The sequence below is a fragment of the Flavobacterium sp. H4147 genome (genome assembly GCF_029360735.1).
GTDB classification, from domain to species: Bacteria; Bacteroidota; Bacteroidia; order Flavobacteriales; family Flavobacteriaceae; genus Flavobacterium; species Flavobacterium endoglycinae.
Window position 1 is genome coordinate 173,015 of record NZ_JARKNB010000004.1, and the last position, 115,343, is coordinate 288,357.

Below are 115,343 nucleotides of genomic sequence, written 5' to 3' on the forward strand. Positions count from 1 at the left end.
CTGATTTTTCGGTTGGAATAATCTCCATAAAATCAGCATTGTACATAATTCGGTAATGTCGTTCTACGCCTTCTTCATCTGGAATATCATAGAAAAAAGGTTTGTTAAAATCTATATTTTGATTGTAGTGATACGCTAATATCAAACAACAGTTATTAATATAGAATTGATGATCGTCGAAATCACGAATTTCCATATAAAATTCATCTCCCGCATTACGCAGAATTTTTTTGAAACGCTCTGTATAATTGAAAGAAATATTCTGAAATGGAATTGTAATTGCTTTTATTTCGTTGTGAGTCAAAGCCGTCGGAAATAAATCGGCAGCGATATTTTTAATTAAAGCTTCATTTTTTCTGATCGTAGCAAGATCACGAATTCCAGTTCTAAATTCTGGAAAAGCTTCAACTTCTTTTAAAATGGCTTTGGCATAGTTAGATCGGTAATCTACATCAGATAAAGCAATTTCTTCAAAGGATTCAATTAGTTTATGAAATGAGATTATCGTTTCGAAAGGACTTTCTTTGGGTACGTGTCGATCCATCTGATAATTTTTTAGGTTACAAAATTAAGCATAAATTAAGAATGTGCGACATTTTATAATTTGTTTCATTTATAGTTCTATAATCAAAGTCCTTTGTTTGTAAGGCTTTGTAAAAGGCAATAATTATTTTAACTAAATATTAACATTGCTAATAACGGAACGATCGTTCCGTTATTATATCTTTGTACCATAATAATTAAATAATCAATAACTTAATCTAAAATAAAAATGAAAAATTTAGAAAACAAAGTTGCTATAATAACAGGTGGAAACAGTGGAATAGGATACGCAGCAGCAGCTGATTTAGCAGCAAAAGGGGCAAAAGTAATTGTAACAGGCAGAAACAAAGAAGCTTTATCAAAAGCCGAAACTGAATTGGATGTTACTGGAATCGTAGCTGACCAATCTGATTTAAAATCGATTGATAATTTGGTTGAAGAAGTAAAAGCAAAATTCGGAAAAATTGATATTGTATTCCTAAATGCTGGTGTTGCTTCTTTTGCTCCAGTAGAACTTGCTCCAGAAGATCATTATGATACGATTATGAATGTAAACACAAAAGGAGTCTATTTTACCGTTCAAAAATTATTGCCAATTTTAAATGATGGTGGTTCTATTATTTTTAATACTTCGGTAAATGCGCATCTTGGAATGCCAAATTCAAGTGTGTATGCAGCAAGTAAAGCAGCAGTTTTATCTTTTAATAAAGTGTTTGCTGTAGAGTTAGCACCAAGAAAAATCAGAGTAAATGCGGTTTCTCCTGGTCCAGTTGAAACTCCGCTGTATGGAAAATTAGGTTTGCAAAAAGAAGAAATAGAAGGGTTCGGAACTGTTTTGGGTGAGAAAATCTTATTGAAACGTTTTGCTCAATCAGCTGAAATTGCCAAAACAGTTTCGTTTTTAGCATCAGATGATTCTTCTTTCATAACAGGAACTGAAATTGTGATCGATGGTGGACTTACTGTAAATGCTGTTGTATAATTTTTTTGACTAATTCAGGAACGATTGTTCCGTATTTTTGTATCTTTGTGTTGAATTTTAATTTAGAGATCATGGCTAGAACGAAAGAATTTAATGAAGATCAGGCTTTAGATAAAGCAATTGAAATTTTTTGGCACAAAGGTTACAACGGAACTTCGGCTCAGGATTTAGTAAATCATTTAGGATTAAGCCGTTCTAGTTTATATGATACTTTTGGAGACAAGCAAAAGCTTTTTGTAAAGTCATTGAAACGATATCAGCATCAAAACCATGAGATACTTAAAGAATTTTTGGGAAATGCTGAAAACATAAAAACGGCTTTTACCGAAATTTTCAAGCAAGCTGTTGTAGAAAGTCTTCAAGACCGAATTACAAAAGGTTGTTTTATGGTAAATTCTGCTGTTGAATTAGCGATGCACGATTCTGAAATTGGAAAGATTGTTCTTGACAATCAGAAAACAGTTGAAGATATTTTTTATCAAGCCATAAAAAAAGGACAGGAGTCTGGACAAATTTCCAATAAAATGGAAGCTCGATCTTTAGCTCGTTTTATCTTTAATAATTATTCGGGAATCCGAGTTTTGGCTAGATCAGGCGAGAGAGACAAACAAGTTTACGATGATATTTTAAAATCGATTTTCGCTTTGTTTTAGAAAATCAATTGTAATAAAAAACGGCAGTTACATTTGTAACTGCCGTTTTCTGTTTTAGTAAGTAAGTAATAGAAAATGAAAACTTCTTAGCTTTTTTCTTCTTTATTGAAATACACTAAGTAGTAATACATTTGTTTTTCTTCATCCCAGCCTTTTTCAACAAATTTTTCTGCACTTTCAGGATTGATGAAATCCATTTTAATCTGAATGTGAGTATCCAGATTAATTACATTTTTAATCGATTTTCTAGCGTCGGAAACTGCTGCGTTGGCAATAGGGAATGAGGTAACATCTTCGATGCTGTATTTTTCTCCTTTATCAACTTTATAGTTTTTAAATTCAGGGATCAAATCAGGATTGTCTAGTACTTCATTCAAGAAATTCTGCTCTTCAAACTGATCATTTTTAGCGAAATAATTCACAGATCGGTTCATAAACATTACTTCCTCTTTCTTGTCTTCAGCTGGCAAAACCACGTCTTTTGCGAAGTTTTGACAGAATTTTAAATATTTTTTAGTGATGAAATTTTCATCTTCAAAAGCATCAACAGATAAAAAGTGCTCTAACCAGTAACGCGCGTCGTAACGGTTGCTGTCTACAGTCAGGATTTTGTATCCTTCTTCTTTTTTATAGTTGAAAATCAAACATCCTTTATCAAGTTTACTCAAGTTGATTCCTTGTTGTAAAATCATTTCAAGATTGCTTCCGTTTTCTTCAAACTGTAAAAAGTCTGCTTGCAATTCGCTTTTAAAAATTCCAATTGCATCCACAACATTGTTATCAATACTAAGATTGGTCAAATAGGTTACATAAACCTCTCCGTTTTTAATGTGCGGGTGATTTGACTGCTCGTATAAATGCTTCGTAATTTGTTTAGAAACCTCATGAACATTAGCCGGATTCGTGAAAATCTCAGTTGCAAATTTAAACATGTCGTTGTAATCCAAGTCCACTTCGTGTGCAAACTGATAATAGTTTTCTTCTTTTTCTCTAAAAGGCTTAAAAAAGAATTCTTTTATCAAAGGAACAATCTCATCATTTAAGTTAAATGGTTGCTCTGATAAAAAAATAGCCTCATTACGGCTTTTGTTTCCTACGCGGTGTATTGACAGCGTGTCGATGTGGGTGTTGAATAAATTTATCATTTTTTTCTAGGTGCTGAGGTTCTAAGATGCTAAGGTACTAAGGTTTAGTTCTATCTTTTACTTTTTTTATAAAAGAAACTAACATTCTTTCTACTTCACGACTATCCTCGTATAAGTTGTTAAAATCCTCTTCTTTTAAGTAGGATATATTTTTTGCAATTTCTAATTGTGTCTGCATTTCGAATAGAGATCCGACAGAAATGTTTAAAAAGCGTAAAAGATCTTTATCACTTTCTCTTCCAAATCCTTCTGCAATATTACTGGGAATAGAAATTGAGCTGCGTCTAATTTGGGAAGTTAATCCGAAGATTTCTTCTTTTGGAAATTTGTTTGTTAAGGAATAAATTTTGGTAATTAAGGTCATCGATTTTTGCCAAACCAATAAAGTTCTAAAATTGCTCATTTTAATATTTTTAATGAATAAAATTAAAAATAAGAAAAATCTTTCAAAATTAAAAACTTAGAACCTTAGCATCTCAGAACCTTAGAACCTCAAGTTAATTCCAATTCTCCTCAAACCCATAATCTTCGAAGCTGTCGTCGCCTTCAAACATATCAAGATCGTCTTCGTCTAGGTCGTCTTCAAATTCTCCGTAGATATCGTTGTGCATATCATCTGCTTCGAAGTTTTTTTCTGTTGCTTCATCTGGCATTTCACCATGAGAAAATAAAGTTTCTGGATAAGTTGCTCCAACAGCTTCTTCTTCGATCGCGGCCAATTCAACAAGGAATGTCCACATGCTAATGAAATCGTAAACGTAGATAATTTTTGTATTTTCTTTATCTAAAATACTAGATAACGGATAATCGTTCATGGTTCTTATTTCGCCAGGAACATCTCCTGTATCAAAAAGAGGAATTTCATCTTCTTGATTCCAAGTTTCATCACAAGTATAAAATGAAGCCACTTCTGATCCGTCAAAACCAAAAGCATTTAAGATTGCATTGTGTAAATCCTCAAGAGTATCGTCTTCAAGAATTGCAATGTCTCTGAAAATATCTTCTTCGGCGTCTAGAATTACTCTAAATTTATAAACCATAATCTTTGTTTTTATTGAGAGGTCAAAGGTAAAATATAAAAAACGAAATACGAATTACGAATCGTGATTTGTTGAAAAGATTTTAATCTCTTGTTTTTCTGTGTTTTAATTGCGTTTGATCCTGCAAGATTTTTAAAACCTTGTAGGTCTCTGGATAGTTCAATAAAGTAATACCTACAAGGTTTTGGAAACCTTGCAGGAAAGAATTTGAAACTGAAAATTATTTCCTAGCCAATCTTTTTCTAAGCTTATGATAATGTTTATGATAATGTTTATGATAAGTGCTATGACTTGGATAGCTTCTGCTTGAAGTCATATTATTAAAAATCAAAGCGGTTAAAAATAAGATTAAAACGCCAATAAGGACAGGCGAAATCACATACATATAACCTAACGCTTTTATTTGGGCAGAACCTGTAACTGCAATTAGAGCCGTAGCACCTCCGGGCGGATGCAATGTTTTAGTAATCTGCATGAATATAATGGAAAGAGAAACAGCGAGCGGAGCAGAAATATAGACAATATCTGGCACTAGTTTGTTTACACTGACTCCTATAAAAGCTGAAATAAGATGACCGCCAATTAAATTTCTGGGTTGTGAAAATGGACTTTGTATAATGCCATAAATCAAAACACTCGAAGCGCCAAAAGAGCCAATTAAATAAACGACATCACTACCTGTAAATTGTGAAGATTCGAGATAGGCTAATATCCCAATTCCGACGAAAGAACCTAAAAACGACCAAAAGTGTTCTTTATAATCAATTAAAGTTTCCTTGTAAAGGATATAACGTGTTTTGCGGTAGCTTCTTTTTATTTTTTCAGTTGGCATAATTATTTGATTAGACTTGGCGAATAACTGTATACAGTGTAAGGATAAATGGTTTTTGCGGTGTATTTTGAAATTAAACAAACGGCTAGAATTGGTACAAACAAAGTATAATCGTTTGTTAAGCCACATACTAAAAATATAGCAGTAAAAGGTGCATGAATACTGGCGCTTAAAACGGCTGCCATTCCGAGAATCATAAAGTTAACGGGAATTACATTTACATGAAAAAAGCTGTTTAAAACCGAAGCCAGCAATAATCCTAAAAAAGCTCCAATAAATAGACTGGGCGCAAAAACACCCCCATCACCTCCAGAAGCTAATGTAACTGAGGTTACAATGGGTTTTAAAATTAAAATTGCAATAAATGTTAATGTTAAAGTTAGCGTTAATTGTATTTGAGAAGTTTCGAAGATTTGTTTAATCGCATGATATCCTTCGCCATATAACTGTGGGAAGAAGAATAATGAAATACTTAAAACGATAGAACCAATTAGTATTTTATAATAATGTCTTTCAATTTTAGAAAACTGTGATTTGAAAAATAGCACACAACGGGTTAGGTAAACTGAGTTTATTCCAGCTAAAATTCCCAAAAGAATGAAGTACGGAATTGCTTTCAAATGCCATGTTGTGATTGAAACGGCAAATAAAGGTTCTTCTTTTAAAATAGTCAGCAAGCCAAAAGTAATTGCAACTGCTATTACATTAGAAATCATAAAAGCTCGTGTTACTTTTCTTGAAATCACTTCAAAAGCAAATAAAATCCCGGCGATTGGACTGCTGAAAAGTGCGGTAACTCCCGCTGCAACTCCCGCACAAATCAATTCGGTTTTGTATTGGCGGAAAACATTTTCTTTTTCGTGAGCAACCGAACCAATTGTTGCCGTAGCGACAACTGTAGAAACCTCGATTCCTGTTGAACCTCCAAAAATTACGGTTAATAATCCGTTTATAAAGTGAGATGGAATTTTATAAGAAGGAAGATTTTTAGATTTTGATCCCGTACTTTCAAAAACTTCTTTGATGCCTTTGTTTTCTTTTTTCTTAAAAAGATATTGTCTTAAGAAATAAATTACGGATAATCCAAAAACAGGAAAAAGAATATAAAATAATGGATTTACCGATACTTCATGAAAGAAGATTTCTTCGTAATATTCAGTTATTTTCTTTAGTGAAATTCCGAGAAAGGCAGAAAGAAAGCCAATTAAGATAGAAACAATAACTAATTTTCGGAATTTGATTAATTGATGATTTTTTTTGATTTGCGCCGTTTTATTCATCACTATGTATTTCAAAATCGCGTTTTTTGCGGATTACAAAATTAAGTATGAAATTCGGTTTTTTAATAAAAAATGGCTAATAAAGTGTGTTAAAATCAAGAAAACAGGAAAATTCTTTCGTGTATTTTACTTGGCAAAGTGATGAGAAATTGCTCGCAAAGTCGCGAAGACGCAAAGTTTTTTAAATAAATTCTTTGCGACTCTGCGACTTTGCGAGATTATAAAAGGACTTAATTATCTCTCGTAAAACTCTATTGGAAGCAAATCAGGATCGGCAATAAAAGTGAAACGCTTTTCAGTAGTTTCATCAATTCTAATCGGTTCAGATTCGATATTTTTTGAAGTTAGAAAAGCAACCGTTTCATTTAGATTTATGACTTCAAATGCCAGATGACGCAAACCAACAGCTTCTGGACGTGAAGGCCTTTGAGGAGGATTTGGAAAAGAAAACAACTCGACAACATACGTACCGTTTAAAGCCAGATCTAACTTATACGACTGGCGTTCTTCCCGATAGATTTCGCGGATAATCGTTAAACCTAAAATCTGAGTATAGAAATGTTTCGATTTTTCGTAATCAGAACATAAAATGGCAATATGATGGACTTTATTAAGAGTAAGCATTATTTTTGGTTTTCAGGTTCCTGATTTAATTTTCGAATTACTTTTGCGGGATTTCCAACTGCCAGCGAATTATCTGGAATATCTTTTGTAACAACAGATCCCGCTCCAATAACACAGCCTTTTCCAATAGTTACGCCAGGACAGATAACGGAATTTCCGCCAATCCAGCAATCGTCTCCAATGGTAACAGGATACGCATTTTCCAAAGATTTTCTCAATTCAGCGTCAAGCGGATGTGAAGCGGTGTAAATTTGAACATTTGGAGCAATAAATACATTTGAACCAATATTGACAGGAGCGCAATCTAAAACGACACAGTTTACATTGAAATAAACGTTTTCTCCGCAGAAAATATTATAGCCGTAATCACAATGAAACGGAGGTTCGATGTAAAATCCAGGACCTGTATTTGGGATTAGTTCTTTTAAAATTTCTTTAGCTTTTTTGGTAACTCTGTATTCTTTTACATTAAGGCTGTGAAGAAGATTTTTAGCGTTTCGGCGCCCTTTTACTAATTCCGGATCAAAAGCATTGTAGTATTCTCCGGAAATCATTTTTTCTTTTTCTGTTTTCATATTAGGTATTACATTTTCGTCTTGGCGATCTTATCGTGTATTTTTGTGATTTCCTGCAAAGCTGCAGAAGAATACCAAGGCGTTAATTCGGCTTCGAGTAAATTGGCTTTTATTGCCGGATCAGTGGCAACAAGAGATTTGGCTTCGTCTATAGTTTCGACATTAAAAATATAAATGCCGCGGTAGTTTCGGTCGTTTTTCATAAATGGTCCAGCCACAACTAGTTTTCCTTCTTTGGCTAATTTATTAATATTCGCCATGTGGCCTTCAAAGAGTTTTTGGGTTTCTTCTTTTGATGCTGTTGTGTTGGTTCCTGATTTTAAGAGACAGAAGACATATTTTTTCATTCCGTATTCATCCGCATGAAGTGATTTGGCTAAAGTTTCATCATATTTTGCCTCAGTTTCTTGAGAAAAACCGATTACATTCATAAGTAGAAAAGCTAATAATAAGACTGATTTTTTCATATGAATATATTTTATATTTCGTTTTTTAACCTTCTGTATATATTTACTTCACTACTTGTTGCTGTGGTAAAGTAATTTCCATCATATGAAAAACCATATGCCTTTAACTCATAATCATGGAAAATTCTGAAACAGTTTTGAGTTTCACTTTCTAGATATATGCTTTTATAATTTGGAGAAAAGATTAAATCGATAATTGGCCATTGTGTTGCCATAAATTCAATCGAATCACCAAACTTATTTGAGAAAGGAAGACCGCCGCCATCAACTCCGCCAACTGCTATTTTTTCATCAGAAAGTTTGCCAATTCCCATTGTCCATAATTCGTATGTGTTCATCCAATCCCAGCTGTCATCATAATCTCTTTCAATTAATTCAAATTTAGAACAATCGATTAAGCCTCTTCCTTGACTTGATACAACCAAAAGCATTTCAGGATTTTTTTTTGAAAAACCAACACTGTTTAAGCCGCCAATTGCGAATGTTTCTTTTTTCCAACCAGTTGGAACTTCAGCTTTTATTGTTTGATCAACTAATTTTTGAAGTCTTAATCTGTTTTCATCATCTGGATTGCTTTTTTTGCTGAAAAAATCCATTTAAGTTTATTTTTTAATTTATATTTAAAGCAGTTTCTTCAAAATAACAATCTGCCCTAAATGATACACATCATGCTGAATAATTCCATGAATATGTTCATAATAGGTATGACCATTATTTACGTAGATTTTTGCTAAATCGGCATCATCAAAATCTTCAAAAAAAGTATTCCACGCCTCTTGTGATTTTGCCAGTGTTTGAAGTGACTGCTCCCAAGCGGCTTCTGATGGATCTAAAACAGGAACAAAATAATTATGATCTGGTGTAATAATCGTTTCACCCTGCATACGCTGTAAAATGTTTCTTCTCCATTGTATAAGGTGGTTTACAATTTCCCATATTGTATTTAATTTTGGATCTATTTTTTTATAGGCCTGTTCTGCGCTTACATTTTGTAAAGTGTCTGCCAGAGTGACCTCCAGCCAAGGATTTCCATTATAAATAGATTGATATAGGTTTGAAATTCTTTTGTTTTCTGACATGAGTTCTGGTTTTTTTTAATTCCTAGCTAAGATACAAATAAAGTAATCTACAACTCATCCTTAAAATTCTACAATTGGGTTATTATATATTTTTTAACAGGAAATGTTAAAATACATTTGCTTCATCAAAAACCAATATCATGAAAACCAGAATTACTTTTATTTTATTATTACTAAGCACTTTTACTTTTGCTCAAAATATTATTTCAGGAAAAGTAGTAGATCAGAAAGGAAAACCAGTTGCCGGTGCCAATATTTATCTTGACGGAACTTACGACGGAGCAACAAGTTCTGAAACGGGAGAGTTTTCTTTTGAAACTACAGAAACAGGAAATAAATTTTTAGTAGTCAGCTTTTTGCTTTTCGAAACCTTCAAACAAGAAATTGATGTTGCGAATTATAAAAACCAAACGGTTAAATTAAGAGAAAATATTAATGCGCTGGATGCAGTGGTTATTACAGCCGGAACTTTAGAATCTGGAGACAAAGCAAGAGTTTCAGTTTTAAAACCTTTAGATATTGTAACAACTGCAGGTTCTGCCGGAAATATAGTGGCGGCTTTACAAACATTGCCAGGAACACAAACTGTTGGTGAAGACGGACGTTTGTTTGTACGTGGAGGTGAAGCGAGCGAAACACAGACTTTTGTGGATGGAATTCGCGTAGCACAGCCTTACGGAGCGACAACTAACAATCTGCCAACAAGAAGCCGTTTTTCTCCTTTCTTATTCAGTGGAATTGCATTTTCCACTGGAGGTTACTCTGCCGAATATGGTGAAGCTTTATCAAGTGTTTTGCTTTTAAATACTCAGGATGAGGCAGATCATGAAAAAACAGATATTGGATTAATGACAGTTGGATTGAGTTTGGGAAATACTCAGAAATTCAAAAAAAGCTCTTTGAGTGTTAATATGATGTATGTGAATCTGGCGCCTTATCAGGCAGTAATTCCTCAAAATGTAAAATGGAATAGTCCTTATCAATCGCTTGGAGGTGAAACCGTTTACCGATATAATTTCACAAACGGAATCTTTAAATTATATGCTTCTTTCGATTCAGAAAGATTCGATTTGAACCAGAAAAATATCAACTTCGAAAATCCAATTAGAACTGATTTAAACAACAATAACTTCTATTTAAACTCTTCTTACAAAGGAACTTTTGGAACAGGCTGGCAGTTAACTTCAGGAATTAGTTATGGTTACAGCAAAAACAAAATCAAATATGATATTAATGATGTTGACAGCAATGAAAATGCGGCTCAGTTAAAATTAAAATTGCAGAAAAAAATCTCAAATCATTTCAAAGTTTCTTTTGGTACTGATTATTTCATTACAAGATTCAATGAAAACTTCAATGATAATACTTCTATTGATGTGGCAAATGGTTACGATTCTAACATTTTTGCCGCTTATACAGAAGCAGATATTTTATTCTCTAAAAATCTGGCGATGAAAGTAGGTTTTAGATATTCGAACAATAGTTTGTTAAACGAAAATAATATTGCACCTAGAGCTTCTATTGCTTACAAAGTTTCGAAAAGCAGTCAGTTCTCATTTGCTTACGGAGATTTTTCTCAAACGCCTGTGGTAGATTATATCAAATTTTCAAAATACCACCAGTTTGAAAGTGAAAAAGCACAGCATTATATTTTAAATTACCAGTTTACACAACCAGGTCAGACGTTTAGAGCCGAAGCATATTATAAAGATTACAGCAATTTGGTTCAATACAATACAAGAGATATTCAGTACAATTCAGTTTTCAATAACAACGGTTCAGGTTACGCAAAAGGATTGGATATTTTTTGGAGAGACAGCAATTTGTACAAAAACTTAGAATACTGGATTTCATATTCATATATAGATTCACAAAGACAATATAAAAACTTCCCAAATATGGCAACTCCAAGTTTTGTGGCCAATCATAATCTGTCTGTTGTAACGAAATATTTCATTACAGATTGGAAATCACAAATCGGATTCACAAATAGTTTCAGCACAGGACGTCCGTACAACGATCCAAACCAGACACAATTTATGAACGGAAAAACAAAATCGTATAATAACTTGAGTTTCAATTGGGCGTATTTACTAACCACACAAAAAATCCTTTATTTCTCAGTTTCAAATGTTTTAGGGACAAAAAATATTTTTGGATACGATTATGCTAAAAATCCAGATCCAAGTGGTGTATATCAAAGACAAGCCGTTGTTCCAACAGCAGATAGATTCTTCTTCATAGGTTTCTTCTGGACAATCAGCCAGAATAAGAGTGAGAATCAGTTGAAGAACTTGTAATTCAGGTACAAAGGGGCAAAGGTCCAAAGGGGCAAAGCTTTAAAAGTTTAAGAAGGAAAACCTTTGTCACTTTGTAACTCTGAACCTTTGTAACTCAAAAAGAAACAATTCAGTAACCAAAATCAACAACTCAGCAGCATTTAATTTTAAAAGAGTAAAAACCACTATACTTTTGAAGTGTAAAATAAAAGGAACAAAGAAGCAAAGTGACAAGGGCTCAAAGTTTTAGAATCTTAATATTAGAAAAAAGCCTTTGTCACTTTGCAACTCCAAACCTTTGAATCTTAAAAAAAGAACCTTAAAAAAAGAAATCATGACCAAAATTATTACCATAACTATTTTATTTATCTGCAGCTTAATGTCTGCTCAAAATGTGAAATTAACAGTTACTGTTTCAGGTTTAAAAAGTAACACAGGAACGGTTAAAGTTGGATTGTATAATTCAGACGGAACGTTTCTTAAAACAACATATAAAAGTCTTGCTTCCGAAATTAAAAATAACAAAGCAGTGGTGACATTTGATAATCTTCCTGCTGGAGAATACGCCATTTCAACGTATCATGATGAGAACAACAACGGGAAACTAGACAAAAATATGATGGGAATTCCGTCTGAAGATTATGCTGCTTCCAATAATGCAAAAGGATTTATGGGGCCGCCTTCCTATAAAGATGCTAAATTTGATATCAATAAAGATTCAAAAATTGAAATTACATTATAATAAAAATAACTAATCTCTATAAACAAACCATTAAATAACTTGTAAAATGAAAAAAATCATCACTTTAATCGCATTATTTGTAGTAGTAATAGCTTCGGCTCAAACGCAATTTGAACAAGGAATGACAAAGGCTTTCGGACTTTGGAAAGAAGGAAAAAATGCAGAAGCTTCGGCATTATTTGAAAGAATTGCAGCAGCAGAAAAAAACAGTTACTTGCCAAATTACTATGTTGCTTTAATTAATACTACAGCTGTTTTTACAGAAAAAGACAAAACTAAAATCGATCTATTGTTAACTAAAGCACAGGACGCATTAGACATTGAGTTTATTAAAGACCAAAATAATGCCGAATTGTACGTGTTACAAGCTTTAATTTATACAGGATATGTAGTAGCTGACCCAATGACAAACGGAATGAAATATTCTAGTAAAGTGATGGAAGCTTACGCAAAAGCAAAAGCGATTGATCCAAATAACCCAAGAGCTGTATTTGGAGAAGCTGATTATCAGTTAGGAGGGGCAAAATGGACAGGTGTTGACACAAAACCTTTGTGTGCGCAAGTTGATAAATCTATTGAACTTTTTGCTACTTTTAAACCAGAAACTCCTTTTTCTCCAAAATGGGGATTAGACAGAGCTTTGGAAATCCAAAAAACTTGTAAATAATTTAATTCAAAGAAGTAATGACTTTAAAACCAAATCTACTTAAAGCATTGTTAGTAGGCGGAATCGTTTTTCTATTCTCCTTCCTGATTCGTTTTGCTTCATTTGGAATGGCAATTTTCAATAATAATTTGTACATATTTTTCTTGTACTGTATGCTTTACAGCGTTGTCCTTTATATTGTAAATGCTTCTCTATTTGTATACTTAGATAAGGTTTTTAAAGACAACAGATTTTCTAATAAAAGAATTTTTATAGGTTTTGTAAGCTCCTTTTTTGTTTCGATTTTCTTTGTTTTTCTACTTCGTGTTTTTACGAATGTAGTAATTGAAAGACGTCCGATATTAAGCTTTCTGGCAAATGAAGAAGCTTCAACATACATTGAAAATGCAGTCATTGCTTTTATTATTCTCCTAGTATTTCATGCCTTACATTTTTACAAAGCTTATCAGGAGAATAAAGTTATACAACAAAAGATTATTGCGGGAACGGCAAATGCCAAATTCGAAAGTTTAAAAAATCAGATCGACCCGCATTTTCTTTTTAATAGTTTGAATGTTTTAAGTTCTTTGATCGAAGAAAATCCCGACAATGCGCAGCGATTTACAACATCGTTATCTAAAATCTACAGATATGTTCTGGAACAAAAAGATAAAGAATTAGTTTCTGTAGAAGATGAACTATCGTTTGCTAAAACCTACATGAACCTTCTAAAAATGCGTTTCGAAAATAGTTTGTTTTACGAACTGCCAACAGAAAACATCAATCCAGACGCGAAAGTAGTGCCATTGTCTTTACAGCTTTTGCTCGAAAATACGGTAAAACACAATGTAGTAAGCGAACAAAAACCATTGCACATTCGAATTTTTATAGACAAAGATTATTTAGCAATACAAAATGATCTTCAGAAAAAAGAAGTACTTCAAGATAGACAAGGTGTTGGACTTCAGAATATTGTAAATCGATACGGAATTATAACTGATAGAAAAGTGAAAATTGAACAAGATGAAAAGAATTTCACAGTTAGGATTCCAATTTTAACTAAACAAATAACTGTCATGGATATAAGTACAGAATACAACGACGAAGCTAAAGCATATTACAGAGCTAAAAAAAGAGTGGAAGAGTTGAAAGGATTTTATGGAAATTTAATTTCATATTGCTGCGTGATTCCGTGTTTGGTTTTTATCAATTTACAATTCTCACCTGGATTTCAGTGGTTTTGGTTTTCAGCTTTAGGCTGGGGATTTGGAGTTGCAATGCATGCATTTAAGGTGTTTGGTTACAGCTCTGACTGGGAAGAAAGAAAAATTAGAGAAATTTTAGAAAAAGAGAATAATCAAAAAACTTGGAAATAATGACTGATAAAAATCATCTTGAGGGAGAACGATATTATCAAGCTCAAAAAAGAGTGAAAGAAATTAGAGAGTTTTATGAACATTTAACGGTTTATATTCTTGTAAATCCTATCGTAATTGTGGTAAACATTATGACTTCATCAGGATATTTATGGTTTGTATGGTGTTTGATGGGCTGGGGAATAGCGATTGTTTTACATGGATTGAAGGTTTTTAGCTTTCCGCCTTTTTTCAATAAAAAATGGGAAGAAAGAAAAATTAGAGAAATTCTGGAAAAAGAAAAAAATCAAAAAACTTGGGAATAATATGGAAACAAATTCTAATAATAACCCGGAAGAATACGAATTACAGCAATTGGCCAGCAAAAAGGTAGTTAAGTTAAAATCGTTTTACAAACATACATTTCTGTACCTGATTGCTTTAGCACTTTACCTTTTAAAAGAATATACAGAACTACCGCTGCATTTCATTCCGATTAATTTTTTAAATGATGTAGTAATCATTATTTGGTCAGCCGTATATGTTGGATCAGCTATAGATATGTTTGTCTCTTTCAGAATCTTTGGACATGAATGGGAAGAACGTAAATTGAGAAGTCTTTTAGAAAAGAAAAATAAAACACAAAAATGGGAATAATTATGGAAATGAATTTTAATGAAGAAGACAGATACATTCAGGCTCGCAAAAAAGTCGAAAGTATAAAAGGATTTTACGGAAATCTAGTTGCTTATATTTTAGTAAATGCAATTTTGATTTTTATAAATCTGTATACTTCACCCAAATATTTATGGTTTTTCTGGCCGTTAATGTGGTGGGGAGTTGGAGTAGTTCTTCATGGATTAAAAGTTTTTGAAGTATTTCCTGTTCTTGGAAAAGGCTGGGAAGAAAGAAAAATCAAAGAATTCATGGAAAAGGAAAAAGAGAACAAAAACAAATGGAAATAATTTAGATAAAAAAAATAAAAATATGGGACGTTTTAGAAGACGCATGTACGAAGAGTATGCACAAGGGTTCAGCTCAGATGAAGGCTATAACAATGCCTACAAAAAAGTAAAACGATTAAAAGGATTTTATTCGCATTTAAGAGTTTACATTATAGTAAACTTGATTATTATTGTTGCCAACATAAATAAAGATATTTTTACAGAAGGAATTCACGCCAGTGCATTGTCAGATTGGAGAACGTATTCGACTGCATTTTTCTGGGGAATTGGTTTAGCAGCTCACGCCTTATCGGTTTTTGGAAGAGACCTTTTCTTCAGCTCTGACTGGGAGCAGAAAAAGATCCAAAAATATATGGAGAAAGAAGCTGCAAATACAAATAAATGGGAGTAATTTTGATTTCGTATTTTTCAAATTTTACAATATAGTAAATGATCACATTAATTATAGAAGACGAAAAACCAGCAGCGAGATTGCTGCAAAGAAAGCTTGAAAAGTTAGATGTTACAGTAGAAACGATGCTTCATTCTGTTGAAGAATCGGTAGAATGGTTTTCAAATAACCAGCATCCGGATTTGATTTTTTTGGACATTCAGCTGTCAGATGGTTTATCGTTTGAGATTTTTGAAAAAATAGATATTAAAAGCGCTATTATCTTTACAACGGCATACGATGAGTATGCCTTAAAAGCTTTTAAACTTAACAGTATAGATTACCTTCTTAAACCAATTGATGAAGATGATCTTGAAGCTGCAGTTTCAAAATTCAAATCCCGACTTCCAAAAGCTCCAGCTGAAACATCAAACCTGCAGTTGGATTTTGAGCAGATTCGCCAGATGTTGTCAAATCCGTTTGAGAAAACGTATAAAAAGCGTTTTACAGTCAAAATCGGACAGCATTTAAAAGTCATCAATACAGAAGAAATCGAATGTTTTTTCAGTGAAAATAAAGGAACTTACATTCATACTTTCGAAAACCGCGATTATTTAATTGATTCAACGCTGGAAATTTTAGAGCAAGAATTAGACAAGAAGGATTTCTTTCGCGTAAGCAGAAAATTTATTGTTCCGCTAAAAGCCATTAAAGAAATTCAGGTGTATACTAATTCTCGTTTAAAAGTGATTTTACCAAGTTATAAAGATGATGAGGTTATTGTAAGCCGAGAAAAAGTGCAGGATTTTAAGAGTTGGTTGGGGTAATTTTTTTGTGAGATGTGAGAAGAAAGAAGAAAGAAAATGTTGTTCCCGTGGAAAAAGCCATAGGCTCGATACATATTGTAGGGCCGGATTTCAATCCGGTTTCGTTTTATATAAAAGCATAGCAATAAAAAAAGAGCCATTTGGCTCTTTTTTTATGTTTTAATATTTGATTTTTATTTGCTCAAACGGTGTAATGTATACGTCATGGCACTTAAAAGGAAAAATGCCATAATTTGGTGGATTAACCCTAAAGCCAATGGAACGCTGTACAATAAAGTGAAAACGCCTAGCGCAAACTGAATGAAAACAAAAGCGACAAGGGTTTTTATTCCATTTGATTGTGTATTGGTAAGTGTGTATTTTTTGCTTTTGAAGAAAAGAAAAAGAATCATCGCAACCACTACATAAGCAAAAGTTCTGTGCACAAACTGAACACCGCTTTTTCCTTCAATTAAATTTTTCACTAAAGAAGACTGCTCAATAAAAACCGATTCGTGAATAAATTCTCCATCGCTCATTAAAGGCCAGTGATTGTGAATTAATCCAGCATTTAAACCTGCGACAAATCCGCCGTAAATAATCTGAATTAATAAAGCAGCCAAAGCATATCTTGCTATTGTGCGAAGTGGTAAAATTTTATTGATATTTCTTTCAGGGTAAATTAAATCCAAAGCCACCCAAAGTGTGTAAGCGAAAGTGATAAACGCAAAAGTTAAATGTAATGAAAGTCTAAAATGGCTTACATCTGGATTGTCAATTAATCCGCTTTTTACCATAAACCATCCTAAGAAACCTTGGAAAGCTCCCATTGCTAGAAGCACAATGCATTTTTTTATGGTTGGAGTATCTAATTTTTTTCTAACTAAAAAGTAAACGAAAGGCACAAAGAAAACCAAACCAATAATACGCCCGATAAAACGGTGAAACCATTCCCAGAAATAAATGAATTTATAATCTGATAATTGAAAATCGTTGTGAATATTGATTTTCTGATATTCAGGGAATTTTTTGTATTCGTCAAAAGCGGCCTGCCATTTGGCTTCTGTTAAAGGAGGGAAGGTGTCGGTTACTAAATGCCAGTCGGTCATTGATAAACCTGAATTGGTTAAACGAGTAATTCCACCCACGACAACCATTAAAAATAATAAAACACAACCCGATAGTAACCAAATGATTACTGATTTATTTTCTTTTTTCATTCTTTTCCGATTAATTCGATTTCGTTTTTATTTTTTGTTTTGGAAATTTTTTTCAAATATAATTTTGCGATATATATGTTTGCTAAATAGGTAAGAGGAAATACGAGTCCTGCATATAGAAACCTAACAACATAACTGTTATAATCAATTTTTACATCTAACAATTCATTAAGGTAAGGACTAATCAATATTGCCATAAAAATTAGCATAATTGTAAAGAGTATAAGAAGACTTACAAAAAAATAAAGTAATTTATGTACAATTGGTTTTCCTTTAACATTTTTAAGTTTTTTGAAAAATATATAGTTTGGATGGACAATTGTTATTGCAATTAAAGCCCAATAAATATAAACTATATAATCCTCGTTCATTATTTCTTAAGCGTTAGATTCAGCTTTTCAGCTCTTTTAATCACAAAATCATAAGCCGCTTGATATTCATTCGGAATATCGCCTTCTAAAATGGCTTCTTTCACTGCTTCTTTCAAAATACCAATTTCGCGTGAAGGTTTCAAATCAAACATTTCCATAATTTCTTCTCCTGTAATTGGCGGCTGGAAATTACGAACGTGATCGCGTTCTTCAACTTCCACAATTTTTCTGCGGACAACTTCGAAGTTTTTATGGTATTTTTTGAATTTCGCTGGATTTTTGGTTGTGATATCGGCTTCACATAAAGTCATTAAATCTTCTACATCTTCACCCGCATCAAAAACCAAACGACGAACTGCGCTGTCAGTCACAATATCCTGCGCCAAAACAATCGGACGAGAACTCATGATAACCATTTTCTGAACGAATTTCATTTTATGGTTCAAAGGCATGTGCAAACGTTCGAATATTTTCTTAGCCATTTTTCCGCCTAAGAATTCATGTCCGTGAAAAGTCCATCCTTGTTTTTTGTTGAAACGTTTTGTTGGTGCTTTTCCAATATCATGCAATAAAGCTGACCAGCGCAACCAAACATCATCTGTATTTGGACAAATATTATCGACAACTTCCAGCGTATGATAAAAATTGTTTTTATGGGTATGACCTTCGATTTCTTCCACCTGATTCAAGGCGGTTAATTCAGGTAAAATTAAATCTAAAAGACCCGTTTTGTATAAAAGTAAAAATCCCGTTGAAGGTTTATTGGTTAGAAGAATTTTGTTTAATTCATCAACAATTCTTTCACCAGAAATAATTTTGATACGATCCGCATTTTTTGTGATGGCATTTAGTGAATCTTCTTCAATTTCAAAATTCAGCTGAGTCGCAAAACGAATCGCGCGAAGCATACGCAAAGGATCATCAGAATAGGTAATATCTGGATCTAATGGCGTTTTGATTGTTTTATTCTCTAAATCTGTTAATCCGTTAAAAGGATCTAAAAGATCTCCGAAATTATTTTGATTTAAAGACAAAGCAAAAGCATTGATCGTAAAATCACGACGATTTTGATCATCTTGTAAAGTTCCGTTTTCAACAATCGGGTTACGGCTGTCACGGTTATACGATTCTTTTCGCGCGCCTACAAATTCAATATCGGTATCTTCAAAGCGAAGCATTGCTGTTCCGTAGGTTTTAAATACTTGAACTTTTGGTTTGTTTGGAAGCAAATTAGAAACTTTAAGGGCTAATTCAATTCCGCTCCCAACTGCTAGAACGTCGATGTCTTTTTTCGAACCTCGGTTTAAAAGCAAATCACGAACAAATCCGCCGATCACATACGAATCAACGTTTAATTCTTGAGAAGCTTTCGAAATGATATCGAAGATTTTGTTTTGTAAAGCAGATTTATAGTTTGTTTGTATAGCCACGAATTCACTAATTTTTATAAAATAATACGTTTATGTTCAAGCGAGGAAGAATTAAAGTTTGCTAAAATCGCTAACTTATTTTTGGAAACTTTTAGATAATTAAGACATTGTGAAATGTACTTTGGATGTAAAAAATCACTTGATTTTATTTCAAGTATAATTTGATCAAACAAAACAAAATCAGCATAAAACTTGTGATTTAATATAATGTCTTTATAATTTACCAAATATTCTTTTTCTCTTTCAAATGGAATATTGGCTTTTTTGAACTCATATTCTAAAGCATCTTTATATACGATTTCAGAAAACCCTCCACCTAAATTTCTATGAACATCAAATAAAATTCCCATTATCTGATAACTTTCTTGCTGATACAATATTTTTGTCATGATCTAAATTTTTCCGCCACGAATTCACGAATTTTTCTAATTAATTTAAAAAGTTAATTCGTGAATTTGTGGCTATTATTTAGAATACAACTTTCAATTTTTGTATTGAAAATGTTTTTGGAATTTTATGGTTGCAAATTTACAACATAGAAAATGCCTTTTATAATCTATTGTTCACTTTTTTGAATAAATTCACAATTTTTCAATTGAATTTTATGAAAATAAAAAAACGGTGGTGGGTACTATACGAATTAATCTAAATTTTCCGCCACGAATTCACGAATTAATTTTAATCATTTCGGATAAATTTGTGCAATGAATTACCCGAATTCATTCGGAACTAAACTCAGAGATTGTAAAAAAATGAATTCTTGAATTTTGTCATGATCTGGATTTTCCGCCACGAATTCACGGATTAATTTTAATCATTTCGGATAAATTTGTGCAGTGAATTACCCGAATTCATTCGAAACTAAACTCAGAGATTTAAAAAAATAAATTCTTGAATTTTTTCATGATCTGGATTTTCCGCCACGAATTCACGAATTAATTTTAATCATTTCGAATAATTTTTGCAATGAATTACCCGAATTCATTCGGAACTAAACTCAGAGATTGTAAAAAAGGAATTCTTGAATTTTGTCATGATTTAAATTTTCCGCCACGAATTCACGAATTAATTTTAATCATTTCGGATAAATTTGTGCAATGAATTACCCGAATTCATTCGGAACTAAACTCAGAGATTTAAAAAAATAATTCTTGAATTTTGTCATGATCTAAATTTTCCGCCACGAATTCACGAATTACTTTTAATCATTTCGAATAATTTGTGTAATGAATTACCCGAATTCATTTGGAACTAAACTCAGAGATTGTAAAAAAATGAATTCTTGAATTTTGTCATGATCTAGATTTTCCGCCACGAATTCACGAATTACTTTTAATCATTTCGAATAATTTGTGCAATGAATTACCCGAATTCATTTGAAACTAAACTCAGAGATTGTAAAAAAATAAATTCGTGAATTCGTGGCGGAAAAAAATATACACATATAAAACAAATCAATTGCGATAATCTATTTTTAGAAATGCAATTTGTATTTTTGAATTATACAAAAACGTACAAATGAAAATTGTTATATCTCCAGCGAAATCATTGAATTTCGAAAAAGAATTACCAACATCTCAATATACAGAACCATCTTTTTTAAAAGAAGCGCGAGTGGTTCATAAAGTGGTTAAACAAAAAAAGCCAGCTGAATTATCAGAATTAATGTCAATCTCAGACAAACTAGCCGATTTAAACTGGAAAAGAAATCAGGATTGGAAAACGCCTTTTACTCCTGAAAATGCCCGTCCGGCGGTTTATACTTTTGATGGCGATGTTTATACAGGATTAGATGCTTATACTATTCCGTTAGAAAAATTAGATGTTCTACAAGATAAACTTAGAATCTTATCTGGTCTTTACGGACTTTTAAAACCACTTGATTTAATGCAGGCGTACCGTTTAGAAATGGGAACTAAAATGCCAGTTGGAGAATCTAAAAATCTTCACGATTTCTGGAAACCAACTGTTACAAAAGCTTTAAATAAAGAATTAAAAAAAGGGGATTTGTTTGTGAACTTGGCAAGTAACGAATATTTTTCTGCGGTTGATGTTAAAGCTTTAAAAGTGCCTGTAATTACTCCAGATTTCAAAGATTACAAAGATGGAAAACTAAAAATGATCAGCTTCTTTGCGAAAAAGGCGAGAGGTATGATGGTTCGTTATATTATCGATACAAATGCTGAAACTATTGATGATCTAAAAGGTTTCAATTATGAAGGATATCAATTTGATGCAAATCTTTCAAAAGGAAATCATTTAGTTTTTACAAGATAGTTTTTTTAGGTTCAAAGGTTCAAAGGTTCAAAGGTGCTGAGGTACTAAGGTTTTTCTAAGAATTTAAGTTTTTTTTTAAGAATCGTAGATTCGAACAATTTTGTAGGCAGGGATTTAAATCCCTGCGGATTTAGCAGATTAAATAAAAACGATCATAAAAAACAACGCCGAATTCTTGATGGAATTCGGCGTTTATGCGTATTATAAAATTATTATTATCATTAATGCATTGCGTCGGCTGCACTAATTTTGTTCTTCCCTTTTTTGATAAAGAGAATAATCGGTATGCAACATAAAAACATGATTCCTAGATACATGAAAATATCCATATAAGCCATTACGGTACTTTGCTTCATTACAGAAAGTTCTATAAGCTGATATGCTTTTTTCAAAGCAACATCGGCGCTATAACCTTTTGCCATGAAGGCACGCTGCATGCCTGCAATACGTTGCTGTACGTCGAATTTGGCAGGATCTAAATTATTAATTAAATCAACTCGGTGTGACTGGCTGAAACGTGTGATGAAAGTGGTAATAATGGCAATACCAAAAGATCCACCTAACTGACGCATCATTCCGCTAAAAGCCGCACCTTCACCAATTTGCTTTCCTTTTAAGGTTGAAAGAGTAAGGGTTGTAATAGGAACGAAAAGCAGTCCTAAACCAATACCTCTTAAAATTAAAGGCCAATACATATGTTCTACACCAGTATCTGGAGTCATTCTAGTGTACATCATAAAAGTAAAGAAGAAGAAAATTAAAAATCCTACTCCTACCATATATGCTTGTGGCACACCTTTCTGAATCATATTACCTACAAACGGCATCATAAACGCAGTTGTAATGGATCCTGGAATTAATAATAAACCAGCATCAGTTGCAGTCCATCCTAAAATAGACTGTGTGTAAATTGGGATAATTAATGTTGATCCGTATAAACCGAAACCAAGAATGAAAGACATTAAAGTCCCGATTCTTAAATTTCCGTCTTTTAGCACACTTAGGTTTACGATTGGGTGTTTATAAGTAAGCTCTCTCCAGATAAACAACAACAATCCAAAAACAGTAACAACACTTAGGGTTACGATTAAAGAATCGTTAAACCAATCGTCCTGTTGCCCGTGTTCCAAAACGAATTGTAAAGAACCAATAAAGGTGCTCAACAAAATAATTCCCCACCAGTCAACCTGATTTGCTTTTAGTTTCTCACCGTATTTTGGACTTCTAACGAAAGTTAAAGCCAAAACTGTAGCGATAATTCCAAGTGGAATATTAATATAGAAAATATAAGGCCAAGAATAATTGTCTACTAAATATCCTCCCAAAGGCGGACCTAAAGTTGGACCTACAATTACACCCATTCCATAAATTGCCTGTGCCATACCACGTTTTGCAACGGGATAACTTTCTGTAATAATGGTTTGGGCTGTCACTAATAACGCTCCACCACCCATACCTTGTACGAATCGGAAAGCTACCAGCTCCCATATATTTGAGGCATTACCACACAAGAAGGAACAAACGGTGAATATTATGATCGAAGCCACAAAATAATTACGTCGTCCAAATTGCTGTGACAGCCAGCTTGTCATCGGAATTACAATAACATTCGCAATGGCGTATGCTGTAATTACCCATGCCACATCGGTCAAGGTTGCCCCAAGACTTCCGCGCATGTCTGTAAGCGCTACGTTTACAATCGTGGTATCAACAATTTCCAGCAGTGCACAAAGTACTGCCGTAATCGTAATGACAACACGTCTGAAACCGTATTCTACTAAATCGTCGTCTTGTACTGCTGTTGCCATTTATTTTATTTCAAATGTACATCTACATCAACATTCATTCCTGGGCGTAATAATTTTACTTTTTCAGGATCGTTTGATTGGTCGATACTAATTTTTACTGGTAATCTTTGAATTGTTTTCACGAAGTTTCCTGTAGCATTGTCAGGAGGTAATAATGAAAAACGAGATCCTGTTGCAGGTGAAAAAGATGTTACAGTACCTTTAAATTCATAGTTTGGATATGCATCAACTTTTAAACTTACTTTTTGTCCCACAACCATTTTGTTCAATTGTGTTTCTTTAAAGTTTGCTACAACCCAAGCTTCGCTATTGTTAATGATATAGAATAAAGATTGTCCTGGCTGAACCAATTGTCCTGGCTGAATATCTACTTTAGAAACTTGACCATCAATTGCAGCAGTAACAACAGTATAAGAAAGGTTTAAGTGAGCAACATCAAGCATTGTTTTTGCTTTTTTAATGTTTGCTGCTGCAACTTCTGTTTGTTTATCAGATACTTTAGATTTTGACTGAATAACTGATTTTTGGTAAGAACTTGCTCTTTGTTGTTGTTCTAAAACACGCACTTGGTTTTCAGCTTCATCTTTTGCAGCCTGAGCTTGCTCAAATTGTTGCTTTGTAATAGTATGTGTTTTGTATAAGTTATTGTAACGGTTAAAATCGTTTGTAAGCTGTCTCAATCTGATTTTCGCACTTTCGATAGAACCTGTAGCAGATCTCATTTGAGCATCAGAAACTGAAATACTCGCATTTGCACTTCCAATATCGGCTTTTGCAGCTTCAAATTGACCTTCAGCTCCTAGTAAAGCAGCATTTGCTTCATCGATTTTTAACTGATAATCTCTCTTATCGATTGTAAATAAAGTATCACCTTTTTTTACATAGTCATTATCTTTCACATACACTTTGCTGATATATCCTGACACTCTCGGGATAATAGGGTTCATTCTTTTTTCTATTTGAGCATCATCTGTTTCTTCGTGAGCTTGAGAGTGAAGATATTTAGATATTCCGTAAGTTCCGCCTCCTAAAATCAGAACTGCAAGTATGATGATGAATTTTTTATTTGTTTTTTTCTTTTCCATGAGAGCTGTCGATTATATTTTTGAAAGATTGAATGATTGTGATAATTGTCCTGATACCGAAAGTAATTCGTAATATTTTTGAATGATTGTTGCTTTTGCCACTGCAGTGTTGATTTTTGCACTTAATTGCTCAACGTCTGCTTCCACCAAATCATTGGTATCTGCTAAACCATTGTCAAATTTGTCTTTTACAAGTCTGTAATTTTCAGATGCTTGCTGAAGTGCTTCTTCGTAAACAACACTTTGATTGATCGCTAAGTCATAATCTTCAATAGATTTTTGAACTTCTACTTTAATACGGTCGGTCATAATAGCTTCAGTATTTTTAACTTCCAAAGCTTTGCTTTCTGCTTCTTTTACATGCGAACTATTTTTCAGAATTCCAGATAAATCATACGATAAACCTATACCGAAATTCATGGCATATTTTACTGTAATAATGTCTTTAAGATCTAAAGCCGTATATCCACCAAGTAATGAAAGAGTAGGATAATAGCCTGATTTTGCAATTTTAACATTAGCTTCCGAAGCTTTTTGTTGTAAACGAATCGCTTCTAAATCTTTTCTGTTTTCAAGTGCTATTGCATCAGACGTTGGTGCATTAGTTGTTTTTAAATTGAAGAAATCTTCTTCATTAACTTGAATTTTTACAGATGGCTCTAATTTAAGTAATGTCGTTAGATAAAAGTTAATGTTATTGATATTATTATTAGCTTCATCAATAGATAATTGTGTTTTTGAAACTAACAATTGCGCTTTCAATAAATCATTTCTCGGAATAATTCCGTTTTTTTCTAATTCAGTAAAATCCGTAACACGTTGTTTCGCACTTTTTTGGTTTTCGTTTAAAACATCTAAAGTTTTCTGTGCTTTATATAAAGCCGTGTAATACGTAATTACTCTTAAAGCGACATCTTCTTTTGTTTTGGCAGCGTTTACACTTTCTGCTTCGTACAAACTTTCAGAAGCATTTATGCTGTTTTGGATTTTAAATCCTGCAAAGATTGGAAGGCTTAAATTTGCCATACCTAACATTGCCTGATCCGGAGATGGCATTGGTTCAGAACTTGACTGACCACCATTGTGCATATCAATAGAAGCCTTTGTTAATCGCTGGTACTGACCTGAAATTTTTAAGTCCGGATATTGGTTGTTTTTAACCGATTGAAGTTCATATTTTTTTGAGTTCACCTTAGTGTTGGCAAGCGTAACCTCGTTACTCTTTTCCCAAGCCATTTTTACGGCTTCATCTAAGGTTAAACTTGTTTTCTCTTGTGCTTCTAGTGAAGATATTCCGATAAAGAAAACTCCAAAGAGCATTAATTGACTAATTTTCATAAACAAGTAGCGCTTTTATAGTTTGTTGAATGTGCTTTGTAAGATTGTTTTTAATGTAATTGTTAAACATTTCTTCGGTTTTTAAATCCAGTAATTCTTCGAAGAATGAGCGATTCATATGAAAGTGAAAAAAGGTTCCAATAATCGTGGGCGTGATCAGCGGAATGTTAAGATCTTTTCTAAAAACTCCCTGATCTTGACCTTGCTTAATAATACTTTCGACTGATTTTAAATTTCCTTTTTTAAGTTCGGTGAAAGCTTGAAGGCTTTTTTCTCTTTTTTTATTGTAAAGTTCAAAATGTAAAACCCTGTAAATCCCTTTGTTGAGACAAATTCTGTTAACGTAAATTTCGATTAATTTATTGACTTTCTCAAGAGGTTCGATGTTTTCCTGTAATAAATTTTCGAGTTGTAATTTTAAATCAGAAGTCTTATGAAGAATTAAAGCTTCCAGTAGTCTTTCTTTTGAACCAAAGTAATAAGACACCATGGCAATATTAATTTTTGCCTCTTTGGATATATCCCGTATCGATGTCCCTTCAAATCCTTTCTCAGAAAATAGTCTTTCTGCAACTTCAAGAATCTGAATTTTTTTATCGTTTAATTCGATGTTTGACATAGCGTGTTTTCTAATCGGGTACAAAATTAAACAGTTGTTTAATTTAAACACTTGTTTAATTTTGTTTTAACAAAATATTAACATAAAACGGTTTCGGTGTTTTGAAACAAAAAAGCTGAAATACTTGGTATTTCAGCTCTTAAGAATTTATTTGTTTAAATTACAAATGATGTATTATCGAATCTCTCCAACAAACTCAGCAATTTTCCCGCTCCCGTTTTCGCTTAAATGTTTGATAAAAGCACTTCCAATAATAGCGCCTTTTGCATATTTTGTTGCCTGACTGAAAGTTTCTTTATTTGAAATTCCAAATCCAACAATTTGTGGGTTTTTCAAATTCAGATTTGATATTCTCTCAAAATATTCTTCTTGAACATTTCCAAAACCGCTTTGAGATCCCGTAACACTTGCAGAACTTACCATATAAATAAACCCGTTTGAAACGCTGTCTATAAAACGAATTCTTTCGTCTGAGGTTTGAGGCGTAATCAAAAACACATTTATTAAACCATATTTTTCAAAAATCGCTTTGTATTCGTCTGCGTAAACATCCACTGGAAGATCTGGAATAATCAAACCGTCGATTCCAATTTCAGCACATTTTTGGCAGAATGCTTCCACGCCGTATTGTAACATTGGATTGAAATATCCCATGATAATCAATGGAATTTTTACGCTTTCGCGAATGTTTTGCAGCTGATCGAATAGGATTTGAGTGGTCATTCCGTTATGAAGTGCCTGTGTAGAACTCGCTTGAATAGTTGGACCATCTGCCAAAGGATCACTGAAAGGAAGTCCGATTTCAATTAAATCTACTCCGTTTTTTTCTAAATCTTGAATAATCTGCACTGTATCGTTTAAATTTGGATATCCGGCAGAAAAATAAATAGAAAGTATCTTTTTATCTTCTTGTAATTTCTGAGTTATTCTGTTCATTTTACTATCTTTTTATTCCTGCAAGGTTTTCAAAACCTTGTAGGTCTTTTATTTTACTTGATTTTAATTATGCCTACAAGGTTTTGAAAACCTTGTAGGAATTTTTATGTTGTAATGATTTTACTCGTCCAATCATCACCTTGTTTTTCAACAAGTAATAATCCAGGGTCAGAATCATTCATTTGAGCAATTAATTCTCCTTTATTGTCCCAAAAAGCACTTTGTCCCGCTGAAGGTGAGCCCCAAGATTCTCCACTGAAATTTGACATCAACACACTCATTTTGTGTTTCGCAGCATAATTTTGCAAATCTCTATAAGCACTCGGAATTCCGTTTGGTGAAAAGAAAATACTAGCGATATAAATATCAGTTTCTCTTTTTCGTGCATGTTCTGGATGAAGCGGATTGTCAATATCGGCACAAATGGCAAAAGAAATATTCTGATCTTCAATACGAATCATTGGATTATAATCGAATGTCGAATCGAAAAATTCATCTTCGCCTTCATGTAAAAACTGCTTTGTATAAATTGAAACCGAATTATCTGGCGATATAATGAACTGCCCGATAAACATTTTTGATTCAATTTGAATTGACGCTCCAGCAATAATGGTGATTTTATTTTTAACAGCTAATTCTTTTAAATGATCTAAACGCGTATCCTCTTTTTGAAACACTAATGGTGCAGCATTTTTTCTTTCATATCCTGTAATCGACATTTCTGGAAATACAATTAAATCTGCTCCATTTTGTACAGCCAATTCAATAAGACGATAATGATCTAATAAATTAGCTTCGATATTTTCGCGAGTTGGTTTTGTCTGTGCAGCTGCTAAAATCATATTATTTATTTTCTGTATAAACCCAAGCCATTCTTCCAGATTGAAGTTTAACTTGAACTCTTTTGTATGAGTTAGATTCGAACTGATCTACTTTTAACAATTCTGGATTTGAAACTTCAAAAGCAACACCATGTATAATGTCTTCCAGATTTTCACTTGGTACAGCCACAACATAATCTGCCATTCCAAATTCTTCTTCTATTTGTAAACTTTTAAGTTTGAAACCCAGTATTTGATCTGGAGTACCACTTAAAACTTTATTAAAAATCTGCATTTGAATTTGTTTCGATCTTAATGTTCCGTAAGAGAATAATAGTTCCATAATTATGATTTTCTCGTTATTTTTTGCGTTAGGGATGGGCGCGGCATCCTTTTTATTTTTTCTTTAAAAATAAAAAGATATAGCAGACAGCCCGACCGTAGGGAACGCCCAAATTACGATTTTTATTACAATTTAAAATAGTCTATATAATTATCTAAATCTTTATCGCCGCGACCTGAAAGACTGATTACAACAACGTCTGTAGGTTTAAATTTCTTTTGATCTAAAACGGCAAAAGCGTGTGCGCTTTCAATAGCCGGAATAATTCCTTCTAATTTTGTTAGTTGTAAACCAGCATTCATCGCATCATCATCGGTAACAGAGAAAAATTCTCCACGTCCGCTTTGAGCTAAATGTGCGTGCAAAGGTCCAACTCCTGGATAATCTAAACCTGCAGAAATAGAGTACGGTTCTGTAATTTGTCCATCTGTAGTTTGCATTAAAAGCGTTTTACAACCGTGAATAACACCAACTTTACCTAATTTGCTAGTTGCTGCGCTGTGTCCGCTGTCTACACCTTTTCCAGCTGCTTCCACTGCAATGATTCCCACTTCTGGTTCGTGTAAAAAGTGGTAATACGTTCCTGCGGCATTACTTCCTCCGCCAATGCAAGCGACAACATAATCTGGGTTTTCACGTCCTTCTTTTTCTTTTAATTGCCATTTAATTTCCTCAGAAATAATGCTTTGAAAACGTGTTACCATATCTGGATAAGGATGAGGTCCAATGGCAGATCCAATAATATAATGTGTGTCAACCGGATTGTTGATCCAGTCACGAATGGCTTCGTTTGTAGCGTCTTTTAAAGTTCTTGAACCTGAAAGTGCGGGACGAACTTCTGCACCTAACATTTTCATACGTGCTACATTTGGTGCTTGGCGTGCAATGTCAATTTCGCCCATGTATACAATGCATTCAATTCCCATTAAAGCACAAACTGTCGCAGTTGCCACACCGTGCTGTCCAGCGCCAGTTTCGGCAATAATTCTTTTTTTGCCTAGACGTTTTGCCAGTAAGATTTGCCCAATTGTATTGTTTACTTTGTGTGCTCCAGTATGGTTTAAGTCTTCTCTTTTTAGATAAACTTTGGTGTTGTATTTCTCCGATAAACGTTTCGCAAAATACAGCGGACTAGGGCGTCCAACATAATCTTTCAACAATTGGTTGAACTCTGCTTTAAAATCAGGTTCATCCATTATGCTTAAATATTTCTGGCGTAATTCTTCTACATTTGGATAAAGCATTTCAGGGATATAAGCTCCTCCAAATTCTCCGTAATATCCTTTTTCGTTGACGTTAAAACTCATTTTTTTAAAGTTTAGATGTTTACAATTTCAAATTTGCGTTTAAAATTGCTTAATAGGTTTTTATTTTTTAGCCCTGGTTCGATTTCAAATTTACTATTTACATCGACAGCATAAATAGGCAAATTGGTTTTTGAAATTTCTTCAATGGCTTTTAATTCGTTCATTCCAATTCCACCGCTTAAAAAGAAAGGCTTTTTCGAATTGTATTTTTTTAAGATGCTCCAGTCGAAAGTTGTTCCGTTTCCGCCTGGTAATTTTCCTTTTGTGTCAAATAGAAAATAATCGCAGACATTTTCAAAAGCTTTAATAATTTCAAAATCAAAATTTTCGTCAGCCGAAAATACTTTAATAATTTCGATTTCCTTTGGCAGTTTTTCTTTTAATGCTGTACAAAATTCAACCGATTCTTCTCCATGCAGTTGAACAGCTTGCAAGTTGTATTTTTCTACTTTTTCTAGAATTTCTTCCTGACTTTGATTGACAAAAACGCCTACTTTTTTGATGGTTTTAATCAATTCGGGAACATTCCCGTTGCAATATCTAGCGGACTTTTCCCAGAAAATAAATCCCATATAATCGGGTAGGAGCGCGCCTACTTCGAGGATATTTTCTGGATATTTCATGCCGCATATTTTGAGTTTCATTTTCGTTGTGTGTTTTTACCGCAAAGTGCGCTAAGGTTTTTTGTCTTTGAGTGTGCTTAAAAACGCAAGGTTCGCAAAGCTTTGTGTTGATTTTTTTTCGCCACGAATTCACGGATGATATGAAAATTAAATTTATCAATTCGTGGCTAATTTTATTCGCCTAAATTTTTTATAAATTCTGTTGCTGCTACGCCAGCGTTATCGGTTTTCATGAAGTTTTCTCCAATTAAGAAACCTTTGTATCCGTAAGGTTTTAATTCTTGAATAGCTTCAATTGAAGAAATGCCGCTTTCCGAAACTTTTACAAAATCATTCGGAATTTGTGAAGCTAATTCTTTACTGAAATCTAAACTTACTTCGAATGTTTTTAAGTTTCTATTATTTACCCCAATCATGTCTAAAGTCGGCATAATTGATTTTTCTAATTCTTCTTGATTATGAACTTCTAAAAGAACTTCTAAACCTAATTTTTTAGCAAATTCAGATAAAGATTTGATTTCTTCGCGAGTTAAAACGGCTGCGATTAACAAAATCAAATCGGCTCCGTGTGCTTTTGCTTCTAAAATCTGATATTCGTCTACAATAAATTCTTTTCGCAAAAGCGGAATATTTACTGAAGCTCTGGCTAAAAGCAAATCGTCTAAAGATCCGCCGAAATATTTTCCATCAGTTAAAACGGAAATTCCGCATGCACCAGCATTTTCGTAACCTTTTACCACTTCTTCAACGGTAAAATTATTGTTGATGATTGATTTTGAAGGAGAACGGCGTTTGTGTTCTGCGATAATTCCAGAGTTGCTTTCTTTTAATTTCTGACTAAGTGAAATAGTCTGTTTTCCAAAAAATACAGAAGCTTCCAATTGAGAAACCGGAATAATCGATTTCTTCAAAATCACTTCTTGTTTTTTGTCTATGATTATTTTATCTAAGATGTTCATTGTTGTGTTGTTTCATGTTTCACGTTTCATGTTTCAAGTTAGAACGTTCAAAACAACTTGAAACCTGAAACTTGAAACTAAAAAATTATTTACTTAATTCTTTCAATTTTTTCAATGCTTTCAGTCCTTTTCCTGATAATAAACTTTCTTTTGCCAGTTCAAAACCTTCTTGCGGAGTGCATTTGTTTACCGTTGCGATTGCCATTGCAGCATTGGCACAGACTACATTATTTTGAGCTTCGTTTCCTTTTCCAGAAATGATATTCGTGAAAATTTCAGCCGATTCTTCGATGGTTTTTCCGCCTTCAATTTCAGTTTGAGATAAAAGACGAACTCCAAAATCTTCTGGTTTTATCATGCCTTCCATGTGGCTAGTGATAATTTTTGTTGGTCCTGTTAAAGAAATTTCGTCATATCCGTCAAGCGAATGTAAGATTGTGAAATTGGTATCGGTATTTTGGTATAAATACGCATACATTCTTGCTAATTCTAAGTTGAAAACTCCAACCAATTGATTTTGTGGAAATGCTGGATTTACCATTGGCCCTAACATATTAAAGAAGGTTTTTACTGCCAGTTCTTTTCTAATTGGCCCTACATTTTTCATTGCTGGGTGAAATAGGGGAGCGTGTAAAACACAAATTCCAGCCTGATCGATACATTTTTCTAAAAATGCTGGATCGTTGCTAAATTTAATTCCCATTTTTTCCATTACGTTGCTTGATCCAGAAATAGAAGAAACGCCGTAATTTCCGTGTTTTGCGACTTTTATTCCCGCTCCTGCTGATACAAAAGAAGCTAAAGTCGAAATGTTGAAAGTGTCTTTTCCGTCACCACCTGTTCCACATAAATCGATGGTATTGTAAGCTGATAAATCTACTCGGATGCAAAGATCTAATAATGCTTCGCGAAATCCCGAAAGTTCATCAATGGTAATGCTTCGCATCATATATACAGTCAAAAATGCTGAAATCTGACTTGGGTTATATTGACCGCTTGAAATATTAATCAATACGTTTTTTGCTTCTTCTTTAGTAAGCACTTCGTGGTTGATTAATTTGTTTAATATAGTTTTCATTTTTTTAAAGATTCTAAGTTGCTAAGGTTCTGAGATGCTAAGTTTTTTGTTTTATTTGTTTCAAGTTTCAGGTTTCACGTTCCAGTAACTTGAAACTTTAAACTTTAAACCTGAAACAAAAAATTAACTATTAATCCAATTCTCTAAAATCCTTTTTCCGTTTGGTGTTAAAACGCTTTCTGGGTGGAATTGAACGCCTCTTACATCGTAATTTTTGTGTCTTAAAGACATAATTTGACCGTTTTCGTCTACCGAAGTTGCTTCTAAATCTTCTGGTAAATTAGCGTCAACAACCCACGAATGGTATCTTCCAACCTCAAACTCGTTTCCTAAACCTTCAAACAAAATTTCATCTGAAACTACTGTTTTTACATTTGTAGAAACGCCGTGATATACTTTGTCAAGGTTTGAAAGTGTTCCGCCGAAAACTTCCCCAATAGCTTGTTGTCCTAAGCAAACTCCTAAAATGCTTTTTGTTGGACTGTATTTTTCGATTACAGCTTTCAATAATCCTGCTTCGTCTGGAATTCCAGGTCCTGGCGAAAGCAATATTTTTTCGAAAGAAGCAATTTCATCAATTTCGAATTCGTCGTTTCTGTAAACGGTTACTTCGCAATCTAAATCTTCTAAATAGTGCACTAAATTATAAGTGAAACTATCGTAATTGTCTATAACTAAAATCTTTTTCATTTTTTGTTTTATTTCCAGTTTCAAGTTTTTTTGGTTTCACGTTTCAGCAACTTGACCCGAGCGATAGCGAACTGGCGAAGCAAACTTGAAACAAAGACAACCTGAAACAAAATTTTATTATTTTTCTCGAACGTACTTTTCAGTAATAATTCGGTTGATTCCTAATTTTTCTACTTTTTCGATTCCTTTTTGAGTTAAGGTGTCGTTTTTGATTTTTACTGTAAACTCAAATTTTCCATTTTCCCATTGACGATTATTGAAGTATTCCAGATTCTCTGTATAAATGCTGTCTTTTAAAGTGTATTTTCCGCCTCCGCCAAAAAATACGGCATTTGTTGAATCTTTACCATTATTCAAATCATGATTAAAAAAAGCAAAATGTGTTTCATTAATAATTTTAATCATTTTTGTTTTTGGATTGAAAGTCGAAAAAGTAGAATCTTTTTCTGTTGTTTCAGCTGATATAAGACGCCAGGTTCCTTCAAGCGGATTATGCTTTTTCTCTGAATTACAGGAAACTATGCTAATGATTAAAACTAAAACTGATATTGCTTTTTTCATGGTTTTTTATGGTTTGTGGTTAATTGTTTTTAAGTTTCATGTTTCAAGTTTCACGTTTCAAGTTCCAACAACTTGAAACTTTAAACAAAGAAAACCTGAAACAAAAATTAAATATTTTCCGCCATTTCCAGCGCTGTATTTAAGGCTCTTAACTTATTATACACTTCCTGCATTTCGCTTTCTTCGTCAGAACTTGCTACGATTCCGGCACCGGCCTGACAATGCAATTGGTGGTTTTTTGATAGGAAAGTTCGAATCATAATCGCGTGGTTAAAGTTTCCATCAAAATCCATAACTCCGATGGCACCTCCATAAAAATTACGATTTGTTTTTTCGTAATCTTCAATTAACTGCATGGCTCTGTGTTTTGGAGCTCCACTTAAAGTTCCTGCAGGGAAAGTATCGGCAACTACTTGCATCGTTGTCGCTTTATCATGTAAATGTCCTGTGACTTTTGAAACCAAGTGAATTACGTGGGAGAAAAACTGAACTTCTCTGTATTTTTCCACATTTACATCATGTCCGTTGCGGCTTAAATCATTTCTGGCTAAATCCACGAGCATTACGTGTTCGCTGTTTTCTTTTTTATCCTCAGAAAGTTCTTTTGCCAAAAGTGCGTCACGTTCGTCATTTCCAGTTCTTTTAAAAGTTCCAGCAATTGGATGGATTTCGGCTTTTCTGTTTTTTACGATAATTTGTGCTTCGGGCGAAGAACCGAATATTTTGAAATCTCCATAATCAAAAAAGAACAAATACGGAGATGGGTTAATGCTTCTTAAAGCTCTGTAAACGTTGAATTCATCGCCTTTAAAACCTTGTGTAAAACGGCGTGAAAGAACTAATTGGAAAACGTCTCCGCGGAAACAATGTTTTTTAGCTAAAGCCACGTTGTGTTTGAATTCTTCATCGGTTAGGTTAGAGAAACCTTCGCCTTCTTTGGTGAATTTGTACAAAGCGATATTTCTAGACTGCAGTAATTGTTCAATTTCAGAAATATTGTTTCTTCCGTCTAGGCTGTGGCAGAAAATGTACGCTTCGTTTTTAAAGTGGTTAATGGCGATGATATTTTGGTAAACCGCATAAAACACATCTGGAATTGAAGTCGCATTGTCTTTTTTGGCAATGGAAACTTTTTCAAAATAACGTACGGCGTCGTACGAAATGTATCCGAATAAACCGTTATTGATAAATTTAAAATCGTTTTTCTCTGATTTGAATCGGTTTGAGAATTCTTGAATTACTTCTGGAATATTGGTTGAAGCATCGATTTTATTTTGCTCCAAAGTTCCGTCAGGAAAAGTTTTTGTGATTACCTCGTTTTCAATTTTAATTGTCGCAATTGGATTGCAGCAGATGTACGAGAAACTATTGTCATTTCCATGATAATCACTACTTTCTAATAATAAACTATTTGGGAATTTATCTCGAATTTTAAAATAAATGCTTACTGGCGTTATGGTGTCTGCCAGAATTTGTTTGTAATGTGTGTTGAGTATAAACGGTTTCAATGTATGTTGTTTTTTAGTTTTTAATATTTTTCTGCTGGAGTTTTGATCAAAAAAAAAGGGCTTGTCGTGATGACAAGCCCTTTAAATTTATAGTTTTGAAAATACCATAGGAAGCTTCGTTCACGACGTTTGACGTAAATTGTTCCACCACCAAGTATTGTTCATTAATGTTTTCATTTCTTTATTTTGATATGGCAAAGATATAAATGTAATTTGAATTAGAATACATAATATCTCAAAAAAAACTTTTCTAAATTTTGAAATTTGTTAAATTTTAATTTCTGAGTTTAGTTTAAAAGCTTAGTTTCCAATAGCTATTGTATTATTTGTGTTAGCTCTAAAATCAGGATTTCCTTTGATGTTTGGCGTTATAAACAATTCTATATTTTTCATTTTTGTGTATTCAAGACCAGAATTTGGGTTGTAATAATTTTGAATTGCCGCATCTGAACTTGATGATTCGCTTGTAATTCCTCCGTTACAATTGTTGACTATGGTATTTTTAAAACTCATTTTTGATAAGTTTTCTTTTCCGTTTCCAATATTTCCTTCTAGTAAAACAAAAGGTGAAAAACCAGCAACAATACTATTGTTTAAGTCAAAAAATGTATTTTCTCTTACATAAATAGATTCTCTAACTAGGCCCTGATTGTTTTCTTCTAGATTTATTAAAGTGATATTTGAAGCATTAATTTTGGTCATTTTTTTGGTCATATCTGTATTTTGAACTTTATCATACGAATCTACTTCAAAACATCTTGATCCTGAGATATCTGATGAAAATGGATGGCGAACCGCAATACTGTTCGTAATGTTGATTTGTGCGCCTTGCGTAAAATCAAAATCATCATCAGTTGTTCGGTATGATATTAAATTACTCATATTTAAGTCACCTCCATAACATTCAAAAGAATCATCATTTGAAAAACTAATTTGAATATTGCTTAAAACTGTTTTTCTTCCAACTCCTGCTAGAGAAAGACCATTTAACTCCTTAGAAGCACTTAATTTTCGTCCTGCATATTCAATTCTAACATATTTCATAACTCCTGAATTATCTTCAGCGTCTTGACCTCCATAATGATTTAAAGTTGGTTCTAAATCAAAAGGTAAAGTGTGAACACCTCCTAAAGTATTTATAGGCGCTTTTCCTAAGATGATGATGCCACCCCAGTCACCAGGCTTCCTGTTGTTTTTTTCATTTTCTGATGTAAAAACAATTGGGTCGGTTTCAAGACCTTCAGCCATAATTTTTGCTCCGTTGGTAATTACAAGTGTTCCGCAGGTTTTATCGTCACCTCGTATTACGGTTCCTGGTTCTATGGTTAAAGTTGCATTGTTTGTAACATACACAACCCCAACTAAATGATAGGTATTGCGTTTTAATAATCGGGTATCTTTATCAATTGTTCCGGCAATTATGTTGGTTGCTTCGTTGTATTCATTTATGGCTGGTTTAAAATTGGTCCAATTGTTCATCCAGTTGTTTGTTCCAAAAATTCCTTTTGTTTGTTGTTGGGCTTGTAGTAAAAAAGTACTTATGAGTGTGATAATTACCGCATGTATTTTTGTTTTCATAACTATATTTTTAATTTCTAGTTTTTGATTTTTATTAGCCTCAAAATTAGAGGGCTAATGTTAATCAATACCAGTAAGGCTGTTATGAAAGCGTTATGTAAATATTAAGAACGTTATGTTTTTGAAAATTTATAAAAATGAAACAGCCCTAATAGCAAGTACTATTAGGGCTGTTTTTTATGTGTGAATTAGTAAGCCTGAAATTAGAATTTTAAAGCTACTGCTAATTCAAATTCGTCGTTGATAGTTTTGTCTCCTAAACCGTCAAAGAAACTTCCTGAACCGTATTTAATATCGTATTTAGTTCTGTCAACTTTGAATGCTGTTGTAGCAGTGTTTCCTTTTACTGTAAGATCAAAAGTTACTGGTTTAGTGATTCCTTTGATAGTTAAGTCTGCAGTTACCGTGTAAACGTCAGCAGATTTAGAACCAATAGTTTTGAAAACTAATTTTGAAGTTGGGAATTTATCAGTTCCGAAGAAATCGTCAGCTTTTAAGTGACCGTTTAATTTTCCTTGGTATTCTCCACTTAAATCAGTAGAAGTTAATGAAGTCATATCAACTGTAAAGCTTCCACCTGTTAATTTTTTTCCTTTGAAAACTAAAGCACCTTCTTTGAAGTTTACTGTTCCAGAGTGCTCTCCTGTTACTTTTTTACCTACCCATTTAATTGTAGATGCTTTTACGTCGATTTTTTTTGTTTGAGCGTTTACTGTTAAACCAGCAGCTGCTACGAATAATGCTATTGCAATTGTTTTTAAATTTTTCATGTTGTTAAAATTTGATTTTAGATTAATAAATAATTATAGAGTGATAAATAAATCTTCGTGTGATTTTCTAACTTTTTTGTAATGCTGAGCCTCGTCTTCCTCATGTCTATAACCTACTGTTGCAATAACAGATGCATTAAGACCTAATTTATCGAAACCTAAGATTTCATTGAATGCAGCAGGATTGAAACCTTCCATTGGTGTTGCATCAATTTTTAATTCAGCAGCTGCAGCTAATAGAGTTCCTAAAGCGATGTAAGTTTGTTTTGCAGTCCAGATATTTTTAGCATCTTGAGATAAATTTGAAATAACTCCATTCATCATGTCAGAAAATCCGCCTAAAGCTTCAGTAGGAACACCTCTTGTTTCGCTGATGTTTTTAATGTAAGCAGCTACAGATTCTGGTCCAGCGTTTAAGTCGTTTGCAAAAATAAACAATTGAGAAGCATCTGTAATTTGTGTCTGTCCGTAAGCAGCGGCTTTCAATTTTTCTCTAATTTCTGGATTTTCTACAATAATAACTTTGTAAGGCTGTAATCCGTATGATGAAGCAGCTAATCTAACGGCTTCTTTTAATGTATTTAAATCTGCGTCTGAGATTTTTTTGGCAGCATCAAATTTTTTGGTTGCGTATCTCCAATTTAGACTCTCTAAAAATGTGCTCATAATTTTAATTTTGTTGGGTTCGGTATTTTTCTAATAATTTATTTAATAACTCTAATTCGTCTGTACTTAGATTTTTTGCAAATGCTTCTTCGTGTGCATCAACTTTAGGATCTAATTCTTTCAATACGTCTAATCCTTTTTGAGTAATCAAAACTTCGATTTTTCGTCGATTACCCGGACAAACGTTTCTTGTTACCAGTTCTTTTAGTAATAATTTGTCAACTAACCGTGTTGTATTACTCGTTTTCGCCAGCATACGCTCTTGTATAACACACATATTAGCAGGATTTCCTTTTTGTCCTCTTAATATACGCAGCACATTGTATTGTTCTCCAGATAAATCATACGGTTTTACTAACTCGTTGAAATGATCCTGAATCACATTTTGTGTGTACATAATGTTCAGAATAACTTTTTTCGCATTATCCATCTTAACTGTACTCTTAATAACCTCTTCAATTGTCATAGTCGTAAGTGTATAATTTGTATATACAAATGTATAACTTTTAATATTTGTATATACAAGTGTTGTGTTAATTTTTTGTTAATGCGGAAATATCCGAATACTTATCTAAAAGCAATCAGCTTTTTGATGAGTTAAAATTAATGTATTTTGTCTTTTAAATATCTGACATTTTGATATTTAACTAAAAGTTAATCTCAAAGAGCTGTATTTTAATTGTCTTAATTTGAAGTTGCTTTTTGTAAGATAAATTTTTGAGTGTAAATGAAGGTGGTTTATAATTTTACATTGTTTTTGAGCTGATTAGAAGTGCTTATCGAAATTCTGAGAGAAAAAATCCTTTCGAAATGTGTTTAAAGTCTTCAATTTCTTTTGTAATCCAATTTTCATCGTGACCCAATTCTTTTGCAATTACTCTAGCAGTTTTTTCAGAAACTTCAATTGCAGCTCTGGCATCCAAAAATAATAAACGTACTCGTCTTGCTAAAACATCATCAATAGTTCTGGCCATTTCATAACGAATTGCCCAAACAACTTCGGCCATTGTAAATTCATGATTAGGATGCAGTTTTTCTTGTAATTCGGGTTCGTTTTCTTGCAGCTGAAGTATTTTCGAAATATCAGTACCATATATGTACAAGTGATTTTCTCTGTCAATAGGAGTAGTTGGTTTATTACCATGAATGGCTAGATGCTGCGTATTGGATAGTTTTTTCGGAAGTTTACCTTTTAATATGGCTTTGTCAATGATATCTTCGGCAATTTTTCGATAAGTAGTCCATTTTCCTCCTGTAATAGTGATTAATCCAGTTTCAGAAACAATAATTTTATGGCTTCTAGAAACTTCTTTAGTGCTTTTTCCTTCTTCTTTCGGCGCTGCTAGCGGACGTAATCCTGCAAAAACGGATAGAACATCGCTTCTTGTGGGCTTTTTTGCTAAGAATCGTTGAGCTGTTTCGAGAACAAATTGAATTTCACTCTCTAAAGCGATAGGTTCTAAACTTTGTTTTTTAATTAAAGTATCTGTTGTTCCTACTACAACACGATTGTGCCATGGAACTGCAAATAAAACCCTTCCGTCTTTTGTCTTCGGAATCATCAAAGCATGTTCACCTGGAAGAAAAGATTTATCAAAAACCAAATGAATTCCCTGACTCGGAACAATATATTTTTTATAAACCTTATCGTTTAATTTCATAATAGCGTTTGTGAAAACACCTGTTGCATTTATTACAACAGTACCTTTAATATCGTAACTGGTTCCAGTTTCCTGATCGATAGCCTTAATGCCAATAATTTGATTTTTATCGTCTTTTAATAAATTGACAACTTTTACGTAATTTAAAATGCAGGCGTCTTTTTCGACAGCAGTTTGAGCCAAGTTTATGGCTAAACGAGAATCGTCAAATTGTCCGTCATGATAAATAACACCATTTATGAGTCCGTTTTGTTCAACATTCGGAAGCATTTCAATAGTTTTCTTTTTCGAAAGATATTTTGAACTTCCCAAACTCAGAAAGCCCGATAATAAATCGTAAATTTTTAATCCTATAGTGTAAATAAAACTGCTGAACCAATTGTAATTAGGAATAACAAAAGATTGGTTTTTAACTAAATGTCCAGCATTTTGAGCCAATAATCCTCTTTCTTTTAATGCTTCTCTAACCAAGTGTACATTTCCTTGCTCTAAATAGCGTACACCGCCGTGAACCAATTTGGTACTTCTGCTAGAAGTTCCTTTGGCAAAATCTACGGCTTCAAATAAAACTGTTTTATACCCGCGGCTTGCTGCATCAACAGCAGTTCCGAGTCCGCTTGCACCTCCGCCAATTATGATTACGTCCCATTTTTCGGTATTTTGTAGTTTGGATAATTGTTCAGAGCGATTCATGCTTTATTCTTGGTATTTATTTAGCGGAAATGTTGTTGAAAGCAAACTTAACGAAATGAAATTAAAAATTGATGAAGAAAAGAAACAGTTGTTTTTTTGTTTTAGGTTTCAAGTTTCAGGTTTCAAGTTTATATACTTTGAACCTATTTAACCGCAAAGTGCGCAAGGTTCTTTTATAAATAAAGCTTTATATAAAAACACAAAGTTCGCAAAGCTTTGTAAATAAACTTTGCGAACTTTTGCGTATACCTTAGCGTGCTTTGCGGTTAAATCAACTTGAAACAAATTATCAATGCGGCAGTTTATCTTTAATCAATCCATAAAACCAAGTTCCAGCAATGGCGCTTACTAAAGTAACTACGATTACAGTTGCTCCTGTGCCAATCTGAGCGAAAAGCGGACCTGGACATGCTCCAGTAATTGCCCATCCAAAACCAAACATTAATCCGCCGTAGATTTGTCCTTTGCTGAAAGTTTTTGGCTGGATTTCGATTTTTTCGCCGTCAAGGGTTTTGATATTGAATTTTTTAATCAATTGAACGGAAATTAATCCAACAGCAACTGCGCATCCAATCACACCATACATATGGAATGATTCAAGATGAAACATTTCCTGAATACGAAACCAGCTGATGATTTCTGCTTTTACGAATACAATTCCGAAAAAGATGCCTACGATTAGATATTTAAGATTTGCAAATGCGTTTTCTTTTTTGTGGCTGGCGTTGATTCCTTCGCCGTCGATATTTTTATTTTCTAAGCTCATTTTTCAAATTTTAAAGTGAAAGTATATAAGGTAAAATCAAAAGTGACATTACAAAACCGCCAATCATAAAACAGATTGTAGCGACTAACGAAGGCCATTGTAAGTTTGATAATCCCATAATCGCGTGTCCGCTTGTACATCCACCGGCATAACGAGTTCCGAAACCAACTAAGAAGCCGCCGACAACCATCATAATGAATCCGCGAAGTGTTAATAAACTTTCCCAAGAAAATAATTGTGATGGAACTAAACCAGTATGATCTGTAATTCCATAAGTTGCTAATTTCTCTGATAATTCAGGAGCAATTTCTACTGGATTTGGATTGGTCAAGAAATAAGCTGCAATAAAACCTCCAATGAAAATTCCGAAAACGAAGAATAAATTCCAGCTTTCTTTTTTCCAATCGTATTTAAAAAATGAAATATTCGAAGGAATACAAGCTGCGCAAATATGACGAAGTGAAGAACTTATCCCAAAAGATTTATTCCCGATAATTAATAAAATTGGAACCGTTAATCCAATCAACGGACCTGCAACATACCAAGGCCAAGGTTCTCTTATAATTTCTAACATTTTATTTAGGTTCTAAGGTGCAAAGGCTCAAAGGTTCAGAGGTTGCGACCTTTGTCACTTTGTCCCTCTGAACCTTTGTCTCTTTTAAATTATTTTAATACTTTACTTTGACAAACAAAATCTGATTTAGGAATATTCGTTTTTGAAATCGCTCCAAAACCGCCTTCCACTTCAGAGAAATTTCTGAAACCTCTTGCTTGAAGGATAGAAGCGGCGATCATACTTCTGTAGCCTCCAGCACAATGGATATAAAAATGTTCGTTTGGATTAATATCTTTTACCCAGTCATTAATATAAGCCAAAGGTTTGCTGTAAGCTTCATCAATATGCTCAGCTTCGTATTCTGTCTCTTTACGAATGTCGACTACTTTATCTTCGCCAAATTTAAATTCATTTGCAAATTGCTCGGCTGTTATTCTATTTACAGTATCAATTTCGAAACCTGCATTCTGCCAAGCTTCAAATCCGCCATCTAAATGTCCAATAATCGTATCAAAACCAACACGGCTTAAGCGTGTTACGGTTTCTTCTTCCATGCCAAGTGCAGTAACCAAAATAATGGGTTGTTTTACATTGGCAATTAAAGTTCCAACCCAAGGAGCAAAATCTCCATTGATTCCGATATTGATAGACTGCGGAATAAACCCTTTACTAAAATCGGCTGCACTTCTAGTATCTAAAATTAAAGCGCCAGTTTCTTCAGCAATTGCTTCAAATTCTTTTACATTTATAGCTTTCATTCCGTTGTGCAAAACTGTTTCAAAGCTTTCGTAGCCTTGTTTGTTCATAGCAACGTTCATGCTGAAATAAGCTGGAGGAGGCAATAGTCCGTCTGTTACTTCTTTGATGAATTCTTCTTCGGTCATGTCAGCACGCAAAGCATAATTCGTTGCTTTTTGATTTCCGATTGTTGAAACCGTTTCCTTGCTCATGTTTTTTCCACAGGCACTTCCCGCACCATGCGCAGGATAAACGATTACGTCATCAGCAAGCGTCATGATTTTGTCTCTTAACGAATGAAATAAAATTCCAGCCAATTGATCTTGTGTCATTCCAGATGCTTTTTGAGCTAAATCTGGACGACCGACATCACCAATAAACAAAGTGTCGCCAGAGAAAATCGCATGATCTTTTCCGTTTTGGTCAATTAATACAAAAGTTGAGCTTTCCATAGTATGTCCAGGAGTATGCAAAACTTTAATAGTTACTTTTCCGATTTTGAATTCCTGTCCGTCTTTCGCAGAAATGCAATCAAATTCGCAGGCAGCATTTGGCCCGTAAACAATTGGTGCTCCGGTTTCTTTGCTTAAATCAACATGTCCCGAAACGAAATCAGCGTGAAAATGCGTTTCAAAAATATATTTTAATGTAACGCCATCGCGTTCCAAACGATCTAAGTAAGGCTGTGTTTCTCTAAGCGGATCAATAATGGCCGCTTCGCCATTTGATGTGATATAATATGCACCTTGTGCTAGGCATCCGGTGTAAATTTGTTCTATTTTCATGATAGGTATTGTAAAATGATGGGTTACAAAGGTAACTTTGTTTTTTAAAAAAATAGGTGACTAATGTTACAGAATTTAGGTTTTTTTGAAAAACATTTGGTGGTTTAAACCATATAAGTGATATAAGTCCATTTTAGATTGAGAGCTGCTTATATTTACTTTTATTTTAAGCAATATAATAACCTCCAGTTTATAATTACTTTTATTCCTTATATGATAGAAAAAAATCTTTGTAATTTTACGTTTTTTCTAAGATCAACATGATGAACACACAACAATTATTAGATCAAATTGCTTTTATAAAAGAAATTGATAAAGTTAAATACATTCAGCGGAAGACCAAATTATTCAACAGTGACCGATGCGAAAATGACGCAGAACACAGCTGGCATCTGGCTTTAATGACGATTGTTCTGGCAGAACATTCAAATGAGCCAATTGATGTTTTGAAAGTGGTGAAAATGGTCTTGATTCATGATATTGTAGAAATTGATGCTGGTGATGTGTTTATTTATGACACCATAAAAAATCATTCCAATACAGATGAAGAACGTTTGGCGGCTAATAGGATTTTTGGTTTACTTCCTAAAAATCAAGCCGAAGAATTCATTTCTATTTGGGAAGAATTTGAAGCTGGAGAAACCAACGAAGCCAAATTTGCCAAATCAATGGACAGATTAGAACCTCTGTTACAAAATACTTCCAACAACGGCGGAACTTGGAAAGAGTTTGGAGTGAAATATGAAAAAGTGTACGAAAAGAAAAGTGTCATAAAAGAAGGCTCAAAATCGATTTGGAATTACGCTGAAGGTTTGATTAACGAAAGTGTTGAAAAAGGAATTTTGGAGAAATGAATTGAATGAGCCATGTTAATTTGTTTCCTGCAAGGTTTCTAAAACCTTGTAGGTATTTTTTTTAGACCAGCAGACCTACAAGGTTTTGGAAACCTTGCAGGAGTTAATACGATATGAATATATTTTAATAGCCGAAAATTTATATTTACTTATATAACTTATATGGTTTAAAATTTTAAAAAGAAACTCTTGTTTTAAGAGGCAGTTCGGGTTCTAATGGTTAAATTTGTGGAACTTCATAAACAAATTACCACTTATGGAAGAAATGCTCTTTTACGACCGAATGCAATTCGCGTTCACCATTACTTTTCATTATCTTTTTCCACAACTTACAATGGGTCTTTCGCTCATCATTGTTTACTTCAAGTGGAAATATCTAAAAACGAAAGACGAACAATACAATCACGCCACCCATTTCTGGATGAAAATCTTCGCTCTCAATTTTGCAATGGGAGTTGTTACTGGAATTCCAATGGAGTTTCAGTTTGGAACCAATTGGGCAAAGTTCTCCGAATTAACGGGCGGAATTATTGGGCAAACCCTCGCTATGGAAGGAATGTTTTCCTTCTTTCTCGAATCTTCTTTCTTGGGAATATTTTTATTTGGCGAAAAACTTCTCGGACACAAATGGCATTTTGTAACTGGATTATTAATTATGATCGGTTCCTGGGCCAGCGGGTTTTTAATCATTGCCACGCATTCCTGGATGCAGAATCCAGTTGGTTATGAAATCTTAGAAAACGGAAAATTTGTATTGAATAATTTTCAAGCATTATTTTTAAATCCTTGGCTTTGGCCTTCTTATTTACACAATCAAGCTGCTTCTATGGTAACGAGTTCTTTTGTCGTTGCTGGAATTGGAGCTTTCTATATTTTAAGCAAAAAGAACATTTCTTTTGGGAAGTTGTTCTTGAAAACAGGAGTTATTTTCGGATTGATTTCGAGTATTGTTGTCGCTGTTCCAACAGGTGATTTACTGGCTAAAAATGTCGTAAAATACCAGCCTGTAACTTTTGCCGGAATGGAAGGGATTTTTCATACCGAGAAAAAAGGTTCTGAAATTGTTTTAATTGGACAGCCCGATGTAAAAGACAAAAAACTAGACAATAAAATTGCCGTTCCTAATATTTTGAGTTTCCTAACTTACGGAAATTGGGATCAGGAAATTAAAGGTTTAGATCAGTTTGAAGAAGATTTACACCCAACTAATATTTCGGGGTTGTATTACGCCTACCATATTATGGTTGGACTCGGAACTGTTTTTATTGGATTAATGGTGCTTTCACTTTTTCAATTAATCAGAGGGAAATTATTCCAAACCAAATGGCTACTGTGGTCGCTGATGTTCATGATGCCGTTTCCGTATATAGCCAACACCACAGGTTGGTACACAGCCGAATTAGGAAGACAGCCTTGGCTGGTTTATAATTTAATGCGAACAGCATCTGGTGCTTCGCCAACGGTTTCTTCTGGAAATACCTTATTTACATTACTTGGTTTTATTGGTTTATACCTTTTACTAGGAATGTTGTTTTTGCTTTTGGTTGGAAAAATTATCAATAAAGGACCGCATCATGTGGAACTTTCAACAGAAAAAATATAAATATGGAATTTTTTTGGTACGTAGTTTTAATGGGAATTCTGGCTGTTTATCTGGTTTTAGACGGTTATGATTTTGGAGCAGGAATTATTCACTTATTTTTTGCCGATACAGAAAGAGATAAAAAAGTAATCACCAATTCTATTGGTCCGTTTTGGGATGCCAATGAAGTTTGGTTGATTGCAGCTGGAGGCGTTTTGTTTTTTGCATTTCCAACTTTATATGCTTCTTCTTTCAGCGGATTTTATCTGCCTTTGATTATGATTTTATGGCTTTTGATTTTCCGAGCTATCGGATTGGAGATGCGCGGACAGGTACACAATCATATGTGGGAAGCGATTTGGGATAAAGCCTTCGGAATTGCAAGTTTGCTTTTGGCGCTTTTCTTCGGAATCGCTTTAGGAAATATTGTTCGCGGTGTAAACCTCGGAATGGTTCAAAACGGCGTTTCGACACAAGAACCGCATTTTTTCTTCCTGCCTTTGTGGAATCCAACTTTTAGTCCGCAGGCAAATGAATTAGGAATTATCGACTGGTTTACGCTTTTCTTAGGAATTGTGAGTGTTGTCGCATTGACGATTCACGGTGCAAACTGGATTATTTATAAAACGAATTCGGCTTTGAATCCTAAATTGAAAAAAGTAGTTTTTGCTTTGAATATTGTTTTACTGGTGTTGGTTTGTATTTCATTACAAGTATGGCATTTTATTGAACCTGAACCTTTTCATAATTTTGTTGAAAATCCAATTCTGTGGTTTTTTCCATTGCTGACATTTATTGGAATTTTAGGTTTATTTAAAGTTCGTTCGTACAAAAAAGATGGTTACGGATTTCTGTTTTCGACTTTGTTTTTATTGGGAGGATTTGCTTCGACAGCGGTTTCGATTTTCCCTAATGTTCTGCCTTCAACAAATAAAATAAATCCGTCTTTAACGATTTATAACACTGCCGCTCACGAATACGGATTAAATGCGGGATTGAGCTGGTTTTTTGTGGCCTTGTTTCTAGTAATTATTTACTTTATTATTCAATATCGTGTTTTCAGTGGGAAAATGGATGATATTGGATATGGGGAGCATTGATTATTTTTTGATAGCCACGAATTGCTTCGCCTCTGTCGCTCGAGTCACGAATTTTTATTTTGAGTTGAATGAATTCTGAATATTGTGACTTTAAATTGCACGAATTTTAATTATAGATTCAATTCCCTCCAGTTTTAACTGGAGGTTTTTTATGTCATATACATTATATTGGACTATAAAAAATCAATGCAATAGTAAATATTGCATTTTTTGGCGTGAATATTTTGGTTAATTTTTTTGATATTTTTGTAAAATTAAATTATTTAATTTTAACCAAATGTTTGAACGATTACTAAAATATTGGAAAAAGATCCAAAGAGCAAAAAGAATTAAAAAACTAAAAAAGAAGATTGCTCCTTATTTACTTAAAGATTTTGAAGTTGAATTAAATTATAAACTTTGGTCAACTAAGGGCGCACGATTTTTAGCAAGTAGGAGAACTGAAACTCTTCATAGGTTATCAGGACAATGTGTTGGTTATCTTTCGGCTTATTTAATAATTGTTAGTTTAGTAAATGTTTATCATTTAAAATTTTGGATGTTTGAATTAACTGACAATCAGGTTAATTTTGCTTCAATGGCATTTTCAGTTTTAATACTATTATTTAGTCAGCTAGAAAGTTCTGAGAATTTTATTTTAAAATCAGATAGATATCATAATTGTGCCCTAGATATTTCAGAACTTTATAATAGATTAAGATACACAAAAACTTATGAGAATAATAATCCCGATAAAAAAGATATTTTATATAAAATAAGCGATGAATATGATAAAATATTAAAGAGAAACGAAAATCATAAACAAATTGATTATTTAAAATTTCAATTGTTGAAACCTGATTATTTTGAGTTGAATTCAATCGATAAGATTATTATAAACTTAAATTATTATTGGAAGATTTATTTTAAATATCATCTTTTTATGTATGGACCAATATTGATTTTTTGTATTATAAATTTATATATTCTTTTATTTAACTAATCATTAAAAACGAAAAGATCTTTTGATTCGATTAAACGTTAAGAATAGAAAAGATCAAGCGGATAGCAAGTAATGTCCAAAATATAAAGATTTTATTGATTAATAAGTAGTTATTTTCGTACTTTTTATTGGTTTTTAAATATATAAAAAGCGTATTTTTGTTTGATAAATGCACAACTTGCAAGCGAAAAAAACATCAGTAAAATGTAGTGTACCAATCTGGTTTGTAATTTACTAATTGAGTGATTTTTTCGGGAATTTTAAATACCTTTGAATTATGAGCACATTAAATAGACCTAAAAATATTGGCCGAAACATAAGCCGAATTAGAGAACTTCGCGGGATGAAACAAGGAGCACTTGCTGATGCAATTGGTACAAGCCAGCAGACTATTTCAAGTATTGAAACCAGCGAAACTGTCGAATTTGAAAAATTGGTACAAATTGCGAAAGCACTTGGCGTGACGGTAGAAGCAATTGAGAATTTTACAGAAGAATCTGTTTTTAATTTCTTCAATAATTTTTATGATAATAGTGCAAATAATGGTCAAGCTGCGTCTGGACCTATTTTTACTTTTAATCCTTTAGATAAAATGGTTGAACTTTACGAACGGTTGGTTCAGGCTGAAAAAGAATTAGTTCAGGCAGAAAGGGAAAAGGTAGAATATTTAGAAAAACTGCTTAAAAAATAATATAAAGAACAAAGATAAAATCAATTGCCTCCAGTTTTAACTGGAGGTTTTTTGTTTGAATGCGAATTAGGCTTTAGCCAAAATGATAAAATTTGGCTAAAGCCTTTTTTTTATAGATTTGTTTATCTACAGCTAAATCTGGAGGAAATTGAGATCTTGCAATAATCTTATTTTTTTTCTATGCGTTAGGGATAGAAAACGATTTAATTTTCATTAAGTGGATTTTTCAGAATTAAATAAATACTTGGTTACTAGTGTGAAAAAAACCAAAATATTTAATGTTGTCGAACCAATTAGAGTGATGATTATGGTATCAGATAAGGCTAATTTTCCAAGTCCTTTCAGTATCAAAATAGAAAAAATACAAATACACCAAATACAGGTAAAACTGAAAATATATTCAGCATACTTTTTTCTTTCCAGCATATTTTGATTTGAATTTGCTAAATCAGATAAGTGTTTTTCATAAAACATTCTTTCTTCATTAGAGCTTTGCAAAGGTGGTGTAGAAGCTACCTGATTAATAAGTGCATTTAATGGATTTGGTTCTGTTGCCATAAATAAAATTATTCAGCATTTTGAAGCTCTGGATTAAAAAATTGTTCAAAAAAGATTTTCATATCATTTTCAGAAATGAGGGAGTCTTTTTGAAGTTTTGCTTTTGTCCACGGAGAATTTTCTGCATGAGTCCAATTTGATAATTGAATTGCTGAAAGTTTTTTAGCAACCTCTAAAACAAAAGTAACCGCTTCTTCTGCATCTTCATCTAATTTAACTTTTGATTTGTATTGCTGATATTCCCAAGGTATTTCTTTAATACTTTCGTTGCCATATTTTTTAAACTCGTAGTAAACCTTTTCAACAACAGGACCATACTTCCAAGCTTTTATAGGTTCTTCTATCAATGGTGTTCCATGTTTAACTAAGTATATACCATTAGCGATATAGAGGAGTTTTTGCAATTTCATATTAGAAATGCCTTCTCCTTCCTCTTGAGCACGTTCAAGTATTTTTCCAGACATAAATAGAGCTGAATACGGCATTGTTTTTAGATTTTTTAGAAAAATTATGTGTAAAATAGAAAAACTATTTCCATTTTATAAAAGAAATTTCTGTAAAGTTAATCATTTTTTATTTACGTTTAACTTTGCTTTTCATCTCAATATCAATATTAAAAGTAGATAATAATTTAATTTGCGAGAAGTCTTTATTTAGTTTCATCTTTGTCAAGCGCCAACTTTGACAAAGATTACTCTACAAGTGAAACTAAATTCAAAATTTTAAAATAAAACTTCTTTAGTAATGATGTAAAATCCCATTACGAGTACAAACCAGCCAAAAAGAGGTTTTAATCGGGCTCCGTCTATTTTTTTAGAAAGCTGGCTCCCGATTAACATTCCGAGAAGTGCCATTCCAGATACACCTAACAGAAAAGTATAATCAATAGGAGTTCCGATGTATAAATCGCCTCCAAATCCTATTGATGAATTAATAGTGATGATTAGTAGTGAGGTTCCCACGGCTTGTTTCATGGGTAATTTGGCAAAAAACAATAAGGCAGGAATTATTAAGAATCCGCCTCCAGCTCCCAGAAATCCGGTTACAATTCCAACTAGAAATCCAATAATACTTAGTTGTATATAATTGGTTTCCGTTCCTTTTATCTCGGTTACATTTTTTTTAATCATCGAAATAGCCGCAGTTATCATTAAGATTGAAAAGACAATCATAATAAGAAAGTCTTTTGAAACGGAATAAGACGCTATCGAAAAAATGGTTGAAGCAATCTGCGGGAAAATAACTTCACGAATAATCAAAATCGAAATAACAGAAGGAATGGCAAAATACAATGCCGATTTTAATTTCAGATTTCCCATTTTGTAATGACTGAAACTGCCAAACAAAGCAGTCAATCCCACAATAAATAAAGAATAGGAAGTTGCCTGATCTGGATTTACTTTAAATAAATACACCAAAATAGGAATAGTCAAGATAGAACCGCCTCCGCCAATTAATCCCAGCGAAATCCCGATAATAATCGAAGCAAAATAACCTAAATATTCCATTGCATTTATTTTTATGCAAAATTGCTTCGGAAATTAGAAACCTACAGTAACATTTATCACAGAAGATATTTTTTGTTTTTTTTTTGCCACGAATTCACGAATTATTTTTGATAATGATTGAGAAAAGAAAGTAAAATTGGTGTTAGAAAATCATGGAAGTTTTTTCCGCCACGAATTCACGAATTATTTTTGATAATGATTGAGAAAAGAAAGTAAAATTAGTGGTAGAAAATCATGGAAATTTTTTCCGCCACAAATTCACGAATTATTTTTGATAATGATTGAGAAAAGAAAGTAAAATTGGTGGTAGAAAATCATGGAAGTTTTTTCCGCCACGAATTCACGAATTATTTTTGATAATGATTGAGAAAAGAAAGTAAAATTGGTGGTAGAAAATCATGGAGGTTTTTCCGCCACGAATTCACGAATTATTTTTGATAATGATTGAGAAAAGAAAGTAAAATTGGTGTTAGAAAATCATGGAAGTTTTTTCCGCCACGAATGCACGAATTATTTTTTGATAATGATTGAAAAATTAGTGAAATTAAAGACAATAAAAGTAACCGTGAAAATTCGTGAATTCGTGGCGAAAAAAACTTTATTTTAAAAGTTCAATTTGGTTTCGATTAAGTTTGACAAGACCGCGCTGTTCCATTTTTTTTAGTAATCTTGAAACAACTTCACGAGAAGTATTTAATTCGGTTGCAATTTCCTGATGCGAAAGATTCACTTCAGAACAACCGCAGGCATCAGAATGCCTTTTTAAATAAAATTCCAAACGCTCATCCATAGAACGAAAAGCAATATTATCGACTACTTCCAGAACTTCTTCAAAACGGCTTCGGTAGGTTTCAATGACAAATTCGTACCAAGACCGGTGTTCCATCATCCATTTATCCATCAACTGCAGCGGAATCATCATAACCGTAACATCTTCGACTACTTTGGCCATTATCTGGCTTTTTTCACTTTTGGCTGTGCAGATCATTGAGATGGCACAGGCTTGACCAGGCTGTAAGTAATACATTAAAAATTCGCCGCCATCTTCGCCTTCACGGTAAATTTTAATTTTCCCTTTTGTAATCAAAACAGTGTTTTTAATATATTGTCCAGTACGCATTAAAATAGTTCCGGCTTCAAAATCTTGTAAACTTCCGTTTTCTTCAATTACAGCGATAAGTTCGTTTGAGAAATTAGGAAAGATGGTTTTTAATGAATGATTCATTTGTATAAAAATTTTGTCAATTCTAGGCTCCGCTCGAAATAACAGATGTCATTTTGATGTCTTGGTTTTTATCAAAAAGTTATTAAAAAATAAAATTTTATGCAAAGATACTAGTTTGAATTGGGATTAATTGTGAGAAAATAGGATTTGATATTAATTTTATGTAAATGAAAAAATCCTATTTTCTATCGATTTTACAGACTATAATTTTAAAAATAACAGCTAAATTTGTATTTCACTGATTATAATACTTTCTCTAAAACGTTTTCTGAGAATAATAATCGAAATCGCATTTGGTACGTTTTTTATAAATAGAAACGTCGTAATTTTACAAAAACACATTTTACTATGAATTTATCACAAGAAGATTGGGTTGCTCAGTTACAAGCTGACGAAAATGCAGTTATACTTGACGTAAGAACTGAAGACGAATTTAATGATGGCTATATTGAAAATGCTGTAAACATTGATATCAATAAAGGTCAGGCTTTTATTTATGAAATTGAAGAATTAGACAAAAATAAAAACTATTATGTGTACTGTCGTTCTGGTGCCAGAAGCGCTAAAGCATGTCAGATTATGAATGAATTAGGTATCGAAAATGCCTATAATCTGCTTGGTGGTATACTGGACTGGGAAGGCGAAACCGTACAACCATAAAATAGAAGAAGAGGCGAAAAAAGCCTCTTTTTTCATTAAAGAGCTATTAATAACCAAACTAAATTACCAGATTATGAGTTTAATACCCGAAGAATTTGAAATTAAATCTCTTTTAAATCAAGATACTTATCTTGTAAATGGAGAGTTGAAACAATGGACAGGGCAGACCACACCTGTGTTTTCGACCATTTCATCTACAGAAAAATATGCACCTACTTTATTAGGATCGATTCCTTTTATGGGCGAAAAAGAAGCTGCCGAAGTTGTTGAAGCAGCCAATGAAGCTTATGATAAAGGACAAGGTTTGTGGCCTACAATGAAAGTTGCTGACCGTATTAAATGCATGGAAAAATTCGTTTCTCAAATGAAAGAAACCCGCGAAGAAGTGGTGAAGTATTTAATGTGGGAAATTGGAAAATCATTAGGCGATTCTCAAAAAGAATTTGACAGAACTGTCGAATACATTTATGACACTATTGCCAGTTATAAAGAATTAAACGGGCGAAGCGCTCATTTTGAAAAAGTACAAGGAGTAAACGCCATGATTCGCCGTGGTCCTCTTGGAGTGGTTTTGTGTCTTGGACCATACAACTATCCTTTAAATGAAACGTTTTCATTATTGATTCCGGCCTTGATTATGGGAAATACTGTTATCTTCAAGCCTGCCAAACATGGAGTTTTATGTATTTCACCATTATTAGAAGCTTTTAAAACAAGTTTTCCAAAAGGTGTTATCAATATTGTGTATGGAAGAGGACGTGAAGTAGCTTCTCCAATCATGAAATCAGGAAAAATTGATGTTTTGGCATTAATTGGAAACAGTAAATCAGCCATTGCGTTACAAGATCAGCATCCAAACAAAAACAGATTACGTTTAATTTTAGGTCTTGAAGCGAAAAACCCAGCAATTATTCTTCCAGATGCTGATTTAGATTTGGCTATTCAGGAATGTATCACAGGAACTTTATCGTTTAACGGACAACGTTGTACAGCTTTAAAGGTATTATACGTTCACGAATCTATTGCGGAGGAATTCAATAAAAGATTCTCTGAAAAAGTAGATTCATTAAAATTTGGAAATCCTTGGGAATCTGGAGTGTCTTTAACACCACTTCCAGAAACTGAAAAACCATCTTATATCCAAGGATTAATTGACGATGCAACAAGTAAAGGTGCTAAAATCCTAAACGAAAAAGGAGGAAAGCATACTGATAATTATATTTTCCCAGCCGTTTTATATCCGGTAAACAGCAAAATGCGTGTGTATCATGAAGAACAATTTGGTCCTGTGGTTCCAGTTATTTCTTTTAAAGATATCAAAGAACCGCTTGAAGATATGGCCGAATCTAATTATGGACAGCAGGTAAGTTTGTTCGGAAAAGACATTAAAACTCTAGCACCGCTTATAGATGCTTTGGTAAACTTAGTGTGCCGAGTAAACTTAAACAGCTCTTGCCAGAGAGGTCCAGATGCATTCCCATTTACAGGTCGTAAAGATTCTGCTGTAGGAACTCTAAGTATTCCAGATGCTTTGCGTTCATTCTCAATCCGTACGTTTGTCGCTTCAAAAGACATTGCTTATAACAACGAAATTCTGCAGGAATTGTTAAACAGCAAAGAGTCGAATTTCATTAATACCGACTATATTTTGTAAGCATCAAGGTTATATATTAATTGTAGCTGGCCGTCTTTTTTCTTTTCAGAAATCAGACGGTTTTTTCTTTTGTAAGAATTTTTAGTTTTATTACTCGAAAAATGTAATTTTATAAGAATTTGTAACTTAATTTTAAAAAAGCAGTCTTATAAAGAAACAATTAAATTACCAAAAGCACTTATGAAAAAACTATCACTTTATTTTGCTTTAGCTGGATTTTTATTTTTGGCAGAAACAAGCTTCGCACAAGAGCTTTATATGCCAAGAAATATTAAAGCCGCTTACGCAAAAGGTACCCGTTCGATGGACGGAAAACCGGGAAAAAATTATTGGCAGAATCATGGTAAATATACTATGGATATAACAGTGGATGCCAAAACCAAAATGGTTTCAGGAACCGAAACTATTATTTATGAAAACAACAGTAACGACAGTTTACGAAATTTTGTAATTCGTTTTGTAAACAATCTTCACAAACCATCTGCACCAAGAAGCGGAACTGTAAGCGAAGATTTCCTAAGCAACGGATTAACGATTACCTCTCTTAAAATAGGTGGCGAAACCTATAAAGAAGATGGAAGAAGCTGGGGAACAGTTGGAAATATAAAAATGAAAAAAGCCATCGCGCCTCATTCTAAAACAACCATAAATATCGACTGGAATTATCCTTTGTCGAAAGAAAGCGGTAGAGAAGGACAAATTGACGAAAGTACTTTCTTTGTAGCGTATAGTTACCCGAGAGTTTCTGTTTTTGATGATTACAATGGTTGGGACAGATTACCACATACAGATCGTCAGGAATTTTACAACGACTTTAATGATTACGTCTATTCTGTAAAAGCACCTAAAAATTTTGTAGTCTATGCAACAGGAGATTTATTAAATCCAGATGAGGTTTTACAGCCGGAGTTCGCAGCGCGTCTTAAAAAATCATACGTAACAGATGAAATTCTGCATATTGCCAACGAACAAGAAATGAAAAGCGGAGTTGTTACCAAACAAAACGATTGGAATACTTGGAAATTTCAAGCTAACAATATTTCAGATGTATGTTTTGGATTGAGCGATCATTATTTATGGGATGCCAGCAGTGTTGTAGTCGACAAAAAAGCAAACCGTCGTGCAAGCGTTCAGGCGGCTTATGATATTAAAGGAACTGATTTTGTTAATTCTGTTAAAAACAATCAATATGCTTTAGATTGGTTTTCAAATAACTGGCCTGGAATTCCATATCCATTTTCTAAAATGACGGCTTTCCAAGGTTTTGCAGACATGGAATATCCAATGATGTGTAACGATTCGCAAATGGATGATCCAAAATTTGCACAATTGGTGCAGGATCATGAAGTAGCACATACGTATTTTCCATTTTACATGGGAATCAACGAAACACGTTATGCTTTTATGGACGAAGGCTGGGCAACTACTTTTGAATATTTAATTGGAATTGCAGAGCATGGAAAAGAAGCTGCTGATAAATTTTATAAAGAATTTAGAGTGGAACAATACATTAATGATAAATCAACAGAAGAAGATCAGCCAATTATCTCAATGTCTACACAGGTTTCGGGTCCGGGGTATGGAAACAATTCTTATGGAAAAGCATCACTTTCCTATATAGCTTTAAAGGATTTGCTTGGAGATGATTTGTTCAAAAAATCATTACATCATTATATGGATACTTGGAACGGAAAACACCCAATTCCGTGGGATTATTTTAATTCGATGAATACGGGTTCGGGAAAAAATCTGAATTGGTTCTTCAATAACTGGTTCTTCACCAATAACTATATTGATCTTTCGGTTAAAGGAGTGGCAAAAAATACTATATCCATACAAAATGATGGAGGTTTTGCTATACCATTTGACGTAATTGTGGTTTACGCAGATAATTCGACAGAAACATTACATCAGACTCCTGCCGTTTGGGAAAAAAATGGAAAGAATATATCTATAAACGTTAAGGCGAAAAAAGCAATTAAAAAAGTGACCGTTGACGGCGGAATTTTCCTAGACGCTACTCCTGAAAATAATTCACTAAGCATTTAAGAAATAATCTATTTTTTTGTAAGAATATTGTTAAAACCACCAGTAAAATGGTGGTTTTTTTGTTATAGAGAATAAATCATATTTGTAGGAAAAATTATTTTGTTATGTTTGCAAAAAAAAGACAAAAAACATTCGAAACTAATGAAAAATTATTTACTTATTGTTTTAATGCTTTTATCTATAGGCATTAAAGCACAGAATGATTCTAAAGTTATATTTCAGAAGAATAAATATGATTTGGCTGTTTCTTATTTAAAAAAATCTGACTTTGTAAATGCTTTAGATCAATTTTCTATTGCTTCAAGGATTAAACCGGAAAATGAAATTGGGCAGGAATCCCTAAAGAAAGTCGATACTCTTAAAGAAATTTTGAGAAAAGATATACTTGAAAAAGTTAACGGAACTTGGTTATTTACAGGAGATAAACCAATATGGGCTGTAAATGTTGAGCATGAATTTAAAGAAAAAAAAATCGATAAATTGGTAGAAGTATCAGGAAACCAGATTTCTTTTTATGAGCAAAATCGTAAAACAAAAGAAAAAAAACTGATTAAGACCGAAGACATTGTGTATTATAACAGTGATCCGTCAGATGCTTTATATTCGGCCATTATTTTATCAAACGGAACAATTTGGAATTGCACTTTAGATGAAACGAAAAGTATGCTGCGAGCCATAAACATTGCAAAAAAAAGCGAGAAGGGAGTCAAAAAGATATACGAAAATAATAACGAAGCTTTTTATAAAAAAGCATTGTAAAAGTTGCATCAAAAAGAGAACCTTATGAGGTTCTTTTTTTATTTTTGATAAAAAGTGAAAATGGAAATCAAAGTTATAGAAGCATCACAAACTTGGCAGATTCGGCATGAAGTTATGTGGCCGAACGAGCCTTTTGAATTTGTACAGCTTGAAGAAGACAATTCTGGATATCATTTTGGGGTATTTGATGGCGAATTATTAGTATCAATTGTTTCTTGTTTTATTGAAGGAAAAGAAATGCAGTTTCGTAAGCTGGCAACTTTAGAAAATCATCAGGGAAAAGGAATTGCTTCAAATCTTTTGAAATATATTTTAGATTTTGCTAAGAGTAATAACATAGAAAAAGTTTGGTGTAACGCTAGAACCAATAAAAAGTCATTTTATGAAAAAGCAGGATTTATAGATACTTATAAAACCTTTACCAAAGCTGGACAAGAATTCACGATAATGGAATTAAAAACCTGATATTGAATTGTTTATATTCTTTTAGGATTTTTAATTATCCTAACTTAAATTTTTTTGTAAGATTTTTTATCGTCTTATTTACAGGGAGTTAATCCTTGAAAACGTTTTCGTTTTCAGCAAGTGTTAAACCTTGTTAAAAAATCTTTTTTTCTTTGGATTCTTTTATTACTTTCGCACCGAAATGAGAAAGTTAATAGTATTTTTAGTATTCATGAATATGCTTCTGTTTGGCGGAGGCCAATATCTGAATGCAAATACTTTTGGCGCTCAGAATCACCATCATCTGCAAAAACACAGGGTTAAATTTACTAATCAAGATCGCGGAACTTCAATAATTGAAGATGCTGCAGATGTTGATCTAGAAGAAGATCTTGTAGGAGGAGACGATGTTGATTTACTTACGAACAAATATTTTGCTGCTTCGTATAGTTTGGTAGACACTTTGTATCTGGCACTTTCAGATCAGTCTGCAGCGAATGATTCCAATCGTTTTAAAATTTCTACGCCTGTCTTTGGGCATTCAAATCCTATCTATATTACTCAACGAGTATTAAGAATTTGATTTAAAAATATACATCGGTTACCTGAGTTATGATCTCTGCGTATCTGCTGTTGTATATTATTTTACTACTTCTGCTTATATGAAGATTAAGGTCTGGACTAAGGCTGACTGATGCATTTTAACATCCAAAAGGAATTTTCATTCCAAAAAGCATTCAATCGCTTAATTTCCAAACTAAATCATGAAAAAAATCATTGTGTTCACGGGCTTAATGGCCTTGATGTGTTTAACGAGCTGCACATCTAAAAAAGAAGAAAAAGAAGAAGTTGAAAAATTCACGGTTACTAATCCGGTAAAAATCGACACTTCATTTACTAAAGAATATGTTTCACAAATAAAATCAGTTCGCAATATCGAACTACGCGCCCAAGAAAAAGGGTTTTTACAAAATATATATGTTGATGAAGGACAGTTTGTAAAAGCTGGCCAGCTGTTGTTTAGAATTATGCCAAACATGTATCAGGCAGAATTATTAAAAGCACAAGCAGAACAAAAATCAGCAGAAATCGAATTACAAAATGCTAAATTGCTGGCTGACAAAAATATCGTTTCTAAAAACGAATTAAGTGTTGCTCAAGCAAAATTACAATCAGCAAAAGCTGAGGTATCATTAGCAAAACTTCATTTATCATTTACAGAAATTAGAGCTCCATTTGATGGAACGATTGACCGTATTCCTTTAAAACTAGGAAGTTTAATTGACGAAGGTGAATTATTGACAAGTCTTTCAGACAACAGCCAGATGTTTGCTTATTTCAACGTTTCTGAACCAGAATATCTTCAGTACGAAACCAATATTAAAGACCGTGCAGACAACAAAGTTTCTTTGGTTTTAGCAAACGGAGATATTTTTAAAGATAAAGGAAACGTTGAGGTTATAGAAAGTGAATTCAACAACGAAACCGGAAATATCGCTTTCCGAGCAAGATTCCCTAATTCTGGAAAATTGCTTAGAAATGGTGAAACTGGACAGGTTCAAATGAACGTTCCTCTTAAAAATGCTATCGTAATTCCGCAAAAAGCAACTTACGAGATCCAAGATAAAAAATATGTTTTTATAGTTGATAAAAACAATAAAGTAACTTCAAGAGAAATCACGATTACAGGTGAAATTCCTGATCTATACGTGATTAAAAGCGGTCTTACAGAGAGCGATAGAATCTTACTTGAAGGTGTTCAAAAAGTAAAAGAAAACGACAAAATTAAATTCGATTACGAATCTCCTAAAGAAGTGATCAATCATTTACGCTTAAAAGCAGAATAAATTAAAGTATTCAGTCTCAGTTTTAGTATTTAGTCCTTTGTGGCGAATTATAGAATTGGTGCTGGCTGCGTATTGATTTTCATTTAGTTTAATCATTTAAAAGATATAAAATGTTTAATAAATTTATTCAAAGACCTGTTCTTTCGATAGTAATATCGTTGATTATTGTCTTTTTAGGGGTATTGTCGGTTTTAAATTTACCAATTACCCAATTCCCTACGATTTCACCTCCAATGGTGAACGTTACCGCAGACTATCCTGGGTCTAACGGTGAGTTGATGATTAAGGCGGTTGTTATTCCTTTGGAAAGAGCCTTAAACGGGGTTCCGGGAATGAAATATATGGCTTCTGATGCTGGTAACGATGGAGAAGCTACTATTAAAGTAGTTTTTAACTTGGGTACAGATCCAAATCAAGCGGCGATTAATGTTCAAAACCGTGTGGCTTCGGTTACCAATAAACTTCCTCCTTTGGTAATTAGAGAAGGTATTAAAATTACTCGCGAAGTTCCAAGTATGTTGATGTACGTGAACCTTTACAGTACGGATAAAAATACCGACATGAAGTTCTTATACAACTATGCCGATATCAACGTACTTTCTGAATTAAAAAGGGTAAATGGTATTGGTTCTGGGGATATCTTAGGAACACGTGAATATGCCATGCGTATCTGGTTGAAACCAGACCGTATGCTGGCTTATAAAATTTCTGCTGATGAAGTAATGGAAGCATTATCAAGTCAGAGTTTGGAAGCTTCTCCAGGTAAAACGGGAGAGAGTTCTGGTAAACGTTCTCAAGCATTCGAATATGTATTAAAATATTCAGGACGTTTTACCACAAAAGAACAATATGAGAATATCGTAGTAAAATCAAATCCAAACGGAGAGCTTTTACGCTTAAAAGATATTGCAAAAGTTGAATTTGGAAGCTCTATGTACGATATCTATTCTAACTTGAATGGAAGACCATCTGCGGCGATCGTATTAAAACAATCTTTTGGAAGTAACGCGAATCAGGTTATTGAAGAAGTAAAAGCGAAACTGGAAAAAATCAAACAAAAATTCCCAAAAGGGATGGATTATGAGATTTCGTATGACGTTTCTAAATTCCTTGACGCTTCTATCGAAAAAGTAATTCATACTTTGGTTGAAGCCTTTATTCTGGTAGGTTTAGTAGTATTCCTTTTCTTAGGAGACTGGCGTTCTACAGTTATTCCAGCAATTGCGGTTCCAGTATCGCTGGTAGGAACTTTTGTGTTCATGACATTCTTCGATATATCGTTGAACTTAATTACATTATTTGCTCTAGTATTGGCAATCGGGGTCGTAGTCGATGATGCGATTGTGGTTATCGAAGCCGTTCACGCCAAGATGGAAGAAGAACACTTGTCGCCATTTAAGGCAACTAAAAAGGCAATGCATGAAATTGCGGGGGCGATCATTGCCATTACGTTCTTAATGGCGGCGGTATTTATTCCAGTGGCGTTTATGTCGGGACCTGTTGGAGTATTCTACAGACAGTTCTCGGTTACTATGGCAACTGCGATTATTCTATCTGGTATTGTAGCATTGACCTTAACTCCTGCGCTTTGTGCGATGATGTTAAAAAACAATCATGCTATGCCTAAAAAGAAAACGCCTGCAAACCGATTTATTGACGCTTTCAACGAAAAGTTCAATTTAGCACAAGGTAAATATCAAAATGTATTAGGTAAAATTGTTGACAGAAGAGTAGTAACAGTCGTAGCGCTTCTAGGATTCTGTCTTGGAACATGGATTATCAGCAGCAACGTGCCTTCTGGATTTATTCCTAATGAGGATCAGGGAATGTTCTATGCCGTTATTCAGACACCTCCGGGATCTTCATTAGAAAGAACCAATAATATTGCAGAAAGAGTTCAAAAAATTGCAGAACATATTGATGGCGTAAAATCAGTTTCTTCATTAGCAGGTTATGAAATCCTTTCAGAAGGTACAGGAGCAAACTCAGGTACTTGTTTGGTGAACCTTAAAGATTGGAGTGACAGAAAAGAATCTGTTATTGAGATTATGCATGAAATGGAGGAAAAATGTAAAGATATTACAGGTGCTAATATCGAGTTTTTCCAACCGCCAGCGGTACCTGGATATGGTGCTGCCGGAGGATTTGAGCTTCGTTTGCTAGATAAAACAGGTTCTGGAGATTATAAGAGAATGGAACAGGTAAACAATGATTTTGTGGCTGAATTAAATAAACAGCCTGAATTATCGAATGTTTTCAGTTTCTATAGTTCAAGTTTCCCTCAGTATATGATGAAAGTGGATAATGATTTGGCACAGCAAAAAGGTATTTCTATCGAAAATGCCATGAATACGTTGTCAACTCTTGTAGGAAGTAACTACGAAATCAGTTTTATTAAATACGGAATCAACTATAAAGTAATCGTTCAGGCTTCTCCAGAATATCGTGCGCTGCCAGAAGATATTTTGAAATTGTATGTGAAGAACAATCGTGATGAAATGGTGCCTTATTCTGCTTTTATGAGATTAGAAAAAGTGTACGGACTTTCAGAGATTACACGTCATAATATGTACACTTCTACACAAATTAGTGGTTCTGCAGCAGCAGGTTACAGTTCTGGAACGGCCATTAAAGTAATTCAGGAAATTGCAGCTAAAAAATTACCAAGAGGATATGACATTGACTGGGCAGGTATTTCTGCCGATGAGGTGGCACAAGGTAATCAGGCAATATGGGTATTTTTAATCTGTTTAGGATTCGTATACTTAGTGTTAGCTGCCCAATACGAAAGTTTTATTTTACCATTATCTGTAATTCTTTCTCTTCCTGCGGGTATTTTTGGAGCTTTCCTTTTATTAAAAATAGCTGGATTAGAAAACAACATTTACGCTCAAGTAGCCATGGTAATGCTTATTGGATTATTAGGTAAAAATGCCGTGTTGATTGTTGAGTTTGCGATTCAAAGACATGCTACAGGTATGTCTGTGTTACAAGCTGCAATGGAGGGTGCAAAAGCAAGGTTCCGTCCAATTTTGATGACTTCATTTGCTTTTATTGCGGGATTATTACCGCTGGTTTTTGCAACTGGTCCTGGTAAAATTGGTAACCGAACTATTGGTACTGCTGCGGCAGGAGGTATGCTTATAGGAACCATCTGCGGAGTATTTGTAATTCCAGGCTTGTATTACATTTTTGGCCGAATTGCTGAAAAACACAAGCTGGTAAAACATGAAGAAGAAAATCCATTAACAGAAGAAATTGATAACAATCATGTATAAAATCAAATTATATCAATACAGTATTGCATTGAGCTTATGTCTTGCCGTGGCAGGATGTAAGGCTCCTGCAGCTGAAACAGCAAGTACAAGTACACCAGTTCCGGAAGCATTTGGAAATGAAAAATCTCAGGATACAACCAATACAGCATCTTTAAAATGGAAAGAATTTTTTAAAGATCAAAATTTGGTTGATCTTATTGATATTGCGTTGAAAAACAATCAGGAATTGAATATGACTTTGCAGGAAATCGAAATTGCAAAGAATGATATTCGCGTTCGAAAAGGACTTTTACTGCCAAGTGCCGGTATTCGTGCAGGCGCTGGAATTGAAAAAGTAGGTAGATACACGAGCCAAGGAGCTGGTGACGCTACTACAGAAATCAAACCAGGTGTTGAAACTCCAGATCCGCTGGGAGACTTTACAATTGCGGCATATGCAAACTGGGAAGTAGATATCTGGAAAAAACTGCGTAATTCTAAAAAAGCAGCTGTAAACCGTTATTTAGCAACAATTGAAGGTAAAAACTTTGTAATCACTAATCTAATTGCGGAAATCGCTGATTCGTATTATGAATTATTAGCTTTAGACACGCAGCTGGATATTGTAAAACAAACTATTGAATTACAAAGCAACGCTTTGGAAATTGTAAAAGTTCAAAAGCAGGCCGCAAGAGCAACAGAACTAGGCGTTCAGAAGTTTCAGGCTGAGGTTTTAACTTCAAAAAGTTTAGAGTTTGATATTCTTCAGAAAATTAAAGAAAACGAAAACAAAATCAACTTTTTGTTAGGACGTTATCCGCAGGAAATCAAAAGAGAGAAAACCAATTTTACAGATCTGCTTCCAGCAGCTGTAAGCTCAGGAGTTCCATCTCAATTATTGATGAACCGTCCAGATGTGAAACAAGCTGAATTAGAATTGGTTGCTGCAAAACTGGATGTTAAAGTTGCTCGTGCAGAGTTTTATCCTTCATTAGATATCTCAGCAGCAATTGGAGTTCAGGCTTTTAAACCGTCTTATTTGTTTACATTTCCTGAATCATTATTGTATTCATTAGCAGGAGATTTAGTAGCACCGCTTATTAACAGAAATGCAATTAAAGCAGAATTTTCTAGTGCAAATGCAAGACAGCTTCAAGCATTATACAATTACGATAAAACCATTTTAAATGCTTATTTAGAAGTTTCAACCCAGCTTTCTAAAATCGAAAATCTTCAAAAAGGCTACGATTTAAAATCACAGCAGGTTGATGCTTTAAACCGATCTATCGACGTTTCGAATGATTTGTTTAAATCGGCAAGAGTAGATTATTTCGAGGTTTTAATGACTCAGAGAGATGCATTAGAAGCTAAACTGGAATTAGTCGATACTAAAAAAGAACAATTAAATGCCGCGGTTCATGTTTACAGAGACCTTGGGGGCGGATGGAAATAATTTTGCCAGTTAATTTGTAGAGGAAAAGCCTTTCGGAAGTAAAATTCTGAAAGGCTTTTTTATTGTTTAGCCGTTAAAAAACAAACTTATTAAGAAAGAAAATCTTTAAACCAAAATCCCGAATTTTTGATGGTTCTTTTCTGAGTTTCAAAATCAACATGAATTAATCCGAATCGGGCATTATAACCTTCTGCCCATTCGAAATTATCCGTCAAAGTCCAAACAAAATAACCATCTACATTTAAACCGTCTTTTTTGGCTTTCAAAATCTGTTCTAAATGATCCTGAATATAATGCGTTCGTTTTATATCGTATACTTTGTCATTGGTAACGGTATCAGGAAAAGCCGCACCATTTTCGGTAATAATGATCTTTCTGATTCCGTTATATTCGTTGAATTTTTTCAGAATATGATACAAGGCTGGCGGATAAACTTCCCAACCCATGTCGGTTGAAATCACGTTTCTTTTTTCGGCACTTACCAATTCGGCACCAATGTATGGCGTGAGGAGAGAATATTTTACAATTTCACGCGTATAACATTGCAGGCCTATAAAGTCAAAATCAAAATCGAGATTTTTTAAATCATCTTCGAGAATATAATTGTTGAGTTTTTTAAGAACTGGAAGATCTTTCTGCGGATATCCCAATCCTAAAATAGGTTCGATAAAAGTTCGGTTTAATAAGGTATCCACACGTTTTGCAGCTTCAATATCTTTTTGGTTTTCTGTTGCTGGTTCAATGTGTGTACAAGAAAATGTAGTTCCAATATTTGCCTGTGGAATTCTGTTTCGGATTATTTTTCCTCCAGCAGCTGTAGCCAAAGTAACATGATGAATGGCTTTTAGGTAATTGGTAATTCCTCTTTTTCCGGGCGCGTGAATTCCTAGAAAATAACCTGCTCCAGTAAAAACAGAAGGTTCGTTGATAACCATCCAGTTTTTGACGCGATCGCCAAAGTATTGTACACAGATTTCGACATATTCTTTAAACCACGAAACCGATTCACGATTGGTCCATCCTCCCTTAACTTCGAGTGCATGTGGTAAATCCCAATGATAAAGTGTTATCCAAGGCTCGATTCCAGATGCAATTAGCGAATCTATAATTTTATTGTAATAGTCGATTCCTGCTTGATTGATAGGGTGATTGCCAGTGGGCATAATTCTAGGCCAGCTGATCGAAAATCTAAAATTCGGAATATTTAATTCCTTAATTAAATTAATGTCGTCCTGATAAGAGTTGTAAAAATCACAGGCAGTTATAGCATGATGTCCGTTTTTAATTTTTCCTTTTTGAGAAGTAAAAACATCCCAGATAGAAGAACCTTTTCCGTCGGCATCATGTGCCCCTTCAATTTGGAAAGCAGCGGTAGAAACACCCCACAAGAAATCTTCACCAAATTGGTTTTTGTTCAAAAATGAGCTTTCAATTTTATTCATTCAATAGTACTTTCCTTGTATTTGTAAAATGCTTTTTAGTGTAGGAAAGAAGATTGCATAGCTCTTAAAAAAAGCCATTCTTTGAATGAAACTAGGAATTTTAGGTTAAAGAATTTCATAACGATTAGTTTTATTCAAATTAAAAAAACTAATGTGAAATTATTGTAAACACATTATTATCAAATGATTAAATATAAAAATGGGAAGATAATTAATCTTCCCATCCACATAATGTCAACCCATAACCCTGAGCTTGTTTTAAGGTTGTTTTTACCACTTCGCTGCGGCAGGAACTGAGTCCGCGGCAGGTTTCTTTGAAATGGTATTTTTTTGCTCCTGTCGATCCGCACATATAAACTTTTGTTTCTGGCGGTCGAAATGAGGTTAGGTAAATAATAATAAGTAAGAGTAAAGTATATTTCATTGTAGTATTTTTTTATTTAACGACCAGATCGTATTCATTTCCTTTTTTGTCAACAGCTTTTAATTTTCCATGTGAAATCCATTCGGTATTGATTTCGATTTCGGCGGCACTGTCGGCTAAAATTCCGGCTCCGTATTTCCCCTGAACATTTATATTTCCATAAACCGAATCACCACTGATATTTATTCCTTTTACATCATAATTGTATTCGTAATTTCCGGGATTTCCAGTTCTATATTCGTATTTATAAGTGGTATTTACGTGATAGGTTTTGGCTTCTTCGGCCGTAATTGTTTTCCGGTCATCGGCTGTCACTACTGCTTTATAAAATGAATTTATCTGAGGTGGAGGCGGCGCTTCAGCATTTTTACAGGAAAATATAAATAGTAACACAAATAAAATTGAGTAGTTTTTTGGCATAGGCGATGTGATTTTAAAAGTAAAGTTGTCAGCTTATTTATTCTTTATTGCCTCGTCTATTTTGCTTGATAAGAATACATTTCCTAAAAAACCAACGCCAATAGTTTTAGTTTTTCCTTCGTAAGTTACATTCGTAGTTGAAAATATAATATAATTAGATGATGAAACCATATTGTCTACCATCATGTTAATCATTGATTGTGCTAAAACATTTCCAGCTTTAGCCCATTGATCATTATCATTGTTATTTATTTTATTGTTTTCTTTTTCTAAAAAAGTATTCATTTTTAATTTAACTTCTTCTTTATGTTTATCCGTTTCAGGATTTGTTAAGGCGGCAATGATAACAAATAATAAAAATCCGATAATTAGGTAATGCTTTGTTTTCATGTTTTTCAAGGTTTATGATTATCTATTTGTTTTATGGTGAGATAAATCTACTTAGAATTAAATTCATTGGAATAAGTACTTATACGGGATTTAATTCTGTTTCATAAAGTGCTATAGTTTCAAGTAATTCTTTTTCATATTGATAAATATCATCGATGGATGAAATTGCAGTTTTAACTTCAGTTTTGTTATTATTAAAAAGGCTGATATATTTCTTATTGCCATTTAAATGAAGTCTGCATAGAGGTTTTCGATTGTTATCATCCAATAAAATTCCAAAATACGATTGAGTATCGCGATGAATTATTCTATGTATTGGTAGTTTTCGACGCAAAATTGCAACTACAATTCGGTAACCATCAAGTTCTTCTTCGGTTGTAACAACTTTGCTATCATCTTCAATTGCTATAATTTCTTCATCCTGTTGTTTGATGGTTTCTTTAGTTAAAGCTGCATTCAGACGATCATTTATCTTATCATTAATTAGCTGACTTACTGATTTTTGAACTAAATCTTTGAATTCATCAACTACCTTTTCAGTAAGTCTTCCGGTATAAATTCTACTGGCAAATATTTTTGTAAAATCGTTTGAAGGTTCATCTAATTCAGCTCCAAAAATCTTTTTAATTTCTTTGATATATTTTAAAGAACTTGCATTACTTACAATGTTATTGACATCAAAATTAGCTTTGTGAAATTTTGCAATCTCATTAATCGTACTTTCTTTTAGATTACAGATATCAAATTCAAGAAATGGTTTTTCATCCATTTTATTTTGATCGTCTAAATCAGTAAAAAACTGGTAATTAATTCCATTGGTCAAAAGTGCAAAACGAGTTTTTGTAACATGGAAATAGCGAAATAATTGAGAGTTATGGATGGTTAGTTTTTCTTTCCAGCTTTTACATTCAACAATTATAATTGGTTCGCCATTTTGAAATATAGCGTAATCTACTTTCTCTCCTTTTTTTAACCCCAAATCAGCAGTAAACTCGGGGACAACTTCGAGTGGGTTAAAAGCATCACATCCAAGAACGTGTATAAAAGGAAGTACAAAAGCATGTTTTGTAGATTCTTCGGTTTCAATTTTATTTTTTAACTGATTAATTTTATCAGCTAAGGATTTTAGTTGAATATTAATTTCCATTGTTTTTGATTTAAATTATTTTCCAAATGTAAAATCAATGCAAATCATTATTTTATGGGAAACCGTAAGTAGTTTTTTAATTTAGAATTTTTAAAATTCGGTATAAATTACTTATTATTGTTTCTTTTAAAAATGCTTATTTGTACTTGATTTTTACGTAATTGTTTCGTTTTGATTATTTATTAAGAATAAAATCTTTAATAATTTTATCCATGTTAGAAGGTAGGTCGGCATTTTTAATTTCGAAATGTTTTACATTCATTTCTGAAAGCCATTTTGTCCAATACGCTTTAATGACTTTTTCTTCGAACGGATTGTTTTTACTAGGATTTATTCCTAAAACCAAGACTTCAAGATTCGATAAGTCATGGTCTGATTTAATAAAACCGAAATTTTCTTTTTCGATTTTTTTCTTCCAATCATTCGTGTTTAAGCCATTTTGTTTTATTAACTGTGGAGTTAAATAGTTTGATAGACTGCTGTTTTTTATCTGCGATCCTTCATAAAAAATATAACCATCTGTTAAAATAACAAGGATATTTCTATAACCTTTTTCGATGCATTGGTCAGTGACTTTGCTGTCAAAAAAGTTCCAAATGTCTGAGCCAACATAATTGTCATCTTTTATGGCTGATTCATAAATCGTTGTTGTTTTTGCGGCATAAGTATCGCTTATAGAATTCAATAGTTTTTTAGACGCATTGTCTTTGTTAACAGTAATTCGTAATTGATTAGCGATGGAATTTATCTCAGGATTTTCCGGTTCAGGATTAAAGAATAATTGCATTTTATCATCAATCTGCCTCATTCTTTTTGTTTTTAAATGTTGTGAAAAAGCTTCGGAAACTGATTTTATATATCCTAAATCTCTCTGGTAAAATTCCATCGTTGGATTTGGATTTTTTTTAGTGCTGATTCGGTCTGATAAATCAACTAGAATACTGATGTTGTAGTTTTCAGAAACAGCGCTTTTAATGGCAGTTTCTTTTTCTTCATTTTTGGTTTCTTCTTTACATGAAAAAACTAGAATCAATAAAAAGAATAAAAGTGATTTGTGTAAAGTATTTTTCATAAATATTAATTTTTAGAATATACTAAATGTTGAAAATCAGGATCGATTAGATTTAATTTGCTTAAATGCTCTTCAGAATATAACTCACAGTTTTGCAGAAGTTCTTCTTTTTCTTTATAAGGTAAGGCTAATTCAGTACCAATTGCCTGAAACCAACCTTCTTTATATTGATGATGATAATGAAGATATTCTTTTACAGGAAAAACAAAGCCGTCAATTTTAGATTGAAGTTCAGAGATTCTGCCATTGAAGATGACAATTTGCTGTTTGAAATCATTGATTTTGTTGATGTAATCGGTTTTTTGTTTTTCCAGATTAAGTAGGTTTTCTTTTCGGCCTCTTATAAAAGCTCTGATTTTATCAATGTTTTCAAATTCTTTCATGACAAAGTCAAATACAAGTCCCCAGATAATGTAAACTACGAAACCGGCAAATATGATCATCCAGAATTCTGGTTCGCCTAGAGCAATGTTTAAATTATAAGGAGATGATTCTGTCGTTTTATTAAACTCATAGATTTTTTTCTCGATGATATAAGCCAAAAGAGAATCGAATAAAAAGGTAATGGCAAAAAGTGATACAAGTCTGAAGATGTTTTTTATTCCCTTGCCTTTTTGAACCATGTGTATAACATAACCCAATCCCATAAAAACAAATGGAATAGTGGTTACTAGAACTCCTTCGAGCCAGCTTGCTTTAAACGCATTTGTAAAGGCATCAGCATCAAATATAGCAGCTGTTAAACTGTCGTTTGAAAATTCCTTGAAAAAGGCAGAATAAGAAGCTGAAATATAGAAAACCAAAACGTATAATGTAATTGGTAACAGAAGAATTAAACCAATATAAAATTGGGCTTTAAGACCTTTTCCTTCTTCAATTCCGTATTTATCAGGATTGCGTTTTACTTCGATGATTTCGTTTTTAATCTTGTCCATATTATCATTGATATCTTGCTCTTTTTTTTCATAAATACCAATTGCTGTTTCAGACTTTTTGAGTTCGGTTCTGTTTTTTTCCTGTTCTTCGCGATACGGTTGTTTTAATCTGTCTTGTTCCATCTTTTGTTTTCGGCACTGATCTTCAAAACTCATGTATAAATTTTGAAGACATGCTTTTAAAACAATTGGCTTTCCTGTTGCTTTTACCGAAGCTGCGAAACCGCTTTGATAATAGGTAATTCTAATTTGTTCTCTGTCTTCTTCATTTTCTTCGAAAGATTTAAAAGAAGAATCTTCTGTTTTTTTTAAACTAAATAGTTGTGAAAGTGGTTTCATAGTTTAAGCGTTTAGTTGACTAATAATTTCTTCTTTGCCAATGTTTTTCTGGACACAATCAATAAGATAGTCAGATAAATCATTGATATTTTCTTCGACAAAATCAAATTTTCGACAGTATTTTCTAAGCATATTTAATTCGTCGTCTGTTATTTTTCCATCTGCCCAGATAATTCGGGTAAGATCATAGAGATATTCAATTTTTGTATTTAAAGCTTCTGGAACTATAAATTCAGTATTAATAGGATTTAGAAAAAGTTTGTCAAGTTCTTCTTTTGGAATTCCTCTTTCATCTGCAAAATGATACAGCATTTGAAGTTCTAGTACATTAAATTGTTCGTCAGATAATGCCATTTGGTATAATCTTAAAAAATGGCTTTTTAGTTCTAGTGTTATCATGTTTTATGGTTTTTTATTTTAGGGATTCACATGCTTTTCCATCTCCATCGGCATCTAAATTTTTATAACAGCTTCTATTACTGTCATAAGTTGCCTGAGCTTGTGCCTGAGTTGAAAAATCACCACAAGTTTTTGTTGGACAATCAGATGATTCGGAACATGAAATCATTGAACTAAAAGCAATAAAAACCAAAATGATGAGTATGCATCCGTTGTTTTTGTTTGAGAATTTGGATCTGTTATTGGCAAAATGCCCTTGGACATATGTCCCGTCTTTTCTGTAATATCCTCTTCGATATCCCATAATAATTAAAGTTTATAGATTAAAAATGTAATTAGTCCTGTGAAGACAAATAGTACAAGGCATCCGCTATTTTGGTATCGTACTCCAGGAATGCCTGTTTTAGTCGAATAGCCATTTTTACTAAATGTGCCCATTTTTGTTCTGAAACTTGGAGAAATTCCGGATTTACTAATGTTAACCCCAAGACCGCCTCCAAGCTTGATTCTTTTTTGAAATCGAAAGCCCATGATTTTTTAGGTTGGTTATTAAAGTTCTGATGAATAAACCTCTTTTGACATACCTATAATTCATGGCAATTGAAGTTTAAGATTGATTATTTTCTTTTCCTGTAGTGATTATGAGTACTTGAGTTTTTATATTTTCCTCCTTTATGAGAACTGCCTTTTCCTCCTTTGTAATGACCGCTTTGAGCTTCAATACTTCCTCCTAAGATTAAGAAGAATACACTAAATAGAATAGCTGCTTTTTTCATGATTTTAATTTTATATTGATTTATAATTCAAATGTAAAACCAATCAAAACCAATATTTTACGGAAATCCATAATCCGAAAACTTTTGCTTTGGGAAATAAAAAAAGCTCCCGAAGGAGCTTAAAATATAGTGTAGAAAGAAAATTTAAATAATTCCCATGTCTTTGGTAATCGAAACCAGATGAACCGTATTATTGGCTTTAAAAAAGTCTTTGAGTTTGGAAAGTCGTTTTTCTATGGCGCTTTTGCTATTTGGTTTGATATCTGAGCTTTTAAAGATTTCTATGATTTCATCTTGTGATGTTCCAGCAGACAAATGTTTTAGGATTTTAATGTCTAAATCGTCTATTTCGTAATTATTCTTTTCTTGTAAGGCAGAAGCAACTTCTGGCGAAATGAATTTTTGATCTGAAGTAGAAATTACATTCATTGCTTTTTTCAGCTCTTCTATACTTGTAAGACCTTTAAGCACAAAAGCGTCGACTCCATCATTATCAAAAAGTGATTTAATTCGGTAGCTTTTATCTTCTACAGAATAAGCAATGATTTTAATATTAGGTTGTAATTCACGGACTTTTTGAATCAATTCGTCACCATTTTCGATTTTTACCTCACGGTGATCGGTTTTAAACGAAAGATCGCTGATTAATAAATCATAAGGTTCATTGTCTTGAATAGCTCTTCGGATTTTTAAAAATGCATCATCACAATATTTGGAATGCTGAAAATTAGCAATCTCTAAATCTTTCAGTACCTGAATGATTCCTAAATTCATTGCATCAAGATCCTCGGCTATAATTACTTTTTTAAACATAGGCTTTTATTTAGGCATTGTTATTTTTACTTTGAAACCTTTGTCGGGTTCAGTGTCAAAAGTAATAGTTCCTTTTATGGCTAGAATACGGTTTTCCATATTTTGTAAACCATTTTTTATAATTTTTGATTTTTCGCAGCCTTTTCCGTTATCAGTATAATTTATTAATACGTTATTAGAGGTGTTTTCAAATTTTACAACTACAAGAGGAGCCGCGCTATGTTTTTTCATATTAACCATCAATTCCTGTAATACGCGCTGTATAGTAACCTTTTTTTCATCTTCGATGTCGTCCCAGCTTATTTTTTCAATATTGGTAATAATGACATTAGTATTTGGAGTATTATAGGTTGAAAGCATTTCTTTAAGATTACGAGAATAATAATTTCCAGTATCGACATTACTGTTTTCTCGTGAAATTCCGCGGACTCTCGAATAAATATGATCCAGTTTTTGTAATAGTGTTTGTTTACTATTATCAGTTGTTAAAGATTGCGTTTGTGTATAGGTAATAACATGAAAAACATCATTAGCGAGTTCGTCGTGTATATCTTTCGCGATCCGAGTTTCGGTATTGTATGCCGTTTTGATTTCTACAAGACGAGTTCTGTGTTTATGACGTTTTATTAAATAGGCAATTAAAAGAAATAAAGAAGCTATTCCTATTATGTAAAAAATTCTTTGGTATTCTGCTTTTTGGAGTGCGAGCTGATTTTCGGCTCTTTCTAAACGTAACTTTTGATTTTCGTCTTTCTCCTTCTTAGAATCGTATTTTATTTTGGCGAATTTGTTTTTATAATTGTTTCTGATTTTAGTGATGCTGTCGTTTATCGAAATGTATTTTTGAGCATAGTGAGTACCAGCTCCATTAGAAATTAAAAAAGCCAAAGCCTTTAAACGTTCGTCAACACTGTTTGATTCTGTTGCTATTTTATACGCCGCAAGTGAATATTGATTTGATTTCTGCGTATTATCTCCCGCATAAAATTCAGCTAGGTGCAGATTACTCTCAATACTTCCGTAAAGATCATTTAATTCGGTTCGTATCTGAAGACTTTCTTTCATATATAAAAGTCCTTTTTCGGCATTTCCTTTTTTGAAATATGCAAATCCTAAATTGTCAAGAATTCTGGCTTGTGTTTTTAAAAAGGCATTATCGGTTAATTTTCCTTTAAATAAAATTGATTCAAGTATATTAATGGCCTTATCATATTTATTCTGTAATATATACACGACGGCAATATTATTTAAAGGAGCTTTTCTTGAAATAGAATCTTTACAGTCTTTCAAGGCTTCTTTGTAATAATAAATAGCATCTTGATAAAGTGAGAGTTCCTTGTCTGCTATTCCAAAATGGTTATTGATTGCAGCACTGTAAATGTCTTTTTGTTTAATATAAGGAAGCGCTTCGGTAAGAGTTTCTTTGCTGCCATAATAATCGCCGTTGATCTGCTGAATAGCAGCCATTTGTATAAGGTTGTAAATGGTATTGGCGCTGTCTTTTAAATTCTCAAATGTTATTTTAGATTTATTAAAACTGTAAAATGCACTGTTATAATTTTTGTTTTGAAAATTTACAAGAGCTTTATCCCGTATTATAATCGCTTTTTCTCTTTCTGCATTGCCTTTCGGTAAAATAATAGCAGCTTCTTTTTTACAGGAAAGAAGGCAAACAAAAAAGAGGAAATAAAAAAACGGGGAACGCAGCATAAAACTTACTTTCCCCGAAAGTACTAATTTATAGTACATATTTATTTTAAATTCATTATTTTTTTGGTGGTGGAACCGTTATAGGTTCATCACCGGGACCATCTGGTTCACTTGCTTGTGTATCTGGAATAGAATCCTTTCTTATTTCTGTTTTTTGATCAGTTGTTTCAAATCCGTCAGCGGTACAAGAGAATAATGTAGTTGACATTAGAGCAAACGCTCCCCATAAAAAAATCTTTTTCATAATAATTGATTATTAAAGTTTTTGTTATAGGCATGGCCGTTCAGAACGATTCTGAATCTCGCTTATGCCCGATTTTTTGGGAAGTGAATTGCGTAGAACAGTAAGATTTTCATCTATACTTCCCGGATAAAATCCGCCTTACGGTTTTCCGCATTTTTTGAATAAACTAGTTTTGTAAATTTGATTTTTGAACCTGCAGGTCAAATCGTTAACTAATTTTGTTGAAGCAAAGTTATATCGCTTGTAGAGCTGTAGAGATACGGAATTCCGGGAATTCCGATTTAGTTTTTTTGACCCTTTAAAATATCCTAGAAAATCCTAGAAAATCTTAAAAAATCCTGAATGCTATGCGAATTATTACTATTGAAGATTTTAGAAAAGCTGTAAAGGCTCATTATGAAATTGTAAAACACGGTGAGTATTCAAATCATTTTGATCCTCCCTCTCCAGCAAATCTTAGGAAGTTATGTTTGAAAATATTTAGATCTATTAATAATCAGGATGATTTAGACACTTTCTTTTTGTTTTTTGGATTCAATTTCGATGGTACAAGAAAAAATCTATTTAAAGACGATTTGCATAAATTTAAACCTATAGGAGCTTTTTTAAGAGGAGAAACTACGACTCCTACAGAAGATACAATATATTTTACCGCTATACTTGTGAATTTTCAGCCTAGACCTTTTAACAAGTTTAAGAAAGAAATTGGAGACGAGGAGTTAAAGATTATAAGAGAAACAAAAGATATTTTAGTTCCTCATGAATCTATTGATGAAACAACAAATGAAGATTCACAAAATATAGAAGAAGAAGTTAAACAAGAACAGAAAAATGAAAATGCTCAAATCTTAATAGATACAGCAAAAACAACATATCCGTCAGATGTAAAGCCGAAATCTCTAGTCAATCTTCCAAAAACATTAAAATATATTGGATTTACTACAGTATCAACTTTTTGTTTAATAGCAGTTTATTTTATGTTCTTCTATAAACCATGCATGCAATGGTCGGGAGATCATTTTGAAAAAGTAAGCTGCGATTTAGAAGTAAATGGAATTGGAAATTTTAATGTTGTAGAGCCTTTTGATAAAACTATTTTTGATTTGAAGAAAATAAATGTCTGTGATACCACTCCGTGTTTTGATAAAAATGGAGAAGCAGTTGTATGGTATGCTAAAACCGCAAATGGTATTGATTTTTTTAACGGACATGGCAGACATCCTGAGACTAATAGCCCTTTACGCCCCGTTACGAGATATATTTTGAATAAATATGTCAAGAAATGATCTTTTTTTGCTAAAAATGAAATTTATGTAAATCAAAACAAAAATCATGGAATTTAATGTAGGATTATACTTTTAATTTAGCAGTATAATTTTTAAACAAAAATCTACCATGAAAATTAAATCAATATTATTAGGATTATTAAGTATCAGTTTTTTTGCAGTATCTTGCAGTAACGATGATAACGAAGGGGAAACAATTGTTCCATTACAAGGGAAATACAATTTAAGTAAAACGGGAACAATTGTAAACGGACAGGAAGTGTTAGTCGATGCACCACAAAATGAAAGTGAATGTAGTAGAGATTATCTAGAATTAAAATTAAGTAATGTAGCTGTTATAGGTGATTACGATGGTGATAACTGTGCATTAACAGAAACTACAGGAACTTATGTAAGATCTCACAATGATTTAACAATTACTATTGGTAATGTAAGTAGTGTAAGCGACATTATGAATCTTACTAATAAAGAATTGAAAATAAAAGATAAAACTACTGGTATAATTACAGTTTATACTAGATAAGAAAAATTGTTTCGAGATAATTTCAATTCGTTTTGAACTGAAATTGAAAACGGAAATGACTTTGCAGTTATTTCCGTTTTTTTTGAAGTTATATGAAATATTTTATTCGAGTGGAATATAAATATCGAAAGAAGCTCCTTTATTGATTTCGCCTTCGGCGGTTATGATTCCGTTGTGGTTTTCGACAATTTTTTTAACGATGGCTAGACCAATTCCAGTTCCGTTGTAACGGTCTCTTCCGTGCAGACGTTGAAAAACATCGAATATCTTTTTGCTGTATTGAGATTCGAAACCAATTCCGTTGTCTGAAACTATAATATGGCAATAAGTAGTTTCTGGTAATAAATCTTTGTTTTCAAGAGTAAAACCTTTCGCGATTTCACTTCTAATTTTAATTACTGGCTGAACATCAGGTTTGGAAAACTTAAGCGAGTTGCTGACTAAATTGTATAAAAGTTGTCGAAACTGAAACGGAATAATATTTATTTCTTCAATGTCATTACTTTCAATTATAGCATTTTTTTGTTCCAGTTCTTCTTTTAAATCTTCTTTTACTTCATCGATAATTTTAGAAAGCTTCGTTTTTTCGAATTTTCTTTCTTGAATATTGGTTCTAGAATAGGAGAGAAGGTCATTGATTAATGTCTGCATTCGCTGTGCTGCGTTTTGCATTCTTTGGAATTTATCTTTTCCAGAATCTGATAAGTTTTGGAATTCTTTATCAATTATCTGCGAAGCAAAGGTTTGTATTTTGCGTAAAGGTTCCTGCAAATCATGACTGGAAATGTAAGCGAAAGACTGAAGCTCTTTATTCATCTGCTCCAATTCTATATTTTTCTGCTCTAATTCTAAGGCATTGAGTTTTATTTTATCATCGGCTTTTTTCTTTTCGGTTAGATCGTGGGTTACTTTTGAAAAACCAATAACCTCCTTGTTTTTATTATGAACGGCAGTAATGACAACATTTGCCCAAAATAAATTTCCGTTTTTGCGTACGCGCCAGCCTTCTTGAACCGCACGGCCTTTCTCTCGGGCTCTTTGCAATAAAGTATTTGGCAGGTCGTTGAGCTGATCTTCGGGAGTATAGAAAATCGAAAAATATTTTCCGACTATCTCTTCGGCTTTATAGCCTTTGATTTTTTCGGCTCCAGCATTCCAATTTTCGATAATTCCGTCGTGATTTAAATATAAAATAGAGTAATCCTGAACTTCTTCAACCATTAAATGATAACGTTCTTCACTCTTTTTAAGTGATTCGTACATTTGGCTGAGTTCTCTAGTTCTGGCAGTAACCTGTTGTTCCAGTTCTTGTGTAAATGCTTTTTCGGTATGAATATCTGTAAAGGCGCCTACCCATTTTATGATTTTATTATTGGCATCAAATACAGGTTCGCCAATTACAGCATGCCATCTATAACTTCCATCTTTTCTTAAAATACGTACATCATATCTAAAAACTTCTCCTGTTGCAAGGCTGTAACTCCAGATTTTCATACCTTCTTCAAAATCTTCAGGATGCACCATTGCTTTCCAGTCAGTATCTTGTTTAGGTTTTTGTCCCGTATATTCAAGCCATTTTCCAGAGGCGAATAATCCATTTCCTTTTTCATCGGTTTCCCAGATTAATTGCGGAATACTTTCGGTTAAGGAACGGAAACGTCGTTCGCTTTCTTCGATTTTCTTTCGTGCTTCGACTTTTTCGGTTACATCAATCATGGTCGCTCTAATTCCTGAAATTGTATTATCGGAATCATAAATTGGAGCATATTCAAAATCGATGTAAAATAAATGTTCTCCATCGTCTCCATAAATAATAATTGGAGATTCAATTTCAGAATGAACATTTCCGGTGGCATACACTTCTTTCAAAAGTCGGCCATATTTTTGTTTTAGGAGTTCTGGGAAAATTTCAAATAAACTTTTCCCGTGGACACTGCTTTCTTGCTTTTTCCAGATATTTTCCAAAAGCGCCACATTGGCCATTTCGATAACCATGTCATCACCTTTTAAAATGGCTTTTGGAACAGGCGATTGCATAATTAAATTACGGAATCTTTTTTCGCTTTGTTCAAGTTCCTGCTGATGATTTTTTTCGGATGTAATATCTCTTACTGTACCAATTAATTTGTCTGGATTGCCATTTTTATCATAAAAAACTTTTCCTTTTCCTTCCAGCCAATGAATGGTTTTATCATGCCAGATGGTTCTAACTTCGTAATGAAGGTTTCCTGTAGCAAGCGCTTCTTTAAACGCTTTGTTACGGATATGCATATCATCAGGATGTAAATGTTGCAGCAATTGCTCGTGCGACAGCATAATTTCTTCTTTATAACCACCAACCACTTCGAGATAGCGTTGTGAATATCGTGGTTCACGGGTTTTAGCATTTAATTCCCACGTTCCGAGTTCACTAGCCGATACAATTGTATTTAAACGGTTTTCGTTTTGTTCTATTTTTTTACGAACTTCCACTTTTTCGCTGACTTCAGTAACCGTGACAATAATACCATTGATTTCGCCATCTTCTTCTCGTAAGGGATAATAGAGGAAATCAAAATAAGAAACTTCGTTTTTTCCGTATCGGTATAACGGAATTGGCATTTCGTTTCCGTGATAAGGAATTCCAGTGGTTAAAACATTTTCTAAAAGAAGGCTTACTGTTTCTTTTACTTCTGGAATAGAATCAAATAAAGGTCGGCCGACAAAGCTTTCTTCTTCGCGGTCGACAATTTTTAAGTACGATTCGTTAGCCGATTCTACGACAAATTCTGGTCCGCGTAAAATGGTAATTCCAAGCGGAGCTTGTTTTACAGTATCACGAAAACGCTTATTAGCGATTTCTACTTTTTTCGAAGCCATATGTAAATCTGTAACTTCGGCAGCAGTGTTCATAACCGCATATACGTTTCCGTTACTGTCGAAAAGAGGAGTAAAACTATAATTAAAATAAAACGATTCGAGTTTATTGTTAACCACCAGATCAACTCGGGCATTTTTGTTATGAAACGATTTTCCGGTTTCAAAAACGCTTTCAACCTGCTGAAAAATAGATTGATTTTCAAGTTCGGGAAGGATTTCGCGATATGATTTTCCAATTACATCCGGTCCTTTTCCCCAAACTTTTATAATGGATTCGTTGGCAAGTTCTATTCGCATTTCTCTTCCCACGTAAACACCAATTGGAAAAGGTGCGTTTTCAACCATCTGCCTGATTTTTTGTTCGCTTTCTTCTAGTTTGGTTCTGGCCACCACCTGATCAGTTACTTCCACAGCAATGGCGACTACTCCAGAAATGCTTCCGTCAGAATCTGTTAAGGCTTCATAGATGAAATTGACATACGTGTTTTTGGTTTTCCCATTTCGGGAAAGTTGTACCAGTCGTTCGTTGGCTACAAATTTTTTCCCGGTACTGTAAACATTCTGAATAAGTTCTTCTAATCCTTGATCTTTTATTTCCGGAAGAACTTCAAAAATAGATTTATTAATTACTTTTTCGTCTTCTGTTTCCCAAAGTTCGATCATTTTTTTGTTGGCAATTTCAACCACATGATCTTTTCCTCTAAAAACACACATGGCAAGCGGTGCCTGCATAATGTTGTTTCTAAAACGGGTATTTTTTTCTTCTAGAAGATCGGCAGCTTTTTTCTTGGCTGTTGTTTCGATTACGGTTACCAAAACACCTCCAACTTCTCCATTTTCTTGCTTAATAGGCGAATATGAAAAGTCAAAATAACAAGTTTCAATCGTTTCGTTTCGGTTAAGCGGAACCATAAAATCTGTAAAACTAACTGATTTTCCCTTGACAACATCGCCAAATATTTGGCGTGTTAAGTTCCAGATTTCAGGAAAAGTTTCTTTTGGGTTGCTTCCTAATGCTTTTGGATGTTTATCTGCACTAATAATTTTGCAGAATGCATCATTGTATAATTGTGTTAATTCCTGTCCCCATGCGATGTACATACCAAACTGATTGTTGAGCATTACAGAGGTCATGGTACGCAGACTATTGGGCCAGGTTTCAGGATCACCTAATGGGGTTTTGCTCCAATCTTTCGATCGGATTAATGCTCCCATTTCTCCGCCGTCGGCTAGAAAGTAATGTTCCTTATTGGTTTGGCTCATTAAAAATAATTTAAGGTTGAATTACAAAACTGGCTCTGGCTGGCTGTTTAAAATTATTTTCAGAAGCTGCAAGCAATGCATTTTGGATAACTGATTTCAATTTTGAGAAATCTCCGGGTTTACGAATATAAAATGTAGCGCCTTTTTCGTACATCACATCGACAATTTCAGCATCTAGTGAAGTTGAAAAAATAATGATTGGAAAACTTTTTAATCTTTCGATCTGCCTGATTTCGGTTAAACACTCAGAACCGTTTTTCTTTGGCATGTTGAGGTCAAGAAAAAGAATATCCGGTAAATCACTTTGTGATGTAGAAGCTAAAAAATCCATTAACTGAACTCCGTCATTAACAGTTACAAGAGTAGTTTCGAGTGATAATTCGTCAAGGGCTTCTTCAAAGAAAGAGCAGTCATCATCATCATCATCAGCAAGTAAAATGTTGTAAATCTGTTGTTTCATGTGCATTTCAAATTTTATTACAGGCATTTAATTAATTGTCTTCTGCTAAGATAAAACTAATTTCAAAAGATAAATTAATAAAATACCTATAAAATTAACGTATTTAAGTGAGAATTTCGAAACTATTTATTCGAATAATTTCTTAAGTAATTATTTATAACAAATTTCAATTGGGCAGATATTTTTTAAAAAGAGATGATAAAAAAATATTGTTATAAAATCATTCCAAAAATGTAATTCACAATTTAATTTACAATGATGCGTTATATAAGTATGATTACTAATTCTGTAGTCAGCAAAATCCCTTTATTTTCTCGCTGTATACACAGTAAATATTGTGTAATGATTTTACAAAGTGTGAAATTATTATACACATTACAAGTGTGTAAATATCTGTAAAACGCTAAAAGTCAGTTAAAAGCTGAAATGGCACGACGCTTGTCAATTAGGATAATGTCTTTCTGTAACAAGAAACAAAAACAAAAACGAAAGACATTTTTATAAAAGCCATTTTAGTAGAATTAATACAAACAGGACTATGGAAAGCGAAACAATTATCTCGAAACAATTTTATTCAAGCGGCACATTAAGCAGCGATGCCCAGTTAAAGACACCAATTTTTAATATTAATAATAACAAAACAGCAAAAGTTCATATTGAAAGACCAACAAGTAAATCTGGACTTGCTATACTGATTGCAACATTTTTACTTCTTTTAACCGGAACATTTTTTGTTTTTCAGTTTCAGCCTGATTTTGATCAGCTCCATTTGGAAAGATTAAATTCTACAGGCGGAATTATATTTTTAGCAATTACAGTGGCATTATTCCTTTTTAAAGGAGGAATGTTTGCTTATAACTTATATCTGTATTTAAAATACAAACCAATCGAATCCGTTTCTGATGAATTACTGCCAACTTGTACGGTAATTGTACCAGCTTACAATGAGGGAAAATTAGTTTATGAAACTTTAATGAGTTTGGCAGAAAGCGATTTCCCAGAACATAAATTAGAGCTTTTAGCTATTGACGATGGAAGTAAAGATGATACTTGGTACTGGATTCAGCAGGCAAAAGTAAAATTAGGAGATCGTGTATCGATTTTTCAGCAGCCTGAAAATAAAGGAAAACGTCACGCTTTATACCGTGGATTTAATTTAGGAAAAGGTGAAATCTTTGTAACAGTTGATAGCGATTCAATTGTAAAAAAAGACACTTTAAGAAACTTGGTAAGCCCGTTTGTTGTTGACGAAAAATGTGGTGCAGTTGCTGGAAATGTTCAGGTTTTGAACAATAAAAAAGCAATTTTGCCAAAAATGTTAAACGTAAGTTTCGTCATGAGTTTTGAATTCATGCGTTCTGCCGAAAGTATGTTAGGGTCTGTACTTTGTACTCCAGGAGCTTTGGCAGCTTACAGAAGCACAGCAGTTTTTGCTTGTCTTCCTGAATGGATCAACCAAACTTTTATGGGACAACCATCTGATATTGGAGAAGATAGAGCCATGACCAACATGATTTTAAAACAAGGACATCATGTATTATTTCAAAAAAATTCATACGTTTTGACTAATGTTCCAGAAACCTACAAAGGTTTATATAAAATGTTTATCAGATGGGGAAGAAGTAACGTTCGTGAGAATCTTATGATGGCGAAATATGTTTTTAAAGATTTTAGAAAAGAATCAAAAGTAGGAGCAAGATTATTGTATACTGAACAGTTCTTGAGAATTTTAATGACATACCCGTTCTTCATTTTCATGATCTACTTTATAGCAACGCACCCACTGTTATTTTTAAGTTCTGCACTTTTAGGAATATTGATGGTTTCAAGCTTTTCAGTTTTCTTTTATGCAAAAAAATACTCGTTAGCAGAATCTTTCTGGGCATATTCGTATAGTGTTTTCTATACATTCGGATTGTTTTGGATTGCTCCATATTCAATCATTACAGCTCATAAAAGAGGATGGCTGACAAGAGGTTAAGAAATTTCCACAACTACTATTATATTTTAATCCTGAAAAACTCCTGTTCCACTAAACAGGAGTTTTTTTATTGATTTGATTTTTCCGCCAAAGATAAACCGAGAAAGTATTTACGAAGACTAAACCCCATAAAACTGGACTGGTAAAAAAGCTTTCGTAACTTCTGCCGTTTGGAATTTCGACAAGTGGAACTGTAATTAAAACATCTAAAAGCAGAGCGGTGACCGACATTATAATTCCAAGTTTTAATCCGTCCATTTTATAATTTTTGGCATAATAAAACTTAGCAGCCCTCAAAGCAAAAAACACACTTAGAAAAACGGTGATTGCTGACTGCAGTTGAAACGAATGTTTTATAATTGGAATTTTTTCTGAAACATAAAATGACAAACTGATACAAATCCAGATTATAATTCCCGATACAATTGCTCTGATGTAATACATAATTTTAGTTTTTAGGATTCCATATTTCTGTTTTCGCTGTTTCTTCTGCGTAAGCGCTGAAATCTTTGGCTTTTCTGCCGAGAATTTTTTCAATATCGGAAGTTACAGAAGCATTTCTACCGTCTAAAACCTGTTCGAAGAGATAATTTGCCAGCCAAATATGGTCTTCAGGAACTTGGTATTCTCGCAGCATGGCACTATATTCGTCTAAACTTAAACTTTGGAAAGTAATATTTCTGCTGCTTGCATTGGCAATATCATTCACAGCTTCTTTAAAGGTCAATAATCTTGGTCCAGTCAATTCATATGTTTTTCCATTATGATTATCGTCTATTAAAACCGTTGCTACAACATCGGCAATATCATCGGCATCTGTAAAAGGTTCCAAAGCTTCGGCTCTTGGCAATGCTACAAATCCTGCTAAAATAGGTTCTAAAAAGATGCTTTCGCTAAAGTTTTGATTGAACCAGCTGGCACGAACAATAGTCCAGTTTTTGGCATTTTTCTTTACGATTTCTTCGCAGATTTGGGCTTCTTTTTCGCCTCTTCCAGAAAGCAAAACCATTTTTTTTACTCCTGATTTACTGGCCAATATAGTAAATTCTTCAATAGCATTTACAGCAAAAGGAACGGCTAAATCGGGTTGAAAAGTAATGTAAACTGTATCGATATCTTGTAATACATTTTTCCAAGTTTCTGGATTTTCCCAGTCAAACGGAATTTGTTCGTTTCGTGAACCCAGACGGATTTCAACATCTGGATTATTTTTTAATCGTTCTACAACTCTGCGTCCTGTTTTTCCTGTAGAACCTAGGACTAAAATTTGCTTTTTCATATCAGTTTGTTTTTTGATGATTACTGATACAAAGTTGCTTCGATTACAACAGAATCATTTGTCGCAAAAGAATTATGATTTGTTTGAAAAGAATTGTTGTTTTACTTCATTCGGACGCATGCCGAATTTTTTATGAAAGGCATTCGAGAAAGAACTTAAACTTTCGTAACCTACTTCCCAAGCAGATTCCTGTACGGTTTTTTCGCTTTCGCGGAGTAATTCGTAGGCTTTATTAAGACGTTCTTCCTGAATATATTTAAAAACAGGAATTCCGAACATTTCCTTAAAATTCTTTTTGAGTTTGTTGCTATTGAGTCCCACCATTTTTGATAATTGACTCAGAGAAGGCGGTGTAGAATATTGCGTTGTAACAATTTCTTTGGCTTGAAAAAGTTTGTTTTTATCGCTTTCAGAAAGGTCAGTTTTCTTATCAGAAGCTAAAAGAGCAAAGAAATGGGCGAGGAGTTCGTTTACCTGACTTTTTAAAAATAACAATCGGGTATTTCCGGTATATGAAGTCGCGAAGATTTTTTGAACGGCCAATTGCATTTCAAGTGTCATATAAAACGACGGGCCTTTTACAAAATGTTCATCGGGATTTAATAATTGAGGAAGATAATTCTCAAAAATCTCTTTTTCGGCCTGAGGTAATGAATTGAGATGTTTTAGTTTGGTAAAAATACTGATGGATTGCAAAGGTTTATCAGGTTCAATTTTATGTGAAAACTCAACTTTTTGATTTCCAAAAAAACAAATCGCAAGTCCAGTCGTATTGACGAGATATTTTGTCTGCTGATTGTGTTTGATTTCCAATTCGACATTTCCCGAACCATAAAAAGCAAAACCCACAGCATCGCCATCAATTTCGCATTTCTGCACAATGGTCTTGTTGGTGTTTGATTGTTCTATTAAAACAATAAAATCATGAAGCTCAATGATATCGGTTGTCATGGTAAGTTGAGGTTTCTAGTAAAATGTGCGAAAAGTTAAGATTTATTTTGATTTAATATTGTCTGAAAAATTGGTTTTCTTTTTTAAAACCAGTTTATCAAGTTCTTCCAGAAATTCTCTATCAAATTCGGTGTAGGCTCTTAAACGGTATTTTTCGTCTCGTTTTTTCATGACTAAACGTATTTTTTGAACCATCAGCCAAATGGGCTCGTAGCGCTTGTGTCCTAATAGATATTGCATCTTTAGAATAGAAATCTTTTTATTCGAAAGAGTTAAGAGTTCGATACCAATCATCCAATAACTTATGGGCAGATTTGAATTCTCCATTACTGTTCCCGATCGCAGACCAAGTCGGTTGCCACATTTTTTACATTGAAACTTTAAATCGACTTTTCGAAATGAGTGCTCATGATGATTGCATTTTTTGCAAATCAAACCGTTTTGAAGTCTTTTGTTTTTAAGTTCTTCGATACAGAAAGATTCATCTGGGTATTTTTCAAAAAATGCTCGTAACTCCATTCGTGTAGGTTCTGAATTATTTTCTAAATATAAGATATTCTGTACAAACATAAAATGGGTATTAAAACACAAGAGGGAATATCCGCAATCGAATATTCCCTCCTGTACTAAGTTTAAAAACAAGTGTTTACAACTTATTTGAGATTTCTTTTTTGTATTTATTTAAAATTGATTTGGTCATTCCCAGATTCGCTCTTGTTGAATCTACAGCAAGATAAATGAAATATTCACCATTATCAGAAACATCAATAATATGAATTTGCGATGTTAAAGTAATCATGATATTGTCAATTTTCTGAGTTAGTTTTAAGGCTTTAATCGCATTCATTTTTGCTTTTACCACTTCGAGGTTAAAAGCAGAAGCCAGTTCAGGATCAAAATCTGCCAAAACAGATAGAGAATAATATGACATTCCGCTGCTAATTTCGGCTACAGAAACAGCAATAAAACCAGGTACATTTGTTTTGAGATCTTCTCCAAATTGTTTTAAAAAATCAGACATAATAATTAAGTTTAAATTTGCTTTTGGTATCTATTTTTGGGTTCTCCTACAAAAATAGATATACATTATTATTTAATTATCCGCCTTGCGTACCTAGGTTTTTCTTTTTTTGATTTAAATAGTTATAGAGTTTTTCCCTAGAGGTTGTTTTTGAGTAGGGAAATTAAAAGATGTTCTTGACAATGTCAATAAACCAAATAAGCAGTTATATATTTACTAGAAGCGTAATAACTCTAAAAAACTAAAAGCCATTCCTTAATGGAATGGCTTTTTATTTTGATTGCGTTCACGAGCGGGAGGCTCGCGCCTGCAGGAGTTTTGAAAATCATTACTGGCATTGACCATTCCAACGTAGAAATGGCTGAACTCGTGGATTATTTCAATAAGCAGACTACTCAGCAGAAGTATAATGATTATGATGGAGTGCAGATAACAACGATTATGATTTCAAAATTAAAAAGTCTGATAAAACCTTAATCAAAGAAAATAAGCGTTAATCCTGCTCCGCAGGATCAACGCTTATTTGTTATAAATGGAATTTAATATTTGTTTTTTATCAACACATCTGATACATTACCTGTATTACTTACTCATATCCAAGTATTCATTAGCCATTTTTTTAGTTTTTTCATCTACAGCTTTTTCATCATATGTTAGAATATCATATACGTCATAGGATGCTCTTTTATAATGATATTTATTAGACATAATTAATGAATAATACAAAAGTCCTGACAACTTTTGTTCTCCCATATAGTGAATCCCCTTCAATTGATTATATGCCAACGTATCTCCACTATACAAAACAAGTTTTTCTAAGCTGTCCATTAATTTTTGATTAGATAATTTTTCCCTAAAAACAGTCCCAGAGTTTTCATCCGTATAATTAACTTTTGCCTCTTCCTTTTTTTTACATGAAAAAACTAGTGCTAAGATTATAAGAACAATTATAATATTTGATTTCATAATTTATTTATTTTAAACTAAAATTTTTTTCTACTTACTTCAACTCCATTTTTATATGCTACTAAATCACCGTCATTCTTACCCGAATACATAACTTTAGATACGCCTGAAATCTTATATTCACAAGGTCCAGTATTTTTATCTATTTCCCTATAATTTACGTATCCATCTGCACCAATCACTGTAATATTAGGATACGCTTCTGATATCATTTGAGCCAAACTTAAGCCATTTTTTCCAATTCTTGCAGACTCACATGTCCAAAGAGATAATGTTGTTCCCTTTTTACCTTTGGCATCATCCCATTGGTCATTCAAGGCACTCATCATTTTATCAAAATCCTCCGCATTTCGTACAGTGAATCTTCCTAGCTCATCAAACATGAAATGAATAGCACCATGACCAAAAACAGTAAAACTTCTATCGCCTTTTTTATATTTTCTTGATTTCACAACACCATCAAAACGATTATTTCCTGAAGAAAAGAGACTAACAGGCTCTTCTTCCTCACTTTCATCTTCCTCACTTCCATTAGATAAAGATTCTAAATATGCTTTGAATGATTTATTAATTTCATTTGTAATCTCAGCTTGTTCTTCTAAGTATTTCCCCATTGAACTACCATCATCTTTTCCTTCCTCTTTAATTTTTGATGTATCGACTAACATTCCATCTGGGTCAATAAAATAATTTGGATTATTGTAGGCATAGTTATAAGGAGACCAGCGTCTTGATAATTCAGCCAGCGGGTCAATGTTCATCCATCTACCAAGTGCAGGGTCATAATTTCTCATTCCGTAGTCATACATGTTGAGTCCCAGCTCGTCTTGGAGATCTTTTCCGCTGAACTTATATTTATTATCTGTACCATTTATAGCTCCATTATATCCTTTTTGTGTTAATCCAAAAGCATAATAATTGTTTTCCTGTACAATTTCACTGCTGTTCACATAGCCGTTATTGTCCTTGTCCTGATAGCTTAAACGAATATTGCCTAAATGGTCTTTATATTGGTAAATATAGCTATAAATTCCTGCATTATAAACTATATAACCTTCAGGTTGAGAGAATTGTTTTAAAATGTTGTTTTCATACACAAAACTCCCGGCGTAATCGTTACTGCTTCCTGTGCTTACAGTTTTTCGCTGTTTAATTCCTGAAGCATCATATACATAATTTATAGTGCCTCCGTTTATAGTGACAGAAGTAGGCAAGTTTAAATGATTATAACTTACGGCAGTAATTTTTTTATTGGCATCGGTTTTCATGTTACCGTTACTATCATAGGTGTACTCTATAGTTGCACTGCTTCCGTTGTTAAATCCTTCTGTGCTGCCTGAGGTGTCTTCCACTTTAGTAAGTTTGTTTCCTGTGTCGTAGGTATAAGTTAGATTGTCCATGGTACCAAAAGTAGTTGCTGTCGCATTTGTGTTTCCTAATCTCAGAATACTCATGATATTACCGTTTTTATCATAACTTAAGCTTTCGTTATATCTTCCAGCGTTTAAAGTTGAATTATCTGTTGCCTGAGTCAAACGATTTAATTTATCATAGGTGTACGTATAGTTTTTCATGCTATTGTCTAAATTAGCCGTTTTCCAAAAGGTCTGACTTATATTACCATTAAAAACTTTATTATCAGGATTCGCGGTGGTAGTATTATAATTTATTTGAAATGCAAACAAATCATTACCCATACTATTTATGTTATTAATGTTTTTTAACCAGCCGCGAATGTTATAGCTGTAATCAACATTTTGCAAACGGGTTTGTGTTGTTTTTCCACCAACCCCTTTTGTCGTTAATTGGCCTAAATTATCATAAGTATTGCTTACGATTGTTTCTTGGGCCTGATTATTAATTGTTTGTTTTTCAATCAACAACCTTCCCGTGTGATCATATGAATAAACATCGACTATTGTAATTACTGGATCAGTTCCTTTTTTGTGGGTTGAAGTGGTTTCAAGAACTTTTCCCGCAAAATCCAATTTTGTTTTTACAGTGGAAGTAGCTGTTAAATAGTTGTTTTTGCTATAGGTATAGATTATTCTTCCTTTTGTATCATAATAATTAACAGTTGTTATCCAACTTGCTGTATCTAAAATACGCACTTTTAAACAGGTACCTAAGCCTTTTACATTTGTTATTGGTGTAATGCCATACGATGCGACTGAAGTTCCTCCATCAAGATCTATATTAGCATAATCATCATAATAATTTATAGTAAATAAATCAATGTTAGCTGTCGGGAATGCTGTGTTTGTATAGTTAACACTTGTACCGTTAATGTTTAAACTTGTTACTTGTTTATTTTCGAATAAAACGGTGGTTTTGTTTGCTTCGGTTTGAACAGCTGCTCTTGTTGTTTGTAATGTATTTATATATTCTCCAGTATAAATAGGTCTGTTAAAAGCATCATATTTTGTAAACAACCATTTATTTGCTGCTCTTAAATTGGCATCTTGGGTTAATATTGGTCTATCTAATTTATCATAAATGATGTATTCCCATTCTTTTCCAGGAAGTTTTTTTTCTATTAATCTATTTTGTTTATCGTATTTATATTGATAACATAAGTCGGCAAGTGTTGATGTATTTGCTATCCCTTCCGCTTTGGGAGGCAGTACATATGTTAAGTTGCCATAGGTGTCATAAAGATAATAAGTGTCATGAGCGACTTCTGTTTGAGAACCATAATCTGAATAAGTTCTTTTTAAAATAACCTGACCTTCTTTGTTTTTGAATTCCTCTGTCGTATTATTTTTCCCACTTAACCAGTTTTCGTCTTTGATAACAGTTTTATATAATTGATTATCTGCATAACTAGTGCTAGTAGGAACAGATGGCACATAAACATTATCTGAATTTAGTGAGGTTGTAAATGTAAAAAGTTTAACAGCATCTGTAGTTGTATTATTTGTTTGATAGTCAGATTTTATTTCATGACCTGCGTTTAAAGCCCAATCTTTTCCAGGGGCTGCTTGCATTAAAACACGGTTTAAAGGTGAATCTTCAAACTTTTTTTGTGAAAACGGGTTTGGTAATGTGTTATCAATATCCTGCGGATAATTTAATTTATAATAATTATTAGTTCTAGTTTCTGCATCAATACTATTTCTATATGATGCGACTGCGCCCAGATCATCCATGTAAGGAAGATATTCTTTTTCTTGTCTTCCTACGTTATCATATTTAATATGGATAACGATATCATTTTTGTTTGGAGCACCTTTTATAGCAATATTTTGCAAAGGTCTTCCTAAGCCATCATGATAGCTTATGCTTTCGATAACATCAGAGTTATTTGCAATTTCTTGAGAAGATTTTAAAGGTGCGGCATATTTGCGCGTAAGGATAAAGTTTTCGTTACTTAAAGCAAAAATTGGTATGTAATCATCCGGACTTATACGAGCAATAAATGTACTACCTGCTTTTATATGAGTATTTGGGCTAAGGGTTATACTTTGTGTTGCTACAAGTGTTTCGGTTCCAGTAACTGTGTAAGCTCCATTTGCACCTCCTTTTAAAATAGTTGCTGGTGCTTGTGCTGCTGTATATATGGTGAATAACAACAAAATAATTTGTATGCTATATCGTTTTGTTTTGTTCATCATGTTAATGATTTATTTTGATGTCTTATAAATTATAATCCCTCTGTATCAAGAAATTGTACTTCGTAATCTAAATTATCTGTGGCAGATAGTCCTTGTTGAAAGGTTATTACATCACTTTCAAAAGATATAGGTGTGCCAGTCATATCAAACCTCTTATTTGCAATACAAATTAATTTTCCTCTTTTACCATTTAATGATGGTGGTATGAAAAACAAATCTTTAGATTCTAATGTTCTTATTAAAGGAATTTGTTGTCCTGTAGTTTCAAGTTTTAAGTACCAATTGAAGGTATAATTACTGCTGTTTTCTACTTTTCGGATAACCGATTCTCTGTCAAATCTATAGGCTCCTTTGGTTACATAAAAATTAGTATAATATTCTAGTAGATAAGGAAAAGTTATAAAAGATTCATAAGCATGAGGAATATAGCCTCCAGTATTTTCATTATGTACACCTCCAGTTGGTCTTGGAAAATTGAATAATGGATGTAAACTTGGTGTAGAAATGCCTGTCCAGGTGAAAGTTGTAGGAAGCCATGCAGGAACAGGAATGTCATACATTTTAAAATTATCAACTGCTATTTTAAAGTCTGAAATTTCTACATCTCCATTATCTATTGTCCAAGGAGAATCATGCCAGTATCCTGGATCAGAAGGAGGTGTTGTTGAATTGTTGCCAATTCCATATCCTGAAGTTTTACTACATACGTCGCCAGAGTAAAAGTCGGAAATTCCTAATTTATAAAATGCAGGTAAATTGTCATATTCATCTAATCCACTCTGCAATTTCATTAAGTTGCTTTTTACAGTGTATGTAACTGTTTTTCTTATTGGATCGTCATGATCATATCCCGAAGTTATTTTTGCAGAACAAACGATTCTCGCATAACTTCCGTCAAGACATTTTGGTATGAAAAACACATTTGAATATTCCTGTACTTTTGGAAGTTCAATTTTTTTACCATCAATTTCCATCCACCATGTCAGTTCAACAACTCTATTTGGGCCAAGAAATTTAGGATTGTCCAAACCAGAAAGAGCAAAACTGTTACCAGACCTTTGTGCAAAATAGTTACATGTATATTCAGCGAGTGGATATGGAAGGTTTAATTGTGTATATTCAGCAGGCAATGGATAATATCCGGGTGTATAATGCACTCCTGTTTGAGATGGATTTGGGAAATATAATTTATCGTGAAGGCTTAATATATTTCTTCCTTTGTATTCGGCTCCGTCAGGCAGTTTGTCTTCCCAGCTTACACCTCTACCACACGCTACTGGTATTTTGTATAATGTAAAATCACCAACTATTACTTGTAAATCAGGATCGCTAATTGAATTATCTACTTCTACCGGTATCGTTGTTCCTGTTTTACAATCATTTGCAATACCATTATAGCCATAGCAATATTCTTCAATAATATTCTGATCCTGATCTTTTATTTTTTTAAGACGGTTTAAATCATCATATTCATAAGAAATAAGAGTACCTTTTGGATCAATTATTTTTGAAATTCCCACTAACGGTTTATAAATATAAGATGTTACCATAGCAGTCGTTAGATTGGTTCTTATTTTTTGAATTTCTGCTTTTAGTGGGTCTTCATCGTAATTTTGTAAATATTCAAGTGTTTCAGAGCTAGTTTTACCTAATGCAGTCATTACTTGAGAATATGTTGCATTTTCTATTTTTGCAATAGGCAAAGAGTAATTATACCCCCAAAGATAAACAGTATGGCTATCATCTTTTTTAGAAGATTCTATTGAATTACCAAATTTGTCGTAATCATGAAACTGAATCTTTTCTTCATATAAATTGGTAGCTGTTTCTGTTCCTTTGACGGTTTGCACAGCCCTTGGAAGAATTAAACTTTTAGTTCCTTTTGTAAAGGTAGTATACAGCACTTGCTGACTATTTAGATCTTCAAGGTTTTGACCTGTTTTGCGTAAAGTTTTAAGCAGTACTGGTTCTGCTATACGGTTAGCAGTAACAAGACTAGTTATTATTGGTGTAGTAAAATCATGAGGATAACGAGTTTCTTTTATTAAAGAAGTTGTATTTCCAGATTCGTTTACAATACTTTCTACAGATTTTGGTAAAGAATATTTCGAATCATAAATAGTAGAAATAATGCTTTGAACTTTATTTTGATTGTATTTCGTTACTATTTTTGTTTCATTGGTCAAATTCCTGCTTGAATACACAGAAGGGAAAAAGGCAAAATCCGGATCTAATGGTTCAGCTTCATCGGTTTCACTTGGAAAAACATCTTTTCTAGAAATTCCAACTTTGTCAGTAATCTGATTAAAAATATCATACTGATAGCTGTTTTTAGTTTCTTCTATTAAATTATTACTTTTGTCGTATTTTCGAACAAATTTTATTTTTCCAATTAGCAATTCAGTGTTGTTAGTTGTAGGAAGTCTCCAGCCATTATTAAAGCCAAATTCTATTTTATTTTTATCATATGGTTTATAAGTAAATAAGGGTTGCTCAACAGGATAATCTTTTCTAGTTGAAAATATTTTTTCTATATAACCATTATCTGCATTCTCTTTAATCAAAACTCTCGAATATCCGACATTTGATCCTTCAACAACATCAAAGTCAGTTCTGGAATTTGTGAATGTGTGTAAAATAAGTCCATTGTTAAGGGAATAACTTGAAATCCCTAAATATGTAGCTGCTAATGTTTCACTATATGCATGAGCAATTCCAAGAACAGGTAAATTATTTAATATACCAGATGAATTTCCATTCGAATCGATATAGGTATATTTATGTACTTGTACAGCACCTTTTGTATCTACTAATTTATGTACAGACACTCTCAAACCACCAGATTGAACATTTTTTCCCGTTAAAGAACTATAGAAATCATTTAATTCATATTCAAATTCTTCTCTTCCCCCAGTTGGATATTGTACTTTGTTTAATACACCAGATTTAGTGTAAGATAATGAAGGCTGTAGAGATCTACCAGCAGTTAGAAAACTATTAGAAAAAATAGGAAAAGGTGATATTGAAAACTCTTTTTTATTTGGACTATAGTATAATGCAGGAGGAGGTACAAGACACATTCCGCAACTAATAGATGTTACATTATTATATTCGCTCGAAACAGGACCATTTGCATATCCTAAATAATCGGTAACGCTTGATCCTCTTTCAGGAAGCTTAACATCGTCGTTATAGAAAAAGCGGTATGGAGGCATAACAGCATTGTTACTTCCTATTTCTTGTACACTTAAAAGACGTAGTCTTTTGCAGGTAGGTTCAGAGCAATTATTATTAGAAACCATATAGTCGTATTCTAACTTTATGGTTTTGATAATGTTATTATTAATGTCTTTAATTAGAATTCGTGACAAAGCATAGTCTCCAGGTAGATCCTTTCTGGATTCTTCATATTTAAATTCAACACTTCCCTGTGCATAATTTATTTTACTGATCCTATTTAAATTTGGAAATCTAATTTCGGTAGAACTTAGATTTTGCATTGTTTGGTCACCGCTCATACTGGTTACCTGAAAATTAGATGTTTTTCTATATTCAGGATAATTTACAGCATATTTTTCGTAGGTAAATGTAACTTCATTTCCTTTAAAATCTTTTATAGAGCTTAATTTGTAAGCCATTATTTCCTGAGAAGTCAAGTCATTACTTGATGCAGTTAGTGTATATGTATTAAGAATATCTCTATTAACATATTGATTAATATCTAATTGATCAAAAACGTACTGTGTTCCATTTATATTTGTGACTTCAACTTTTGTAACACCTTGTATTCTTCTTGATGGTCCACCATCGAAATATCGTAAATCACCTACGAATTTTACGTTATCTCTAAATTCTGGAAAGAAGGGGATAATTCCTGTTTTACCTATAGTAGTTGTAATTTTATTTCCTTGATACGCAATTTCCATTACAGAAGCATCTTTTCTATGAGTAAAAGATGTGCTTAGACCAGGAGCATTTACATAAAATAAATCTGGAGATAAATCTTTCTTAGTGTATGGATATTCCATTTCGGCTGTAGTAAAGATTTTATCAGTTGCAGAAGTTATGTCATAATATTGGTTTAAAGATATATTTTGGTTTTGAAGAAGCCAGCCTACTTCTTTAAGTTTCATTCCTAATACATCACTTGTCCCTAACTGTGAAAATCTTAATTTATGATTATTAGGATCATAAGGAATTGTACCATCTATCGTAACTTTAAAATCCTCAGTACCCTTTATTACTTTTGTTACAATTCCACCTGCGTTTAAAGACCAATCTTGTCCAACGTTTGACGCAGTTTCGTCTATTTTAACTCCTTTTGAAGAATAATTCAATTCTATAGGAATTGCAATCTGGCCTACTTGAATTTGATAAATAGGAACATTAATGCTGCTTGATCCAGTATATTCTCCAACACTAGAAAAATTAACTTGTTTGAAACCTGCTGCATTCGGAGTTCCAATCTTCGGTGTAAAGATTTCACTGTAAAGCAAATCATTAACTTTTGTAGATTGTGGACCTGAGCCGCCGTCTCCAGGAACTTGCTCAACTGGACCAACTGGATCATTTCCTACTGGCACTTGGGTTTGTGCTGTAATTTGAAAAGAAGAAAGAAAAAGAACAAATAATAAATAGTAATGGTGCTTCATAAATTGTTTTGGCTTTTAAGAAAAATTCTATAAAAATAGATTTTCTTTTTTAATTTCAATGATTAAAATGTAAGAAGTATACTTGATTTTTGATTTTTATTTATTTCGCTTTTTTTGATTTCATTTTTTGACAAAAGCATAATTTTCTATCCAATCGCACTACTCAATTGGAACATAGGTAAATACATAGCCACTAACAAAACGGCTACTAAAACCCCGACAAAAAGTATAATAAAAGGTTCTAAAACGGTAGTCATTACCTTTGATTGCTGTACGACTTCTTGATTATATTGTTCACTGAGTTGTTTGAAAACATATTCGGTTTGATTGGTTTCTTCGGCTACTTTTACGAGAGATATAATTCGGTTGTCGAAAAGCGGCGTGTTTTTCAAACTCGAACTTAAACTGTTTCCTTTTAGAATACTGTTTTCAACTTGTTCTAACGCTTCTTGTAAAGGAACAAACTGAATCATTTTTTTGACCATTTGTATACTATTCAATAACGGAACTTTTGCGGTAGTTAATAAGGTTACTGCCTGAGTGAATTGTGCCAGATATACTTTGGTCATAAATGCTCCTAAAACTGGGATTTTCACTAAAAAATAATGCATTGCTTTTTTGTACTTCTGATTGTTTTTGAAAAACTGTGTAGAGAAAATAAAAGTAACAAGTGCTAATAAAAAGTACAAGCCATAAGTTTTTGTCCAAACGGATAGTTTTACAATGAACTGTGTTAAAAGAGGAAGTTCCATGTTGTTTTGTTTGAAGATATCTTGAAACATAGGTACTACATAACTTAACATAAATATCACTACCAAAACCGCTGTACTTAATACAATAGAAGGATAGGTGAGGGCTGCTATAATGATTCTTTTCTGTTCGTTTTTACGTTCAAAAAAATGCCCGAGTTCTTGGCATACCTGCGCTGTGGTTCCCGTTTCTTCACCTATTTGAATGGAGTAATATTCGTATTCTGTAAATGATTTAGAAACACGAAGTGCTTCAGAAAAGGGTCTTCCGTTTACGACATCATTTAAAATGGTTTGAATTAAATCTTTATCGGCACTTTTTTTTAAAGATTCAATAATCAACGATAATCCTTCTTTAAAGCTTACACCAGCTTTTAATAAAACAGCTAATTCAAGATAAAAAGCCTGTTTTTTTTTATTATTAAAACTGTTGCCAAAAAGCGTGATTTCTTTTTTCAGTAAACTTTCAATGCTATTCGAACCTTTTGGCTGAATTGTTTTTTTATTTTGGGTGTTTTCGATTTTAAAAGCCATCTTCCTGATTCATTTGAAAGGTTAAGTCATTTTTTTTCGAAACAAAAATTTCATAGCCTGGAAATTCTGTTTCGGCAAATATCGATAAAGCATCAATTGGCCCTGATTTTACTTCTTTTCCTTGAAATAATGCCTTGTTTGGAATGATTTTCAGTTTAATTGTATCGCGATTTCGCATGCTGAATGTATCCTGAAACGAATAGGTTACAGTATCAATTTCAGAAGTCATAATCAACATTTGTTTGTCATTATCATACATAACAATATGCGGTTCATTGAAATCCTGCCACAATTTTTGTTCAAAAAGAGCTAATGTGCTTGTTTTTTCAAAATTGGTCTGAATGGTGTGAATTTGTTTCTGCACGATTCTTAAAACACTAAAAGCCATACCAACAACAATAGCAGTTATAATCATAACCACTATTAATTCTGATAGTGTAAATGATTTTAATTTTCCTGCTGCCATAGTATTTGGTGTTTTGTAATTTCTTTTTTGGATACAGTATTAATTGCAGAAATAGTAAAGATTTTTTTTGCCGAAATATTTTCTGTTTCAATATTGATATTCCAGTCTTTATAGTTTTCCTGATAAGGAAGTTTTATCGTGTTATTCTGAACTTCATATTCCAATTCATTTATTCTGGTTTCAATTCCATGTGTGTTTTTTGAAAAAGTATTAAATACGAGATTGTTTAAAATTAAACTCGAAATGATGAATATAATAACCACCAAAACAGTTGCAACAACTGCTTCAATTAATGTAGCCGATTTTATTTTTTTTAATACAACCATTTTAAAACAGTTTTAGGTTCTTGTTCTAAAATTATTCCGCCATAGAGATGCGGAACATTTTCATTTTCGATGGTAGCATTGTATACATGATTCACAAAAATAGAACCTGCTTGATTGGCTGTGAATTGTCTAGTATATACAGATCCTGATACGGTTCCTCTGATTTCAAAATTACCGTTACAATAGACTTGTCCTTTTATTTTGGAATCTTTTTCCAAAACAATTTGTGTTTGAAAGTCAGCTGTTTCTTTGGTTTGCAGGTAAATGATACTTCCTTTTATGATGCTTTCGGTATCTATAAAAATTTGATTGTCGGGTAAACTATTATAATTTTGATTTTCTGAAATGGTATTTTTATTATCCTGAAATAATAACAAAGCTGATGGATATGATAAATTACATCTCTTGCCCATTATAATTTTTCTGAAAGCTATTGCTTGAAAACAACCTTTTGTTTCATCTTCTATTTCAATAATTGGTGCAATAAGAATTATATCATTTAATAGTGCAGTCTTTCTTATTTTGATGGAAGTTTCAGATTTAATGATCATATTTCCCGACAGAATTTTATTTTCGATCGTAATTGGATTTTCAGAATAATATCCTTTCGTTTTTTCTTTAAAAGAATTTGTGATTTTTATACCCGAATTTAAATTAATGTAATCTTCCTGTCGATTTATTTTATATTCTTTTAGATAAAAATTAATGGCATCCAAAAAAGCCTTTTCAGGTTTTGGTAATTCAGAAGTACTTTTTTCTATTTTTCCATAAATCAACTGAGAGCCATAATAACTATTTCCAGCAATATATCCAGAACTAACTCCTTGTTTAGGTAAATAGGCCATACCTTGAATTTTGGTACTTCCCACAACAGTCAGTGCATTATGGGTTTCTTGCAAATATAAAGTAGGCGATTTGTCAGTAATTATGAGAGAACCAATTATTGCGGTTTTGGTGAATTTTTTTTTTCTGAATTGAGTGGTTGTAATCCCTTTTTGAAAAGCTCCCCATTGCGATAAATGCGTTTTTATAATTTGATTTTCTTTATCATGATAATCAATTGTTGCAGTATCTGTATTTAACTCTTTTTGCTCTAAAAGAGATTGCATTCCAATATCGGCAATTTGGATATTTTCAATAGCTCCTTTAGACTGTTCTTTCATGTAAATAAAAGTGTAAGCGTATAAAACCAAACCCGCAAGAAGCAGGGCAATTAATACAGCAATAAATACTGTAAATTGTAAAGCACCAGACTTAATTTTGAGTTTTAATTTCAATCCTGAAGCATTATAATATTGAGATTACCTTTATATTTTACGTATACAGATTCTTTGTCACCAGATTTTAGGAAAACTTCATTTTCAGTATCTCCAATTTTCATGTAATAATTTTTATTATCTATAATTAACATGTAAATGGTGTTTTTACCTTTAGAATCTGCAATTACGCCTTTGTAAATAATATTTGGCCATACCAGCGCTTCTGGCTGCTTTGCTGTTTTAGGAGCTGATTGTGATACCTTCGGTTTTGGAGCCGATTCTAGAGTATACATTTTCCCTAAAAAAGGATCTCTGTAATTGATATTAATAGCAAAAGTTTCTCTTTTAGTAACTTTTAACGGCTTAATATTGAATTCAGGATTGTTAACCGGTAATACGTCGTCTGAATTTGTAAATGAAAATACTTGAAATAATACTGCTCCCCAAACGAATAAAACGAGCGGGAGCAATATGTATATGTTTTTTTTGTTTTTCATTGATTATTTTTGAGCAGATTGGTTTTCTAATTTAGCGATTCGCAAAGCTAAACTTTTTAATGATTCAATCTCTTTCGACTGCTCTTCTATCTTTTTGTTCTGTTGAATAGAATAAAGAGTCAATTCTTCAATTTTCTGCAGAAGTTTCGAATTCATTTCTCCTAAATTAATTCCATTTTTTAAGACATCTTCTTCGCTTGGGATATCTTTTAAATGTCCTTTTTCGGCAATATGTTTTTCAACTTCGGTAAGTGTTGGCAAATTATATTCTTTTTTGAAAACAAAATCAGACCATCCAGAAGCCATTACTTTAATTTCTCTTGCTCCAATTGAGCCTTCAACAGCTAATTTATGGGTTCCCGTTGTTGTAGTACCAATCCCAACATTTCCGTTAGAAGAAATTCTCATTCTTTCTTGTAAATCTGTAATGGCAGGATTGTCAATATTTCCTTCCCATCCAGAATAAAACACTAAGGCTTTTTTTCCGTAGTTCAGATCTCCAACTCCTCGTAAGGCAACACCATTGTTAGCTATATAGCCGCCCGTTAAAAGTAAATAAGGAGTATTGGTGTTATTATTTCCATTATCAGCATGAATACGAAGTCCTGCATCCGTATTTGAAGCGTTGATTTGAAATTTCTTTTCAGGATTATTTGTCCCAATACCACTATTTCCAGTTCCTTCAATTATTAAGTTACCAGATGATGCCACATTGCTTTTTGAATCTAATAAATTTCTCCATTCTCCCCATGTATTTTGATTGTAAAATGCACTCCTGTACATAATCTGTCCACCATTCCAGTTATTGTTAAAATACATTTGAGAGACCAAGTGGCCAACTTTTCCGTATATTTCTAATAAAGTTCCATATGGAGTGGGAGCATTTGTACCATTATAATTATCCCACAATCTTAAGGACATAGGTATAACACCAACTCTAGGAAGACTATTGAAATCTTTTTGTTCTGTTGCCCATCTTAAAGTGTTCGAGCCCAGATTACCATCAAAAGCCTGACTGAAAGCGAAAGAAGAATAAGTAATGAATGTTAGAAGTAATATTTTTTTCATTGAAATTATTTTAGTTGTTTTTCTAATTTAGATAATCTTTCAGAAATAGAATGAAGGGATTCATTTTCTTCTTTTAACAAATTAACTTGATCTTTAAGATTAGCTATTTCCTCAGATTGGGTATTATTTTTCTTGTTCAGCTCAATTGTGTATAAAGTCAACTCTTCAATTTTTTGCAGAAGTTTAATATTCATTTCAGATAAATTAATTCCATCTTTCTTCATTTCTTCAGCTGAAGCAATTTCAGGAAGATGTTTGTTTTCTTTAATGAATTTATCTACAGATTCTAGAGATGGTAACTTGTAATCTTTTTCAAAAACAAAATCAGCACCGGCATCAACAGTGACTTTTACTTCGCGCGCTGCAATATTTCCAGCAACAGTTAGCATTGAAGAAGGGTTGGCAGTGCCGATTCCAATTCTCGCTGCATCAAGTATTAAGGGTTGATTACCTCCTCCCGTTTTTAAGAAAATAGGATAATCATTGTCTAAAAAAGCTCTAAAACTACCTGTATTGCTTATTTCCAAAGATCTTGCATCACCGCTGCCGATTCTGGCAGGAAAAAAATTAGAAACTCCATAGACAGTCAGTGGAGCATTGGGATTATTGGTACCTATACCAACATTGCCGTTAGTTTTTAAGTATAGCTGATTAATATTCTCAGTGCCGTTTATTTGAAAAGTATGTATGTCTATATTAGCATTCCAGCCTTTGCTTATTATTTTGCAAAGACCATTAGTATCTAAGTCAAAAACTAAATTAGAATTTAATTTTTTTAAATCGAGTGTTGCAACAGGTGCTGATGTACCAATTCCAAAGTTTCCTGAGTAGATAAATGAATTTCCATCATCTTTAAAATACGTGTTTTTACCTATTAATGTTCCACCTGAGAAATCTTCTGCATAATTTAAAGCCAAAACATTATTGGGAGCGTGAACAAAAGCTCTACCTCCAGAGCCTCTTTCAGGGTATTTAAAAATGACATCAGCGGCTCCATTGTAGTAAAATATGTTATTTCCGTTTGGGGAAATAATTTGCGCAGAAATTTTTAATGAAGAAACGATTAATAGAAGATATGTCAGTTTTTTCATTTTTTATCTTGTTTTAATAATTCAATTTCTTTTTTCATCTCTATCATATGTAAAGTCATTTCCTCAATTTTTTGTAGAAGTTTGATATTCATTTCAGAAAGATTAATTCCATCTTTCTTCATTTCTTCGGCTGAAGCAATTTCAGGAAGATGTTTGTTTTCTTTAATGAATTTATCTACAGATTCTAGAGATGGTAACTTGTAATCTTTTTCAAAAACAAAATCAGCACCGGCATCAACAGTGACTTTTACTTCGCGCGCTGCAATATTTCCGGCAACAGTTAATTTTGAAGTTGGGTTTGTTGTACCAATTCCAACATTTCCATTTTGCACATAATGATTTCCGCTGCCACTAACCCTTAATAATCCATTTGTTATCATATTCGTATTTAATTCGCCGGAAACGGTAAAATTTGCAATATTTGTTCCTGTTGGAGTTTCATTAATTTTAATCTGATTATAGTCTGTTACTGTGTCTACTTTGGCTTGTTGATATGAAATTTTAACAGTGTAAGAAGCATAATTTTGTACATCAAAATAGATGGGAAGTTGTCTGTTTGTGTATCCTCCAAAAGTAGAACTGATATCTACAGGTGCTCCTAAGACGATTTTTCCTAAATATTGGTTTCCGTGAGTTTCAACTAGTTTTAGAATTGCCGAACCAGAATTTACACCTTCTCCAAAACCATTTTGAATAACATATTTTTTATAATCATTAGAAAAATAAGCTTGATAAATTTCAATTATTATAAGACCGCCATATTGCCAATGAAAAGAATTATAACCAATATTTGCAATTTCAAATCTTTTAGCCTGCGTTGCTTGTGCTGCTAATCCTTTTATTACAGTTGTTTGCAGACCGTTTTGGTTAATTGTTGTCTGAGAAAATCCAGAATTAGAAAAAACAATTGCTAATATTAAGCCGAGAAAATTTTTCATTATTTTGATTTTAAGATTTGATTTAATTTCTTGTCTAAATCCAATATTTTGTCATTTTGTTTTTTTATAAGATTTTTTTGTATTTCATTTTCCTTTTTCATTTCAATCATATAAAGGGTCAACTCTTCTATTTTCTGCAGAAGTTTGATATTCATTTCGGAAAGGTTGATTCCATCTTTTTTCATTTCTTCGGCAGAAGCAATTTCAGGAAGATGTTTGTTTTCTTTAATGAATTTATCTACAGATTCTAGAGATTGTAAACTGTAATCTTTTTCAAAAACAAAATCAGCACCGGCATCTACAGTGACTTTTACTTCGCGTGCTGCGACATTTCCGGCAACGGTTAATTTTGATGTTGGGTTTGTGGTACCAATCCCAACATTACCATTAACAGCTATTCTCATTTGCTCATTATTGCTATTGGTACAAAATGTCATAAAGCCACCTGTTCTTCCAGTTCCTCTGTAAAAATTAATAGAGTTGTTAGTACTTCCGTAAAAGTTGTGTATAATCGAGAAACTTTTAATATTTCCAAAATCTTCACCTTGAGTAGCAAATCCTTGAACGCCTAAAAATGTACCCGAATCTGTACTATCTCCTTCACCCAATCTTCCAAAAACAGTTCCAATCAGTCCATTATTTATATATTGATTCATGTCAAGATAAGCTCTTGGAGTTAATGTACCAATCCCAACGTTTCCATTTGGTAAAAACGTCATATATCTTGTGCTTAAATTTTTACCTATAAAATTACTAGAAACGCTGGCAACTCCATTTGTAACTGAACCAGTAGAGCCAAATGTAAAAAAAGACTCGTTTCCAGACTCATTAGCAATAGAATAAGCACGTGTCCAGCCTCCTGTGTATCCAGGGAAATTTGATTTGATTTGTGTACCGTAAGCCGGAGCACTTACTCCAATAGCAACATTATCAAATGTTGTGTTTTGAGCGTTAAGTATAGAAATGTTAATAAGAACTATAATTATTGAAAAAATTTTTTTCACGATAGATAAAATGTTTTTGTTTGAGATAAAAATTGAGTGATGGTTAAAAAAATTAGTTTATAGTAAAATTGAAAACAGTACTTCTGGCACTTGTGTTTCCTGCGTCATCAAATGATTTAACAAACCAATAATAAGTTCCAGTTATTAATGTTTTATTATATGGACTAGTGCCTCTATCTTTAAAATTTAAATTTGTCAAAGCGTTGTTAGTATATACATATATACTGTCTCTTTCTGCGCTGCCAGATATTGGAGTTCTGTTCCATTGGAAATTGATATTTGTTGCAGTAGTAGTACTTGCATTTACAGGAGCGGTGAGAGTAGGAGTGTTAGGAGCTTTAGTGTCAATTAAAATAGATCTTGAAGTAAATAATGTCTGATTTGTTCCATTACTGGCTCTTACTTTCCAAGTATATTTGCCTTCATCAAAAGTAAAGTTAATAAGAGTGGCCTCTGTACTTTGTTCTTTAACTAAAGTATTGTTTTCATCCAAAATTTGAAGCTGATAATTTGTTGCACCAATAATAGCATCCCAAGATAATTTTTGTAAAGCAGTTTTGGTAGTTAAGTTATTGGTTGGAGTTAGCAAAATAACTGTATTGTTTTGAAAATCATCATTGTTCAAAACTTCAAAACTATTTTTAAAATAAGCAGTTTCATAAGCACTATTAATGGCTTTTATTCGCCATTCATATTTACCAATGTTTAACTGCTGCGTATAAGAGTTTTTTGTAACGATAGTGTCTAGGATTATCTGTTTTGGAGCTTCAAAATTGGGAACAGCGATTTGCAACTGATATTTATCGGCACTTTCGACCGCTTCCCATGAGAAGGTAACTCCAGATGAGGAAAGAAGAGAATTGTTTGCGGGAGCAATAAGAGTAACTTCTTTTTTAGAGATGTCATCAACGAGTAATATTTCTTCACAAGAGACAAAGCTGAAAATAATTGCAAACAAAAGACATTTAATTGAAGTTTTATTCATGATAGTATGGTAAGCTTTATTATAAAATTGGAGAATTACATGTCAAATAAATCCCCAGTATTTTTCTTCTCATTTATTTTTCGTTTCGTTATTCCAGAACAAGAGTTGTTTTCATTTACTATGTCAGCGACATTCCATGTTCCTTTTACTGATTTTACCCAGCAGAATGAACTTACCTGATAGGCCACAATTGTTTCAGGATTTATATCTATAATATCTGTTTTTTTTCCAGCTTTATATAAAGCAATAGTATATTTTTTGTATTGATTGTTTATTAAATAGTAAGCATCCGATTGTCTGATTTTAGTAATTTCTTCCACAGGAAGACTTACAGCAAGACTTGAAATTATTTTCAGATTTTGAGTATCGGTTAGTAATTTCAAAATATTAGAATTGTATTCTGCATTTATTTCTTCTACAAGACCAGCAACATCCAAAATTTTGATTGTTACCAATTCTGGTTTGATTGGCAAACTATCAATAAAGGCAACTTTTGTTTGACTCTGATTGTATTTCGCTTTAGATTTATAAATTTTATTTAACTTTCTATTATAAGGTACAATACCAATTTCTACCCGAATATTATTTTCAAGTTTAGGTAGACCTTTTGGTTCAAAAGTATTAAGGTTATACGATAATTTCGATGTTCCAATGCTTCCCAATTCAACAACCGAAGAAGAAAATTTGAAATTGTCATTTTTAATTTTGGTTGTCTGGCAGGCTGTGCAAAATATAATTATGAGGACAGCAATTTTTTTTAACATAGTTGTGCTATTTATTCGGTTAAAAAATAGGAATTCGACAATAAAAAAATCATTTTTGCAGAATCTATTTTTTGTTTATTTTTTAACAAAACTAAACAAATTGATGTAATAGGCTGTTAAAATTTCAACATTTTATTTTTGAAGAATGCATTGCTATAGATATAGAATTTTATTGCACTGTTTTTATTAAAAAAAGGATGTATTACATAGCATTCAAATTAATCATACAGCAATATTTTAAGTTAAAATAATACATTATAAACATGAAAAAAATACTTCTTTTTACTGCATTTGTTATATGCCAAATTACTAATTCGCAAACATTTTCGACCAACTTAACACCAGTTGGATGGGAGCATAATATTTTATTTAATGCGGGTACTCGCTATACAGTTACTCAGCAAGGACCTACAGTTAGTTTGCCAATGTTATTTGATGGTAGTATGAATCCCTATTATATATCTGGAGTTACACCCGCAAATCCAGCAGTGATTCTTATAGAAGGATTGCCAGGCTACCATACACAAGCAGGCGCTTGGGTAGGATGGACTACTCGATATTTACCTTCATCAAGATTTAAGATAGAAGGATATGATACTTACAATGGAGCAAATGTATGGAGAATAATAGCTGACTATTCTGATGTTGATTATGGTAATTATAGTTTTTCACTAAAAGTACCAGTTGGAGGAGCTTATACTAAACTTAAATTTACATTTTACAATGGGCAAAATGGAACTGTTGGGCTTTCCGAGTTATTTTTTATTCATCCTGAGGCTACTACGCCATATTCAGGATTGTTATCTCCTGCATTAAATAATTGGAAGAATATTAGTGGTAATGTAGTATATGATTCTGGTAATGTAGGTGTTGGAACTACTGCTCCTGATGAAAAATTAACTGTTAAAGGTAAAATCCACGCCCAAGAAGTAAGAGTTGATATGCTTGGACCATTAGTTCCAGATTATGTTTTTGCTAATGATTATAAACTACAATCTTTGGAACAAGTTGAAAATTACATTAACGAAAATAAACATTTACCCGAAATTCCATCAGCACAGGAAATTGAGAAAAATGGTTTAATGCTTGCTGAAATGAATATGTCTTTGCTTAAGAAAATCGAGGAACTTACTTTATATGTTATTAAACAGAATAAAGAAATTGAAACTTTGAAAAAACAAGATGAAAATACAAGAATGATTTTAGAAAAAGTTCAAATTTTACAAATGGAAGTATATAAATTAAAAACCAAATAAAAATGTCAAAACAAAAATACCGAACACTAAATAGCAAATTTTTCGGACTATTAGTTGTTGTATTATTTTTTAATTTTTCAACTTATTCTCAAACGGGTGGTAATTTTGAACTTAGCCTTTATACAACTGTATTTCCAAATGGAACTCCAAATCAAGCGGTGAACATTCAATTTCCAAGTGTTCCTTTATGGGGCTGGTTTGAGGTTACTATAACTTCAGCTTATAATAATCAACTAGCAACTGGAAAGCTTACGAAAAGATATCAAATAGGTCATAATGTTGGAGGCTATTTTGATCAGGCAACAGAAATTCCAACAGCATTTGGACCAGTTGCAAGTCAATGGCTTATTGGAGATTTTAATCATGATACAAATAGTATCCCTATTTATCATTTAGTAAGTACTAGTAATATTTTAATGATTAAAATTGAAGGTGTAATGGTAATAAGTGCAGCTAATCTTGATTTAATAAAAACGGGTACAACAATTAGTGCTTTAGAAACGGCTACAGCTCCAAAGACACGTCATTATATGAGCATAATGCAGGATAGAGTAGGAATAGGTACAAATTCGCCAGATAGTGCCTTGGCAGTAAACGGGATAATACATTCTAAAGAAGTAAAAGTAGACTTGAATAATTGGCCTGATTTTGTTTTCAAAAAAAACTATGATTTACCAACACTTGAAGAAGTTGAAAAACATATTAATAACAATGGACACCTAGAGAATATCCCAAGTGAAGAAGAAGTTCTAAAGAATGGAATTAATTTGGGAGAAATGAATGCGAGGCTTTTGCAGAAAATTGAAGAGCTTACTTTGTATGTTATTGATTTGAATAAGAAAGTGAATAAATTACAAGACAGTAATGCTAAAATTGTTGAAGAAAATAAAGTATTAGTACAAAAAGCTAAAGTCCTAGAAGAAAAATAATTTCACTTTAAAATATTTAAAAAAACTGCGTGTAAGTAAACAGATTATGCGCAGTTTTTTTATTTGTATTAGATTTTTTCTTGTGTTTAATGTCAGGATTAAGATGGTAGCAAAGCTTATAAAATTTTAGAATTATTAACAAATTATTTCTCATTTACGCTTCGATTGTTTTCTCAATAAAAAAGATATATTTGTAAAAATTAATTACACTTTGTTTTGAAGAAAAATCTATTTAGAAAACTGCCATCATTCAATCTTCAGGAAATGTTGATTGTACTTGCCATCATTGGAATTCTGCTTTTAATTGCTTTGCCTAACTTAATGCCATTAATTACAAAAGCTAAAAGTGTAGAAGCTCAAGTACAACTAAAAGCCATTTATAATGCTGAGAAACAGTACTACTTTATGTACTCAAAATACAGTCCTAATTTTACCGAAATAGATTTTGAAGCTCCAAAGACGACCAAAGAAAATGGAAGTGCAAACTATGTTTATGAAATCGTAAATTCAAGTAACAATGAGTTTAAAGTAAAAGCAACAGCAATTACTGATTTTAATGGAAATGGAGTTTTTAATGTTTGGGAAATTGACCAAAATGGTGTTCCAAAACAAATTGTAAACGATTAATGTGGTATTTGAAATTCATATTAATTATTGTATTTGCTTTTGTTTTGTATCAGGATTTTAAAAGTAGAATGGTCTATTGGTTTCTATATCCAATAATCGGAATTTTAGCTTTTAAAATACAAATTGACGTTCTGCCGCTATCAATCGCTCTACTTAATTTTGTTTTCAACTTATTATTTATAGGATTTCTTTTAGGAGTAAGCTTACTATATACAAAATTTAAGAAGCTGGGCTTTAAAAACACAATCGGAATTGGCGATGTGTTGTTTTTTATTTTTATAGCAGCTTCATTTTCAATAGTTTCATTTTGGGTACTATTTGTTTTTTCACTGATTTTTTCATTGACTTTACATTTGATATTAACTCACAAAAAAGAACCAACAACTGTGCCTTTAGCAGGTTATATGTCTCTTTTCTTTGGTGTCGTTTATGCAGCTTCTTTTGGCTTTAGCGATACTTTTTTATATGCCTATTAAGATGAATAGTTTCGATATTCCAATAGAATTTCAACAGCTTGTAAAATCAGAACAGGCCTATTACTACCGAATAATTCCAGTAGGGAAAAATCAGCAGACTGTTATTTTGAAAACAGATGCTTCGGATATTGCTTCCCTTCAAAATGAATTAAGTATTTTACTAAGTTTTCAAGTTGAACTAGAAACTGATTCCACAGAAAATATAAATCGCTATTTAAGTACTAATTACAGAAAAACAGCCAATAATGTTTCTGAGATTCATTACACTGCTGATTTTCTCGAGAAAATTGTATTAAATGCCAAAGAAATAGGAAGCAGTGATATTCATTTTGAACCTTATGAAAAAAATGCAAGAGTGCGTTTTCGTTTAGATGGAAAGCTAAAAGAACAATTTCATATTTCGGTAGAAGAATATCCAATCATTGTAAATAAAATTAAAATCAGGGCTCAGCTTGACATTTCTGAGAAAAGATTGCCTCAAGATGGTCGTATTACAATGGTAACCGATTATCAAGATTTTGATGTCCGTGTTTCTGTTCTGCCAACATTACATGGTGAAAAAGTAGTACTTCGTATTTTAAGTAAAGATACCAGCCATATTGATATTAATTCTTTGGGTTTCACAGATAAAGAATTAGCATCTTACCTTGAAAACATAAAGCGTCCAAACGGAATTGTTCTTATTTCAGGTCCTACAGGATCAGGAAAAACTACAACTTTATATGCGACCCTAAAGAATTTGAATGTTCCGAATACCAATATTTTAACTGTTGAAGATCCTATCGAATATACTTTGGAAGGAATTAATCAGGTTCAATTAAAAGAAAACATCGGACTTGATTTTGCTGCAACACTACGAACTTTTTTAAGACAAGATCCAGATATTATCATGGTAGGGGAGATTCGTGATTTTAATACAGCCAATATGGCAATTCGTGCGGCATTAACAGGACACTTAGTATTGTCTACTATTCATACCAATTCAGCTTGGGCCACGGTTTCTAGGCTAATTGATATGGGAGTTCCTGCATTTTTAATCGCAAGTACACTCAATATGAGCGTCGCTCAACGTTTAGTTCGAAAATTATGCAATTCTTGTAAAACCGAACAGACTATTTCAAAAGAAATTTTTCCAAGCGGATTTGAAATTCCAGATTATTTAACGTCTCATTATACAGCAGTTGGATGCGAACAGTGTTATCATACGGGTTATTCAGGAAGAAAAGCAATCTATGAAATTCTGCCGATAGGATCTGAATTATCAAATTTAATCAAAAATAATCACTTGGATATTAATGAATATCTGGATGAAAAAGACATTTTTACATTAAAACGTAACGCCTTGTTATTAATTAAAGAAGGCATTACTTCGGTTGATGAAGTTTTTTCATTACTCTTGTAAATTAAAACATATAAAATTCTACAATATAATATAGTTTCATGAAAAGAATAATTACGCTGTTATTAATACTACTTTTTCAGTTTTCGTTTTCTCAGGAAAATCGGATTTTACAGCTAAAAAATAATATTGAATCCATTTCTGTCGATGCGCCTGGTTTAAACGAGAAAGTAAATGTGAATATTAAAGAAGCCTCCTTGTCTAGTTTTTTACTAGCCGTATCTCAGGTTCATAAACTTAATTTTAGTGTTGCGGGCAATTTAAACCAAATCAATATTGTAAATAATTTTTCAAATGTAACGGTAGGAGATCTACTTATTTTTTTATGTAAAGAATACGATCTTACAATTGATTTTACAGGAAACATTTTGTCTATCAAAAAATATGAGAAGCCTATTGAAATTCAAAAAGCAAAAGATATAGAGGTATCCTATGATTATGCTAATGATTTGCTTTCATTGAATTTAAAAGATGATAAGCTTTATGATGTGTTTAGAAAAATAATGGATGTAAGCGGAAAAAACCTTGTTTTTGCTCCAGGTTTGGAAAATCAATTATTAACGGCTTATATTAAAAATGTACCTTTTGATGCAGCTTTAAATAAATTGGCTTTTGCTAATAATTTGACAGTTACCAAATCAAGAGATAATTTCTATATTTTCGATAAACTTGAAGGTAATTTTTCAGTTGAAGGAAACTCAGATCCTAATGGAGCTATTAGACAAAACAGACCAATGCGTCCGAGAAGATCTAATTTTTTCTTTACAGTTGTTGATGCGGATAAAAAACTTTTGAATGTTGATTTTGAAAACACGCCCATTTCAAGTATTGTATATGATATCGGTAATGAATTAGATATCGATATGTTTATCTCAAGTCCGTTGGAGAATGCAGGTAATGGAACTGTAAAAGCAAAAAACATAACTTTTGATGAACTTTTGGCAAAACTGTTTGAGATTAAGGCCGATGGTACCAATATTCCTCAAAATAATAATAATCAGCAGTATAATAATAATTCTGCTCAATCTTTCTCATCTGGAGGAGGAGGTTATACTTTTAAGAAAAGCGGAGCACTATATTATTTTGGGACCAAGGATCAGTTAGTAGTCAGAAATATAAAATCTATTGCATTGATGCATCGTTCAATAGAACTTTTAAGCGATCCAGCAAAAGAAGGAAGAAGTGCAGGAAGATTAAATAATACGAATAGTTATTCAAATTATAGTTCTTACGACAGCAGTAACAGATATAATTCTAATTCCAGTTCAAATTACTCAAATCAAAGTAATGGCTTTGGGAATAATGGCAATAATAGCAGCAATTACTCATCATCGTCGAGTTCAAGCAGTGCCCCATCAGAATCTATTCTTACTATAATTCCAGACGAGATAAAGAAAGATCTTGATATAAAAATAGATAAAGAGCTAAACAGTTTTTTAGTAAACGGTCCAGCAGCAAATATTGAACGTTTTGAATCTTTTATCAAATATATTGATAAAGCAGTTCCTGTTATTTTAATCGAAGTAATGCTTTTAGAAGTTAATCGCAGTGCTACTGTAGAAACAGGAATTCAAGCAGGAATTGGAGACAAACCTGTAACCACTTCGGGTACAGTTTTTCCTAATGCAGATATTAAATTAGGAGCATCAACGATTAATAAAATTATCGACGGTTTCAGTGGATTCGGGTCTTTAAATATTGGACAAGTAGTGCCTAACTTCTATCTAAGCCTGAAAGCAATGGAAACAAATGGCAATTTAAAGGTACGTTCGTCCCCAAGATTATCAACTTTAAACGGGCACAAAGCTTATCTATCTATTGGTGAAACTACTTACTATGTAGTTACCAATCAAAATTACTACGGATCACAAATTCCGCAAGCTTCTGAAGTTAAAAATTACCAGCCAATTGATGCTGAATTATCAGTGAGCATTATGCCTTTAGTTTCTGGTAACGGACAAATTACTATGGATATTAAAGTAATACAATCAAGTTTTAATGGACAAAAAGTAGATAAAGATGCACCTCCAGGAATTAATTCAAGAGAGTTTACATCAATTATCAGAGTTAAAGATCAGGATGTAATTGTTTTAGGCGGATTAGAAGAATCTATAAAAAATGATTCTGGAACCGGTGTGCCATTATTATCAAGAATTCCAATTATAAAATGGCTTTTTAGTTCTCGAAAAAGAGAAGATTCAAAGAAAAAATTAAGTGTATTAATCAAACCTACTGTTATTTACTAATGGCTGGATTATCCTTAAATAACTTTTTACTTGGGAAACAATACATTGCTGTTGAGCACTTCACTTTAAATAATGAAGATAAGGTTGCTTTGCTTTTAGTTGAAAAGAAAAAAGAAGGTCTGGTAATTAGTAAAAAAGACAGAGTTAGTTATACTGATAAAATAGCCGATAAATGGGATATTAAACTTCCTTTTTTTCTAATTATAAATTCAAATCAGGTCATTCAGAAAGAAGTTTCAGGAATTGATGTTTCTGATGAAAAACTTTTGCATAAATCATTTCCTAATACCAATTGGGATGAGTTTTACTACGAAATCTGGCGTTTAAAAACAAAATCAGTTATTGCAATTGCAAGAAAATCGTATATTAATACATTACTTGAAAATTATCAAAACCAGAAAATTACAATAGCGGGAATCAGTCTTGGAGTTTGTTCGATTGCTGATATAATCGAATATTCAGATCAAAATGAGTTTTATACGAATCATCAGCTTATTTCAAGAAATGAAAACCAGATAATTTCTCAGAATTCTTTAGAAACGGCTATTCCTTATACGATCAATGATCTCCAAATTGAGAATAGACAATTACTTGCTTTTTCGGGTATTTTGCGATTAATCGTAAATAACACAGCCAATACCGGTTCGATTTTATCGTATAGTGAAGAATTATATAACGAGTATAATCAGAAGACTTTTTTTAATAAAGGCTTAAAAATAATGGTCGGAATTGTATTGGGAATATTGGTGCTTAATTTCATATTCTTTTCGCATTATTATAAATTGGCACAAGAATCATCTGAAATTCTTTTGGTAAATAAATCCTCTAGTGAAGATGTCAGCAAAATCAAACAAAGGATAATTATAAAAGAAGAAAAAGTAAAAGGAATCGATGGAAGAATGACTTCCAAAAGCTCATTAATTATCAACGAAATTGCAAGTAGAGTTCCATCTTCAATACTATTAACAGAATTAGTATTTAATCCACTTGAGAAAAAAATAAAAGCGGAAGAGCCTATCGTAACAAAAGATAAAATGATTGCAATTTCGGGAACTACAATTGCAAATCAAGATTTTACAAAATGGGTCGAAGATATTGAAACATTAAAATGGGTTGATAAAGTATTGATTACGCATTTTGGAAAAAATGAAGATAACGAAACGACCTTTTCAATTAACGTAACCTTAAAGTAAATGAATCTCAACAAAAAAAATAAACTACTCATTGCTGGTTTCTGCTTAGTGCTTTATATCTGTTATTCATTTGCAATTTCAAATACATTGCAATATTACTCTGAATACAAAAACAAACAACAGGAGATAGCTGCGGATAGTGATATGCCAAAATTGGTTGCGCAGTTGATGCAGAAAGAAAAGCAACTTGATCAAGTATTATCAAGTTACGATGTAAACATGTCAGATTCGTTTCAAAATGATTTATTAAAACAGCTTACTTCTTACAGTGATAGTTACCATTTAAAAATTACAGATTTTAAAGAACCTCATATTATTTCTCAAAAAGGATTTACTACCACAAGTTACGCATTTTCTCTTGAAGGATCTTTTAACGGCTGTCTGGCTGTGTTGAACAAAGTAGAAAATAATCCAGTGCTGGGGAATATCAAGCACATAAACTTTATAAAAAAAAGAAATTATAAAACCAATACAGATCAATTGTTTGTTGAGGTAATAATTCAGAAAAATAAAGGAGTTTAATACAAGCTTTTTATTAAAACAAAAAAATAAATTATGAAGAAGATTTTTTTATTTGCTGCTTTAGTGGCACAAATGAGTTTTGCTCAAAATACATTTCCGACTACAGGTAATGTTGGTGTTGGAACAATAACACCAGCTTCAAAGTTAGATGTAGTTGGAACAATAACAAGTTATGAACCAACTGCACTTAGTGCTACAATTAATTCGTTTCAACTTATTAATAGTTTGGCTGGAAATGTTGGAGATAATACTATTAGAAATAAAATATGGACTTTAAGAGATGGCACTTTAAATAATTGGTATAATGCAAGACTTCATGATGGTATTTCTATAGATAATTCTTTTCAAACTCCAAATTTGGATACTAAAACATGGTGGGAAAGAGACCCTAAAGATAATATTCAATCATGGGGAAATGATGCTGTTACTTATTTAACGATTAATCAAGGTAATGTTGGTATAGGAACAACTACTCCAACAGCCAAATTAGATGTAAATTCAACAGCTCTTGCAGCAACTTTTAAATCGACAACAAATTCAGTTCCTGTAACTATACATAATACAGGAACTACAGTTGCATCAATTGGTTTTAAAGGATCAACTTCTCTTACGGAGTATAATGTAAGAGTAGGAGCAGATGGTAGCGATTTTATCGCATATACATCTAATGTTGAAAGAATGCGAATCAATTCAAATGGTAATGTGGGAATTGGCTCAATAAATCCTTTAAATACATTTGAAGTAAAAGTAGCAACAGGTACAGGAACATCAAGTGTAGATGGTATTTCAGTACATGATGGAGCCACATATCGATTAGGAATTAATATTGGTGTAAATACAGCAGGTGAATATTCTTTTTTACAAGGAATTAAAGGAGGTATTGGTCAAAGGAACATTATATTAAACCCTACTGGAGGAAGTGTTGGAATTGGTACTCTTACAACAGGAACGCATAAGCTAGCAGTAGAAGGATCAATTGGAGCAAGAGAAATAAAAGTTATGGCTACAGGCTGGTCAGATTTTGTGTTTAAAAAAGAATACAATTTGCCAACGTTGGAACAAGTTGAAAAACATATTGCTGAAAAAGGACATTTAGAAAATATTCCAAGTGAAGAAGAAGTTCTGAAAAACGGAATTAATCTTGGAGAAATGAATGCTAAACTTTTACAGAAAATTGAAGAATTGACTTTATATATGATTGAAATGAAAAAGGATATTTCTGCTTTAAAACAAGAAAATACAGAACTGAAATCTAAAGTAAGAAATAAATAAAAATATAATAAGGCATGAATAGAAACCTATTATTAATTATTGTAGTATTTATTAATCAATGCATTTTTGCTCAAACAGGTGGAAGAAGATTTTTTACGAAAAATTTTAGTGTAAATGACGCAACGAGATTAGAACTAATAGATGATCTTTCACAATCTTTAAATATTAATAATATTTATAAAGTACAATTAGTCACCACGGGAACAGGAACTAAAACTGGTGCAGAATACATAGTTTGGAATGATGTTACAAGTGCAACTTGGCAGATTAGAGGTGTGAGTTTAAATGGACTTTCTTCCAATCATCCTTTATTGATTGTAGAGGATAATATCGTTAAGATATATACGAAACATACTAATAAATATACCGTTACAGCATTCGTTGAAGAAATAATTACCAATGAAAATGATGTTACGCCTTCTATTTTTGGATCGGCTAACCATTGGCAGAGAGAGAATACGGTCTTGTTTTATGACGGAAATGTGGGGCTAGGAACAAAAAATCCAGATATGAGATTAACAGTAAACGGAAGCATACATTCAAAAGAAGTAAAAGTCGATGTAAATATCCCCGTTCCTGATTA

Annotated in this window: 115 protein-coding genes and 1 pseudogene (2 of these 116 running past the window's edge); 40 read left to right on the forward strand and 76 right to left on the reverse strand. The window is 32.8% G+C overall.

Annotation, left to right across the window (positions count from 1 at the left end):
• Positions 1–544, reverse strand: partial view of a GAF domain-containing protein gene (locus tag P2W75_RS18035; RefSeq protein ID WP_276381543.1) — the start only. Its footprint begins 1,826 nt before the window's first position; the window shows 544 of its 2,370 coding nt (coding positions 1–544); its start codon is at positions 542–544; the stop codon falls past the left edge of the window.
• Positions 545–772: 228 nt separating this feature from the next.
• Here P2W75_RS18035 and P2W75_RS18040 point away from each other — a divergent pair, with 228 nt between their 5' ends.
• Both P2W75_RS18040 and P2W75_RS18045 read left to right on the forward strand, forming a co-directional pair.
• Positions 773–1,525 (forward strand): SDR family oxidoreductase, encoded by a 753-nt coding sequence (locus P2W75_RS18040; protein ID WP_276381544.1) that lies wholly within the window; start codon positions 773–775, stop codon positions 1,523–1,525.
• Positions 1,526–1,596: 71 nt separating this feature from the next.
• Positions 1,597–2,178 (forward strand): TetR/AcrR family transcriptional regulator, encoded by a 582-nt coding sequence (locus tag P2W75_RS18045; protein WP_207295100.1) that lies wholly within the window; start codon positions 1,597–1,599, stop codon positions 2,176–2,178.
• An 86-nt stretch (positions 2,179–2,264) separates the two neighbouring features.
• Here P2W75_RS18045 and P2W75_RS18050 read toward each other — a convergent pair whose 3' ends face one another.
• The 10 genes from P2W75_RS18050 to P2W75_RS18095 all read right to left on the reverse strand — a co-directional run bounded on the left by P2W75_RS18050 (position 2,265) and on the right by P2W75_RS18095 (position 9,220).
• Positions 2,265–3,323, reverse strand: coding sequence for a nucleoid-associated protein (locus tag P2W75_RS18050; protein ID WP_276381545.1), 1,059 nt, complete (start codon positions 3,321–3,323; stop codon positions 2,265–2,267).
• Positions 3,324–3,360: 37 nt separating this feature from the next.
• A complete protein-coding gene (locus tag P2W75_RS18055; RefSeq protein WP_276381547.1) occupies positions 3,361–3,726 on the reverse strand; it encodes a four helix bundle protein in 366 nt (121 codons plus the stop codon).
• Between the two features lie 94 nt (positions 3,727–3,820).
• On the reverse strand, positions 3,821–4,363 hold the full coding sequence (locus P2W75_RS18060; RefSeq protein ID WP_276381548.1) for a hypothetical protein: 543 nt from the start codon (positions 4,361–4,363) through the stop codon (positions 3,821–3,823).
• A 220-nt stretch (positions 4,364–4,583) separates the two neighbouring features.
• The gene (locus P2W75_RS18065) at positions 4,584–5,195 is read right to left on the reverse strand and encodes an HPP family protein (RefSeq protein ID WP_276381549.1); all 612 of its coding nucleotides are present in this window, start codon (positions 5,193–5,195) and stop codon (positions 4,584–4,586) included.
• A gap of 2 nt (positions 5,196–5,197) precedes the next feature.
• Positions 5,198–6,475 (reverse strand): chloride channel protein, encoded by a 1,278-nt coding sequence (locus P2W75_RS18070; RefSeq protein ID WP_276381857.1) that lies wholly within the window; start codon positions 6,473–6,475, stop codon positions 5,198–5,200.
• Positions 6,476–6,709: 234 nt separating this feature from the next.
• Positions 6,710–7,099: a VOC family protein gene (locus P2W75_RS18075; RefSeq protein ID WP_207295104.1), complete on the reverse strand. Its 390-nt coding sequence runs from the start codon at positions 7,097–7,099 to the stop codon at positions 6,710–6,712.
• The gene (locus P2W75_RS18080) at positions 7,099–7,674 is read right to left on the reverse strand and encodes a sugar O-acetyltransferase (protein ID WP_207295105.1); all 576 of its coding nucleotides are present in this window, start codon (positions 7,672–7,674) and stop codon (positions 7,099–7,101) included. The genes P2W75_RS18075 and P2W75_RS18080 overlap by 1 nt, the downstream gene beginning before the upstream one ends.
• 8 nt (positions 7,675–7,682) lie before the next feature.
• Complete coding sequence (locus tag P2W75_RS18085) at positions 7,683–8,141, reverse strand: YciI family protein (RefSeq protein ID WP_276381550.1); 459 nt, start codon at positions 8,139–8,141, stop codon at positions 7,683–7,685.
• A gap of 11 nt (positions 8,142–8,152) precedes the next feature.
• A complete protein-coding gene (locus P2W75_RS18090) occupies positions 8,153–8,737 on the reverse strand; it encodes a hypothetical protein (RefSeq protein ID WP_276381551.1) in 585 nt (194 codons plus the stop codon).
• Between the two features lie 24 nt (positions 8,738–8,761).
• Positions 8,762–9,220, reverse strand: coding sequence for a DinB family protein (locus P2W75_RS18095; RefSeq protein ID WP_207295107.1), 459 nt, complete (start codon positions 9,218–9,220; stop codon positions 8,762–8,764).
• Positions 9,221–9,360: 140 nt separating this feature from the next.
• Between P2W75_RS18095 and P2W75_RS18100 the strand changes: the two genes are divergently transcribed.
• The 9 genes from P2W75_RS18100 (at position 9,361) to P2W75_RS18140 (ending at position 16,404) form a co-directional block, all read left to right on the forward strand.
• Positions 9,361–11,520 (forward strand): TonB-dependent receptor, encoded by a 2,160-nt coding sequence (locus tag P2W75_RS18100; RefSeq protein ID WP_276381552.1) that lies wholly within the window; start codon positions 9,361–9,363, stop codon positions 11,518–11,520.
• 313 nt (positions 11,521–11,833) lie between these two features.
• Positions 11,834–12,241, forward strand: a complete 408-nt coding sequence (locus P2W75_RS18105; protein WP_207295109.1) for a DUF2141 domain-containing protein — start codon at positions 11,834–11,836, stop codon at positions 12,239–12,241.
• 46 nt (positions 12,242–12,287) lie between these two features.
• Positions 12,288–12,908, forward strand: a complete 621-nt coding sequence (locus P2W75_RS18110) for a hypothetical protein (protein WP_207295110.1) — start codon at positions 12,288–12,290, stop codon at positions 12,906–12,908.
• Between the two features lie 17 nt (positions 12,909–12,925).
• Complete coding sequence (locus tag P2W75_RS18115; protein WP_207295111.1) at positions 12,926–14,263, forward strand: 2TM domain-containing protein; 1,338 nt, start codon at positions 12,926–12,928, stop codon at positions 14,261–14,263.
• Positions 14,263–14,568: a 2TM domain-containing protein gene (locus P2W75_RS18120; protein WP_276381554.1), complete on the forward strand. Its 306-nt coding sequence runs from the start codon at positions 14,263–14,265 to the stop codon at positions 14,566–14,568. The genes P2W75_RS18115 and P2W75_RS18120 overlap by 1 nt, the downstream gene beginning before the upstream one ends.
• Position 14,569: 1 nt before the next feature.
• Entirely contained in the window at positions 14,570–14,899 is a 330-nt protein-coding gene (locus P2W75_RS18125; protein WP_276381555.1) for a 2TM domain-containing protein, read from the forward strand.
• Positions 14,900–14,901: 2 nt separating this feature from the next.
• Positions 14,902–15,207, forward strand: coding sequence for a 2TM domain-containing protein (locus tag P2W75_RS18130; protein WP_239023088.1), 306 nt, complete (start codon positions 14,902–14,904; stop codon positions 15,205–15,207).
• 22 nt (positions 15,208–15,229) lie between these two features.
• Positions 15,230–15,598, forward strand: a complete 369-nt coding sequence (locus P2W75_RS18135) for a 2TM domain-containing protein (RefSeq protein ID WP_207295115.1) — start codon at positions 15,230–15,232, stop codon at positions 15,596–15,598.
• 38 nt (positions 15,599–15,636) lie between these two features.
• Positions 15,637–16,404 (forward strand): LytTR family DNA-binding domain-containing protein, encoded by a 768-nt coding sequence (locus tag P2W75_RS18140; RefSeq protein WP_276381556.1) that lies wholly within the window; start codon positions 15,637–15,639, stop codon positions 16,402–16,404.
• A 173-nt stretch (positions 16,405–16,577) separates the two neighbouring features.
• Here the strand turns inward: P2W75_RS18140 and P2W75_RS18145 are convergent, their stop codons facing one another.
• From P2W75_RS18145 to P2W75_RS18160, 4 genes are read right to left on the reverse strand one after another with little or no spacing between them, the layout of a single operon-like run.
• Complete coding sequence (locus P2W75_RS18145) at positions 16,578–17,603, reverse strand: COX15/CtaA family protein (protein ID WP_276381557.1); 1,026 nt, start codon at positions 17,601–17,603, stop codon at positions 16,578–16,580.
• Positions 17,600–17,974, reverse strand: coding sequence for a hypothetical protein (locus tag P2W75_RS18150; protein ID WP_276381559.1), 375 nt, complete (start codon positions 17,972–17,974; stop codon positions 17,600–17,602). Before P2W75_RS18150 ends, P2W75_RS18145 begins: the two co-directional genes overlap by 4 nt.
• The gene (locus P2W75_RS18155; RefSeq protein ID WP_276381560.1) at positions 17,974–19,404 is read right to left on the reverse strand and encodes an HD domain-containing protein; all 1,431 of its coding nucleotides are present in this window, start codon (positions 19,402–19,404) and stop codon (positions 17,974–17,976) included. The genes P2W75_RS18150 and P2W75_RS18155 overlap by 1 nt, the downstream gene beginning before the upstream one ends.
• Positions 19,405–19,418: 14 nt before the next feature.
• Positions 19,419–19,793 (reverse strand): GxxExxY protein, encoded by a 375-nt coding sequence (locus P2W75_RS18160; protein ID WP_207295119.1) that lies wholly within the window; start codon positions 19,791–19,793, stop codon positions 19,419–19,421.
• Between the two features lie 1,129 nt (positions 19,794–20,922).
• Here P2W75_RS18160 and yaaA point away from each other — a divergent pair.
• Positions 20,923–21,681 carry a peroxide stress protein YaaA gene (yaaA, locus tag P2W75_RS18165; RefSeq protein ID WP_207295120.1) on the forward strand — a complete coding sequence of 253 codons (759 nt, stop codon included), beginning with the start codon at positions 20,923–20,925 and terminating at the stop codon, positions 21,679–21,681.
• A gap of 221 nt (positions 21,682–21,902) precedes the next feature.
• Here yaaA and P2W75_RS18170 read toward each other — a convergent pair whose 3' ends face one another.
• From P2W75_RS18170 to P2W75_RS18275, 22 genes are all read right to left on the reverse strand, one after another.
• Positions 21,903–23,489 carry a DHA2 family efflux MFS transporter permease subunit gene (locus P2W75_RS18170; protein WP_207295121.1) on the reverse strand — a complete coding sequence of 529 codons (1,587 nt, stop codon included), beginning with the start codon at positions 23,487–23,489 and terminating at the stop codon, positions 21,903–21,905.
• A gap of 5 nt (positions 23,490–23,494) precedes the next feature.
• Complete coding sequence (locus tag P2W75_RS18175) at positions 23,495–24,574, reverse strand: HlyD family secretion protein (RefSeq protein WP_207295122.1); 1,080 nt, start codon at positions 24,572–24,574, stop codon at positions 23,495–23,497.
• Positions 24,575–24,586: 12 nt separating this feature from the next.
• A complete protein-coding gene (locus P2W75_RS18180; RefSeq protein WP_207295123.1) occupies positions 24,587–25,912 on the reverse strand; it encodes a TolC family protein in 1,326 nt (441 codons plus the stop codon).
• Positions 25,902–26,531 (reverse strand): TetR/AcrR family transcriptional regulator, encoded by a 630-nt coding sequence (locus tag P2W75_RS18185; protein WP_207295124.1) that lies wholly within the window; start codon positions 26,529–26,531, stop codon positions 25,902–25,904. The genes P2W75_RS18180 and P2W75_RS18185 overlap by 11 nt, the downstream gene beginning before the upstream one ends.
• A 174-nt stretch (positions 26,532–26,705) precedes the next feature.
• Entirely contained in the window at positions 26,706–27,467 is a 762-nt protein-coding gene (gene trpA, locus P2W75_RS18190) for a tryptophan synthase subunit alpha (RefSeq protein WP_207295125.1), read from the reverse strand.
• A gap of 104 nt (positions 27,468–27,571) precedes the next feature.
• Positions 27,572–28,309: a carbon-nitrogen hydrolase family protein gene (locus P2W75_RS18195; RefSeq protein WP_276381561.1), complete on the reverse strand. Its 738-nt coding sequence runs from the start codon at positions 28,307–28,309 to the stop codon at positions 27,572–27,574.
• A gap of 1 nt (position 28,310) precedes the next feature.
• Entirely contained in the window at positions 28,311–28,631 is a 321-nt protein-coding gene (locus P2W75_RS18200; RefSeq protein ID WP_207295127.1) for a gamma-glutamylcyclotransferase family protein, read from the reverse strand.
• Positions 28,632–28,756: 125 nt separating this feature from the next.
• Complete coding sequence (gene trpB / locus P2W75_RS18205) at positions 28,757–29,938, reverse strand: tryptophan synthase subunit beta (protein WP_276381562.1); 1,182 nt, start codon at positions 29,936–29,938, stop codon at positions 28,757–28,759.
• 11 nt (positions 29,939–29,949) lie between these two features.
• The gene (locus P2W75_RS18210; RefSeq protein ID WP_276381563.1) at positions 29,950–30,582 is read right to left on the reverse strand and encodes a phosphoribosylanthranilate isomerase; all 633 of its coding nucleotides are present in this window, start codon (positions 30,580–30,582) and stop codon (positions 29,950–29,952) included.
• Positions 30,583–30,734: 152 nt separating this feature from the next.
• Positions 30,735–31,520 carry an indole-3-glycerol phosphate synthase TrpC gene (gene trpC / locus P2W75_RS18215; protein WP_207295130.1) on the reverse strand — a complete coding sequence of 262 codons (786 nt, stop codon included), beginning with the start codon at positions 31,518–31,520 and terminating at the stop codon, positions 30,735–30,737.
• Between the two features lie 85 nt (positions 31,521–31,605).
• Entirely contained in the window at positions 31,606–32,598 is a 993-nt protein-coding gene (gene trpD / locus P2W75_RS18220) for an anthranilate phosphoribosyltransferase (RefSeq protein WP_276381564.1), read from the reverse strand.
• Positions 32,599–32,721: 123 nt separating this feature from the next.
• Complete coding sequence (locus tag P2W75_RS18225; RefSeq protein WP_276381565.1) at positions 32,722–33,288, reverse strand: aminodeoxychorismate/anthranilate synthase component II; 567 nt, start codon at positions 33,286–33,288, stop codon at positions 32,722–32,724.
• Positions 33,289–33,405: 117 nt separating this feature from the next.
• On the reverse strand, positions 33,406–33,849 hold the full coding sequence (locus P2W75_RS18230) for a hypothetical protein (RefSeq protein WP_276381566.1): 444 nt from the start codon (positions 33,847–33,849) through the stop codon (positions 33,406–33,408).
• A gap of 107 nt (positions 33,850–33,956) precedes the next feature.
• Complete coding sequence (locus P2W75_RS18235; protein ID WP_276381567.1) at positions 33,957–35,357, reverse strand: anthranilate synthase component I family protein; 1,401 nt, start codon at positions 35,355–35,357, stop codon at positions 33,957–33,959.
• A 300-nt stretch (positions 35,358–35,657) separates the two neighbouring features.
• Entirely contained in the window at positions 35,658–36,935 is a 1,278-nt protein-coding gene (locus P2W75_RS18240; RefSeq protein WP_207295135.1) for a hypothetical protein, read from the reverse strand.
• A 203-nt stretch (positions 36,936–37,138) separates the two neighbouring features.
• Complete coding sequence (locus P2W75_RS18245; RefSeq protein ID WP_276381568.1) at positions 37,139–37,705, reverse strand: YceI family protein; 567 nt, start codon at positions 37,703–37,705, stop codon at positions 37,139–37,141.
• 33 nt (positions 37,706–37,738) lie between these two features.
• Positions 37,739–38,371 (reverse strand): NAD(P)H-dependent oxidoreductase, encoded by a 633-nt coding sequence (locus P2W75_RS18250; protein WP_207295137.1) that lies wholly within the window; start codon positions 38,369–38,371, stop codon positions 37,739–37,741.
• 4 nt (positions 38,372–38,375) lie between these two features.
• On the reverse strand, positions 38,376–38,837 hold the full coding sequence (locus P2W75_RS18255; protein ID WP_207295138.1) for a MarR family winged helix-turn-helix transcriptional regulator: 462 nt from the start codon (positions 38,835–38,837) through the stop codon (positions 38,376–38,378).
• A gap of 310 nt (positions 38,838–39,147) precedes the next feature.
• The gene (locus P2W75_RS18260) at positions 39,148–40,725 is read right to left on the reverse strand and encodes a glycerol-3-phosphate dehydrogenase/oxidase (protein ID WP_276381569.1); all 1,578 of its coding nucleotides are present in this window, start codon (positions 40,723–40,725) and stop codon (positions 39,148–39,150) included.
• A gap of 289 nt (positions 40,726–41,014) precedes the next feature.
• Positions 41,015–41,491 carry a DUF6691 family protein gene (locus P2W75_RS18265; RefSeq protein ID WP_207295140.1) on the reverse strand — a complete coding sequence of 159 codons (477 nt, stop codon included), beginning with the start codon at positions 41,489–41,491 and terminating at the stop codon, positions 41,015–41,017.
• Positions 41,492–41,501: 10 nt separating this feature from the next.
• Complete coding sequence (locus P2W75_RS18270; RefSeq protein WP_207295141.1) at positions 41,502–42,065, reverse strand: YeeE/YedE family protein; 564 nt, start codon at positions 42,063–42,065, stop codon at positions 41,502–41,504.
• Positions 42,066–42,154: 89 nt separating this feature from the next.
• Positions 42,155–43,570 carry a rhodanese-like domain-containing protein gene (locus P2W75_RS18275; protein WP_276381570.1) on the reverse strand — a complete coding sequence of 472 codons (1,416 nt, stop codon included), beginning with the start codon at positions 43,568–43,570 and terminating at the stop codon, positions 42,155–42,157.
• A 263-nt stretch (positions 43,571–43,833) separates the two neighbouring features.
• Here P2W75_RS18275 and P2W75_RS18280 point away from each other — a divergent pair, with 263 nt between their 5' ends.
• The 5 genes from P2W75_RS18280 (at position 43,834) to P2W75_RS18300 (ending at position 48,779) form a co-directional block, all read left to right on the forward strand.
• Positions 43,834–44,424 (forward strand): HD family hydrolase, encoded by a 591-nt coding sequence (locus P2W75_RS18280; protein WP_276381858.1) that lies wholly within the window; start codon positions 43,834–43,836, stop codon positions 44,422–44,424.
• Positions 44,425–44,680: 256 nt separating this feature from the next.
• Positions 44,681–46,027, forward strand: a complete 1,347-nt coding sequence (locus P2W75_RS18285; RefSeq protein ID WP_276381571.1) for a cytochrome ubiquinol oxidase subunit I — start codon at positions 44,681–44,683, stop codon at positions 46,025–46,027.
• A 2-nt stretch (positions 46,028–46,029) separates the two neighbouring features.
• Entirely contained in the window at positions 46,030–47,106 is a 1,077-nt protein-coding gene (cydB, locus tag P2W75_RS18290; protein WP_276381572.1) for a cytochrome d ubiquinol oxidase subunit II, read from the forward strand.
• A gap of 277 nt (positions 47,107–47,383) precedes the next feature.
• Entirely contained in the window at positions 47,384–48,088 is a 705-nt protein-coding gene (locus P2W75_RS18295) for an SLATT domain-containing protein (protein WP_276381573.1), read from the forward strand.
• Between the two features lie 277 nt (positions 48,089–48,365).
• Complete coding sequence (locus P2W75_RS18300) at positions 48,366–48,779, forward strand: helix-turn-helix transcriptional regulator (protein ID WP_207295145.1); 414 nt, start codon at positions 48,366–48,368, stop codon at positions 48,777–48,779.
• A gap of 213 nt (positions 48,780–48,992) precedes the next feature.
• On the opposite strand, the gene P2W75_RS18305 is transcribed toward P2W75_RS18300, so the two are convergent.
• From P2W75_RS18305 to P2W75_RS18320, 4 genes are all read right to left on the reverse strand, one after another.
• On the reverse strand, positions 48,993–49,337 hold the full coding sequence (locus P2W75_RS18305; RefSeq protein WP_207295146.1) for a hypothetical protein: 345 nt from the start codon (positions 49,335–49,337) through the stop codon (positions 48,993–48,995).
• Positions 49,338–49,345: 8 nt separating this feature from the next.
• Positions 49,346–49,822, reverse strand: a complete 477-nt coding sequence (locus P2W75_RS18310; protein ID WP_207295147.1) for a Panacea domain-containing protein — start codon at positions 49,820–49,822, stop codon at positions 49,346–49,348.
• Between the two features lie 237 nt (positions 49,823–50,059).
• Positions 50,060–50,845, reverse strand: coding sequence for a sulfite exporter TauE/SafE family protein (locus P2W75_RS18315; protein WP_276381574.1), 786 nt, complete (start codon positions 50,843–50,845; stop codon positions 50,060–50,062).
• Positions 50,846–51,443: 598 nt separating this feature from the next.
• On the reverse strand, positions 51,444–52,070 hold the full coding sequence (locus tag P2W75_RS18320) for a Crp/Fnr family transcriptional regulator (RefSeq protein ID WP_207295149.1): 627 nt from the start codon (positions 52,068–52,070) through the stop codon (positions 51,444–51,446).
• A gap of 348 nt (positions 52,071–52,418) precedes the next feature.
• On the opposite strand from P2W75_RS18320, the gene P2W75_RS18325 reads away from it, so the two are divergent.
• The 9 genes from P2W75_RS18325 to P2W75_RS18365 all read left to right on the forward strand — a co-directional run bounded on the left by P2W75_RS18325 (position 52,419) and on the right by P2W75_RS18365 (position 64,193).
• Complete coding sequence (locus P2W75_RS18325) at positions 52,419–52,730, forward strand: rhodanese-like domain-containing protein (protein ID WP_276381575.1); 312 nt, start codon at positions 52,419–52,421, stop codon at positions 52,728–52,730.
• Between the two features lie 73 nt (positions 52,731–52,803).
• Positions 52,804–54,384: an NADP-dependent glyceraldehyde-3-phosphate dehydrogenase gene (locus P2W75_RS18330; RefSeq protein ID WP_207295151.1), complete on the forward strand. Its 1,581-nt coding sequence runs from the start codon at positions 52,804–52,806 to the stop codon at positions 54,382–54,384.
• Between the two features lie 180 nt (positions 54,385–54,564).
• Positions 54,565–56,433 (forward strand): M1 family metallopeptidase, encoded by a 1,869-nt coding sequence (locus tag P2W75_RS18335; RefSeq protein ID WP_276381576.1) that lies wholly within the window; start codon positions 54,565–54,567, stop codon positions 56,431–56,433.
• A 141-nt stretch (positions 56,434–56,574) separates the two neighbouring features.
• Positions 56,575–57,192: a hypothetical protein gene (locus tag P2W75_RS18340; protein WP_207295153.1), complete on the forward strand. Its 618-nt coding sequence runs from the start codon at positions 56,575–56,577 to the stop codon at positions 57,190–57,192.
• Between the two features lie 60 nt (positions 57,193–57,252).
• Positions 57,253–57,657: a GNAT family N-acetyltransferase gene (locus tag P2W75_RS18345; RefSeq protein WP_276381577.1), complete on the forward strand. Its 405-nt coding sequence runs from the start codon at positions 57,253–57,255 to the stop codon at positions 57,655–57,657.
• A 181-nt stretch (positions 57,658–57,838) separates the two neighbouring features.
• The gene (locus P2W75_RS18350) at positions 57,839–58,219 is read left to right on the forward strand and encodes a hypothetical protein (RefSeq protein WP_276381578.1); all 381 of its coding nucleotides are present in this window, start codon (positions 57,839–57,841) and stop codon (positions 58,217–58,219) included.
• A 181-nt stretch (positions 58,220–58,400) separates the two neighbouring features.
• Positions 58,401–59,483, forward strand: coding sequence for an efflux RND transporter periplasmic adaptor subunit (locus tag P2W75_RS18355; protein WP_207295156.1), 1,083 nt, complete (start codon positions 58,401–58,403; stop codon positions 59,481–59,483).
• Positions 59,484–59,593: 110 nt separating this feature from the next.
• Entirely contained in the window at positions 59,594–62,761 is a 3,168-nt protein-coding gene (locus P2W75_RS18360) for an efflux RND transporter permease subunit (RefSeq protein WP_207295157.1), read from the forward strand.
• Positions 62,754–64,193 carry a TolC family protein gene (locus P2W75_RS18365; protein WP_276381579.1) on the forward strand — a complete coding sequence of 480 codons (1,440 nt, stop codon included), beginning with the start codon at positions 62,754–62,756 and terminating at the stop codon, positions 64,191–64,193. The genes P2W75_RS18360 and P2W75_RS18365 overlap by 8 nt, the downstream gene beginning before the upstream one ends.
• Positions 64,194–64,282: 89 nt before the next feature.
• Here P2W75_RS18365 and P2W75_RS18370 read toward each other — a convergent pair whose 3' ends face one another.
• The 14 genes from P2W75_RS18370 to P2W75_RS18435 all read right to left on the reverse strand — a co-directional run bounded on the left by P2W75_RS18370 (position 64,283) and on the right by P2W75_RS18435 (position 74,304).
• Positions 64,283–65,635 carry a GH1 family beta-glucosidase gene (locus P2W75_RS18370; protein WP_276381580.1) on the reverse strand — a complete coding sequence of 451 codons (1,353 nt, stop codon included), beginning with the start codon at positions 65,633–65,635 and terminating at the stop codon, positions 64,283–64,285.
• Positions 65,636–65,846: 211 nt separating this feature from the next.
• Positions 65,847–66,059, reverse strand: coding sequence for a hypothetical protein (locus tag P2W75_RS18375; protein ID WP_276381581.1), 213 nt, complete (start codon positions 66,057–66,059; stop codon positions 65,847–65,849).
• Between the two features lie 12 nt (positions 66,060–66,071).
• Positions 66,072–66,479 (reverse strand): hypothetical protein, encoded by a 408-nt coding sequence (locus P2W75_RS18380; RefSeq protein WP_207295161.1) that lies wholly within the window; start codon positions 66,477–66,479, stop codon positions 66,072–66,074.
• 33 nt (positions 66,480–66,512) lie between these two features.
• Positions 66,513–66,869: a DUF4359 domain-containing protein gene (locus tag P2W75_RS18385; RefSeq protein WP_276381582.1), complete on the reverse strand. Its 357-nt coding sequence runs from the start codon at positions 66,867–66,869 to the stop codon at positions 66,513–66,515.
• A gap of 79 nt (positions 66,870–66,948) precedes the next feature.
• Positions 66,949–68,016 carry a type I restriction endonuclease gene (locus tag P2W75_RS18390; RefSeq protein WP_276381583.1) on the reverse strand — a complete coding sequence of 356 codons (1,068 nt, stop codon included), beginning with the start codon at positions 68,014–68,016 and terminating at the stop codon, positions 66,949–66,951.
• A 175-nt stretch (positions 68,017–68,191) separates the two neighbouring features.
• Positions 68,192–69,088 (reverse strand): hypothetical protein, encoded by an 897-nt coding sequence (locus tag P2W75_RS18395; protein WP_276381584.1) that lies wholly within the window; start codon positions 69,086–69,088, stop codon positions 68,192–68,194.
• Positions 69,089–69,093: 5 nt separating this feature from the next.
• Entirely contained in the window at positions 69,094–70,362 is a 1,269-nt protein-coding gene (locus P2W75_RS18400; protein WP_276381585.1) for an ABC transporter permease, read from the reverse strand.
• 3 nt (positions 70,363–70,365) lie between these two features.
• Positions 70,366–70,761, reverse strand: coding sequence for a hypothetical protein (locus P2W75_RS18405; protein ID WP_207295166.1), 396 nt, complete (start codon positions 70,759–70,761; stop codon positions 70,366–70,368).
• A gap of 13 nt (positions 70,762–70,774) precedes the next feature.
• Positions 70,775–71,065, reverse strand: coding sequence for an excalibur calcium-binding domain-containing protein (locus P2W75_RS18410; RefSeq protein ID WP_276381586.1), 291 nt, complete (start codon positions 71,063–71,065; stop codon positions 70,775–70,777).
• A 5-nt stretch (positions 71,066–71,070) separates the two neighbouring features.
• Positions 71,071–71,292: a DUF4236 domain-containing protein gene (locus P2W75_RS18415; protein WP_276381587.1), complete on the reverse strand. Its 222-nt coding sequence runs from the start codon at positions 71,290–71,292 to the stop codon at positions 71,071–71,073.
• Between the two features lie 86 nt (positions 71,293–71,378).
• Complete coding sequence (locus tag P2W75_RS18420; RefSeq protein ID WP_207295168.1) at positions 71,379–71,537, reverse strand: hypothetical protein; 159 nt, start codon at positions 71,535–71,537, stop codon at positions 71,379–71,381.
• Positions 71,538–71,681: 144 nt separating this feature from the next.
• Complete coding sequence (locus tag P2W75_RS18425; RefSeq protein ID WP_276381588.1) at positions 71,682–72,350, reverse strand: response regulator transcription factor; 669 nt, start codon at positions 72,348–72,350, stop codon at positions 71,682–71,684.
• A gap of 6 nt (positions 72,351–72,356) precedes the next feature.
• Positions 72,357–74,099 carry a tetratricopeptide repeat protein gene (locus P2W75_RS18430; protein WP_306801543.1) on the reverse strand — a complete coding sequence of 581 codons (1,743 nt, stop codon included), beginning with the start codon at positions 74,097–74,099 and terminating at the stop codon, positions 72,357–72,359.
• A 16-nt stretch (positions 74,100–74,115) separates the two neighbouring features.
• Entirely contained in the window at positions 74,116–74,304 is a 189-nt protein-coding gene (locus tag P2W75_RS18435; protein WP_207295170.1) for a hypothetical protein, read from the reverse strand.
• Between the two features lie 347 nt (positions 74,305–74,651).
• Here P2W75_RS18435 and P2W75_RS18440 point away from each other — a divergent pair, with 347 nt between their 5' ends.
• Entirely contained in the window at positions 74,652–75,590 is a 939-nt protein-coding gene (locus P2W75_RS18440; RefSeq protein WP_276381589.1) for a hypothetical protein, read from the forward strand.
• A 109-nt stretch (positions 75,591–75,699) separates the two neighbouring features.
• Positions 75,700–76,113, forward strand: coding sequence for a lipocalin family protein (locus P2W75_RS18445; RefSeq protein ID WP_276381590.1), 414 nt, complete (start codon positions 75,700–75,702; stop codon positions 76,111–76,113).
• Positions 76,114–76,215: 102 nt separating this feature from the next.
• Here P2W75_RS18445 and P2W75_RS18450 read toward each other — a convergent pair whose 3' ends face one another.
• Both P2W75_RS18450 and P2W75_RS18455 read right to left on the reverse strand, forming a co-directional pair.
• The gene (locus P2W75_RS18450) at positions 76,216–80,235 is read right to left on the reverse strand and encodes a PAS domain S-box protein (RefSeq protein WP_276381591.1); all 4,020 of its coding nucleotides are present in this window, start codon (positions 80,233–80,235) and stop codon (positions 76,216–76,218) included.
• A gap of 10 nt (positions 80,236–80,245) precedes the next feature.
• Positions 80,246–80,695 carry a response regulator gene (locus P2W75_RS18455; RefSeq protein WP_276381592.1) on the reverse strand — a complete coding sequence of 150 codons (450 nt, stop codon included), beginning with the start codon at positions 80,693–80,695 and terminating at the stop codon, positions 80,246–80,248.
• A gap of 538 nt (positions 80,696–81,233) precedes the next feature.
• Here P2W75_RS18455 and P2W75_RS18460 point away from each other — a divergent pair.
• Complete coding sequence (locus P2W75_RS18460) at positions 81,234–82,676, forward strand: glycosyltransferase family 2 protein (RefSeq protein ID WP_276381593.1); 1,443 nt, start codon at positions 81,234–81,236, stop codon at positions 82,674–82,676.
• A gap of 51 nt (positions 82,677–82,727) precedes the next feature.
• On the opposite strand, the gene P2W75_RS18465 is transcribed toward P2W75_RS18460, so the two are convergent.
• From P2W75_RS18465 to P2W75_RS18485, 5 genes and pseudogenes are all read right to left on the reverse strand, one after another.
• Positions 82,728–83,120: a DUF5367 family protein gene (locus tag P2W75_RS18465; RefSeq protein ID WP_276381594.1), complete on the reverse strand. Its 393-nt coding sequence runs from the start codon at positions 83,118–83,120 to the stop codon at positions 82,728–82,730.
• Between the two features lie 4 nt (positions 83,121–83,124).
• Positions 83,125–83,955, reverse strand: coding sequence for an NmrA family transcriptional regulator (locus P2W75_RS18470; RefSeq protein ID WP_276381595.1), 831 nt, complete (start codon positions 83,953–83,955; stop codon positions 83,125–83,127).
• Between the two features lie 72 nt (positions 83,956–84,027).
• Positions 84,028–84,906, reverse strand: a complete 879-nt coding sequence (locus P2W75_RS18475) for an AraC family transcriptional regulator (protein WP_276381596.1) — start codon at positions 84,904–84,906, stop codon at positions 84,028–84,030.
• 69 nt (positions 84,907–84,975) lie between these two features.
• Positions 84,976–85,425 (reverse strand): annotated as a pseudogene (locus P2W75_RS18480) (IS1595 family transposase); the annotation flags it as partial.
• Positions 85,426–85,552: 127 nt separating this feature from the next.
• Positions 85,553–85,927 (reverse strand): hypothetical protein, encoded by a 375-nt coding sequence (locus P2W75_RS18485; protein ID WP_276381597.1) that lies wholly within the window; start codon positions 85,925–85,927, stop codon positions 85,553–85,555.
• 258 nt (positions 85,928–86,185) lie between these two features.
• Here P2W75_RS18485 and P2W75_RS18490 point away from each other — a divergent pair, with 258 nt between their 5' ends.
• Complete coding sequence (locus P2W75_RS18490) at positions 86,186–86,404, forward strand: hypothetical protein (protein ID WP_276381598.1); 219 nt, start codon at positions 86,186–86,188, stop codon at positions 86,402–86,404.
• A gap of 105 nt (positions 86,405–86,509) precedes the next feature.
• On the opposite strand, the gene P2W75_RS18495 is transcribed toward P2W75_RS18490, so the two are convergent.
• The 14 genes from P2W75_RS18495 to P2W75_RS18560 form a co-directional block, all read right to left on the reverse strand.
• On the reverse strand, positions 86,510–86,893 hold the full coding sequence (locus P2W75_RS18495) for a hypothetical protein (RefSeq protein WP_276381599.1): 384 nt from the start codon (positions 86,891–86,893) through the stop codon (positions 86,510–86,512).
• Between the two features lie 17 nt (positions 86,894–86,910).
• The gene (locus tag P2W75_RS18500) at positions 86,911–90,507 is read right to left on the reverse strand and encodes a DUF6443 domain-containing protein (RefSeq protein ID WP_276381600.1); all 3,597 of its coding nucleotides are present in this window, start codon (positions 90,505–90,507) and stop codon (positions 86,911–86,913) included.
• A gap of 29 nt (positions 90,508–90,536) precedes the next feature.
• Positions 90,537–95,159, reverse strand: coding sequence for a hypothetical protein (locus tag P2W75_RS18505; protein WP_276381601.1), 4,623 nt, complete (start codon positions 95,157–95,159; stop codon positions 90,537–90,539).
• A 146-nt stretch (positions 95,160–95,305) separates the two neighbouring features.
• Entirely contained in the window at positions 95,306–96,442 is a 1,137-nt protein-coding gene (locus P2W75_RS18510; protein WP_276381602.1) for a type II secretion system F family protein, read from the reverse strand.
• Complete coding sequence (locus P2W75_RS18515) at positions 96,432–96,908, reverse strand: type II secretion system protein J (protein ID WP_276381603.1); 477 nt, start codon at positions 96,906–96,908, stop codon at positions 96,432–96,434. The genes P2W75_RS18510 and P2W75_RS18515 overlap by 11 nt, the downstream gene beginning before the upstream one ends.
• On the reverse strand, positions 96,890–97,234 hold the full coding sequence (locus P2W75_RS18520; protein ID WP_276381604.1) for a hypothetical protein: 345 nt from the start codon (positions 97,232–97,234) through the stop codon (positions 96,890–96,892). Before P2W75_RS18520 ends, P2W75_RS18515 begins: the two co-directional genes overlap by 19 nt.
• Entirely contained in the window at positions 97,222–98,511 is a 1,290-nt protein-coding gene (locus tag P2W75_RS18525) for a hypothetical protein (protein ID WP_276381605.1), read from the reverse strand. Before P2W75_RS18525 ends, P2W75_RS18520 begins: the two co-directional genes overlap by 13 nt.
• Positions 98,508–98,990: a hypothetical protein gene (locus tag P2W75_RS18530; RefSeq protein ID WP_276381606.1), complete on the reverse strand. Its 483-nt coding sequence runs from the start codon at positions 98,988–98,990 to the stop codon at positions 98,508–98,510. Before P2W75_RS18530 ends, P2W75_RS18525 begins: the two co-directional genes overlap by 4 nt.
• A 3-nt stretch (positions 98,991–98,993) precedes the next feature.
• Positions 98,994–100,058 carry a pyocin knob domain-containing protein gene (locus tag P2W75_RS18535; RefSeq protein WP_276381607.1) on the reverse strand — a complete coding sequence of 355 codons (1,065 nt, stop codon included), beginning with the start codon at positions 100,056–100,058 and terminating at the stop codon, positions 98,994–98,996.
• Positions 100,059–100,063: 5 nt separating this feature from the next.
• Positions 100,064–101,149 (reverse strand): hypothetical protein, encoded by a 1,086-nt coding sequence (locus P2W75_RS18540; RefSeq protein ID WP_276381608.1) that lies wholly within the window; start codon positions 101,147–101,149, stop codon positions 100,064–100,066.
• Positions 101,146–102,087, reverse strand: coding sequence for a tail fiber protein (locus tag P2W75_RS18545; protein WP_276381609.1), 942 nt, complete (start codon positions 102,085–102,087; stop codon positions 101,146–101,148). The genes P2W75_RS18540 and P2W75_RS18545 overlap by 4 nt, the downstream gene beginning before the upstream one ends.
• Entirely contained in the window at positions 102,087–103,091 is a 1,005-nt protein-coding gene (locus P2W75_RS18550; protein WP_276381610.1) for a tail fiber protein, read from the reverse strand. The genes P2W75_RS18545 and P2W75_RS18550 overlap by 1 nt, the downstream gene beginning before the upstream one ends.
• Positions 103,092–103,143: 52 nt before the next feature.
• On the reverse strand, positions 103,144–104,076 hold the full coding sequence (locus tag P2W75_RS18555; protein ID WP_276381611.1) for a hypothetical protein: 933 nt from the start codon (positions 104,074–104,076) through the stop codon (positions 103,144–103,146).
• A 35-nt stretch (positions 104,077–104,111) separates the two neighbouring features.
• Positions 104,112–104,840 (reverse strand): hypothetical protein, encoded by a 729-nt coding sequence (locus P2W75_RS18560; protein WP_276381612.1) that lies wholly within the window; start codon positions 104,838–104,840, stop codon positions 104,112–104,114.
• Positions 104,841–105,103: 263 nt separating this feature from the next.
• Here P2W75_RS18560 and P2W75_RS18565 point away from each other — a divergent pair, with 263 nt between their 5' ends.
• The 10 genes from P2W75_RS18565 to P2W75_RS18610 all read left to right on the forward strand — a co-directional run.
• Positions 105,104–106,096, forward strand: a complete 993-nt coding sequence (locus P2W75_RS18565; protein WP_276381613.1) for a tail fiber protein — start codon at positions 105,104–105,106, stop codon at positions 106,094–106,096.
• Between the two features lie 2 nt (positions 106,097–106,098).
• On the forward strand, positions 106,099–107,025 hold the full coding sequence (locus tag P2W75_RS18570) for a hypothetical protein (protein ID WP_276381614.1): 927 nt from the start codon (positions 106,099–106,101) through the stop codon (positions 107,023–107,025).
• A 216-nt stretch (positions 107,026–107,241) separates the two neighbouring features.
• Entirely contained in the window at positions 107,242–107,652 is a 411-nt protein-coding gene (locus P2W75_RS18575) for a type IV pilin protein (protein ID WP_276381615.1), read from the forward strand.
• Positions 107,652–108,128, forward strand: a complete 477-nt coding sequence (locus tag P2W75_RS18580) for a general secretion pathway protein (RefSeq protein WP_276381616.1) — start codon at positions 107,652–107,654, stop codon at positions 108,126–108,128. Before P2W75_RS18575 ends, P2W75_RS18580 begins: the two co-directional genes overlap by 1 nt.
• Before the next feature lies 1 nt (position 108,129).
• Positions 108,130–109,530: a GspE/PulE family protein gene (locus P2W75_RS18585; RefSeq protein ID WP_276381617.1), complete on the forward strand. Its 1,401-nt coding sequence runs from the start codon at positions 108,130–108,132 to the stop codon at positions 109,528–109,530.
• Positions 109,531–109,568: 38 nt separating this feature from the next.
• Positions 109,569–111,773, forward strand: coding sequence for a type II secretion system protein GspD (locus P2W75_RS18590; RefSeq protein WP_276381619.1), 2,205 nt, complete (start codon positions 109,569–109,571; stop codon positions 111,771–111,773).
• Positions 111,773–112,966, forward strand: coding sequence for a general secretion pathway protein (locus P2W75_RS18595; RefSeq protein ID WP_276381620.1), 1,194 nt, complete (start codon positions 111,773–111,775; stop codon positions 112,964–112,966). Before P2W75_RS18590 ends, P2W75_RS18595 begins: the two co-directional genes overlap by 1 nt.
• Positions 112,967–113,488, forward strand: a complete 522-nt coding sequence (locus P2W75_RS18600; protein WP_276381621.1) for a general secretion pathway protein — start codon at positions 112,967–112,969, stop codon at positions 113,486–113,488.
• Positions 113,489–113,521: 33 nt separating this feature from the next.
• A complete protein-coding gene (locus tag P2W75_RS18605; RefSeq protein ID WP_276381622.1) occupies positions 113,522–114,760 on the forward strand; it encodes a hypothetical protein in 1,239 nt (412 codons plus the stop codon).
• Between the two features lie 14 nt (positions 114,761–114,774).
• Positions 114,775–115,343, forward strand: partial view of a tail fiber protein gene (locus tag P2W75_RS18610; RefSeq protein ID WP_276381623.1) — the 5' portion only. 265 nt of this gene lie beyond the right edge of the window; only the first 569 of its 834 coding nucleotides appear in the window; its start codon is at positions 114,775–114,777; its stop codon lies off the right edge, out of view.

Excerpts from the sequence above, each read along its gene's own strand:
- P2W75_RS18450 (WP_276381591.1), bottom strand. The coding sequence starts at position 80,235 with ATGAGCCAAACCAATAAGGAACATTACTTTCTAGCCGACGGCGGAGAA.
- P2W75_RS18115 (WP_207295111.1), top strand. The coding sequence starts at position 12,926 with ATGACTTTAAAACCAAATCTACTTAAAGCATTGTTAGTAGGCGGAATC.
- P2W75_RS18175 (WP_207295122.1), bottom strand. The coding sequence starts at position 24,574 with ATGGAAAAGAAAAAAACAAATAAAAAATTCATCATCATACTTGCAGTT.
- P2W75_RS18260 (WP_276381569.1), bottom strand. The coding sequence starts at position 40,725 with ATGAATCGCTCTGAACAATTATCCAAACTACAAAATACCGAAAAATGG.
- P2W75_RS18415 (WP_276381587.1), bottom strand. The coding sequence starts at position 71,292 with ATGGGCTTTCGATTTCAAAAAAGAATCAAGCTTGGAGGCGGTCTTGGG.
- P2W75_RS18105 (WP_207295109.1), top strand. The coding sequence starts at position 11,834 with ATGACCAAAATTATTACCATAACTATTTTATTTATCTGCAGCTTAATG.
- P2W75_RS18390 (WP_276381583.1), bottom strand. The coding sequence starts at position 68,016 with ATGGAAATTAATATTCAACTAAAATCCTTAGCTGATAAAATTAATCAG.
- P2W75_RS18180 (WP_207295123.1), bottom strand. The coding sequence starts at position 25,912 with ATGAAAATTAGTCAATTAATGCTCTTTGGAGTTTTCTTTATCGGAATA.
- P2W75_RS18460 (WP_276381593.1), top strand. The coding sequence starts at position 81,234 with ATGGAAAGCGAAACAATTATCTCGAAACAATTTTATTCAAGCGGCACA.
- P2W75_RS18570 (WP_276381614.1), top strand. The coding sequence starts at position 106,099 with ATGTCAAAACAAAAATACCGAACACTAAATAGCAAATTTTTCGGACTA.
- P2W75_RS18065 (WP_276381549.1), bottom strand. The coding sequence starts at position 5,195 with ATGCCAACTGAAAAAATAAAAAGAAGCTACCGCAAAACACGTTATATC.
- P2W75_RS18565 (WP_276381613.1), top strand. The coding sequence starts at position 105,104 with ATGAAAAAAATACTTCTTTTTACTGCATTTGTTATATGCCAAATTACT.
- P2W75_RS18380 (WP_207295161.1), bottom strand. The coding sequence starts at position 66,479 with ATGCCAAAAAACTACTCAATTTTATTTGTGTTACTATTTATATTTTCC.
- P2W75_RS18070 (WP_276381857.1), bottom strand. The coding sequence starts at position 6,475 with ATGAATAAAACGGCGCAAATCAAAAAAAATCATCAATTAATCAAATTC.
- P2W75_RS18315 (WP_276381574.1), bottom strand. The coding sequence starts at position 50,845 with ATGGAATATTTAGGTTATTTTGCTTCGATTATTATCGGGATTTCGCTG.
- P2W75_RS18500 (WP_276381600.1), bottom strand. The coding sequence starts at position 90,507 with ATGATGAACAAAACAAAACGATATAGCATACAAATTATTTTGTTGTTA.
- P2W75_RS18075 (WP_207295104.1), bottom strand. The coding sequence starts at position 7,099 with ATGCTTACTCTTAATAAAGTCCATCATATTGCCATTTTATGTTCTGAT.
- cydB (WP_276381572.1), top strand. The coding sequence starts at position 46,030 with ATGGAATTTTTTTGGTACGTAGTTTTAATGGGAATTCTGGCTGTTTAT.
- P2W75_RS18350 (WP_276381578.1), top strand. The coding sequence starts at position 57,839 with ATGAGAAAGTTAATAGTATTTTTAGTATTCATGAATATGCTTCTGTTT.
- P2W75_RS18490 (WP_276381598.1), top strand. The coding sequence starts at position 86,186 with ATGGAATGGCTTTTTATTTTGATTGCGTTCACGAGCGGGAGGCTCGCG.
- P2W75_RS18345 (WP_276381577.1), top strand. The coding sequence starts at position 57,253 with ATGGAAATCAAAGTTATAGAAGCATCACAAACTTGGCAGATTCGGCAT.
- P2W75_RS18050 (WP_276381545.1), bottom strand. The coding sequence starts at position 3,323 with ATGATAAATTTATTCAACACCCACATCGACACGCTGTCAATACACCGC.
- trpD (WP_276381564.1), bottom strand. The coding sequence starts at position 32,598 with ATGAAAACTATATTAAACAAATTAATCAACCACGAAGTGCTTACTAAA.
- P2W75_RS18455 (WP_276381592.1), bottom strand. The coding sequence starts at position 80,695 with ATGAAACAACAGATTTACAACATTTTACTTGCTGATGATGATGATGAT.
- P2W75_RS18160 (WP_207295119.1), bottom strand. The coding sequence starts at position 19,793 with ATGACAAAAATATTGTATCAGCAAGAAAGTTATCAGATAATGGGAATT.
- P2W75_RS18540 (WP_276381608.1), bottom strand. The coding sequence starts at position 101,149 with ATGAAAAAACTGACATATCTTCTATTAATCGTTTCTTCATTAAAAATT.
- P2W75_RS18395 (WP_276381584.1), bottom strand. The coding sequence starts at position 69,088 with ATGAAAAATACTTTACACAAATCACTTTTATTCTTTTTATTGATTCTA.
- P2W75_RS18505 (WP_276381601.1), bottom strand. The coding sequence starts at position 95,159 with ATGAAGCACCATTACTATTTATTATTTGTTCTTTTTCTTTCTTCTTTT.
- P2W75_RS18330 (WP_207295151.1), top strand. The coding sequence starts at position 52,804 with ATGAGTTTAATACCCGAAGAATTTGAAATTAAATCTCTTTTAAATCAA.
- P2W75_RS18170 (WP_207295121.1), bottom strand. The coding sequence starts at position 23,489 with ATGGCAACAGCAGTACAAGACGACGATTTAGTAGAATACGGTTTCAGA.
- P2W75_RS18495 (WP_276381599.1), bottom strand. The coding sequence starts at position 86,893 with ATGAAATCAAATATTATAATTGTTCTTATAATCTTAGCACTAGTTTTT.
- P2W75_RS18595 (WP_276381620.1), top strand. The coding sequence starts at position 111,773 with ATGGCTGGATTATCCTTAAATAACTTTTTACTTGGGAAACAATACATT.
- P2W75_RS18300 (WP_207295145.1), top strand. The coding sequence starts at position 48,366 with ATGAGCACATTAAATAGACCTAAAAATATTGGCCGAAACATAAGCCGA.
- P2W75_RS18125 (WP_276381555.1), top strand. The coding sequence starts at position 14,570 with ATGGAAACAAATTCTAATAATAACCCGGAAGAATACGAATTACAGCAA.
- P2W75_RS18535 (WP_276381607.1), bottom strand. The coding sequence starts at position 100,058 with ATGAAAAAAATATTACTTCTAACATTCATTACTTATTCTTCTTTCGCT.
- P2W75_RS18055 (WP_276381547.1), bottom strand. The coding sequence starts at position 3,726 with ATGAGCAATTTTAGAACTTTATTGGTTTGGCAAAAATCGATGACCTTA.
- P2W75_RS18145 (WP_276381557.1), bottom strand. The coding sequence starts at position 17,603 with ATGAAAAAAGAAAATAAATCAGTAATCATTTGGTTACTATCGGGTTGT.
- P2W75_RS18110 (WP_207295110.1), top strand. The coding sequence starts at position 12,288 with ATGAAAAAAATCATCACTTTAATCGCATTATTTGTAGTAGTAATAGCT.
- P2W75_RS18270 (WP_207295141.1), bottom strand. The coding sequence starts at position 42,065 with ATGTTAGAAATTATAAGAGAACCTTGGCCTTGGTATGTTGCAGGTCCG.
- P2W75_RS18320 (WP_207295149.1), bottom strand. The coding sequence starts at position 52,070 with ATGAATCATTCATTAAAAACCATCTTTCCTAATTTCTCAAACGAACTT.
- P2W75_RS18520 (WP_276381604.1), bottom strand. The coding sequence starts at position 97,234 with ATGGTTGTATTAAAAAAAATAAAATCGGCTACATTAATTGAAGCAGTT.
- P2W75_RS18560 (WP_276381612.1), bottom strand. The coding sequence starts at position 104,840 with ATGTTAAAAAAAATTGCTGTCCTCATAATTATATTTTGCACAGCCTGC.
- P2W75_RS18600 (WP_276381621.1), top strand. The coding sequence starts at position 112,967 with ATGAATCTCAACAAAAAAAATAAACTACTCATTGCTGGTTTCTGCTTA.
- trpC (WP_207295130.1), bottom strand. The coding sequence starts at position 31,520 with ATGAACATCTTAGATAAAATAATCATAGACAAAAAACAAGAAGTGATT.
- P2W75_RS18475 (WP_276381596.1), bottom strand. The coding sequence starts at position 84,906 with ATGACAACCGATATCATTGAGCTTCATGATTTTATTGTTTTAATAGAA.
- P2W75_RS18305 (WP_207295146.1), bottom strand. The coding sequence starts at position 49,337 with ATGGCAACAGAACCAAATCCATTAAATGCACTTATTAATCAGGTAGCT.
- P2W75_RS18585 (WP_276381617.1), top strand. The coding sequence starts at position 108,130 with ATGAATAGTTTCGATATTCCAATAGAATTTCAACAGCTTGTAAAATCA.
- P2W75_RS18470 (WP_276381595.1), bottom strand. The coding sequence starts at position 83,955 with ATGAAAAAGCAAATTTTAGTCCTAGGTTCTACAGGAAAAACAGGACGC.
- P2W75_RS18045 (WP_207295100.1), top strand. The coding sequence starts at position 1,597 with ATGGCTAGAACGAAAGAATTTAATGAAGATCAGGCTTTAGATAAAGCA.
- P2W75_RS18100 (WP_276381552.1), top strand. The coding sequence starts at position 9,361 with ATGAAAACCAGAATTACTTTTATTTTATTATTACTAAGCACTTTTACT.
- P2W75_RS18530 (WP_276381606.1), bottom strand. The coding sequence starts at position 98,990 with ATGAAAAACAAAAAAAACATATACATATTGCTCCCGCTCGTTTTATTC.
- P2W75_RS18085 (WP_276381550.1), bottom strand. The coding sequence starts at position 8,141 with ATGAAAAAATCAGTCTTATTATTAGCTTTTCTACTTATGAATGTAATC.
- P2W75_RS18120 (WP_276381554.1), top strand. The coding sequence starts at position 14,263 with ATGACTGATAAAAATCATCTTGAGGGAGAACGATATTATCAAGCTCAA.
- P2W75_RS18250 (WP_207295137.1), bottom strand. The coding sequence starts at position 38,371 with ATGAGCACATTTTTAGAGAGTCTAAATTGGAGATACGCAACCAAAAAA.
- P2W75_RS18430 (WP_306801543.1), bottom strand. The coding sequence starts at position 74,099 with ATGTACTATAAATTAGTACTTTCGGGGAAAGTAAGTTTTATGCTGCGT.
- P2W75_RS18140 (WP_276381556.1), top strand. The coding sequence starts at position 15,637 with ATGATCACATTAATTATAGAAGACGAAAAACCAGCAGCGAGATTGCTG.
- P2W75_RS18275 (WP_276381570.1), bottom strand. The coding sequence starts at position 43,570 with ATGAAAATAGAACAAATTTACACCGGATGCCTAGCACAAGGTGCATAT.
- P2W75_RS18605 (WP_276381622.1), top strand. The coding sequence starts at position 113,522 with ATGAAGAAGATTTTTTTATTTGCTGCTTTAGTGGCACAAATGAGTTTT.
- P2W75_RS18325 (WP_276381575.1), top strand. The coding sequence starts at position 52,419 with ATGAATTTATCACAAGAAGATTGGGTTGCTCAGTTACAAGCTGACGAA.
- P2W75_RS18200 (WP_207295127.1), bottom strand. The coding sequence starts at position 28,631 with ATGGAACTATTATTCTCTTACGGAACATTAAGATCGAAACAAATTCAA.
- P2W75_RS18465 (WP_276381594.1), bottom strand. The coding sequence starts at position 83,120 with ATGTATTACATCAGAGCAATTGTATCGGGAATTATAATCTGGATTTGT.
- P2W75_RS18210 (WP_276381563.1), bottom strand. The coding sequence starts at position 30,582 with ATGAAACTCAAAATATGCGGCATGAAATATCCAGAAAATATCCTCGAA.
- P2W75_RS18420 (WP_207295168.1), bottom strand. The coding sequence starts at position 71,537 with ATGAAAAAAGCAGCTATTCTATTTAGTGTATTCTTCTTAATCTTAGGA.
- P2W75_RS18090 (WP_276381551.1), bottom strand. The coding sequence starts at position 8,737 with ATGGATTTTTTCAGCAAAAAAAGCAATCCAGATGATGAAAACAGATTA.
- P2W75_RS18310 (WP_207295147.1), bottom strand. The coding sequence starts at position 49,822 with ATGCCGTATTCAGCTCTATTTATGTCTGGAAAAATACTTGAACGTGCT.
- P2W75_RS18370 (WP_276381580.1), bottom strand. The coding sequence starts at position 65,635 with ATGAATAAAATTGAAAGCTCATTTTTGAACAAAAACCAATTTGGTGAA.
- P2W75_RS18440 (WP_276381589.1), top strand. The coding sequence starts at position 74,652 with ATGCGAATTATTACTATTGAAGATTTTAGAAAAGCTGTAAAGGCTCAT.
- P2W75_RS18405 (WP_207295166.1), bottom strand. The coding sequence starts at position 70,761 with ATGATAACACTAGAACTAAAAAGCCATTTTTTAAGATTATACCAAATG.
- P2W75_RS18285 (WP_276381571.1), top strand. The coding sequence starts at position 44,681 with ATGGAAGAAATGCTCTTTTACGACCGAATGCAATTCGCGTTCACCATT.
- P2W75_RS18445 (WP_276381590.1), top strand. The coding sequence starts at position 75,700 with ATGAAAATTAAATCAATATTATTAGGATTATTAAGTATCAGTTTTTTT.
- P2W75_RS18135 (WP_207295115.1), top strand. The coding sequence starts at position 15,230 with ATGGGACGTTTTAGAAGACGCATGTACGAAGAGTATGCACAAGGGTTC.
- P2W75_RS18400 (WP_276381585.1), bottom strand. The coding sequence starts at position 70,362 with ATGAAACCACTTTCACAACTATTTAGTTTAAAAAAAACAGAAGATTCT.
- P2W75_RS18245 (WP_276381568.1), bottom strand. The coding sequence starts at position 37,705 with ATGAAAAATTTAAAAACAATTGCAATAGCATTATTCGTAGCAGCTGCT.
- P2W75_RS18580 (WP_276381616.1), top strand. The coding sequence starts at position 107,652 with ATGTGGTATTTGAAATTCATATTAATTATTGTATTTGCTTTTGTTTTG.
- P2W75_RS18280 (WP_276381858.1), top strand. The coding sequence starts at position 43,834 with ATGAACACACAACAATTATTAGATCAAATTGCTTTTATAAAAGAAATT.
- P2W75_RS18225 (WP_276381565.1), bottom strand. The coding sequence starts at position 33,288 with ATGAAAAAGATTTTAGTTATAGACAATTACGATAGTTTCACTTATAAT.
- P2W75_RS18360 (WP_207295157.1), top strand. The coding sequence starts at position 59,594 with ATGTTTAATAAATTTATTCAAAGACCTGTTCTTTCGATAGTAATATCG.
- trpB (WP_276381562.1), bottom strand. The coding sequence starts at position 29,938 with ATGAGTTTTAACGTCAACGAAAAAGGATATTACGGAGAATTTGGAGGA.
- P2W75_RS18375 (WP_276381581.1), bottom strand. The coding sequence starts at position 66,059 with ATGAAATATACTTTACTCTTACTTATTATTATTTACCTAACCTCATTT.
- P2W75_RS18295 (WP_276381573.1), top strand. The coding sequence starts at position 47,384 with ATGTTTGAACGATTACTAAAATATTGGAAAAAGATCCAAAGAGCAAAA.
- yaaA (WP_207295120.1), top strand. The coding sequence starts at position 20,923 with ATGAAAATTGTTATATCTCCAGCGAAATCATTGAATTTCGAAAAAGAA.
- P2W75_RS18195 (WP_276381561.1), bottom strand. The coding sequence starts at position 28,309 with ATGATTTTAGCAGCTGCACAGACAAAACCAACTCGCGAAAATATCGAA.
- P2W75_RS18425 (WP_276381588.1), bottom strand. The coding sequence starts at position 72,350 with ATGTTTAAAAAAGTAATTATAGCCGAGGATCTTGATGCAATGAATTTA.
- P2W75_RS18435 (WP_207295170.1), bottom strand. The coding sequence starts at position 74,304 with ATGAAAAAGATTTTTTTATGGGGAGCGTTTGCTCTAATGTCAACTACA.
- P2W75_RS18230 (WP_276381566.1), bottom strand. The coding sequence starts at position 33,849 with ATGAAAAAAGCAATATCAGTTTTAGTTTTAATCATTAGCATAGTTTCC.
- P2W75_RS18150 (WP_276381559.1), bottom strand. The coding sequence starts at position 17,974 with ATGAACGAGGATTATATAGTTTATATTTATTGGGCTTTAATTGCAATA.
- P2W75_RS18095 (WP_207295107.1), bottom strand. The coding sequence starts at position 9,220 with ATGTCAGAAAACAAAAGAATTTCAAACCTATATCAATCTATTTATAAT.
- P2W75_RS18385 (WP_276381582.1), bottom strand. The coding sequence starts at position 66,869 with ATGAAAACAAAGCATTACCTAATTATCGGATTTTTATTATTTGTTATC.
- P2W75_RS18510 (WP_276381602.1), bottom strand. The coding sequence starts at position 96,442 with ATGGCTTTTAAAATCGAAAACACCCAAAATAAAAAAACAATTCAGCCA.
- P2W75_RS18515 (WP_276381603.1), bottom strand. The coding sequence starts at position 96,908 with ATGGCAGCAGGAAAATTAAAATCATTTACACTATCAGAATTAATAGTG.
- P2W75_RS18335 (WP_276381576.1), top strand. The coding sequence starts at position 54,565 with ATGAAAAAACTATCACTTTATTTTGCTTTAGCTGGATTTTTATTTTTG.
- P2W75_RS18185 (WP_207295124.1), bottom strand. The coding sequence starts at position 26,531 with ATGTCAAACATCGAATTAAACGATAAAAAAATTCAGATTCTTGAAGTT.
- P2W75_RS18590 (WP_276381619.1), top strand. The coding sequence starts at position 109,569 with ATGAAAAGAATAATTACGCTGTTATTAATACTACTTTTTCAGTTTTCG.
- P2W75_RS18040 (WP_276381544.1), top strand. The coding sequence starts at position 773 with ATGAAAAATTTAGAAAACAAAGTTGCTATAATAACAGGTGGAAACAGT.
- P2W75_RS18355 (WP_207295156.1), top strand. The coding sequence starts at position 58,401 with ATGAAAAAAATCATTGTGTTCACGGGCTTAATGGCCTTGATGTGTTTA.
- P2W75_RS18255 (WP_207295138.1), bottom strand. The coding sequence starts at position 38,837 with ATGACAATTGAAGAGGTTATTAAGAGTACAGTTAAGATGGATAATGCG.
- trpA (WP_207295125.1), bottom strand. The coding sequence starts at position 27,467 with ATGAACAGAATAACTCAGAAATTACAAGAAGATAAAAAGATACTTTCT.
- P2W75_RS18485 (WP_276381597.1), bottom strand. The coding sequence starts at position 85,927 with ATGTCTGATTTTTTAAAACAATTTGGAGAAGATCTCAAAACAAATGTA.
- P2W75_RS18545 (WP_276381609.1), bottom strand. The coding sequence starts at position 102,087 with ATGAAAAATTTTCTCGGCTTAATATTAGCAATTGTTTTTTCTAATTCT.
- P2W75_RS18340 (WP_207295153.1), top strand. The coding sequence starts at position 56,575 with ATGAAAAATTATTTACTTATTGTTTTAATGCTTTTATCTATAGGCATT.
- P2W75_RS18365 (WP_276381579.1), top strand. The coding sequence starts at position 62,754 with ATGTATAAAATCAAATTATATCAATACAGTATTGCATTGAGCTTATGT.
- P2W75_RS18555 (WP_276381611.1), bottom strand. The coding sequence starts at position 104,076 with ATGAATAAAACTTCAATTAAATGTCTTTTGTTTGCAATTATTTTCAGC.
- P2W75_RS18130 (WP_239023088.1), top strand. The coding sequence starts at position 14,902 with ATGGAAATGAATTTTAATGAAGAAGACAGATACATTCAGGCTCGCAAA.
- P2W75_RS18080 (WP_207295105.1), bottom strand. The coding sequence starts at position 7,674 with ATGAAAACAGAAAAAGAAAAAATGATTTCCGGAGAATACTACAATGCT.
- P2W75_RS18240 (WP_207295135.1), bottom strand. The coding sequence starts at position 36,935 with ATGAAAACAAAAATACATGCGGTAATTATCACACTCATAAGTACTTTT.
- P2W75_RS18060 (WP_276381548.1), bottom strand. The coding sequence starts at position 4,363 with ATGGTTTATAAATTTAGAGTAATTCTAGACGCCGAAGAAGATATTTTC.
- P2W75_RS18410 (WP_276381586.1), bottom strand. The coding sequence starts at position 71,065 with ATGGGATATCGAAGAGGATATTACAGAAAAGACGGGACATATGTCCAA.
- P2W75_RS18265 (WP_207295140.1), bottom strand. The coding sequence starts at position 41,491 with ATGAGCTTAGAAAATAAAAATATCGACGGCGAAGGAATCAACGCCAGC.